Origin of the sequence: Alcaligenes sp. SJTW-7, from assembly GCF_047716895.1 — a bacterium.
Classification (GTDB): domain Bacteria; phylum Pseudomonadota; class Gammaproteobacteria; order Burkholderiales; family Burkholderiaceae_B; genus Alcaligenes; species Alcaligenes ammonioxydans.
In genome coordinates, this window is the sequence record NZ_CP136682.1 from 115,344 (window position 1) to 229,782 (window position 114,439).

Genomic DNA, 114,439 nt, shown 5'->3' on the forward strand with positions numbered 1-114,439 from the left:
GTGTATTACTGGCATGTGGGGACGAAGGAGAGTTGAGCCGATGCGGCCAGAGGCGGGGCCGCCTCTTGGAAACATAAAGGGCACGAATTAATCGTGCCCTTTATGTTGTCAGCTGTGAGCGCGCAGCCTCTCAGGGTAAATCAACGACAAAATAGTACGCTAAGCGCGTGATGAGGCTGGCACCCAGCGATAAAGCGTAGGAACGGATACGTCCAGGTTCTTGGCCACGTCCTTGAGTGGTACACCGCTGGCCAGCAGCTTCTTGGCTGACTTGATTTTGTTGTCGTTCATCTTGGGTTTGCGACCACCCTTGCGGCCAAGCTGCTTGGCGACTTCCAGCCCGGTACGGGTACGTTCGATTGTCAGTTCGCGCTCCATCTCGGCCAGGCTGGCCATGACGTGGAAGAAGGACCGACCAGACGGCGTGCTGGTGTCGATGGAGTCGGTGAGGCTTCTGAACTGGATACCTTGTGTGCGCAGTTTGTTGACCAGATCGACCAGTTGCTTGACTGAGTGGCCCAAGCGGTCCAGCTTCCAGACCACCAATGTGTCGCCCTCGCGCAGCATTTCGAGCGCTTTGACCAAGTCTGGACTATTTGCTCGCGTGCCACTTACCTTGTCTTCAAAGACCCTCTGGCACCCGGCCTGAATCAAAGCTTTGCATTGCAATTCAAGGTTCTGATCTTGCGTCGAGACGCGCGCATAGCCGATCAGCATGGCGTGTCGCCGTCTGCATCCTGACGAACGGCAAGTAACTGTTGAAGCAATTCCGGTAGTGCTGTCTGCACGGTGTCCCACACGACATCGAGGTTGACGTCGAAGTAGCCGTGGGCGATGCGGTTGCGCATACCGCGCATACCGCGCATACCGCGCATATTACGCCACGGCACTTGTTCGTGTGTCTGAGCGAACTCGATATAGCCATCCATGACCTTCGTGGCAGCCTCGCCAATAATGATAAGGCTCATGATGACGGCTTGCTGGGTTCGTTTGTCCCCAAGAAAATCTTCTCTGGTCAGGCCCTCTATGAAACCGCATGCATCGGTTGCAGCTTGCTGTATGTGGTCAAGGTAATCCGGAAGACGGTACTTGCTCATACCGGTTGCGCCTCTGCAAGCACTTTGGCCCGGAATTTAGGCGGCAGGTCGCCGGGCGTCAGCAAATCGACGTGAATACCAAGCAGCGATTCCAGCTCGTCTTGCAGGCCTCCCAGGTCGAACAGCGTCGCACCAGGCAGTGCGTCAACCAGCAAATCAATGTCGCTGCCATCCTGGTCGGTGCCATGTAGGATTGAGCCGAAGACGCGTGGATTCGCCGTGCGAAAACGGCTTACGGCTTCACGCACTGCATCTCGGTTCATGTCGAGCACAACAGATGGTCGCATGGTCATCCCTTGTTATCAAAACTCATCAAAATGGTAAGTTATTGAGAATGGGATTTCAAGGCCTGGTTCCTCAGATCGAAATTATTACGAGAGTTGAAACAGCCTGGCCGCATTGTCATAAAACAGCTTGTTCAGAATTACATCCTTGAAACCCAGCTGCTGGAAGTCCTCAATACTCTGGCGAATCGGGCGGAAGGTATAGGACGAACCAAACAGCAATTGCTCGGACAGGAAGCTATTGGCTGCCTGCACATAGCCCTCATTGCCTGGCTGGAAGATGTACATATCAGGCACCAGATGCACGTTCTCGTGCAGAAAGGCCAGGCCTATGGCCTGCTGTACATTGGGCCAATAGCCGTGATAGACCACTAAAGGCAGATCCGGGAAGGCTTTGGCCACTTTGGCCAGCCCGGCCGGGTCGTTGTAGCGCGGGTCCGGCGTGGTGGGGCCACTCATCAAAAAGACGGGTACTTTCAGGTGGCGCGCCAGTTCGTAAACGGGCCAGTAAACCGGGTCATCGGGGTGACGTGCTGGAACACCAAAACCCGGCTCGATATCAATGCCGGACAAGCCCAGCTCCTTGATGGCGCGTTCTGCCTCGGCCAGGGCCTCCTGCTCGCCTTGCAGAGCCGGGTCTATACCGGCAATGCCCAGCAATGCTTCGTGCCCATGCACGATCTGGTGAATGGTGTCGTTGGGCAAATGTTGTGATGGCGTGTGGCGGCCGACGACGACCGCTTTGCTCAGCCCGGCCTGGCGTACTTCTTCCAGAAATCCTTCCTGACTCAGCGATCTTTCAAAGTGGGTATCGCTGCCACGAGTGCCGACACGGCGATTCAGCCAACGCGCAGTGGCATGTTCCGGTGAGCCGGGTTCGGCTCCGAAAAACTTGTGCAGAAAGGCAGGTCGGCAGCGTAGATCGATTATTTTTTGGCTCATGATGCAGAAGAAAGTTGCTGGTTTTGAACGCCGCGCGCGTCAAAGGCGCCACCGGTCTGGGCACGATCACGGACGGTGACGGCACGCTTGCCTAGAAGGGGAAACACCAGCTCGGCAAAGCGGATGGACTCTTCCAGATGCGGATAGCCCGAGAGCACAAAGGAGTCCGCGCCCAGGTCCATGTATTCCTGCAAGCGCTGGGCCACGGTCTGGGCATCGCCTACCAGGGCGGTGCCTGCTCCGCCGCGTACCAGCCCTACGCCTGCCCACAGATTGGGCGAGACTTCCAGTTGATCGCGTCGGCCACCATGCAAGGCGGCCATGCGTTTCTGGCCTACCGAGTCCATGCTGGCGTAATTGGCCTGCGCCTTGGCAATGTCCTCGTCCGTCAATTTGCTGATCAGGCGATCCGCCTCGGCCCAGGCTTCCTCATTGGTTTCGCGCACGATTACGTGCAGGCGTACACCCAGCCTTACTGTGCGGCCACGGGCGGCGGCACGACGGCGGATGTCCTCAAATTTCTTGCCCACCGCAGCCGGGGGCTCGCCCCAGGTCAGGTAAGCATCGACGTGCTCGGCAGCCAGCTCGTGTGCGGCGTCCGAGGAGCCACCAAAGTACAAGGGCGGATAGGGTTTTTGCACGGGCGGGAAGAAGTTGCGGCCATTCTCCACCTTGAAGTGCTTGCCCTGAACATTCACGGTGTCGCCAGAGAGCAATTGACGCCAGATCGTCAGATATTCATTGGCGTATTCGTAGCGGGAATCATGGTTCAGAAATACGCCTTCGGCTGCCAGTTCGGTGGCATCGCCGCCAGGCACCACATTCAGCAGCAAACGGCCATGCAGGGCCTGGTCCAAGGACGCTGCCTGACGTGCGCTGGCGACTGGCGCGCCCAAAGAGGTGCGCAGGGCCACCAGCAGCTTGATGCGCTGGGTAACAGGAACCAGGCTGGCCGCCACCACCCAGGGGTCCAGGCAAGAGGCGCCGGTAGGAATCAGCAAGCCGTCGTAGCCCAGGTTCTCGCTGGTAACGGCAATGCTGCGCAGATACTCGTTAGTGGGGGCGCGGCCAAAGTCGGATTTGCCCAGGTAACGGGTGTCGCCCGAAGTGGGCAGGAACCAGAAAATATCGGGCGTGGTGGAGGTAATTTGGCTCATGCTGCCTGAGCCTCCAGAACGATATTTTTCAGCGGCAAACGCGCCTGAATGCTGCGCAGCACCGGCACGGCCAGATCAACAGTGCGTTGAATGTGCTGTTGCAGGGTGGTGCTGCTGACTTCGCCATCCTGAATCTCCTCGGGCGTGGCATAGACCCCGATGGGTAGGGTCAGGGACTGGAAGAAGCTGAACAGGGGCCGTAGCTGATGTTCGATGACCAGGGCATGGCGTTGGCTGCCCCCCGTGGCGGCCAGCAGCACGGTGGTGCCGTTCAGGGCATTCATGTCGACCAGATCGAACAGGTGCTTGAGCAGGCCCGGAATGCCTGCGCGAAAGATGGGCGAACCCACGATCAGAAAGTCGGCCTGTTCAATGGCCTGGATGGCCTGATGCGCATGGGTGGGCAAGGCGTCGGTGGACAGGGCCGCACCCAGTTCGGGCAGCAGACTGAGCAGCTCGATGTGTTGCACGTCCAGTGCCAGTTGATCGTTCAGTGTGTCACGCAGCGCATCCAGCAGCACTTGGGTGCGGGAGGGACGATGCAGGCTTCCATTCACAATAACGGTTTTCAGAGGGCGGCTCATGGCAATTCCTTGCAGTGAAATCAGGACAAGGTGCCGACAGAAAACGGGGGCACCTGTGCGAGTCAATGTCTGGTATTACATGCCTGATCGTTGCTGCCACGAAAGACAATTCGCTCATGTGTTTATGGCTGACCTGCGCCCTTAGTCTTTTGATTTGCTTATGAAAATCAGTATGCTTGAATGTGAAAAAATGTGCTGCCAAGTGGCATACCCTTGAACCGCGATGCAAACCTTATGAGGTATCAGGCAAAAGACGGGAGCACAGATTTTGAGCGGTGCGTTTGGGGTGCGGACAGACAGGTCTGATGCAGGAGTGCCAGAATTGGATAGTGGGCCATCTGCTTGTGCCAGAGTTGGATAGTTTGGCGGCAAATGAATTTTTAGAATAAAAACAGGCCAATCAGGAGGGATTGGCCCCCGACTGTGTGGCAAACACAGCGGTTTTTATTTCCAAGAGAGAGACAAACCATGACTCAACACAGCCCCCCGCCCTATATCGAAATCGAAAAGCGTATCGACAAGGTACGCGACGAATACGCTCTGGTTGAAGGCCACTTCGATACGTCTGAAGAAACCTCCCCCTGGATTCCTTTCGGCCCCAATATCTGGTTGCGTCATCTGAGCTTTGATATTCGCAACAACACCTCGGTGCACATTATGCGTGCCGACAAGGGTGGCTCCCTGGGTCGTCACCGTCACCGCGCCGTGGTGACCGGCTACATCCTGTCCGGCAGCCTGCGTTACGAGGAATACGATTGGGTGGCCCGTGCCGGTCATTACATCCACGAAAGCCCCGGTCGCACTCACACCCTGGTGTCGGACGAAGGCATGGAAACCCTATTTCACCTGGGCACGCCCATTGAGTTCCTGGACGAGAACGACAACATTCTGGAAATTATTGACGTGTTCTGGATGATCGACCACTACACCAGCTACTGTAAGAAGCACAATCTGCCCATCAACCAGTCCATGTTTATCTAAGACGGTTTGAGGCTTGTGTGCCGGGTCTGCCCCGTTTGATGGGGCAGTTCCTTGAAGCGCTGTTGATAGTAGGCAGAAAAGCGGCCCAGATGCCCAAAACCATGCGCCAGTGCGACATCGGTGACGTTGGGGCGGGGACGGGTTTTCAGAACCTGATGAGCGGCATCCAGTCGCACATTACGCACCCAGTTCATGGGAGATAGCTGATAGTGGCGACGGCACAGCAGATGCAGGAAGCGGGGACTCACACCTGCTGCCTGAGCCAGATCATCCAGCGAGATGTTGCTGTGCAAATGCGCCAGCACATAGTTCCTGGCCTGGAGTAGACGCATTTTCCCTGCCCGGGCTGCGGCTCCCATGGACTCATCCACCAGAGCCTGGGCAGCCTGTTCATCGGCGGGATGACACAGCAGGAATAAGGCCAGGCTGCTTTCAATATGCTGCGTCCAGCTGGCTGAGCGGTCGCCGTTCTGCGCCGGGAGCAGAAGCAGGTGCTGGATGAGGTTGGCCCATTGCGGGCCCCTACAGGGGTCCAGCTTGTAGACACAGCCTCGGGTCATGCCCTCTTGTGCCAGAGTCTGATGCCCCACACCATCAAACAGGCTGTAGGGGATTTTCACGATCAACTGTTCGCAACCGGCTTGCCACAAGGTGCGCACATGATGGCGGGGGGAAACCACCGCAATATCACCCGGATAGGCAGTCAGCTTGTGATGCCCGTCGCTGATAAATTCGGCCGTGCCCTGCAATGCCATCTGCACCAGGCAGAAATCTCCAAAGGCGTCGGCCTGGATTTCCACTTCGGCGCCATAGCCCAGTTTCATTACGCTGATCTGATCAATATCACGCCGATACAGACGGGTGTTGATGCGCCCTCGGCCCCAGTTCAGGGCATGCCTGGAAATGGCTCGACTCAACGGTTGATGGGACAGCTCGGCGCTGTGTGAATGAAAGACTGGATGACGGTACAACACCGACAGATCCAGGCCATTTTCTGCCGGCATGGGGAACCCCTGTTCCAGAACGTAAGAAGGCGCGTGAACAGTGCCTAGTGTAGAAGTTGCCCGATTTGGCGGGCATGGGGGCTATCCCTTATCAGGGCAGATGGGTTTGGAAATATCCTTTATTTACAAAAGACTAACCTTTTTGGCTATTTTGTTTAAGTTTAAATAAAACTACTGGTTTCTCCATGAAGTTATCCAGGCTTGTAGGAGTCAGAGGAGGCTGCGCTTTGACCACTGCTCTTTCTGGCTCATGAAGGTGCTTTTAGCATTGTCATGGTGTGGGCATTCTCGTGCCGGCCTTTTTTTGCGACCCTGGCTGACACAGCGTGATCTGGGGTGTTGTGTCATGCCATCCCTTCCATTTTGCTCATGACAAGCGGCTCTTGCGATTGTGCTGGCTCTGTCAGGCTGACTTGCACGCCAATGTCTGCTGGTTTGGCGTAGTGCAGAATGCTGGTTACCAGAGCGTTCACGCCCGTTGCGGCATAGGCGGCGGCATTACCGGCATGAATCCCGCCCGCAGCCAGAATGGTGAGCGTAGGATGGGCCTTGCGCAATGCAGGTACGATTTGCATCAGGGTTTCGGGCGGTATCTTGTCGAACTGCACCACGTCCGCGCCCGCCTGGGCGGCGCTATAGGCTTCGCTCAGATCCGCCGCTTCGATCACGATTTTCTTCTCGCACAAGGCATATTTGTGTTGGGCAATCGCACGGCCGACTTCTTCCCAGCCGCCCATCAGTGCTCGATGCTGCGGGAAGATCAAAATAGTTTCCCCCAGGCCCAGACGATGCGGCATGGCCCCGCCCGACAGGGTGGCTTTCAAGGCCAGCTTGCGTACGCCGGGGGCATGTTTGCGGGTGGTCAGCACGGCTACCGAGGCATTGACTGTTTGCACGGCCTGCACGACTTGCTGGGTCAGGGTAGCGATGCCACAGGCAAACTCCAGCAGGTTCTGGCCGACTTTCCAGGCACGCAGCAGGGACTGAGCCGAGCCTTGGGCCAGCAGGACCGTCTGACCGGGCAAGGCTGCCACGCCGCTGGGGGTGTAGTGCTGGGTCTGCCCGCCGCAAGAGCGCACAATCTCGGCTACCTCCTCTGTGCCCGCCACGCGAATGTGCTCACGGACCACGTAACGCAGTGTGGTGTTCTGCTTGTGCAGGCCCAGCATATGGCTGGTCAGATCCAGGTAGGACGCATCCTCGCCAATCCATTGGTCGATTTGGCTTTGTTCAAAAAAAACCGTCATTGTTGATTCCCGTAGCGCCGCAGCGCCCAAAAGCAGGCTAATGCCGTCAGACCCAGTAAGCAGGACAGCGCATTGGCACAATCTGTGTTGCCATCCAGGACGGCGTTATAAATGGATAAAGACAGGGTTTCGGTCCGGCCTGCGATATTGCCCCCCACCATCAGCGATATCCCGACTTCGCCTAGCGCCCTGCCACCGGACAGGATCAGGCCCGTGGCCAGGGCGGGTCGCAGCAAGGGCAGCTCCACCCGGAAGAAGTAGGACCAAGTGCCGTGGCCCAGTGTGGCCGCGGCTTCGCGTAGCCGTGGCGACAGGCTGTTCATGCTGTTTTGCACAGGTTTGACCATTAAAGGCAGCCCGGCGATAAATGCGGCAATCAACAAGGCCGCCGGCTGAAAAACAATATTGGGCGACCAGCCGGTGGCACTGGCCAGCCAGCCTTGCCTGCCCAAGGCAAGCAGCAGCAAATAGCCGATGACAATCGGCGGAAAAACCAGCGGCAGACTCACCAGCGAATCCAGTAATCCGTGGCCCGGGAAGCGTTTTCTGGCCAGAACCCAGGCCAGTGCCAGCCCTAGCACCAGCTGTGCCGCCAGGGTGGCGGCCAGCACAGACACACTCAGGCCCAGTGAGCTGCTGGAGCAGCTCATCCAGGCAGACATTACAGACCGTGACGCTCAAGAATGGATTTGGCCGTGCCCGAGCCCAGGAACTGGGTCCAGGATTGCAGCGCGGGGTTTGCAGGACGGTTCTTGAGTATGGCCAGGCTCAGATCGATCGCGTCGTGGCAGGAGGCTGGCAGGGGCAGGATGGTGCCCAGCTTGTCCTTGTGGGCCAGCGCCTCGCTGCGGTTGATGAAACCGGCATCCACTTCGCCGTTCAGCAAATAAGCCGACACTTGCGGCAGCATGGCGACTTCAAGGGTGCGTCCATCGGCCTGGACTTTTTCACGTTCCATGCAGGTGGTGGCGGCGCGGCCATAAACCGTTTTCTTGGCATCGCCAATCGCGATGCGTGCGTAGCTGGGCTGCTGTAAATCCTGGATGGAATCAATGGTCTTGCCCTTGGGCACGGCCAGCATCAGGGCGCCCTGGCTGATGTTCACGAACTGCTGGGCAATGCCCATGGGTTCCAGAAAAAAGCGGTCGCCAATGATGGCGGCAATGTCTGGATTTTGCTCGCTCTGGGCGCGAACTTGTTGCATATTGCCAAAGCTGCTCTCTACCGTCAGGCCGGTTTCTTTATGGAAGGCTTGAATCAGTTCGGTGACGGGTTTGCGATAGCCTGCGCCGGTGGCAATCAGCAGGTCGGAAGCGTGGGCCGTGGTGGTGATCGCCAGCAGACAAGCGGCGGAAAACAGCAAAGATTTCATCGAATATCCTGTCGCTAAATTTCGTTATGAGCTTTAGTTTATAACGAGAGAGGGCTGACAGGGATGTTCGCCACGCGCCGGGGCCGGAGCCACCAGACTCAAACCTGCTTGAAAACTGGGAAAAGCGGCTTGTGCCCAGCGACGATGCACGTTTCTCGTTGCCGCAAAGCTGGAAACAGAAGGCGAAAAAAATCCCCATCCTGAACCAGTAAGATGGGGATTTGGGGGGGCACCCCCACCCGGAGTGACACTCCGGGTGACATGGTGTGCGTTAGGCTTGAGCGGCCTTGAATGCCAGACGCCATTGGTGCAGCAAAGGCTCGGTGTAGCCGTTAGGCTGTTCCAGACCTTTCAGAACCAGATCCTGAGCGGCGCGGAAGGCAAAGGAGCCTTCAAAGTTGCCGGCCATCTTCTGGTAGGCAGGGTCGCCCGCGTTTTGCTGGTCCACCACTGCGGCCATGCGCTGCAGGGTTTCAACCACTTGTTCGTGGGTAACGATGCCGTGCAGCAGCCAGTTGGCAATGTGCTGGCTGGAGATACGCAGGGTCGCGCGGTCTTCCATCAGACCGACGTCGTGGATGTCCGGTACTTTGGAGCAGCCCACGCCCTGGTCAATCCAGCGCACCACGTAACCCAGGATGCCCTGGGCGTTGTTGTCCAGCTCTTCCTGGATTTCCTTGGCGGACCAGTTGGTGTCCGTCGCCACGGGAATGGTCAGGATGCTGTCCAGGTAGTCGTTGGTGTCGCCTTCCAGACCCTTCTGGACGTCGACCACGTTGACTTGGTGGTAGTGCAAGGCGTGCAGCGTGGCAGCGGTAGGCGATGGTACCCAGGCGGTGTTGCCACCGGCCTTCACGTGACCAATCTTTTGCTCCAGCATTTCAGCCATCAGGTCGGGCATGGCCCACATGCCTTTACCGATCTGGGCACGGCCACGCAGACCGCATTGCAGACCGATCTGAACGTTATTGCGCTCGTAGGCAGGCTGCCACTCGGCCTGTTTCATGTCGGCCTTGCGCACGACGGCACCCGCTCGCATGCAGGTGTGGATTTCATCGCCGGTGCGGTCCAGGAAGCCGGTGTTGATGAACACAACACGTTCGGTGGCCTGAGCAATCGCTGCCTTCAAGTTCACGCTGGTGCGGCGCTCTTCGTCCATGATGCCCAGCTTGACGGTGTTGGGAGCCAGGCCCAGCAGGCTTTCCACACGATCAAAAATTTCGCTGGCAAACGCCACTTCGTCAGGACCATGCATTTTGGGCTTGACGATGTACAGCGAGCCGCTGCGCGAGTTCTTCTTCAGCTGCAGATCACGCATGCCGATCAGGGTGGTGACCACGGCATCCAGAATGCCTTCTGGGATTTCACGGCCTTCGCCATCCAGAATGGCAGGGTTGCTCATCAGGTGACCGACGTTACGCACGAACATCAGCGAGCGGCCAGCCAGCGTTTGGGTGGTGCCCGTCAGATCGGTGTACTGGCGATCGTCGGCCAGACGACGGGTAAAGACCTTGCCGTCTTTCTTGATTTCTTCAGTCAGCGAACCGGTAACCAGGCCCAGCCAGTTGCGGTAGGCCAGGACCTTGTCGTCAGCGTCCACGGCAGCCACGGAATCTTCGCAGTCCATGATGGTGGTCAGCGCGGCTTCCAGAACAATGTCTTTCACACCAGCCGGATCGGTCTTGCCAATCGGGCTGTTGGGGTCGATCTGCAATTCAAAGTGCAGGCCGTTGTGCAGGAATACGATGGCTTCAGGCGCATCAGGCTGACCACGGTAACCCAGCAGGGTCGAGGTGTCTTTCAGGCCGGTGGTGCCGCCATTTTCCAGGGTGACGCGCAGGGCGCCATCAGCGATGGTGTAGGAGGTTGCCTGGTCATGGCTGCCCTGGGCCAGAGGAATGGTGTCGTTCAGGAACTGGCGGCCAAAGGCGATGACCTTGGCGCCACGCACCGCATTGTAGCCACCGCCGCGCTGGGCACCGTCGGTGTCGGGAATGGCGTTGGTGCCATACAGCGCGTCGTACAGGCTGCCCCAACGTGCGTTCACAGCGTTCAGCGCGTAACGGGCGTTCATGATAGGTACGACCAGCTGGGGGCCGCCCTGCTCGGTGATTTCGGTGTCGACGTTGGCGGTGTTGACCTTGACGTTGGCAGGCGCGTCTTTCAGATAGCCGATGGAGCTCAGAAAGCGCTTGTAGGCCGGCATGTCGGTGATGGGGCCCGGGTTGGCCGTGTGCCACTTGTCCAGTTCGACTTGCAAGCGGTCGCGTTCGGCCAGCAAGGCGCGGTTTTTAGGTGCCAGATCATGGACCAGCTTGTCGAAACCAGCCCAGAAGGCTTCGGAGGAGATACCTGTGCCGGGCAGGGCTTCTTGTTCGATGAACTGATGAAGCACCTCGGCGACTTGCAATCGCTGGCAGGAGATTCGAGTGGTCATGTGTACCCTTGCTGATAGTTAAAAGTGATTCGGTACAGCGGCAGGCCACAAGGGCTCGTTCGCTGCGATTACCTGGTCAAGCGCGCTTCAGAACAGGCTGACATCGCGGGTAGATTGACCCGCGCGGCACCGGGAGACAAAGGACATCAGAGGGCGAGCACATTGCACAAGGCAAAAACCACTAAAAAACGCTAACCCATAGTAAATCAGCCTAAATGCAAGCCAATTTGCGCGATGTCGAACTATGACTCACACGCATGCCAAACACACTGCCAGGTTGAATAACGTAAATTATGAAGGACTGATGCAAGCTGGATTTAATACTCAAAGTATTAAGACTACATACTTAATGTATTTACTGGTTTTGGGCAAGTCTTATATATGAGGTAGAAGACAGTGCCTGCCCTTGCACCGGGTGATTAGCGGCCATATCCGACAAGGCATGTAAGCCACGCTCAGTTCGCCAAGCCGCTGATTTAGCGCCATTCGCACCCAATGCGGGCGTGAGGGGCAGCGATCTTGGTGGGATTTGTCACTGCCTTGGGTAAAACCTGAAATCCGCCCGAAAGCGGGATAAAGGGCCAGATTTCAAGCAGATTGATGAGTCAATTTCGCGTCAAAATCACAAATAGCTGTGTCCATCAGGCGGACAGTGGGGCTTGTGGTTCAGGCAAAAACCAGTCAGTACATTTGGGGTAGCCGCCAGGCCCCTCTTCCTTGCTCCATCCCTTGTGCTCTGGTCTGAAACCAGTCCTGGACTGTCGCTATGGCAGGGGCGGTGACTTCGGTTTATCAGCAGCCCCACGGTCAGGCTCAGACGGTGGCGGGCGGGAATCGGGTTGAATAAGCGCGACAGCACGGCGCCCCCGAAGGGAGAGAGGCGATCGGGCAAGCAAGAAGAAGGCCGGCCGGAGATGGCTGAATTTGTCATGGAGCCGTGTAGGAGGCGACACGATAAACAGCTTATGATGCTTGCAGATCTGCTTGTCTGTGTTTTCCCTTGGAATACTTGTTATGTCTGATCCCAGCGGTTTTTCCCGTATTACGTCCACGCCTGAACTGATTCCATTCACGGGTTATCTGGACGCCGGCCAGGCTTTGGAACAGTTGCGTCATATTTACGATCGCAACACCGCTTTCTTGCGTGATTCTTTTGCCCAGTGCCTGGAGACCGGTTTTCCACGCGGGCAGCGTTTCAGGGCCTGCTACCCTGCTGTACGTTTGCGAGTCGAGACCTATCAGGAAGTGGACAGCCGTCTGTCGTATGGGCATGTGGTCGAGCCTGGTGTGTACATGACCACCATTACCGCTCCCGGCCTGTATCACGATTACTTGCTGGAGCAGCTGGAGCTGCTGCTACGCAATCACGGCGTGCAGGTGGAAGTGGGCGAGTCCTCCGTGCCCATCCCGCTGCATTTCGCGCTGAACAATGGCGTGCAGTCTACCGTGACGAGTGTGCCCGAATCGCCAGGGGATACCTTGCGCGATCACTTCGATGTGCCCGATCTGGCCTATATGGACGATGCCATTGTTAACGGCACCTGGGAGCGTGTCCACAACGAGCCCTTGCCGCTGGCTCCCTTTACCGCGCCACGCATTGACTACTCTTTGCACCGTCTGCAGCATTACAGTGCCACCCGGCCCGAGTATTTCCAGAACTTTGTCTTGTTCACCAATTACCAGTTCTATGTGGACGAATTTTGCCAGTGGGCGCGTGAAGTGCTGCAGGCTGATGAGCAAGGCTATATCGATCTGGTGGAGCCGGGCAATATCATCACCCCCGCAGGTGCGAATGCTTCAACAACAGGCTCGCCCCTGGCTCGGGCGCCGCAGATGCCTTCTTACCATTTGCGCCGTGCCGATCATTCTGGCATCACGCTGATCAATATCGGTGTGGGACCATCCAATGCCAAGACCATTACCGATCACGTGGCCGTCTTGCGACCTGCTGCCTGGCTGATGCTGGGCCACTGCGCCGGTTTGCGCACCACCCAGCGTTTGGGCGATTACGTGCTGGCCCATGGCTATGTACGTCAGGATCACGTTCTGGACGAGGATTTGCCCACCTGGGTACCCATTCCTCCCCTGGCCGAAATCCAGGTCGCGCTGGAGCAGGCAGTGGCTGAGGTCGCCGGCTTGTCAGGCTGGGAGCTCAAACGCATCATGCGCACGGGAACGGTGGCGTCCATTGATAACCGCAACTGGGAGCTGCGGGATCACCACGAGCCGGTACGACGCCTGTCGCAGTCGCGGGCGATTGCGCTGGATATGGAGTCGGCCACGATTGCCGCCAACGGTTTCCGCTTCCGTGTGCCGTATGGCACCTTGCTGTGTGTGTCGGACAAGCCTTTGCATGGCGAGTTGAAACTGCCGGGCATGGCCAGCGAGTTTTACGCGCGCCAGGTTGGCCAACATTTGCATATCGGTATCCGGGCACTGGAGCTGCTGCGTGACATGCCTAAAGAAAGACTGCATTCGCGCAAGCTGCGCAGCTTTCTGGAAACGGCATTTCAATAATAGTTTGCCGGGGCCGCCTCTGGCGGCCAGTCAGAGCGGGTAGAACCCCGGTTTTGTCGTCATGTCCAGTTTGGCGGCCCGGTATCAGGCCGTACTGTCCCCAAGGATCAGGTCTTTTCGGCTCTGCTCAAGGCATCCGGCAGCGACGGGCAGGAGGTCGGCCAGGATCGCATCCCTTCTGACCTGTCGCTGCCCCTTTTTCAATCGGTCCAGACCAGCTGCTTAGCGGCTGGCGGCAATCGCGTCGCGTGCCTTCTGCACCAGATCCTCACCAATGGTCTTGGTCCATTTCTCAACGACGCCTTCTGTGGCTTTGGCAAAGGCTGCGTGTTGATCTGGCGTCAGGGTGGTGATCTTCACGCCGTGGCTCTCGATTTCTTTGAGCAAGGAAGGGTCCTGGGGCGTGATGCCTTTACGGGCGATTTCGATTTCGCGCTTGCCAGCCTCGATCGCGGCTTCGCGTACGATCTTCTGGTCTTCTTCGCTCCAGGATTTCCACACCTCGCGGTTGACCACAAACACCAGTGGGTCAGACACGTAGTTCCACAAGGTCAGGTATTGCTGCTGCACGTCGTACAGTTTGGCGCCGGCGTAAATGGACAAGGGGTTTTCCTGGCCGTCCACGGCCTTATTGGCCAGGGCGGGCTGCGCATCGGCCCAGCTCATTTGCGTGGGATTGGCACCCAGTGCGCTGAACGTGTCCATGTACAGGGGCGAGCCCACCACACGCAGTTTCAGGCCCTTCATGTCTTCGGGTTTGCTGACTTCGTGCTTGGAGTTGCTGAGCTGGCGAAAGCCGTTTTCCCCCCAGGCCAGCGGCACGACGCCCGCTTTCTCAATGTAGCCGAACAGGTCCTTGCCCACTTCGCCGTGGATCAAGGCGTCGGTGGCCTTGGAATCGGGCTGCAGGAAGGGCAAGGAAAACAGGTTCAGTTGCTTGATCTGGGGGGACCAGTTGATCGTGGAGCCCACCGCCATATCAATCATGCCCTGCCGAATGGCAGTGAACTCGCGCGTCTGGTCGCCTTGTACCAGCGAGGTGCCGGGGTAGATCTTGATGTTGATGCGCCCGTCGGTGCGCTCGCGCACCAGGTCGGACCAGATCACCGCCCCCTGGCCCCACGGGAAGGAAGTGCCCACCACAATGGATAGTTTGTACTCGGATTTGTAAGCGGCCTGGGCCGCTGGAACCACGGCCACAGTGGCAGCCGTACAGGCCAGAGCAGCCAGAATATGACGTATTTTCATGGATCAGGTCTCCCTTTCGATGAGTGGATGTGCAGTAATGCGGTTTTAGTTAAAGCCCAGGTAGCGGGGTAGCCACAAGGCGATGTCGGGCTCGATGATGACCAGCAGCATGGTGGTACCCATACCCAGCAGCAGCCAGCCGACCCAGCGCAAGGTGCTTTCCATTGGTACACCGGCAATCCGGCAGGCCACCATCAGGTTCACGGCGACCGGTGGCGTGAACTGGCCCAGGGCTACGTTCAGGGTCAGCAGCACGCCAAACCAGACGGGGTGCCAGCCAAAGTTGTAGGCGATCGGCATGAACAGCGGAACAAAAATCAGGAAGATTGAAATGCCGTCCAGGAACATGCCCAGCACAATCAGCATGACGATCATCAGGGCCAGAATGCCGTACTCACCCAGACCGGAGTGGATGATTGCATCTGTGACCGGGTCAATAATGCTCAGGGTGGACAGCGCCCAGGCAAAGATGCCGGCCAGTGCGACCACCATCATGATGACAGCCGATAATTCGGCCGCTTCGCGCAAGATCAAGAACAGGTCGCGAAATTGGATGGTGCGATGGATAACCATGCCTACGAACAGGCCGTAGAACACGGCCACCACAGCGGCTTCGGTGGGGGTGAACAGACCCAGGCGCATACCACCCAGAATGATGACCGGTGCGATCAGTCCCCAGGCGGCTTCGCGCAAGCTGCGCCAGAAGGGCGGCCGGGGCAGTTCGGCCTCGGCCAGGCCCAGTTTGTGGCGGCGCGAGAGCCAGATCGCCGGGATGATCAGGCCGATACCGGCCAGAATGCCCGGGAACATGCCTGCGGCAAACAGGGCGGGAACCGAGGCTTCAGGCACCAGCACCGAGTAAATGATAAAAGCGATGGAAGGCGGGATCAGGATGTCGGTGGCGGCACCGGCGCCCACAATACTGGCGGCAAAGGGGCCAGGGTAGCCGGCGCGCTTCATGGCGCCGATCATGACCGCACCCACCGCGGCGGCACAGGCCGGCCCGGAGCCGGAAATCCCCCCCAGGAACATGGCCACTCCAATCGCCACGACGGGTAACATGCCTGGGCCACGGCCGACCAGGGCAACCGCAAAGTTCACCAGGCGACTGGCCACCCCGGAGCGGTCAAAAATAGAGCCCACCAGAACGAACATGGGGATGGCCAGCAGGGGGTACTTGGCCAGGCCGGCATAAAAGCTTTGTGGTACGGCCATCAGGCCAAACCAGTGCGTATCCAGATTGGACATCAGGATGGCAAAAGCCCCGCCTATGCCCAGGGACACGCCCACGGGCACGCCTGCCAGCATCAGGCCGATGAAGATGACAAACAGCAAGGTAGCAATCATGACTTGGCCCGCCAGCGACGCATCCACATGCCCAGCAAGCGCAGGCTCAGGGTGGTGGACAAAATGGGCAGCCACATGCTGTACCACCAGGTCGGCACGCCAATCGAAGGAGAGGTATCGCCCCATTCGAATTCATCCAGTGCCATACGCCCGGACAGCACGGCCAGGCCAATGAAGAACAGCAGGCTCATGCCAATGCCGAACAAGGCCAGCCGGCGTTGACGGCGCTGAGTCCCCGCATCAGCAAAGACTTCGATACGGATATGGAGGTGTCGTACACAGGCGCTGGCCCCGGCATTCATGGTCAGGACCACCAGCAAGAAGATGGAGATTTCCTCGGTCCAGGCAAAAGAGCTATCGGTCAGATAGCGCACAAACACGTTGGCAAAGGTAATCAGCGCCAAGGTCGCCATGATCAGGACCGAAGCCCAGTCTTCCAGTTGCAAGGGAACGCGTGGACCTGGTTCGGTCGGCGCGCTGGCGGGATGGGTAGATATATCTGTAGAACTTGAATCCATGAGGTCTGTCAGATCGGGCAATAAAGCTACATGCTAGCGGTCAGGGACGGGGCTGGCAGTGAGTAATTTCCCCCGGTGCAAACGCAGCCGCGGGCCAGGATTGGCCGGGGACGAAACGATAGGGATAGGGGCGAATACACACGCGATAGGGGGTGGTGTGTCGCCTGGCTGATGAGGTGTAAAACCTGGCCCGGCACGACAGATAGGCCTGTGTGTGGCGCTCTGGAAGAGCCCGGCAGGGGTGTTGCCGGGCCTGCTGTGCGGGTGTTCAGCAAGGGTGCAGGCGGCCGGTAAGGCTGCCTGGGCTAATGCAAGCTGGGGGACAGCTTACTCTTTTTTGCGATCTTTTTTCCCTTTTTTGCCTTCTTTGTCCTTTTTGGAGGACTTTTTGTCCTTGTTTTTATCCTTATTTTTGGCCTTTTCTTTCTTCTTCTTTTTGTCTTTTTTGCTCTTTTTGTCCTTGTCGCTTGAGTTTGACGTGTCCTGCAGCGCAGCGTCAGGTGCCTCTTGATCCCTTGTGTCTTCTTGCAGCGCCGGGTGCTCATCAGTCTGCGGGTCCGCTGCGCGTTGCCTGGACGAGACCGGTGCCCTGCGTGCCTGCTCCATTTCCGCATCCAGCTCGGCGGCGACCTCGCGCAGCTCTTCTGCAACTGCTTGGGCACGGTCCTCGGGCAGCGCGATCATGGTGCCCCGACATTGGGGGGCACCACACAGACAGCGATAGTTCTGCTTGAGCTCCTCGGTAATGTCATCGTCGATGACCAGCGAGTAGTCGTACAAAAGCTCTTCCCCGGCCGGGATATCGCGCATGGCCACAATGAAGACACGCGAGCCGTCAGCATTCTCGTGCCCTTCACAGTTGGGGGCGCAGGAGTGATTGATCCAGCGTGAATCGTTGCCCCCCTGGCCACCGTCCACGATCTTGCCGTTGCTCAGGGCAAAGAAAAAGGTGTGAAAAGGCTCGTCGGGATTGACTGGAAACAAGGCATCGGCCTGTTCGGGCGTCAGTCGCTTGCCGGCGTATTGCAGGATGCGTGTCCCGGCAGGGATATCGCGTAGCGCAAACACGCCATTGCCATGCAGTTTGGATGGTTTGACGACGTGCCAGGGTTGGCGTTGAGTGACCATGGGGAATCAGCCTGTAAAAGGGGATAAACTGGACGGCGATCTCTATCTTACAAAACATGCAGGGCTACGCAACCATGTCACTTGAAACGACCGCCCACAACGGCGCGCAAATCTTGCTCGAAACCTTGATCGCTCAGGGTGTAGATACCATTTTTGGTTATCCTGGCGGAGCGGTGTTACCGCTCTATGATGCTCTGCATGCCCAACCGCGAATTCGTCATATTCTGGTCCGTCACGAGCAAGCTGCGGTGCATGCAGCGGAAGGGTATGCCCGCAGTACCGGTAAGCCTGGCGTGGTGCTGGTGACATCGGGCCCGGGTATGGCCAATACCACCTCCGGTTTGCTCGATGCCTTGTGTGATTCTATTCCTGTCCTGTGCATTAGTGGACAAGTGGCGACGACGGCAATTGGTACCGCCGCGTTTCAGGAGTGTGATGCCATCGGCATTTCACGTCCTGTGACCAAGTGGAATGCGCAGGTACGGCGCATTGAGGATGTGGCTTCGCTGACCGCCAAGGCCTTGCGCCTGTGTACCCAGGGTCGTCCTGGCCCGGTACTGCTGGATTTTCCTAAAGACATTCAGATTGCTACCTTGCCTGCTGCCAGCAGCGAGGCACCTGCCCAGGACGAGGCCGACAGTCTGCTGGCCCCGGCAGCGCCGGCGCCTGCTCAGGAAGCGGCCATCAAACGTGCCGCTGCCATGATTGCGCATGCGCGACGCCCCGTGTTTTATGGTGGTGGCGGGCTGATCAATTCCGGTGCGGATGCCAGCCATGCCTTCACCAGCCTGGTGCAGGAAACCGGCGCCCCCTGCACGCTGACCTTGATGGGCCTGGGTGCTTATCCTGCGCGTGATGAGCAGTTCGTGGGCATGCTGGGCATGCACGGGACGCTGGAGGCCAATCTGGCCATGCACCATGCCGATTTGATTATCTGCGTGGGCGCGCGTTTCGACGACCGCATTACCGGCCGCCTGTCCGATTTCTGCCCGCACGCCAGCAAGATTCATATTGATATCGACCCCGGTTCCATCGACAAGGTGGTGCGTGCTGATGTGGCTTTGGTGGGTGATTGCTACCCCTTGTTGCGCGCCTTGCGCAAGGAACTGTCCCACCACGACTTGCCCGAAGGCCGTCTGAATGACTGGTGGCAACGCATCGGCGTGTGGCGTGCGCAGGAATGCCTGAAAGTTACCCCGCGCAGCGATGCCATTTTGCCGCAAGATTTGCTGCAGCGCCTGGATGCGCACCTGGAAGGTCGCGACGCCATCGTGTCCACGGACGTCGGTCAGCACCAGATGTGGGCAGCGCAGTACATCAAGTTTGATCGTCCCCGCCGTTGGTTGACCTCAGGGGGGGCGGGCACCATGGGTTATGGCATACCCGCTGCTTTTGGGGCGCAGATTGCACATCCGGACAAGCTGGTGGTGTGTGTCAGTGGGGACGCGTCGGTACTGATGAATATTCAGGAACTGGCCAGTGCGGTGCAGCATCGCACGCCGATCAAGGTGATTCTGTGCAATAACCGCCACATGGGTATGGTGCGTCAGTGGCAAGAGCTGATTCATGATGGTCGTTATAGCCATAGCTATAACGAAGCCATGCCGGATTTTGTGGCCTTGTCGCGCGCCTTTGGTTGGGAAGCCGAGCGCGTGGAGCATCCCGATCAGCTGGATGCGGCGCTGGAGCGTTGCCTAGCCCACGACGGCCCGTTCTTTCTGAACGTGGAGGTGCTGGCGCTGGAGAACTGCTTCCCCATGATGCCTGCCGGCTATGGGCATCAACAGGTGATGTTGTCCGAAGATAACTGGTATGTAGAAGAATAAAGTGCCTGGTGGGGACACGGGCGTAAAAACCCCTATGTCCCCGCCCGGGTACTGCGCATTAAATACACTGATCCATTCAGACAGGAGGGGCATGCATGATGTACCGTCACATGAAGAACCGTCTTTTGGCCGCGGGATTGATGCTGGGCTTGGGCCTGGCGATGGGGGTGGCGTCGGCCCAGACCCCACTGAAACTGGCTTATGCCTTGTCCACCAGCTCTCACTATGGGGCCGGTGCCAAGGCCTTTGCCAGCGCACTGGAAAAGGATGGCAATTACACCATCGAGGCCTTTCCGAACAGTGCCTTGGGCGGCGAGCGCGAAGTTATTGAAGGCTTGCAGCTGGGCACGATTGATCTTGCCATTGTCTCTACCGGCGCAACCCTGAACTTTGTGCCCAAGACCGGCGTGTTCGATATTCCTTTTCTGTTTCGCGATCTCCAGCATGCCCGTCATGTGCTCGATGGCAAGATTGGACAGGACATGCTGGCGGAGTTTCCCAAGCGCGGAATTGTGGCACTGGCCTGGGGAGAGCAAGGCTTCCGTCACCTGACCAATAATGTGCGTCCTGTCACTACCCCGGCCGATGCCAAGGGCTTGAAGATCCGCACCACAGAAAACCCCATTCATATCGCGGCTTTCCGGGAAATCGGTATTTTGGCGACCCCGATGGCCTGGCCCGAAGTGGCAACCGCTTTGCAACAAGGCACGATTGATGGGCAGGAAAATCCCTTGTCAGTCATTGTGTCGGCCAAGCTGCCGCAATTGCAGAAGTACCTGTCGCTGACGGCGCACGTGTATGGCCCTGCCCTGGTGCTGATGTCGCCCGCGGTGTATGACGGCCTGTCCGATCAGGACAAGCAGTTGATGCGCGATGCCGGCATTTCCGCGGCCCAGGCCATGCGCGATTATGTGGACGATATTGAAAAAACCGGCGTGGATGCGGTCAAGGCCGAGGGCATGCAGGTCAATACGGTCGATCACGCGGCGTTTGCCAAAGCGGTGGAGCCGGTTTACCCCCAGTATTACAAACAGTTCGGCCAGGAACTGGTCGAGGCCATTCGTCAGACTCCCTAAGCGATCCGCATCATGAAAGCACTGCTGTTCATGCTGGATAAGGGCGTGTTCCGGCTGGTGTCCTGGGTGACGCAGTTATTGCTGCTCTCGGCGGTGGCGGCAGCGTTTTATCAGGTCGTGGCCCGCTTTGTTCTCCAGTCGCCTGCCGACTGGAGCGAAGCCTGGTCGCGCGCCGCCCTGATCTGGACCGTCATGCTGGGATTGTGTCTGGCCTTGCGCCAGGGGGCCATGCTCAGTGTCGATGTGGTGCGATTATGGGTGGGCACGCGAACGCAGCATTGGCTGGATGTGGCCGTGCTGCTGTCTTGCCTGGGCTTTTTTGGCCTGCTGGCCTGGTTGGGGGGACAGATGGCATGGCGGGTTCGCTTTCAAACCATGCCCAGTCTGGAGTGGTCCATTTCCTGGGTATATATTGCCATTCCGATCGGGGCGGTACTGGCCATGCTGGGGCTGCTGGCCCGATGGATGGAAAAGCCGCCGGCGGCCGTGGTGGACGCCACGCAACTCTGATTCAAGACTTGATGGCAGGCTTGTAAGGCATCCCCGAACGGGGCAAGCCAGACGGGACGCTGCTTAGACCGGAGACCCTATCGTGTCCCAGATCATGCTGGTATCGATGCTGCTGTTTTTTGTATTGACGGTGCCCGTGGCCATTGCTGTGGGGCTGGCCAATATGGTGGGGGTGGCGTGGGACGGGCGTATGACTTTTCTGGTTATCGCCCAGCAGTTGTATGCGGCCTTGGATAAATACCCTCTGGTAGCGGTGCCCTTCTTCATTTTGGCGGGCAACCTGATGGAGGCCGGTGGCATGTCCAACCGCATGGTGGAGTTCGCCAAAAGTCTGGTGGGCGGCGTGCAAGGCGGTTTGGCGTGCAGCTGTGTGCTGACCTGCATGATCTTTGCAGCCGTGGCCGGTTCCAGTGTGGCGACCACATTTGCGGTGGGGGCGATTTTGATTCCGGCGATGGTGCGTCATGGTTACCCGGCACCGTTTGCAGCATCTTTGCAGGCCTCGGCGGCGGAGCTGGGGGTGATCGTGCCGCCCTCCATCCCCATGATTTTGTTTGCGGTGTCCACCGATACCTCGGTAGGCGAGCTGTTTGTGGCCGGCCTTGGTCCCGGCTTGCTGATTGGTTGCGCCCTGATGCTCTATGTCTGGTTGTATGCCCGCCGCCACGGCCTGGGTTTGCAGGATGGGCACGGCCGGCTGGGAGTCTGGACCGCATTTCGCCAGTCCTGGCTGGCCTTGTTGATGCCGGTCATCATTCTTGGCGGCATTTACGGCGGTGTCTTCACGCCCACCGAGGCCTCGGCGGTCGCGGTCGTCTATGCCCTGGTCGTGGGGCTGTTTGTCTACCGCAGCGTGAGCTGGCGGGACCTGTCCAAGGTGCTGCACCGTTCGGTGGTATCGACAGCAGTCATCATGTTTATCATCGCCAATGCGGGTGTGTTTGGCTTTTTGCTGAACCGCACCGGCATCCCGGCCGCTTTCGGGGCGTGGCTGGGGGACGTATTCAGCAGCCCCGTCCTGTTTCTGCTGGGGGTCAATGCCGCTTTGTTTGTCGTGGGCATGTTTATTGAAACCTCAGCCTCCATCGTGGTGCTGGCCCCGTTGCTGCTGCCGGTGGCCATACAGTTTGGTATTGATCCTGCGCACTTTGGCGTGCTCATGGTGGTCAACCTGGCGTTGGGCATGGTGACCCCGCCCTTTGGCGTGAATCTGTTTGCGGCCTGCTCGGTGGCGGGTATTTCCCTGGAAAAACTGGTGCGGCCCCTGATCCCGTTTGTGCTGGTGGTGGTGGCGTGCTTGATGCTGATCAGCTATGTGCCAGAAGTCAGTTTGTGGGCTCGGGACCTGGTGTACCGTTGATAAATTGTCTGCCTTGTTGAGCATTGTCCATGACGTATTTTGCCCTCTTGCTGGTGCACCTTCTGGCTGCGATTTTTTTTATTGGCACGGTCTTTTTCGAGGTGCTGATGCTGACTCCCCTGGCGCGTCAGGTGTCCCGCCCGGCCATGCGGGAATTTGAGTATGCCTTGGGGCGGCGGGCCCGCCGCATCATGCCCTGGGTTCTGTTACTGCTTTATGGAGCAGGTTTGAGTCTGGCCTGGCAGCATCGGGCCCTGTTTGAGGTGGGTGGCGCCCGTGCCTGGATTCTGGGCTTGAAAATCACCCTGGCGCTCAGCGTATTTGGGCACTTTCTGACGGTCATGGTGATGAGCCGGCGCAAAACCATGACGGCGCGCCGGTCCCGCATTATTCACCTGAGCGTTTTTGTTCACGTTTTATTGATCGTGGTGTTGGCCAAGGCGCTGTTTTACTGGCCGCTTTGAGGCGTGGGGTCAAAACACAGCAGCCCCACGGATTCGTCCTGCAGCTCTTGTCCTTTAGCAGGGTTCTTCAAGGACACGTAGACGCGTCCAGTGCGTGTATCCAGCGCCAGACTGTTGGTGAGTTTGTCGGTGGTGGCAGCGGCCACCGGGCGCAAGGTATCCAAGGAGTAGACGGCCACCCGTCGCTCGCTACGCTCGGACACGTAGGCCAGGCCCGCCGCCGTATCAAGACGGATTGCCAGCGGATTGCCCTGAACGGGCTGAGCCGCGAGAATCTGCCCGTCCGTGGCATCGAGCATCAACACTTGCTGGCGTGAGCCGCTCCAGTCGCGCTTGGGTAAAAGCCGTTGTTGCCAGGGGGTAATGGAATCCAGCCCTTGGTCAGTTACGTACAGGCGGCCCTGATAGTAGGCCAGATTGATGGGTTGATGCACGCCGGGCAGGGTCCAGCGTTCTTGGATACGCAGGGCCCGGGTGTCGATCACCACGATTTCCCCTGCCATGGTGGACACATAGAGTCGCCCGCCTTGCTCATCCAGCGCCAGCCCGGTGGGATAAAAGCCCAGGTCGGGAATACGGGTTTTTAGCGCGAGGTTCCGACTATCCAGCACGAAAAGCACGCTCTGGCCGGCAGACAGGCCGGGGACAAACAGCAGGCCCTGGGACTTGTCCAGAATAAGGCCGCGCAGGTCATGTTCATAGCGCTTGCCATCCGGTCGGAGCTGGCTTAGCTGTACTGTGTGCAGCCTGCGATTGCGCTGTGTATCGATTACGCTGATGCGTCCTTGCAGGGAGTGCCCCACGTACAGACGATTAGCCTGATCGTCCAGAGCCAGTCCGAAGGCGCGATAAGGCAAGAGCAGGCGGCTTTGTTCCTGCAAGGTGGCGGCGTCCAGCTGTACCAGGCTGCTCGGTGGCGCGTCGTCGTTGAAACCACCGGCCACGGCCGCATAGACGGCGTCTTGGCGGGGGCTGTAGGCCAGCTCGTAAACGCCCGGCCCAACGACTGTCTGTACGTGGCTCGTGGTGGGGCTGCACAGGCGCTGGGCCTGTACTGGCAAGGCCAGGGCGCTGCTGGTGGCCAGCAGCGCGAAGATCCAATGGGTTTTCATAGAAACAATCCTTAGTATTGCAGCGTGTAGGTCAGCGCGTAAGTACGCCCTTGGCCGCGGAAATCCAGCACGCTGGGGGCAATGATGCCGCTGTAGATTAGCTTGGCCTGCTGGCCCCACCGTGTTTCATAGGATTTGTTGAACAGGTTTTGAATCCCCAGCGACAGCGTGCCCTTGACCTGTGCGCTGTGATCGAACTGGTAGCGTCCCAGCAGGTCCACCAGGGTCAGACTGGGCAGGGATTCTTGTTGCTGGCCGCCCCCGACACTGGGGATGTCGCTGCGCAGTTTCATCGAGTGGGCTACCTGCGCGCGGACTGCCCAGTTACTGCCCTGCTTGCCGATATAGGCGGTAGCCTTGGAGGGGCTGGAGTAGTAAATGCCGCGCCGCTGCCAGCGGCCGTCTTTCAGCTCTTCATTGCGAATCAGCAGCAGGCTGGCCCCGGTGCTCCAGCCGTGGTTCAGGCGCAGATCCAGTTGCCCTTCCAGACCGTAGTTACGCACTTTGGAGTCCACCAGCGAGATATTCAGCGTGTTGCGGTCCAGGGCGATCGACTTGTCAGATTGCGAATGAAACAGAGCGACCTGGGTAGAGAGCGGGCCATCGTTGTATCGCCAGCCCACTTCGGTGGAGCGGGTTTTGATGGCCGCCATGCTGGAGTCCGCCACGCTGATGTGGCGACCCAGCGCCCAGTGATTGTCGATCAGTGAATAGCTGGCGCCCGTTCCGTAGTACTTGGCGGGGTCTGCCAGCTCGAACCCTTCGGAATAATTGGCCCACACCTGCTGGGCCGGGCTGAGCTTGTAGATCAGACCGGCATTGAACAAGGTCGTGCCGTAGCTGTTGCGCCCGCCTGGAATGGCATCGGCCGACTGTCCGTAGCCGGACAGAACCAGACGTTGTTGTATGCCCTGAACAAAGTCGTCCACCTGCACACGGACGTGTTGCTTGCGCAGCCCGGCGCTCAGACTCAGCTTGTCAGTCAGATGCAGGTCAGCCTGTGCAAAGGCTCCCAGTATGTGATTGCGAAAGCCGGGGTAGCGCGGCAGGCTGGCCACCTTGTCAAACTCCAGCCCCCCACTGTCCATCGCCTTGTTGATGTCGAACATGGTCTGGGTGGCCTTGAAGGTTTCGTGATCGTAATCCACGCCATAATTCAGGCTGAAGCGGTCCCAGTCCTTGTTGAGCATGGCTTTCAGGCCGAATGTCTCGGTTTCCTGTGTGGACACACTCCAGTTGTAAATGCGTTTGCCGGGGACGAGCGGGTTGGCGTCTGAATCCGGGTAGGGATAAAAACGCATGGACTCATTGCGATAGTAGGCCTTCAGATACAAATCCTGGCCGCCCAGCACATCACTTTTGTAATAGTCGGCCGCCAGAATCTGGCGTTCGGTGCGGGGTTTGTAGTTCGAGTCAAACCCGCTGCGTATATCCAGTTCAGAGGGGTTGAGGATATTGTCGTTGGGGCCCGGGCGCAGCCATAGCGCTTTGCCCGGTTTGAAGCCGGAGTCGTAGTACTGGGCCAGCAGGCGCAGTTCGCCCGCCTCTTGCAGATCCACATTCAAGGTGCCCATCAGGTCCAGAGACCGGTTCCACTGCAGGTCTGTCTGGGTAATGTCGGGCAGGACGCGATCGCCCTGGCTGTCATAGGCGCCGCCATTGCGGGTCAGAGACAAGGCCAAACGCCCTTGAACGGTCTCGTTGCCGCCTTCGACGGACTGCGACAAGGTGGTGTTCAGGTCATCGCCTGCTTGCAGACCGCTTCGTACTCCCAGCTCGGAGACAAATCGTGCCGGACCGGGTTCGGCGCGTTTGGTAATGATATTGATGATCCCGCCTGTGGCATTGCCGCCGTGAATGGCTGTGGCTCCCGACAAGACCTCGATGCGTTCGATATTGAAGGGGTCAATCGAATCAAACTGCCGGCTCAGTTGACGCGAGCCGTTCAGGGAAATGCCGTCGATCATGACCTGCGTGGGTCGGCCCCGCAGGTACTGACCCGCATTGGTGCGGGATTGTCCCCCCAGGTCCAGGCCGGGGATCAGTTGCCCGAGCATTTGCTTCAGGGACACGCCGCCTCGGGTCTGTTCCGCAATCTGCTCTGAGTCAATGACCCAGACGGTGTTGGCTGTCTCATCAATGGATTTTGGGGTGCGCGAGGCGACAACGGTCACTGCGGCCAGTGTTTCCCCTTGCCGGATGGGAGCGTCCTGGGTCTTGGGCTGTGACGGGGCAGTCTGCAAAGTGTAGGAGCCAGCGCCGACTTGACGGGGTGCCAGCCCCGAGCCATTCAGGACGCTTTGCAAAGCCTGGGTAGCGGTGTAGCTGCCGTGTAAAGGAGGTGCCAGGCGGTGCTCGACCAGATCTTGAGTGAAAAAAACTTGTATGCCGGCCTGACTGGCAATCTGGGTTAGCGCGGTGCCTAAGGGCTGGGCGGGCAGATTGAAGTTCAGAGTCTGGGCATGAGCAGCCGTGCTGATGCTGACCACGGTCAGGGCAGCCAAGGGGGTAGAGAGCGTCAGGCGCATGAACAAAGTACCTTGAAAAGGAGGACTGATAGAGCGAAGCCGTTTTAAAACAGCCGTACCCCTACCTCCTTTACAAATAATTACTTTTTGGCGGGCAGCAGCAACAGGCTGCCATCAGCCTGTTGTTGAAGCTCGACCGACCAGACCTTGGGCAGCAGGGTGGGCAGTTGGTCCAGAGCTGCAAGCTGGAAAACGGCGCTGACTCGGCGTTGGGCCAAGGCCGGGTCAGATACCCGCAGGGTTTGAGGCAGATAGGCTTGCAGTTGATGGACGGCTTGTTCCAGAGGCAAATCGTTGATCAGCAGTTGACCGCGTTGCCAGGCCAGCAGCGTGTCGGCCTGCACCGTTTCAATCGGCCCTACTCCGGCAGCATCGACTTGTAGCCGTTCATCCGCCTGCAAGATATGGTTGACGGTCGGCTGATGGGCCTGGTCGCGCACCTGTACCCGCCCCTGCTCTACGGTCACGACAAGAGCGTCGGGCTCGTGTTCAACTGCAAAGCGCGTGCCCAGCACGCGCACTTGCACGGTGCCCGCCTGCACCTGGAAAGGACGCCAGGCTGAGTGGCTGACATCGAAATACGCCCGCCCCTGCTCCAGCTGGATGTCCCGGCTGCGCAGTCGCCAGGTGGCAGACAGGCGGGTGTTGCGGTCCAGGGTGGCGACGGAACCATCGAACAGGGTAAGGCGTTGCTGAGTATGGGCCGTAGTGCTGATCGTTTCGTGCCGCCAGGCCGGGTTCCAGTACCATAAGCCGGTTGCCATCATTGCCAGAACCAGCAGGGCCGAGCCGGCCCGACGTTTCTCTCGTTGTCGTTTACGCTCGCTGGCCTGCCGGGCCAGTTGCTCCAGATCGGGCAACGGAAACTGCTCCCGCAGCGTTGTCTGATGCTGGCTGAGCAGCTTGTCCAAGGGGGAATCAGCGGCGTGATCGTGAGTGGGCGGAACCGGATCAGCGGTGGAATTCATTTAGCAGCGCTCCATGTGGCGACGGCAGTGTTCCATGCCCAACCGTATATGTTTTTCAACGGTTTTGACTGAGATGGCCTGCAGACGAGCGACTTCTGCTTGGCTGATATGGTGAATTTTGTGCAAGATAAACACTTCTTTGCAGCGAGGCGGCAAACTGTGAATCGCTTGCATCAGGTGATTTAATGCCTGACGGGCGCTTACCTGCTGTTCGGGTGTCGCTGCCGGGCATGGGTGGTCTTCGGGACGCAGGTGAACCTCGTGATGGCTGCAGCGACGCTGGTCGCTGCGGTAGCGGTCGATCGCCAGATGGTGCAAGATGCGGCGCAACAAGGCCAGAGGGGAACGGGGTTCGGGGCGCGAAGGGCGCTCTAGCAAACGCAGGCAGGCGTCGTGCAGAACATCTTGCGCAAAATGCTGAGCACCAAAACGTCGGCGTAATTGACCCAGCAGATCCTCGTAGTGTTCACATAAGGCATCGACCAACGCATTGCGCCGATGGTGGGAAGAAGCACGGGGTTTTGTCGGCATGGGCGGAAGATGCCTGCGGGGCAAAAGTAGAGTTGGAATTAGTAAAGCAAATAAAAACGATTCTTATTTTAATATAAGTCGGCTGACCGTCAAAACACGGGTGTATCCGGTGGGTAGGCATCATGAGACGGGACATGAAAAAGGCCTCCCGAGTGGGAGGCCTGGTTGCTGCGGATAAAGCGGGCTGAACAATCAGTCTGCCGTGTTGGCCGCTGTCTTTTTTGCAGCTGTCTTTTTAGCGGCGGTCTTTTTGGCCGCTGTTTTCTTGACGGCGGTCTTTTTCGCGGCTGCTTTGGTCGCCGTTTTCTTGGCCGCCGTTTTGCGGGCCGGTTTCTCGGGCCGCGGCTCGAACTCAAAGCCGATCTTGCCGTCGGCCTGACGAACCAGGAAGGCCTTGAACTTGCGATTGGTGCGCGAGGACACAAAACCATCGAGCAGGTCTGTCTTACCCTCGCCCAGCAATTTGGCCATCTGTTCGCGGGTGATCTCCTGTTGCAAGATCACCTTGCCACTACGGAAATCACAGCTTTTGGATGGGCCAACGGACTTCTCGCACAAGTAGCGCAAACCGTGTTCAAAGACGGAGGACTGGCACTTGGGGCAAGGGCCGACCGGGGTCTGGCCGCTGAAATCCAGCGTTTCGTCGTCTTCGTCGTCGTTCTGGCCAAAGTCGAACTCCAGCTTGTACTCGTCGGTAATGCGCAAGAGTGCCGCAAAGGGACGTCCCATCTTGCTGATGAAGCCGGGCAATGGCCCTAGCTCTTTCTTGGCCAGCAGTTCTTCCACTTCGGGCAGCTCAAAGGTGCGGCCTCCGGGGTGCTTGCCAATCGAAAAATCGCAAGCCGTGCAGGCGTAACGACGGTAATTTTCTTTGACCACGCCGCCACATTTCGGACATGGCGTTTGCAAGGTTGCGTAATCACCAGGAACCGTGTCGCGTTCGTACTCTTTCGCGCGTTTGACAATCACTTGCGTCATTTGCGCGATTTCACGCATGAACACATCGCGGTCCAACTGACGCTGCTCGATCTGCTTGAGCTGGTGCTCCCACTCGCCGGTCAGCTCAGGCGAAGTCAGTTCGCTAACGCCCAGACCGGACAACAAAGTCATCAATTGGCGCGCCTTGGCGCTAGGCACCAGTTCGCGGCCTTCCCGACGCAGATAGGCTTCGTTCAGCAGACCTTCGATAATGGCTGCACGCGTGGCAGGCGTGCCCAGTCCGCGTTCGGACATGGCTTCGCGCAGGGCTTCATCGTCCACCAGCTTGCCGGCGCTTTCCATGGCCGACAACAAGGTCGCTTCCGTAAAGCGTGCGGGCGGCTTGGTGGCCAGGGCCTTGGTGTTCACGTCTTCGGTGCGCACCTTCTCGCCATCGGCAACGGGCACCAGGGACGCATCTTCACCCTGGGCATCGCGACCATAAATAGCCAGCCAGCCCGGTTTGACCAGTACTTTGCCTTCGGTCTTGAAGTGGTGGCCGGACACCTGCGTGATACGCGTGGTGACGCGGAACTCCGCGGCCGGGAAGAACACGGCCAGGAAGCGACGGCTGATCAGCTCATAAATCTTGTGCTCGGCATCACTCAGCTCCCGAGGCACCTGCAAGGTGGGGATGATGGCAAAGTGATCCGAGACCTTCTTGTTGTCAAAGATCCGACGGTTGGGTTTCACCCATTTTTGCTCGACCACTTCCTGGGCGAAGGGCTGTACTGAGGCGCTGGCAGGCGTGCCGCTGTCTGCCAGCGCACGCATGGTCTCTTGCACCGTACTGATATAGTCTTCGGGCAGATAGCGCGAATCGGTACGGGGGTACGTCAGTGCCTTGTGGCGTTCGTACAAGGTCTGTGCCAGGGACAAGGTGGTCTTGGCAGAAAAACCGAAGCGCGAGTTGGCTTCCCGTTGCAGCGAGGTCAAATCAAACAGCGCGGGCGACATCTGCGTGCTGGGCTTGGATTCCTCGGTGACCACACCAGGCTGTTCGCGGCAGGCAGCCACAATCGTTTGAGCCGCGGTCAGGGACCACAGACGCGAGTCTTTTTTCTCGGGGTCGTGCTCGTCCTTGACGAATTTGGGGTCAAACCAGCGGCCCGTGTACAGACCGGCAGCAGCGATAAAGTCTGCGTGTACTTCCCAGTAATCGCGTGACACGAACTGACGAATCCGGTTCTCGCGTTCGTTGACGATAGCCAGCGTGGGAGTTTGCACACGGCCCACAGGGGTTTTGAAGAAACCGCCGTCCTTGCTGTTGAAGGCCGTCATGGCACGAGTGCCATTGATGCCCACCAGCCAGTCGGCCTCGGCACGCGAACGGGCTGCCGCCTCCAGCGGTTTCATGTCCTCGTCGTCACGCAGGTTTTCAAAGGCCTCGCGGATCGCCGATTGAGTCATCGAACGTAACCAAAGCCGTTGCACCGGTTTTTTCGTTCCGGCGTACTGCATAATGTAGCGAAAAATCAGCTCACCCTCGCGTCCCGCGTCACAGGCATTAATTACCGCGGTGACATCTTTCCGCTTGATCAGCTTGACCAGCAGTTTCAGGCGTTCAGTCGATTTTTTGTCGGTAGGGTTGAGCTCAAATTGAGGGGGGATGACGGGTAAATGCGTGAAGCTCCACTTGCCGCGGACCGGATCATTAGGGGCCACCAGGCTCAGCAGATGGCCAATGCTGGAGGCCAGCACGTAGCGATCGCTTTCAAAATAATCACCTTCTCGAGTGAAACCGCCCAATGCCCGCGAGATATCTACGGCGACTGAAGGTTTCTCGGCAATGATTAGTGTTTTATCCATATGATTCCAGTGACAGCAACTGCGCTGCAATGCGCGAAATGATACGAGGTGCTTATCCCTCTATGCAAGTTATGAGACCTGACAAGACTAACGTATGGCCAACGGACTGGCGAGTGTTTCTCACAAAACTCGCCTGGGGCCTGGCTGTTTTGCTGCTCGCCAGCGGACTGGTGACCTGGGTGGCGGCCCATTGGGACGACTGGGGAAATGGTGCCAAATTTGCCCTGGCCCAAGGCGCGGTGCTGGTTTCTGCCGGGCTGGCCTGGCTGTTTCGCCGACGCGCCGGTGGCTGGGGTCATGATCTGGGCGTGCCCGCTGCCCTGACGGGCTTGGCCGCCGTAGCTACGGGCGGCTTGCTGGCGCTGATCGGCCAGACTTATCAGACTGGCGCAGACCCCTGGCAGCTTTTCGCATTGTGGACTGTGCTGATCATACCTTGGGTATTGGCCGTGCGCAGTGTCTTTCTGTCAGTGCTGTTCGTGGTGCTTCTCAATACCGCCCTGTACTTATGGATTGATGTCGCCCGCCTGGACTGGTTCGGTCGGGGGAGCACGACACAGACCTTGCTGGCGCTGGCAGTTAACGCGCTTTTATTGCTGGCAGCCGAGACGATCTGGCGTGCCCGACGTGATCCGTGGCGTATCTTGCCGCGAGTCGCTGGCATTGCCGTGGGTTTTTTCATGGGCATGCAGGTTCTGGAGGGCGATTTCCTGCTGGGACTGATCCTGTTTCTGGCGCTCTACGCTATTTACCATTACCGGCGCCCGGACTTGTTGATCATGTCACTGGCATCGTTCGGCGCGTATGGTGCGTTGAGCATGTTGATTATCGAATATGCCGGGAACGCCTTTTTGTTGATCGTGGTGGTGATTGTGGGCCTGGGTCTGGGCTTGCTGCGTTTCTTGCAGCAACAGGTCATCCATTGGCGGCGCACGCAAGGATCGGTTTGGGCAGCGGACGCTGCGCATGCTGCAAGCACGGTCGCGGGAACGACGGAGACGCGGGTTAAGGCAGCGTTGGGCGTTCAAGCAGATGCTGGTTTGCCGGCTCACGACACGGCTCAGGCTGACTCCATCGCGCTTCAGGATACGGACGAGCACCACCCTTGGTATCTGCGCCTGATCAAGCTGTTTCTTTATTTGCTCTTGCCGCTGCTTGTCCTGCTTTACCTGGCGATTTCTCTGGATCTGAGTCTGGAGGCTCTGGGTGTTCTGGGTGGCATCATGGCCCTGGCTTCGCCCGCGCTTTTTGCCAAGGCTCATACGGTACAGAGTCGGGATCTGGTGGGCGGCTGGGTGGCGTGTGCGCTGCTTTTGCTCAGCGTACCCATTGTCGAGGCGCGCTATCCCTGGCCGCCCGAGATCAGTGCCTTGTTGGCGCTTGTGATCAGCACGGTGTTGTACAGGTTGGCCAAGGGCCAGTTTGTATTGCGCATGCTGCTGGTGCTCTGGGCCTTGGCGGCCATCGAGTTCCTGGTGGTTGAGCGCCTGTTTGAGCGCTGGACGACGCTGCCTTATTGGGTATTGGAGCTGCCTGCTGCCTTGATGTTCTTTGGCGCACTGTTGCTTGGTCACTTCCAGTTGCGTGGTGAACGCAAGCCCCACTTCTGGCTGCCCCTGTTCTGGTCCTTGCTGCTGGTGTCCCAGCTTCATCTGGCCTCGGCCGGCGCACTGTTTTATTCCATGCCCTTTTGGGGCGAGTCGCGGCCTTATCTGACCGCGACCGGTTTCCTGCTGGCGATGGCGCCCGTTGCCATCCTGGCATTCTATTGGCGCGCCTGGCGTGAGCAAACGCGGGTCTTTGGCATCGCTTTGCTGGGCGTGGCGGCTTTGTGTGCGGTCTGGACACCCTACCCGCCGCTTGCCCTGGCCCTGAGCTGGATTCTGGTGGCGTATGCCTGGCGCTACCTGAGTCTGCTGGCCGTGGCCGTTGTGATGGGCCTGTTTTGTCTGTGGCGCCTGTATTACATCCTGAACATCAGCTTGTTGGATAAGGCCGAGCTATTGCTGGCCACGGGCTTGGGCTGCGTGGTGTTTGCCTATCTGGGGCAGTTAAGTCGCAAGCCGGCCGGAGTGGGTACCGTGCTTCAGGCTCCTCCCAAAGGCGTGGTGGTCAGCGTGCTGTTGGGGACGGTGCTGGTGCTGGGCGTGGCAAACGTGGCGATTGTGCAAAAGGAACGGATTTTGCGCGATGGTCAGACGGTATTGCTGGAGCTGGCTCCCGTGGACCCGCGCTCCTTGATGCAGGGTGATTACATGTCCCTGAACTTCGCCCTGTCACAAAGCCTGTCAGCTCTTTCCTGGAGTTTGCCCAAAGCGGCACAGGCCAAAATGGATGCCCAGCAGTGGGTTCTGGTGGGGGTACAGCTCGATGAGCACAAGGTGGCTCAACTCAAAGGGGTGTATCTGGATCTGGATGGTCAGGAACGTCTGTGGAATGACGCTGGGCCGGTGGCTGAGCCAGATGAGGTGATGCGCTTGCGCATGCGGCGTCACCGCAATAACTGGACGCCGGGTACCGATGCCTGGTTCTTTGCAGAAGGTTCGGCAGATCGCTTTGATGCAGCCCGCTATGGCGAATTTGCGGTGGTCGAAGATGGCCAGAGCCTGTTGCGTGCAATGCTGGACAAGGACAGGCAGGCTATTCAATAAGTCCGGGCTTATCGGTCGCACGCATGAAGCGGTAGTCGGATTGCCTTTCATCAAGACAATCCGACGTGCCATCAGTCCTTGCATCGGGCTTTTATAGCGACGCTCAAGCCGATGCCCTCGAAGACAGCAAGAACCATCAAAAAGGCCCGAATCCGATCTGGGATCGAATTCGGGCCTGCGTTCTTGAGATGAAGGAAAGGCCTCTTTTGATGGGGGCCGTTGCGACAAATAAAAACGAGTTCCTGTGTATTCGCTTAATGGGACTGACGGGTGGAGTCGTCGCTGAGCAGCTCTTCAAAGATCAGATGATCGATTTCGGCTTCGTGGCTCCACAAAACCATCAGGGCGACAATTTTTATTTTGTCCAAAGAGACCGGGCTTTCATCCACCGCCATAGCGCTTTCAATCAGAATTTCGCGCAGGTGGGCGGTCAGGGCGCCGGAATTTTGCAAAAAGGTGATGAAACCCATGGCGTCAGCGCCCAGCACATGTTGTTCGTGCTCGGAAAAAATACGCTGACTGTTGGGGCTGAGTTGAGCGGTAGGCTGACACTGTTGCGAGGTCTCGCCCAGTGCATGTAGCCAGCCCAGTGCGTCGTTGATGTCCTCGTCTTCAAAGCCAATAGCCGCCAGCTTGTGGGCCAGAACCTCCGCCTTGGGACAGGACTGGGGGTTGTAATACGTCTCGAATAGATAAACCAGGATATCAAACATGGATATAAGGTTGCCGTCCTAAGTGATTAAAAAAACTGCGTGATTTCGGTAACCAGTGACCAAACTTTACGCTGATTTGCGGTAGGGGGCAAATGGGGTGTTCAGGGCTTGGGTGGGTTCTGCCGTGAGCAGCAAGGCCGTTTTTTACCGGGTTTTGCTCTGGCAGACGCCCTGTGCGACAGGGCGTCTTCATGATTGAAACATAAATCGATTGTTAGGGTAGAAACTGTCGTTTATTTGAAACCTTGACGCTTGTCCGGCAGCGGGAAACGCTGTGCCCAGGCACGGGTAGCCTGGCTCCAGAATGCGTCCAGCGTGCTAGCCGCAACAGGTGCAAAGCCCAGAAAGGCCCAGACCCGTTGCAGTGTCTCCAAGGGGTGCTCCAGATCGAAGGCCGGGGCATGGTTCTGTTTGGAGAGCTTGCGGCCTTGGCTGTCGCAGGCCAGCGGCACATGCAAGGTGCGCGGGACAGGCAGTCCCAGCATGCCTTGCAGAACGCGCTGGCGTGCCGTGGAACTTAACAGATCTGCACCTCGTACCACATCGGTGATCTGGCTGTCTGCATCATCAATGACCACTACAAACTGATAGGCCCAGAGCTTGTCGGCGCGTTTAATAATGTAGTCCCCGACTTCTTGGGCGACATCTTGCTGCTGCGGCCCGGCCCAGCGATCGGTGAAGCTCTCCACCCCTTTGGGGACGCGCAGCCGCCAGGCGCGGATGCTGCGGCCTGCGGCAATGCCATGTCGGCAGGTGCCTGCATAGGGATGGTCCGTGGCTTCCGGGCTGACAGGGAGGGAGGCGGCCAGAATTTCCTGGCGTGTGCAGGCACAGCCGTAAACCAGATTCTGCTCGCGCAGGCTGTCGAACACCTCCTGATAACGGGCCAGACGCTGACTTTGCCAAACCACCTCGCCGTCCCAGTGCATGCCCAGGCCTTGCAATTGCTGCATGATGAGCTGGTCTGCCCCTTTCACAACGCGTGGCGTGTCTATATCTTCAATGCGCAATAACCAACGCCCGCTCTGGGCGCGTGCATCCAGGTAGCTGGCCATGGCGGCAACCAGCGAACCCTCGTGCAAGGGACCACTGGGACTAGGCGCAAAGCGACCACAGTAAGGGGTAAGGGGCTGGGCGGTCATGAGTTGTTCTTAACGGCAAGAGCCCCTGGACGGGGGCTCTTGTTAGTGCGACTTTACGCCTATTTTTCGGGCCCGGCAATCCGTCTTGCTCGGGCCTAACGGGGATGGTTTTCAGCTCTCCATCGTGACCAGCTCCGCCCCTTCGGCGACCTGATCGCCCACGGCAAAGAACAGTTCGGCCACGATGCCATCAGCGGGTGCCTGAATGGAGTGCTCCATTTTCATGGCTTCCATGACCAGCAGCACATCGCCTTGCTTGACGCTGTCGCCAGCGCCCACATTCAGGGCAATGATTTTGCCCGGCATGGGGGCAGTCAGGCGTCCGCCGTGCGCTTCCTGGCTGCTGGTGCCGGCGTTGGCCAGGGTATCGACCACGCTCAAGGTCCAGTCCGAACCCTCCTGGGCCACTTGCAGATGCTCGCCATCGCGCAGCACCTGGGCGCGATATTCGGTCTGACCCAGCCACAAGCGCAGCGTCAGGGTATCAGCCAGATCGGCGGCTTGGGCAGCCTGCCAGCGCAAGGCATGCTGTTCGTCGCCCAGTGTGATCTGCCACTGGCTTTCACGACGCTGCAGCAGGATTTCATGCGCTTGCTCGCCCCGTTGCACATGGACCTTCTGGTCGTAATCGCCGCTCAGGCGCCAGCCGTCATGGACGCCCCAGGGGTCCGGGTTGGTGGACGGTGCGCCCATGCCCTGGTGCGTCAGCACCGCGCAGGCGGCGAAAGCCAGCACCGAAGCCGGCACATCCTGATCGCGGGGGAACAGCGCATCGTGACGGCGTGGAATCAGGCCGGTGTCCAGATCGGCCTGGGCAAAGGCTTCATCGCCCAGCAGACGTTGCAGGAAGGTCTTGTTGGTGTGTACACCCGCCACCTGAGTGTCAGCCAGCGTGCGAATCAGGCGACGACGTGCTTGCTCGCGGTCCGCACCATGGGTGATGACCTTGGCAATCATGGGGTCGTAGAACGGGCTGATGACGCTACCCTCACGCACGCCACTGTCGATACGGACCTCACCGCAGGTGAAGGAGGCATGGGCAGGGTATCGCAGGCTGCGCAGCGTACCGATGGAAGGCAGGAAATCCTTATCGGGGTTTTCGGCGTAAATCCGCACTTCGATGGCATGTCCATGGATGCTCAGCGCGTCTTGTTTGGCCGGCAAAGGCTGGCCATCGGCCACGCGCAATTGCCATTCCACCAGATCGTGGCCCGTAATCAGTTCGGTGACGGGGTGTTCCACCTGCAGGCGGGTGTTCATTTCCATGAAGTAAAAACGTCCGTCCTGCTCGGCAATGAACTCCACGGTGCCAGCACCGACGTAGTTCACGGCGCGGGCTGCCGCAATAGCGGCCTCCCCCATGGCCTGACGACGTTCGGGCGTCATGCCGGGAGCGGGGGCTTCTTCAATCACTTTCTGGTGACGGCGCTGCACCGAGCAATCGCGCTCGAATAGATACACGTACTCGCCGTGCTGGTCACCAAAGACCTGGATTTCGATGTGGCGTGGCTTGGTGATGTAGCGTTCAATCAGCACGCGGTCGTCGCTAAAGCTGCTGGCGGCTTCGCGCTGGCAAGAGCGCAAGGCCTCCAGGAATGCGCCGGATTCTTCCACAATACGCATGCCTTTGCCGCCACCACCGGCACTGGCCTTGATCAGCACGGGGTAGCCGATATTGTCGGCTTGCTGGTGCAGGAAGTCGGGGTCCTGGTTGTCGCCGTGGTAACCGGGCACCAAAGGCACACCGGCTTTTTCCATCAAGGATTTGGCGGCGGATTTGCTGCCCATGGCGGCAATCGCCTGGGCGGGCGGCCCTACAAAAATAATGCCGGCTTGTTCACAAGCGCGAGCAAAATGCTCGTTCTCGGACAGAAAACCATAGCCAGGGTGGATGGCATTCGCGCCAGTGGCGCGGGCGGCTTCCAGAATGGCGTCGATCTTCAAATAACTGTCGCGTGGCTCGGGGCCACCGATGCGCACAGCTTGATCACAAGCACGGACGTGCTGGGCGTCGGCGTCCGCGTCGGAGTAAACCGCAACGGTACGCAGCCCCAGGCGGCGGGCAGTGGCGGCCACCCGGCAGGCAATTTCACCGCGATTGGCTATCAGCAGGGTCTGAAACACAGTGTCTCCTTGTCTTACATGCGGAACACGCCAAAGCGGGTGTCTTCAATAGGGGCGTTCAAGGCGGCGGACAGGCCCAGGGCCAGAACGCGCCGGGTATCCGAGGGTTGGATGATGCCGTCATCCCATAGACGCGCCGTGGCGTAGTAGGGATGGCCTTCATGTTCGTACTGGGCGCGGATCGGGGCCTTGAACGCCTCTTCTTCCTCGGCGCTCCAGGTCTGGCCACGAGCTTCCAGTCCATCACGGCGCACGGTAGCCAGTACGCTGGCAGCCTGCTCACCACCCATGACCGAGATACGGGCATTGGGCCAGAGAAACAGCAGGCGCGGGCTGAAGGCACGGCCACACATGCCGTAGTTACCGGCACCGAAAGAGCCGCCCAGAATCACGGTGAACTTGGGTACGGCAGCCGTGGATACGGCGGTGACCAGTTTGGCGCCGTGGCGGGCAATCCCTTCGTTTTCGTACTTGCGGCCCACCATGAAGCCGGTAATGTTCTGCAGGAACACCAAAGGTGTCTTGCGCTGGCAGCACAGTTCAATGAAGTGGGCGCCTTTCTGGGCCGCCTCCGAGAACAGAATGCCGTTGTTGGCGATGATGCCCACGGGCATGCCGTGGATATGGGCAAAGCCGGTCACCAGCGTGGTGCCAAAGCGGGCTTTGAATTCATCAAAGTCCGAGTCATCCACAATGCGGGCGATCACTTCGCGCACATCGTAGGGCTTGCGGGTATCGGCGGGGATGATGCCGTTCAGCTCTTGCGGGTCGTAGCGCGGTTCGCGCACTTCTTTCAGCGGCCAGGGTAGTTTTTTCTCGCGGTTCAGGCGGCCGACACAGCGGCGTGCCAGTTCCAGCGCATGCAGATCGTTCTCGGCCAGATGGTCGGCCACGCCGGACAGACGGGTGTGCACATCGCCACCACCCAGGTCTTCGGCGCTGACTTCTTCACCGGTTGCGGCTTTGACCAGTGGCGGCCCACCCAGGAAGATGGTGCCCTGGTCGCGCACGATGATGGACTCATCGCTCATGGCCGGCACGTAGGCACCGCCAGCGGTACATGAACCCATCACGACAGCAATCTGCGCAATGCCCTGGGCCGACATATTGGCCTGGTTGTAGAAGATGCGGCCAAAGTGGTCCCGATCCGGGAATACGTCTTCCTGATTGGGCAGGTTGGCCCCGCCCGAGTCCACCAGATATACGCAAGGCAGATTGTTCTGTTGGGCAATTTCCTGGGCACGCAAATGCTTCTTCACAGTCAGCGGATAGTAGGTCCCGCCCTTGACCGTAGCGTCGTTGCAGACCACCACGCATTCAATGCCGGCAATGCGGCCAATGCCCGTGATGATGCCCGCGCCAGGAGACTCGTTGTTATAGACATCCTGGGCAGCCAGAGGCGAGAGCTCCAGAAAAGGCGTACCGGGATCAAGCAGACGTTCGACGCGTTCGCGCGGCAGCAGCTTGCCGCGTCCCACATGGCGTTGCCGGGCGGATTCGGACCCACCCAAGGCGGTTTTCTGTAGCTTTTGGCGCAGATCAAGGATCAGGGCCTGCATGATCGAGGCGTTGTCCTGAAAGTCTTGGGAACGCGGATTGATGCGGGATTCAATAACTGACATGGCGTGCCTGGAAAGAGAACAGAGAAAAGCCCATAAAATCAGCCGGGCCGCAGCCCGGCTGATGAGCTTGCTTTAGACCAGCTCGACGGCCAGCGCGACGGCTTCGCCGCCGCCAATGCACAGCGAGGCAATGCCGCGCTTGCCGCCTGTTTTACGCAGGGCGCCAATCAGGGTGGCCAGCAGGCGCGCACCCGATGCCCCGATGGGGTGACCCAGGGCCGTGGCGCCACCGTGGATATTGACCTTGTCGTGCGGGATGTTCAGCTCTTTCATGGCGGCCATGGTGACCACGGCAAAGGCTTCGTTGATCTCGAACAGATCTACATCAGCCACGCTCCAGCCGGTTTTATCCAGCAGCTTCTGGATGGCGGCTACGGGTGCAGTCGTGAACCAGGCGGGCTCCTGAGCGTGCTGGGTGTGAGCCACAATACGCGCCAGTGGCGTGGCGCCCAGTTCCTTGGCTTTCTCTTCGGTGGTGATCACCATGGCGGCGGCACCGTCCGAAATGGACGAGGCGTTGGCCGCGGTAATCGTGCCATCTTTTTTGAAGGCGGGACGCAGCGTGGGGATCTTTTCGGGCATGGCTTTGGTGGGGGCCTCGTCCTTGGCAATGACTACATCGCCTTTGCGGCCCGCAATCGTTACCGGAGCGATTTCCCAGTCAAAACTGCCGTCTTCGCTGGCCTGACGAGCGCGGCGCAGCGATTCCAGTGCATAGGCATCCTGCTCTTCGCGGCTGAACTCGTACTTGCTGGCGCAGTCTTCCGCAAACACACCCATGGCGGTACCACGGCTGTACGCGTCTTCCAGTCCATCCATGGCCATATGGTCATACACGGTGGAATGGCCGTAGCGGTAGCCCTGGCGGCCCTTGAGCAGCAGATAAGGGGCATTGCTCATGCTTTCCTGGCCCCCAGCCACGACGACGTCCACGCTGCCAGCCTTGAGCAGGTCGTGGGCAAACATGGCCGCTTTCAGGCCGGAACCGCAAACCTTGTGGATGGTGGTGCAAGCCACGCCCTGGGGCAGACCGGCCCCCAGGGCCGCCTGGCGCGCAGGGGCCTGGCCCTGACCAGCTTGCAGCACGTTACCCATGATCACTTCGTCGATCTGGTCGGCCTGGATGCCCGAGCGCTCCACGGCCGCCTTGATGGCGACCGCGCCCAGTTCGTGAGCGGCCAGATCGGACAGACTACCCATCATGCCGCCCATCGGGGTGCGGGCGATCGAGACGATGACAACGGAATTAGTCATGAAAGACTCCTGGTTGCAAAGAGGAGACCGGTGCGCGCTTGGCAAACTCGTGCAGCTGCCGATCTTTGTTATACGGAAAAATATTTTCGATCCGACCTTGCGTTACCCGCAAGCGACATTGAGACCACCATTCAGGCTCCAGCAATTCTGCATGGTGGGCCATGAAGGCTTTGCGAATGCGTGGGTCGGTCAATAGAAAGTAGCCGAATTCTTCGGGAAATACATCGTTTGGGCCAATCGGATACCAAGGTTCGCTCGCCATTTCGGCTTCTTCGTTCGGTGCGGGCGGAATGGCGCGGAAATTCATCTCGCGCATATGCTGGATTTCGTCGTAGTCATAAAAGACGACGCGGCCCAGACGGGTCACCCCAAAGTTCTTGAACAACATGTCGCCGGGGAAAATGTCGGCGGCCGCCAGCTCGCGGATTGCCTTGCCGTACTGGTCGACAGCGGCGTTCAGGGCGGGATCGCTGGCCTTGTTCAGGTACAGGTTCAGGGGAGTCATGCGCCGTTCGATATAGACGTGGCGCAGCAAGATGGTGTCTTCGGACTCTTCCAGCAGGCTGGGCACTTCGCGCCGCAACTCTTCCAGCAAGGCTTGTGAAAAGCGGGCCTTGGGCAAGGCAACCTGCGCGTAATCCCAGGTGTCAGCCATGCGCCCGACACGATCATGCTTTTTGACCAGCTGGTATTTGCTGCGCACCGTGGCATGATCCATGCCCTGCTTTTGAATGCGGTCGCGAATCAGCTTGAAGACATAAGGGTAAGACGGCAGCGTAAAGACGGTCATCACCATACCGGCAATACCGGGAGCCAGATCAAAGTGATCGTGCGAGTGCGACAGGTGGTGCAGAAAGTCGCGGTAGAACAGCGTCTTGCCCTGCTTTTGCAGACCGATGGCGGTATAAAGCTCGGCCTTGGGCTTGCGTGGCAGCAGGCTGGACAGGAAGTCCACATAGGCCGACGGGGCTTCCATATCGACCAGGAAGTAGGCGCGCGTAAAGCTGAACAGCGTGGACAGGTCGTCCGTGGTGTGCAGCAAGGCGTCGATGTACAAATGTCCGGAGGGGCGATGCAAAATGGCCAGCGAAAAAGGCAGCACTTCGCCTTGATTGATCAGGCGGCCCACCACATAGGCCCCCTTGTTGCGAAAGAACAGGGAGTTCAGCACCTGAATCTGGCAGTCTGAGCCAATGCGCGAACCATAGCCCCGTGGCAGACGGCGACACAGCTGACGCACCGCCATGCGAGCCAGCGTGCGCACATCGCGTGGCAGGTCGGCAAAGGGGGCGGCCAGACCGAAGTCGGCCAGCATACTGGTTAGACTGGCTTCCAGACCTTCTTCGGTGGGGTAATAGACCCGGTACGAAGGCAGCGCGCCGTCCAGATAATCCGTGGCAACGGCTGGGCGCACGAAAATGAATTCGTTGCGAAAGTAGTGCCGATGCAAGACGCGGCAGGAGACGGAGTTAAAGAACGTCTCGGCGCATTCCGGCTGTCGGTGACCCGAGAGCAGGCGTACAAACTCTGCCTTGGCCTGTAGCCACAATTGCTGCTGGGCCTCGTCCAGGTGGGCCGGTGCCGACGGTGTCGGTTGATGCAGACGCAGATTCTGGCTGAGCATGGCCGCGCACTCGCGCACTCGCGTGGCGTAATACTCGATACGCTCACGGGACAGTTGCTGGATGCCATGCCAGTCCCCCGATTCGTACAAGGACTTGGCGCGCTGGGCGCTATAGCGAAACAGCGCATAGTGGCGATTGAAACCATCCAGCATGGCCTGAGCGACCTGGGTCGCGGTCATCGCCGGTTTTTGAACCGGAGTGATGACCGTGGTTTCGCCAAAATCAGGGTTGGACATGCCTCTGCCTTTTTAGGCGGTTTCAGCGAACAGTTCGCGGCCAATCAGCATGCGGCGGATTTCACTGGTGCCCGCGCCGATCTCGTACAGCTTGGCATCGCGCCACAGGCGGCCTGTGGGGAATTCGTTGATGTAGCCGTTGCCGCCCAGAATCTGGATGCCTTCGCCGGCCATCCAGGTGGCTTTTTCAGCGCTGTACAGGATGGCGGCCGCGCAGTCTTTACGCACGGAGCGCACGTGAGCGGCGCCCAGACGATCCAGGTTCTTGCCCACGGCATAGCACAGGGCGCGGCTGGCTTGAAGGGTGGTGTACATATCGGCCACCTTGCCTTGAATCAGTTGAAATTCGCCAATGGCCTGGCCGAACTGCTTGCGGTCGTGGATGTAGGGAATGACGACGTCCATGACGGCTTGCATGATGCCCAGCGGGCCACCGGCCAGTACGGCGCGTTCGTAGTCCAGGCCGGACATCAGCACTTTGACGCCGCCATTGAGCTGGCCCAACACGTTTTCTTCAGGCACTTCACAGTCCTGGAACACCAGTTCGCCCGTGTGGCTGCCGCGCATGCCTAGTTTGTCCAGCTTCTGGGCGACGGAAAAACCGGCAAAATCCTTTTCGATCAGAAAGGCGGTAATGCCGCGTGCGCCGGCTTGCGGGTCCGTTTTGGCGTACACCACCAGGGTGTCAGCGTCCGGACCGTTGGTAATCCACATTTTGGAGCCATTGAGCACGTAGTGATCGCCTTTCTTTTCGGCGCGCAGCTTCATGCTGACCACGTCCGAACCAGCACCGGGCTCACTCATGGCCAGGGCACCGATATGCTCGCCGCTGATCAGTTTGGGCAGGTATTTCTGCTTCTGGGCTTCTGTCCCGTTGCGGTTGATCTGGTTCACACAGAGGTTGGAGTGCGCGCCGTAGGACAGGGCTACCGAGGCGCTGGCACGGGAGATTTCCTCCATCGCGATCATGTGGGCCAGATAACCCAGGTTCGCACCACCGTATTCTTCGCTGACGGTCATGCCCAGCAAACCCATCTCACCGAACTTCTTCCACAAGTGCATGGGGAACTGGTCATCGTGATCCAGTTGAGCCGCTAAGGGGGCAATTTCGGCCTGGGAGAAGTCGGCGACAGCGTCGCGCAGCATGTCCAGGTCGGAGCCAAGATCGAAATTCAGGCCGGGCAGGCTCATGAGACACTCCGTGGAAATAAATGGGTTGTAGAATCCTATTTATATTACGTTTACGTAAACGTCATATATATGGGTTTTCCCTTATCGGGATTCCTGCTTTAACTGTTCACTCATGGTGTGACAGATGTCGAGCTGATCCTGAATTTCCTGCAAGGTCTGATCCAGGTCCTGCCGCTGCCGCTCCAGGCGCAGGCGATGCTCGTTTAGCACTTCCTGATAATGCTTAAGCTGCGAAGCGGTGTCCATCGGGGATTCATACATATTGATCAGCCGCAGGATCTCCGATAACTGCAGTCCCAGCCGTTTGCCGCGCAGGGCCAGCTTCAGGCGGGCACGATCGCGGGGCTGATAAATGCGCTGGGTACCTTGGCGCAGCGGGCTCAAGATTCCTTGGTCTTCATAGAAACGCAGGGTTCGGGGCGTAATGCCGAACTCATGCGCCAGATCCGATATTGTCCAGGTTGTCGTTGTCATTTTTAGTGTGATTTACGTAAACGTAAACTATCATGCCATAGAGCCAGGGTGCGAACCAGGGTCTGTGAGGCTTCTTTTACGCTTAACAGGCCCTAGCCTTTTAGTATGGACAGCCCTTACGTCTTGCAAGAGCTATTCATTGGAGTGAGCATGAATCCTAACGAACAAAAATTGAATTATCCCTGGGCAGATACCCTGCCCCCACCGGGTGGCAGCCTGGAGGTCGCACCGGGGGTGCGATGGTTGCGCATGCCTTTGCCCTTTGCGCTGGATCACATCAATCTGTGGCTGTTGCGCGACCAGATCGAGGGTCGCGACGGTTGGACTATTGTGGATTGTGGTGTCGCCCGCCCTGAAGTGCGCGCGCTGTGGGAACAGGTTTTTCAGCATGAACTGGACGGTTTGCCTGTCCTGCGCGTGATCGTGACTCATATGCACCCTGACCACATTGGCTTGGCCGACTGGTTATGCCAGCGTTGGAATGCTCCTTTGTGGATCAGCATGACCGATTACGCCACGGCTCGCTTGTGGTCGGGTGCGGGTGGACGACAGACGGGTGCGGAAGCGGGCGGCCCGAATGGTGTGGCGGCAGAGGCGCATTTTGTCCGTCACGGTCTGCAAGATGAGAAAGCCCGTGAGCAGATTCGCAGCCGGGGCGATTACTACCCTTCGATGGTGCCTTCAGTGCCCGAGCGTTTTGTGCGCTTGATGGATGGTCAGCGTGTGGTGATCGCCGGTCGCCCCTGGCGTTTGATCGTGGGTTACGGCCATGCGCCCGAGCATATGTCCTTGTACTGCGAAGCGCTGAAGGTGCTGATCTCCGGTGACATGCTCTTGCCGCGTATCTCCACCAATATCAGCGTGTTCGATACCGAGCCATTTGCCAATCCTTTGCCCTTGTACCTGAATTCCTTGCTGTCTTATCAGGATCTGGCCGCGGATACCCTGGTGCTGCCCTCACATGGCAAACCTTTCCGTGGCATGCATGAGCGCATTCGTCAGCAGCAGGAACATCATGCCGAGCGACTGGAAGAGGTCCTGCAAGCGTGTGACCAGCCCTGTACGGCAGCCGACATCTTGCCGGTGCTGTTTCATCGCAAGCTCGATTCGCATCAGATGACTTTTGCCATGGGCGAGGCCATTGCTCACTTGCACGCCTTGTACTTTGACGGCCGTTTGTGTCGCCAGATGGGCGAGGACGGGGTGTACCGCTTCCAGCGCACATGAAGAACGAGTCCGCTCCTTAATAAGGACCGGCAATATAGTGATTGAAAGCAGGGGCGACCCGCTCTGTCGGCCTGTGGTAGCGTAGAGTTTTTCTTGCTACCGCCTGCCGACACTATGAGTTCTGATCTCGACCTGGACACCGCCCTGCAACATACTGGTCTGGCACCGTTCGATCCGCACACGGATGCGGCGCCGGTGGCCGTACCGATCATGCGTACCAGTACGGTGCGCTTTCGTAATCTGGATGCTTTGGACCGCGCTCAGGCTGACAAGGCCGATCCAGAAAAACGCTCGGTCACCTATGGGCGCTCGGGCATGGATACCCACGCCGCCCTGGAGCAGGTGTTCTGTCAGCTTGAGTCTGCCACCCAGGCCTTGCTGGCGCCCTCGGGCATGGCGGCCATTACCCTGGCTTTGCTGGCCTTGCTGGATTCGGGCGATCATGTGCTGATTGCGGACAGCGCCTATGGTCCGGTCCGCTATCTGGAAAAGACGGTGCTGCGTCGCATGGGCATACAGGCCACGTTCTGCGCGCCGACCCCTGAGGAAATGGAACGCCATCTGCAAGCCAACACCCGCATGGTGTACGTGGAATCGCCTGGTTCCCTGCTCATGCAGATGCTGGATATGCCCGCCTTGGCCGCGTTTGGACGCCAGCACAATTTGTTGCTGGTCACGGACAATACGTGGGGCTCGGGTTATATCTACCGTCCGCTGGCGTTGGGCTTTGATGTCTCCATCGTGGCGGGAACCAAGTATGTGGCAGGTCACTCCGACCTGATGCTGGGCGCGGTCATGTCGGCCGATCCGCAACTGAACAAGCGCTTGCACGACAACCATTATGCTCTGGGGTTTTCCATCAGTGCGGACGATGCCTGGCTGGCCTTGCGGGGCGCGCGCACCCTGCCCATCCGCATGCGTGAAAGTGCTGCCAATGCGCTGGCCGTGTGCCAGTTTCTTGACAGTCGTCCTGAAGTCACTCGGATCTATCACCCTGCCTGGCCTCACGACCCCGGCCATGCTTTGTGGCAGCGAGACTGTACGGGCTCCAACGGGATGTTGTCGGTCCAACTGGCACTGAACCCTGTGCAGGCGCGTGTGTTTGTGGATGCCCTGACATTGTTCGGTATCGGCTTTTCCTGGGGCGGCTTTGAAAGTCTGGTGCAACTGGTGGATACGGCATTCCTGAGCGGCCACACGTACTGGGAACACAGTCAGGACAGTTTGGTGCGTTTGCATATTGGGCTGGAGTCGCCCAAGGATTTGTGCGCGGATCTGACGCAGGCTTTTGAGCAGGCCGCGCAGGGTTGAGGCTAGCTGACACGGGATAAAGCAGACAGGCGCGCCCGCTGGGTGGGACGTTGCGTGCATGGGGCGGCCGACTTGTCGGACAAGTGGCGGTCAGCGCCGTGGCGGCTTATGGACGCGGTATGGCCAGACCCGCGGTCACAGCGATAAAAACGGCAACGGCCCTCAAGATCGGAATGTATTCCGTCTTGAGGGCCGTTGCTGCTATGGCGTGCCCAGCGTGCTGATTAGCGGCTGGTGACCATTTTCACCAGCTCCTGGGCCTTGGTGATGCTTTCGTCGTAGCCATTGGCCAAGGAAGGCGACGTCACGAATTTGCCCCCCACAGCCAGGCTAGGTGTGCCCTGAATCTGGTAGGTATTGGACAGTTCATTGGCTTTGTTGGCCTTGGTCTGGACGCCAAAGGAGTTGAAGGTCTGCTCGAAGCGATCCTTGTCCACACCTTGCTTGGCCACCCAGGCCGAGATGGTTTTGGCATCGAAGATGCGTTCACGTTTTTGGTGAATCGCATCAAACACCTTGGGGTGCAGGTCCAGGCGGTCCATGGCCTCCAGGGTGTAGTAGAGCTTTTGCAGGTCGGTCATGCCGGCATTGAAGGCAACCGGCACACGGCGCAGCACGACATTGTCAGGCAGGGTCTTGGCCCAGGCTTCAACCTTGGGTTCGAGGATGGCGCAATGTGGGCAGCTGTAGGAGAAAAACTCCAGCACTTCGGTTTTGCCGACGCTGTCCGAGGGCTGAGCCGCAGGCAGGGTAACGTAGCCTTGGTTGGCTTGTTGAGCCAGCGCGCTGGTGGTGGGCAGCAAGCTTGCCCCGGCCAACAGACTGGCACCGACCAGGGATCGTACAAACAATGCGTTCAGCTTCATGAATCAATTTCCTTAAGGGGGAAGATGAGGTCTATGACCTGTGCAAGGGAGGAAAAGTTCACCTCGGGCCCGTTTTCATCGTTAAGGGCTCAGGGCCGTACGACGGAGGTGTCAATTTTTTCCTCGGCCAGCCGGCTGCGTGCCCGGTTCATTTCGTCTATGCCCTTGAAGGGCCCCAGGCGTACCCGGTTTACCGTCCCGCCATTGACCTGAGCACTTTGCACGGACGCATTAAAGCCCAGCATCAGCAGGCGGGCCTTCATGGCTTCTGCATCGGCTGTGTTGCGAAATGCGCCCGCCTGCAGGTAATAAGGGGTCGAGGTCGTGGCGGGCTTGGCGGCCGCAGGGGGGGCGGCCGGTGCTGGTGCGGCCGGTTTGCTGGCAGCCGGTGCCGGGGCGCTTGGCGCGGACGGTGTGACTGCCGGAGCGGCCACCGTTGGCGCCGGTGTCCGGCGTGCCTCAGGCTGGCCGGCAGACTCGGACCCTATGGAAGGCAAGGTCGCAATCAGGTCGCCCAAGGCATCGGGCGCAGCGGGTTTGGGCACATTGGGCAAATTGACGGGAGGCAGGGTCAAGCCGGGAATCGTGCCGCCCGGTGGCGGCGTCTGCCCGCTGGAGCTGCCATACAGATCCCGGTTCGGGTCCAGTAAATCCCGCCCTTCAGGCAAGGCAACGGTAGGTTTGTCCCGACTGGCCTTGTCGACAAAGGGCATGGGCACTTTGGTGACAAACAGGGCCACCGCCACTGCGGCGCCCAGGCCCAGAATCAGGCCAATCAGAATGCCGGTATACGTACCGCCGGAACTGCCGGATTTTTTTCGTGCTCTTGCCATATCTGCCTATGGGTTTACATACGTTCAGGTGCCGATACACCCAGCAGGTTCAGACCATTGCGGATGACCTGGGCGCAGGCCTGGGCCAGACGAAGGCGAGCCAGACGTAAGGCAGTGTCGTCTACCGACACGCGCTCGGCGTTGTACCAGGAGTGGAAGTCCGCGGCGCAGTCGCGCAGCCAGAACGCAATGTGATGAGGTGCCAGTTCGCGGGCGGACTGGGCCAGCACGGCGGGGTATTCGGACAGGCGTTGCAGCAAGGCAATCTCGGTGGGGGCGGTCAGGGGCGTGATGTCGGCCCCCGGTACCTGATCGAGCAGCTCTGCCGACTGGTTCAACACGGAGTTGATGCGGGCATGAGCGTACTGGATGTAATAGACCGGGTTTTCTTCGCTCTTGGACAAGGCCAGATCGATATCGAATACGAATTCGGAGTCGGCACGACGCTGGATCAGGAAGAAACGCACGGCATCCTGGCCCACCCATTCGATCAGATCACGCAAGGTGACGTAACTGCCGGCACGTTTGGAGATTTTCACTTCCTGGCCATTGCGCACGACTTTCACCATCTTGTGCAGAATATAGGCTGGAAATTCCTTGGGGATACCCAGTCCCAGCCCTTGCAGGCCGGCGCGCACCCGGGCGATGGTGCCATGATGGTCGGTGCCCTGGATATTGATTACGTGGTGAAAGCCGCGCTCCCATTTGGTCACGTGGTAGGCCACATCGGGGACGAAGTAGGTATAGCCGCCTTCGGACTTGCGCATTACGCGGTCTTTATCGTCCCCTGTCCCCAGTTCGGTGGTGCGCAGCCATAGCGCGCCGTCCAGCTCGTAGGTGTGACCGGCGTCGATCAGGGCCTGCACGGTTTTCTCAACCTTGCCGGAGGTGTACAGCGAGCTTTCCAGGTAGAAATTGTCAAACTTCAGACCAAAGGCTTGCAGGTCCAAGTCTTGCTCACGGCGCAAATAGGCCACAGCAAAGCGACGGATGTCTTCCAGATTGTCCAGATCACCGCTGGCCGTGACAGACTTGCCATCAGCGGCCTGAACCGTTGCACCAGCCTGGTAATCGCGGGCGATATCCAGAATGTAGTCACCCTTGTAGCCATCAGCGGGAAACTGCTCGCTGTCGGGTTCAATGCCCCGCGCACGGGCCTGTACGCTGGTGGTCAGATTGTCGATCTGGTTGCCAGCGTCGTTGTAGTAGAACTCCCGTGTCACGTCATAGCCTTGCGAGCTGAACACGCGACACAGTGAGTCGCCCAGGGCGGCTTGACGGGCATGACCGACGTGCAGGGGGCCGGTAGGATTGGCCGACACGAACTCCACCATCAGTTTTTCATGGGTGGGCGCGGCGTGACCGAAATGCTCACCCTGCTCGGCGATGGCGTGCAGGACTGCCTGATGGGTGGCGGTGGACAGACGGAAGTTGATAAAGCCTGGGCCAGCAATTTCCGCGCCAGCCAGCAAGGCGGCGGCGTTCGGATCGGCCATCAGGGTATCGACGATTTGCTGAGCCAGTTCGCGCGGGTTGCGCCCGGCCGGTTTGGCCAGTTGCATGGCAATATTGCAGGCGGCATCACCGTGCGCGGCCACTTTGGGGCGCTCTAGCGTAATGGTCGGCTCAGCCTGGGGCAAGATGGCACGGACGGCAGCCTGAAGGCAGGCGATTAATTGAGATTGTTGCTCAGCAAGCATAGGAAAGGTCTGGATTGGTAGAAAGACAACCGGGACGAGTTGGTCAGGCCCCGGATGGAAGGCGCGGCATCGGCCCGCCGGATAGCCCCACATGATAGCGTGATTTGACACCAAATTCTTTTCAAGAAGCCTAGCGCTCCCATCCCAGGTGGTTCTGTAACCACGTATCGTAAGCGTCCATGTCTACCCAGGCCACCTGATTGCCGCCGCGCACGCGCCAGTCATCAAAGCGCGTGAGCAGACGCTCCATGCTTTTGCGCACGTCCCGGCCCAGGGCAGGATGGGAGTCCTGATACAGCAGGTCCTGACCATGGCCATGGTAGTCAATGCGCCGGACACCATGCGTGGTCAGGCGCAGGCCGGGTGGCCGCATGTCTTGCACGATAGGGTGCCTGACCTGTAGATCCGTTTGAGGCAATTCGGCCAGCGTCAAACCGGCTGCCGTGGCTTGCCAATGCATCCAGGCCAGAGCCACTTTGTCCAGGTCGCTGACGGCGGTCCTGTCATCGGGCAGCACACCGCCGCCAATTTGGCTATGAGCACCGATAAAGGGCATCTCCACGGTGTTCATGGCCTGGGCCAGGCCGCTTAAGGGAAAGAGCAGTCGGTGCTCGTGCATGGCCACGGCATGGGCGACCCAGTTCCAGGCGTCCGACACACCCAGTCGATAGTGGGTGTTGCTCCAGCCCCCCAGCCCAAACTGCGCCACGGTATCAAAAAGGCCCAAAAATCGGGGGGTGATACAGGCCCGGATGGCACCGCGCTGCGGGTCATTCAAGACAAACCAGCCTTGATGGAGGTGATCCATAATGCGATTGGAAAAGTCGCGTGCCAGTGCAGCCCCGCGTGAAAAACCCAGCAGGTCTACCGGCTCAGCAACAGCCGCAGGCCCCCGCTCCTGCATGCGGTTCAGAAAGTGCTTCCATTGTGATTCCAGAATGCGACCCGCCCGCCAGGCAGTCAGCGCATCCAGATCGACAGTCAAAGGATTGCCGGGGCCGTCGCTGTAGTGCACGGCTCCATCCTGATACAACTGCGACAGTTTCCACACATTGCTAGTGGTGATGGGCGCCTGCCTTGTGCCATCAAACGCGAACAGCAGCAGGCCGGTGGGATCGATATGACGCAAGGGCTGCTGGTGGGCGTAGCCCACGGCCTGGCTCTGGGGCCAAGGCCCCAGCGGGTCCGCTTCCAGATAGTGGCCATGATCGGGCAAATAGGTCCGCAACAGGTTGTCATGCCAGCCTGTTGCGGACTCGGCATAGTGCCCTGGCAGGCGCAGATTGAATTCCAGGTCCTCCCGCAAAATCTCGGCTTGCCCCAAGGGGTTCAGGTCTGCGCCCCAGACCAGTTTGGCATGCTGATCGCTAATCAGCCGCACCGCTCCCATCAGATCGCCATGCAGGTAGTACAAGCGCCCTTGCCCGTCGGGCTGGTAAACAATCATGCCTACCGGTGTGAGGCCCGCGTACAGGTAGCGTCGGGATAGGCGCAGGCCAGGCGCGGCAGGCAAATCCAGCTCGGCCATCAACTGCTGGCCATGAAAGAAAAAGGCGCGTTCCTGATGACCTTGTTTGCGCCAGATACGTTGACCAAAGGCGTCATGCCGGTACTGAACCAGCGTGGCCTCGGCGGTATGTACACGCCGCAAGCGGCGGTTGGGGCCGTAGTCCAGGCGCATGGTGCCGACTGTGGTTGGGGTTCCGCTGGGCATGCGTCCAATCGGCGTAACGGCTTGCGGTGTGCGCGCCGCAAGTGAGCCGTCCGGGTTCCAGGCCAGCCATTGCGCCGGTTCTGTCGTGCCCTGCCGCAACGCGATCAAACGGCGTTGAGCGTCATAGTGCAGATTCCAGTGACGCGTGTGTTGCAGCAGCGGGTACTCATGACGCTCTTCCAGCACATTGCCTTGCTCATCCAGACGGCGGGCCTGGGTCCAGACCGCTTGGCCATCGGCCTGCAAAAGCATGGCATCCACCGTCTGCCCGGTGCTGTTCGCATGGCTGATCAAGTGCAGGCCGTTGCCCCAGGCGTAGCCGGTCTCCTGGGCGCGAATCACAGTTTGTGCCTGCCCGGATTGCCCGATCCATTGCAGCGATTGCAAACGTCCCTGCGCATCCCAGCGGTAGCGAAGTTGCCCTCCTTCGGGCAAGGTGTGGTGTGTGAGCCGGCCTTGCTTGTCGTACTCAAAGCGTTCGATCCAGATCTGGCCGGGGCTATGTGCCCGTTCCAGACGACGCTCCCTCAGCAGACCGGCGCGCAAAGTGAGCCATTGCGTTTCAGTGGGGTGACGAATGCGCAGCGCCCCCGGGCCCAGCCAGTCCAGTTCGCTGCGCTCCGTGTCCTGGCCTTGCCGGTGCTCAAGACGGCTTAATCGCCCCTGTTGATCGTATTGAATATCCAGCGAACCCTCTTGGGCGTAGTCAATACGCGTGAGCTTGCCACTCGCGTTCCAGTAGCGCATTTGACTGCCGTGCAGGCTGCTCGCCCACTGTGTTAAACGTCCTTTCTCATCCAGCCCCAGGCGCAGCATCCCCCATCCGCCCTGATCCTGCTCTAACTGTGACAGCGTTCCATTTGCACGACGCCGTGCCGACCACGGGCCGGCCTGCAGCCAGCGCCCCTGCGGGTCGTACTGCCAGTGCGTGCGATGGGTCGGGCAGGATTCGCACAAGCGGCTTTCCAGGGTTTGCAGTCGCCGTTGGCCTTGATAGTCGCGATAGTGGAAATGATGCTGCTCCGCGCCGATGAACCATTTACTGATGCCTGGCTCATGGGTGGCCGTCCATTCCTGCTCGAAAGCGTAGGAGATCAGGCGACGGATACGGCCCTGGGCGTCATACTCCCAATGCTGCATCTGGTGCGGGGCTTGTCCGGGCGCCTGCAGGCTGCTGCCTCCCAAGTCATGTCTCCCCGGCGTGGGATGGTAGAGGCGTTGCATGCCGTCGGGGCGGCTGACCTTGGCCAGCCAGATCTGCAGATCGCCTTGCTCCAGAAACCAGTGAAAGGGGCCGGCTGGCGTCTGAATATGGATGACGGTGGCACTTGATGTGGTGGGGGCCTGGATGGCTGTCTGGTTTTGCGCCCGCTCTGGTGACGAGTCCGGTTTCTGCGCCGGGGCTTGCCAGTCAAATACCAGTGTTTGTCCTAGATGGTTACGCACGGTCTGCACAGCGTGCGCCCGCGGATGGCTGGCCGTAAAGCGCTCTATATCCAGCCATTGCCGGCTGCCGATACGTACCTGGATCAACCAGCCCTGTTCATTAAAACGCAGGGCCAAGCCATTGGGGCCTTGCCAGAGCCAAGCGGCGCCTTGTGCCCGGGCCGGTGGGTATAAGCGGGTCTGTCGCCCATCGGGCATAAATAAGGCATGGCCTTGCTGCCGGATGCGCAGATCGTAGTTCAAGGCCCAGCCTGTTGAACCGAGTGTAGGCGTGGGATTGCGTCCCTGCCCGTTCCAGTGACGCTGTAGCTGGAGCAATGGCCATGCCTGGCTGAGGGGCAGATCGATATCGCTTTGTTGTTTGCGTCCGCCCAGCAGGTCTACCGGATTGAGCAAACCCATATCCGGCGCAGGCTCGGGCAGGTCCCCCAGGGCAGCCGCCGGTGCGCAGCGTGTGGGGGTCGGGGGCAAGGAGCATTCCAGTGAGCCGTGTGACCAGACCGGAGACGGCGCCAGGATCAAAAGCGGGATTAAGCAGTACAGCGCAGCGACAGGCATGAAGGACTCTCCAAGAGGGGGAAAATCCTGCTATCTTGCAGGGGTGTGTATCCTGAAAGTCGAATCGGAAACACAAAGATCCATAAGGAGAAACCGTATGCTAGTCGTCTTTAAAAGCAAAGCCGCCGCCGATGTTCTGATGTTCTCTGAACATGCCATGCCTATTCTCCGGGCCGCAGGGCGCTCCTATCCCGATGGTTTGCCCGAGCGTGGCGTCTTCACGCCCGAGCAGTTGTCCGAAGCCATTGGCAATATTGAGCGAGCGATCGGGCAAGACCGGGAAAACAAGCACTCGCCCCACGAGGACGAAGACGAGGACAAGGAGCATCCGATGTCCCAGGCCGTCAGTTTTGGCCAGCGGGCTTACCCCTTGCTCGATATGCTGCGTCAGGCCAACAACACGGGGGTTCCGGTAATGTGGGAGCCGGCAGACAGTTCCTGGTAGGGTCTGAAATGTCGGCCTGCCGACAATTTGGCAGGCCTTCTTTGCTTAAGCTCCACAGTTGATCCAATTTTTTCGGAGATCGTCTATGAGCGCTATGGTGCTTGTGATCTTTAGTCCTCGCCAGCACATAGAGCTGGTCACTCCAATACAAACCATCGATCCTGAAAGCGGCAAACAATCTCGTGATTGGTTTGATCGCACCTGGCAGGAACTGGGCTGTGAACCCATGCGGGCCAGCGGCAAAGTGCTGCTGCTCGATAAAATCATGGGTGTTGCCGATGCCCTGGGCTATACCTTGCTGACGCAAGACGAAGAACGCGCCCAGGAGTTTGCACGCCATTGTTTGCAAGCGGTCGGTTCCATGCAGGTCACCGTGGATTTGCCAGGTTTGGCGGTTACTTACTGATCAGGTTCAAGACAATGGAAGACCGGCTCCTTGGGGTCGGTTTTGTTATTCCTTTTTAGCGCGACTGGACAACTGAACGGGTGTTGAAAATTTTGAGCATGTTCGCCCAAAACCCTCCGTCGTGAACTTCCATCCCTCAGCAGGCGGAATATAGCCGATCGATGAGTGCAAACGTTTATGGTTGAACCAGGCAACCCCTCCCAAGCTCGCCAAGTTGCTGAACTGCCAGGCTGAATCTGCCGTCAGGCTCAGTCTTTCCACGAAAGGTCGCATTTTCACAAAAAGACCGAGCCTTGCTCAAGTTAGGCGTGCTTGGCAACCGAGGTTAGAGGGTGATCTTGCCTACGTACAACAACCACAGCACCACGACATCGGCGATCAGCAAGATGGCGACATACAGTTTTTCCAGCCTCTCAAAGATTGGCTTACCGTCGTTCTTTTCCTTACGTGACCAAATGAATACGGGCAGACCGCAAGTCAGAAGGATCGGAACGAGTGCCAGGTAGTTCAGTGAGCTGGCGTAGAAGATGAAAAGGCAGAAAAGTACGCCCATCACGCCGCTGACGAGCGCAAGCGTCATGCCTGTTGAAGAATACTTCTTGTATTCGTGAGTCAGGCACAGCTTGGTTATGTAAAGCGTGGTTGTGATATAGGCAGGCACCACCATGAGGGCGCTGATGTTGTACATCGTGTTCCAGGCATTGTTGGAGAAATACACCAACAGCATGGCCGCCTGCATGATGCCGCTGCTTACCCAAAGCGAGATGCTGGCTGCGTCGTTCTTGTTGGTCCGGGAAAACGCCTTGGGAAATGCACCGTTTTGCCCAGCTGCCATGGGAATTTCAGCGCACAGCATGGTCCATGCTAGCCATCCAGCCAGAACTGAAATGATCAACCCCACATTCATCAACCAACTGCCCCATTGCGCGCCCACGACGTGTTCCAGCACGCCGGAGGTAGACGGGTTGGCCACTTGAGCGAGCTCTGGCTGCGTCATGGCGCCAAAGGGCAAGACCGATAACAAGATATAAATAATCAGGGCAATCAAGAAGCCCAGCAGGGTGGCCTTCCCCACGTCGCTTCTTTTGCGGGCGCGGCCAGAGAGCACCACGGCACCTTCTACGCCAATAAATGCCCACAGGGTAACGGTCATGGGTGCCATGATCTGTGCTGTCAGCGAAACCGGGGTGCCCTTGTCTCCGGGACCGCTGAGCACTTGAGGCGAGGAGCCCCAGATATTGCTGAGCAACTGGGAGTAGTCGATCAAGAAGCCCAAAAGGAACACGAACAGCACCAGGGGCACGAGCTTGGCAATGGTGCCTAGAGTGTTGATGAAGCCGGCCACTTTGGTGCCGGAGAGAACGAGATAGTTGTAGCCCCATATCAAGATGGAGCCGCAAATAATCGAGTTGAGGTTATTGCCGTTTGTGAATACGCCGGGAAATATCTGGTCGAACGCATCCATGAGAATGACGGCAAAGGCTACGTTGCCAAAGCACGTCATCAACCAATAGCCCCATGCCACGTTAAAGCCAATGAAAGAGCCGAAACCCTCCTGGGCATACATGTAGACCCCGGCCTGCAGGTCTGGACGCAAATCGGACAGCATGCGAAAAGCGTTGGCAATGAAGTAAACGCCAATGCCGGCGATGATCCAGGCAATGACAACAGGCCCCACTGCCGATGTGGCCGCCGTGTTCTGCGGCAAGCTGTAAACGCCGCCGCCCAACATTGAGCCCACCACAATCGCGATAAGGGCCAGCATGCCAAGCTTTGCTCCAGCGGGGCCTGCGCTCGGCGTAGCGTCGGCACTTGCACTTACTTGAGATTTATCAGTCATGTCTTTTCTCGCACCTTAGAAGAAAATGTCGCCCAAACATCGGACGGCCACCTTATTTATTGCCTTCCCTTCTTGATTGAAGAAACGCGGGGCGCCTTGAAGTTAATGTGCTTAGGTGTGGGATGAGGCTGTCTGTCTTCCTCGACGATGGCTCGGACCCAATAATCTCCGTTCTGATCGATGCTGACGCCCTGAATTTCATGCTCGAATCCGGGGAAGCGCTTGTCGAATTCCTGCAGCGCTTCGAGGTAGCCGGTAATGCCGGTGTCGTCGGCCGGCAGGCGCTCGCCCGGCATCAGAACAGGAATGCCCGGGGGGTAAGGCACCAGCATGCTGGCGGAGATCCGATTGGCAAAATCAGCCACTTTGACGCGTTCAGTTTGATAGCGCACCACCTTTTGGTAGGCCTCAGCGGGTGTGAGCACAGGTTCGGGTATGGAACTCACAGCATCGCTGCTGTGCTTCATCAGGTTCAGCTCTTGCATGGTGTCGTGCATCTGCTGGCACAACGCTTTGAGTGTCATCGACGCATACTTGGGTGACATGCGGGCCAGAGATGGGATGGCGTCTGTTGCCTTGGCACCCTTGTCGTAGAGCTTCTTGAACTCCAGCAGGCTCTCGATCAGTGTGCCCCATTTGCCCTTGGTGGTGCCCACCGAGAACAGAATGAGGAGGGTGTAATCGCCAGTTCGGGCAACTTCGATGCGGCGATCATCGAGGAACTTGCTGACGATACTGCCCGGGATGCCGTGGGTCAGGTGCTGACCGTCGGGCGTGATGCCGGGGCAAGTGATGCTTACCTTCACCGGGTCGAGCATGCAGTCCGCTTCGCCGATGTCTTGTGCAGCAAAGCCGTGCCAGTTGTCGCCGGCATTGAGACGCCACAGTTCAGGCGTCTGGCTCAGCAGCTTGATCGGTGCCTTATGAAAGGCGTGAACCTCGCCGCTGGCAGGATCTTTGACTTCAGTGGGCTGTAGCACATCAAAGAACCACGATGACTCACCGTCTTCTTCGGCGAGCTCTTGCTTGACGTTAACAACCGCTTGGCGGAAAGCGATGGCTTCTTCGATGGATTCCTGCACCAGTGAATAACCGCCCCTGCCCTGCATCATCGCCACGGCCACGTCGATGGAGGCAATGATGGGATAGAACGGCGACGTCGTGCCGTGCATCATGAACGAATCGTTGAAGTCGTCAAAGTCCAGCGGGGCACGCTCGCTGGGTTTGACGTGAATCATCGAGGCCATGGAAAGCGCCGGCAGCATCTTGTGCGTGGAATGCACCGCGAACAACGTGGGGCGGTTGGGCATGTCGTCGTCTACATCCATGGCAAACCGACCGCGATAGAGCGGATGGAACTTGGCGTAGGCGTACCAAGCCTCATCGAAGTGAATGCGTGGCACGCTTTCGCTAAGCTGGCCCACTACCTGATGGACGTTGTAGATGAAGCCGTCATACGTGCAATTGGTGACTACCGCATAGCTGGGGTCCGGACTGACCGCGCCGGCGGTCAAGGCACTCGACTGGATGAGCTGGCGGATGCTGTTTTTTTGTAAACGCTGTGCCGGGATGGGGCCGATCAAACCGTAGCCGTTACGGCTGGGCGTCAGGTAAACCGGCCGAGCTTGCGAGAGCGTAAGTCCATGATTGAGGGACTTGTGGCAGTTGCGGTCTACCACGGCAATCTCGTTGGCACCAATAGCGCCTTGCGCCACCACGCGGTTGGAGCCCGACGAGCCGGCCACGCCGTAGAAAGTCCATTTGGCACCAAACAGCTCGGCGGCGATTTCTTCGGATTGCTTGGGTGGCCCAGAGTGGATCAGGTAGTCACCCATTTCGGCTGTGGCGACCCCAATGTCCGCCCGCATCATGTTTTCACCGAAGAAATTGATGAACTCGACGCCGACCGGATGCTTGGTATAAGCCATGCCGCCCATGTGCCCCGGGCAATCCCAGTAGTAATCGCCGTCCTCAGTGAAGTTCTTCAGAGTAGCAAAATAAGGAGGGAGCAGCTTCTGAGCGTAGCGATGAACCGCCGTGTACACTCGGTTCGCCGTGAATTCGGCGGTTTCAGAGTACAGATAAACGTACTCGTTAATTTCTCTCAGTATGGAAACAGGAATGCCGTTGACGGTTTCCTCTTCCGAAAGCAAAAAAATGGGAACCGTGTCGTTGCGTTCGCGTATCTGCTGGATAAGTTGCTGGCTCTCGCTAACGATGGCGGGATTGCGGGTATCCCACAAAAGAGCGATGAAGCTGTAATGCGGGCTCTGCTGAATGTAGGTAAGGCCGGCCTTGGGGTTAGCGGCAAGCTGGACGTTAAAGCCTCTTTTGATGACCGCCGTCTCTAAGGCCTTGAGGGCCTGGGCGGCGGGTAGACCCGGGGTCAAACTATCGGAAACCACCACTAGCGCATTGTGAGTAAATTTCATTTCAAAGCTCTACGGTTAGGTTGGCCGGTGCGTCCGGCATTTGATACTGACGCTTGAACGTCAGTACGAGAAAACCTTTTACAGCTTGATATGCCCCATTAAATAGAGCGCAATGACCAAGATATCGATAGTTAGTAGAAGCATTAGCGCAACGCGTTCGCCCTTACCCAGCGCAACCTGAGAGGGATGATCCTGGTTACGTGCCCAAAAGAACAAAGGAAGGCCTAACGTGAGCAGCAGCGGGGTCATCGCGACATACCGAATATCGCTTGCGTACAGCATGAACAGGCAAAAGCCAGCCCCCACCAAGCTGCTGAACAGCGCCAGCCCACGTCCCGCAGGCTGGCGTCGGCTGAATTCGCCGTTCATGCAGGTCTTGATCAGATAGGCGGCCGAAGCGAAATAGGCGGGCAGCACGCAGATGGCTGAGATGGCCAATAGCGTGAGCCAGGCATGGTGTGAGAAATACACCATCACCATTACGGATTGCATAATCCCGCTACTGACCCACAGGGCGATGGATGCGGAGCCCTTGTTATTCTCAGTGGCAAACACTTTGGGGAAGGTGCCGTTGCGGGCTGCCACCTGTGGAATCTCGGCGCAGATCATGGTCCATGCCAGCCAACTGACGAGAATTGAAATAAGAACCCCGATGTTGATCAGCCACTCTCCCCAAGCGCCGGTGAGATGATTCATGACGCCAGCGGTGGACGGGTTGGGGATCTGGCTCAGGGTTTGTTGCGATAAGGTGCCAAAGGGAAGCACCGACACGATCATGCAGATGATCAGGCCCAACACGAAGCCGACCAGCGTGGCGCGCCCCACGTCCTTTTTGTTCCGGGCCCGCGCCGATAATGCAACGGCGCCTTCAACGCCGATGAAGCACCACAGGGCCACATACATGGGTGAAAGCGTTTGCGACAGAATGGAGCCAAGCGGCTTGGCGCCTGGCACGGGATGGTGGCCCCAGATATCGGCGGTTAACTGGGCGTGGTTGAGAAAGTAGCTCACTACCCCGACAAAAATTACCAGCGGAATGAGCTTCACAAAGGTACCGATGGTATTAATCATCCCCGCCGTTTTGGTGCCGGACAGCACCAGGGTATGAAAGCCCCAGATCAGGATGGAAGCGCCAACGATAGAGGTGATGTTGTTGCCACCGGTGAAGTCGCCCGGGATAAAGTAATTAAGCGTATCCATCACCATTACAGCAAACGCCACGTTGCTGAATATGGTCATGAGCCAGTAGCCCCATGCCACGACGAAGGCACTGAGAGGACCGAAACCCTCTCTGGCATACATGTAAACACCAGACTCGAGATCTGGCCGAAGATCAGAAAGCGCAACAAACGTCTTGGCGATAAAAAACATACCAAAACCGCTAACGAGCCAGGCAATGACCACCGGTCCGAGAGCTGAAGTTTCCGCCATGTTTTGCGGCAGGCTGTCTACACCGCTTCCTATCATTGAACTGACAACGATGGCAATCAGTGCCACAAGGCTGAGTTTCTGGTCGGTAGACTTAGTGCTCATACGCTCTCATTGGTTATTTCGGCGCAGTTGCCGCTCTTGATGGGGTGCCAATGGATGGAGGAAACGGACCATACAATCGATGTATCTCAGTTCGTATGGCTTAGACCGACTGGAGCAAAGATACCAGAGTAATTCACTTACCGTTGAATGGATATCTTCAATCTTAAAATAATTTAGTACGACGTATGGATGATACAAATGGTGCACGATCCGACTGTGCACGATAAGGTTTAACGTCAATGGTGTGGAGGGCAGCAGTGGCGTTAACAGGATTGAGTGGACAAGGGTGTGATCAGACTGGACTGCCCCGATAATCCCAGGCATGTCAGGCTTACGATTTGAGCATGAGGGGTAGTCCATGAGTACTCAGTGTTTTTCCCCCTTGAATTCAAGAAGGAGGCCCTTCGACAAATCGTTGCCTGGGGGTATTCAGTGGCAGAGGTTGTTGCCCGGATCGGCGTGTCGGCCCATCGCCTTGCTAGGTTGTAGTCGTGATAAGGCCGTGAGGCCCGATAATTCGGAGAAACACGCTACCGAACTTGTCGAGGCCAAGCGCGGTCTTCTGCCTCTGCGGGTCGGCATGCGATCCTCACATTCTCGCAGCTATACGCCCACGCCTTAGACTGCGCTCTGGCTCTTGGCATGCGTGCTGCCCACCCAGTGGGCAGGCAATCCACCATCGCGCTTGAGGGCACCTTGTCCCTGAATCTAGAAGGTTTGATAGATAGTTTCGTGAGAGATGCGCACCGATTTATCCTCCTGAAAATCGGTCGGAAATCGGTCGGAAATCGGTTGGCAATCTGTGCGGGCGACCAGCCCTTTACCCATTTGTGGTCCCCGCGATGTGGTTTATTCCATCCATTAAGCGGCGGCTGCCGAGAGTGTTCGATCTCACACTGAAGCACCTATGCGATACCTAACCGGAAAAGCAGCGGCGCACACGGTGGTCGAAATCAGGCCTAACCTGCCCCGTCCTACTTTTCATGTCGCGGCATGCTCCCGCAAAAGGCTTGATAGCAGACATTTTTTAGGAGCGAATGGAGATGGCCTCTTGAGTCGCCCACGAAAAACCCGCCTTGTGGGCGGGTTGCGGGCAGAGCGACGATAAGCCGGGCTGCGAAAGCGGGTCAGACGCGGCCGGGATAGACCGGGCGGGCGCTGGAGCGGGATCACCCCTCCAGCGACGACATGAAGACGATTTAGGCCGTCGTGGCTTCAGCTTCCTGCTGGGCGCTGGTGTGGCGGTTGACGGCGCTCAGGATTGCCAGGAAAGACGAGGTCACGATATCGGCGTGGATACCGACCCCGAAACCCGAGGGGCTGTCGCCGATACGCATTTCCACGTAAGTGGCGGCGCGGGTCTCAGCGCCCGAGCCGATGGCGTGCTCGTTGTAGTCCATGATCTTGATCGCCAGGTCCAAGGCATTCACAAAGGCAGAGATCGCGCCTTCGCCCGAGCCTTTCAAGGTGCGTACCTGGCCGTCGTGCTCAACATCCACCTCAATGGTGAATTGCTGGCCACTATCGGCATGAGGCTGGCTGATGATGTTGTGCTTGAGCAGCTTGTAGTGTTTTTTGCAGTTCAGGTACTCAGACTCGAAAATGCCGTATACGTCGGCCGGTGTCACTTCCTTGCCGGTGGAGTCGGTCACGCGCTGAATGGCGCGGCTAAATTCGATTTGCATGCGACGTGGCAAGACCAGACCGTGTTCCTGTTCCAGCAGGTAGGACACCCCTCCCTTGCCAGACTGGCTGTTGACGCGGATCACCGCATCGTAGCTGCGGCCCAGATCGGCCGGGTCGATGGGCAGGTAAGGCACTTCCCAGAGCTCGTCGGATTTTTGCTGGGCCAGACCCTTTTTGATGGCGTCCTGGTGGGAGCCGGAGAACGCGGTAAAGACCAGATCACCCGCGTAAGGGTGACGTGGATGGACTGGCAACTGGTTGCAGTACTCGGCGGTGCGGCGCACTTCGTCGATATCGGAGAAGTCCAGCTCAGGGTCCACACCCTGGGTGTACAGGTTCAGGGCCAAGGTGACCAGGCAGACATTGCCGGTACGCTCACCGCTACCGAACAGGCAGCCTTCAATACGATCCGCGCCAGCCATTACGGCCAGCTCAGCTGCTGCCACGGCAGTGCCACGGTCATTGTGCGGGTGTACGCTCAAGGTGACGTTGTCGCGTTGTTCCAGATTGTTGTGCATCCATTCGATCTGGTCGGCGTACATATTGGGCGTGGTGGCCTCAATGGTAGCGGGCAGGTTCAAAATAACGCGCTCGTCCTTGGCCGGACCCCAGGTCTTGACGACGGCGTTGCACACATCCAGGGCAAATTCGGGTTCGGTGGTGCTGAATACTTCGGGCGAGTACTCGTAGCCCCATTGGGTTTGCGGGTACTTGGCCACTTCGCTTTTGACCAGACGCGTGCCGGTCAAGGCAATTTCCTTGATCTCGTCTTTACTCAGGTTAAAGACAATCTTGCGAAAGGCAGGAGCGCAGGCGTTGTACAGGTGGATGATGGCGCGCTTGGCTCCTGCAGCCGCCTCGACCGTGCGTTTGATCAGGTCTTCACGCGACTGCGTCAGCACAATGATGGTGACGTCGTCGGGAATGCGGTTCTCGTCAATCAGCTTGCGAACGAAATCGAAGTCGGTCTGCGACGCGGAAGGGAAACCGACCTCGATTTCCTTGAAACCGATTTTGACGAGCTGCTCGAAAAAGCGCAGTTTACGAGCCACATTCATGGGTTCGATCAAGGACTGATTGCCATCGCGCAGGTCAGTGCTCATCCAGATGGGCGCTTTGGTAATGCGCTTGGACGGCCAGGTGCGTTCAGCAAAGTCGCGATCAAAGGCGACAAAAGGACGATACTTTTGAGAGGGGTTTTTCAGCATTGCCATGGGGATACCTGTCGGACAAAAAGTGTGGATTACTTCTTGCCGTCACCAGCGATTGCAGCATTTACGTAGGCCGGTGGCGGCACAAATGACGTAGATGTGGCTGAGTATTGGCTGCCGAACTGCCACGGGACACTAGGCCCGGCAACCGGACGCTAGTAGTAGCAGGCAGGATAGGCTGGAGACAGGGGCCGAAAAGCGGCCTTCACGCACGGAACGCGACAAGGCTGCTTCAGCGGCGGGGCTGAAACCTTGGCATGCGTAGGAGGATGGGCGTGCGTAAGTCATGACCGTAAGTCAAACACAAAAAAAACAGGAAGGCAAGCGTTACGCCTGCGGTTCATGGCGTTCGTAGTCGGCTTGAAGCAGGCGACTTTGCTGCTGAGCCAGTTCTATTTTGCCAAAGCGACCGGCACGCAGTTCGCGATGGGCGCGTTGTAAATCACCCACAGTCAACGGGCTGCGTTGGTCGGGCCAGGTCCATAAAATGACTTCCCGAGCCGGGCGGCTGAGGGATCGGGCCAGTTGGGCCACCGTAGCCTCGTCAATAATGCGTTGCTGGTTGCGTCGCATGACCGCTTGTACGAAGCCATACAAAAGATAGGCAATAATGAGGGTTATGACGCCCACGACCGTCCACCAGAAAAACGGGTTGTATTGCTTGATCAGCGCCAGGTTCTGAATGCTCAGGGCCTGCAGGCCGGAGTAATCCAGACCACGCCCAAAGCTGATAAGACGGTTGAGCAGGTCCCACCAGATAATGGCGACCACGATAGTGACTACGGTGCAGATAATAGTGGCCGTGGCGCACAGTTTGAACAGTGTGTTGCGCAGAGCCTGACTATCGTTGGCGGTGGGTGTCTGGGCGTTGTCAGTTTTCATGGAAACGATTGTACCTATGCTTACGCGTCAGTCACTAGATTTACGCCAGCAGCAAACGCTGGTTTTGACGCCGCAATTGCAACAGTCTATTAAAGTGTTGCAGCTATCGGGTGCCGAGCTGGAGCAGGAATTGGCTCAGGCTTTGCTGGAGAATCCGTTGCTGGAGCGTTTGGACGTGCAGGCGGATGTCGCCGCCGATCCATTGCCGGAAGCCGTTTCGGGTGAGGCGGAATCCTCGTGGGCGAGCCTGGAGTTTCCAAAGCATCTGGGCGACAAGGAGGACCCGGACTGGACGCCGGAGTCGGCCATGGATCAGGACCTGGTGGCTTACCTGGTCGAGCAGTTGGGCTTGTTGCGTTTGAGCGACCGTGACCGGGCCTTGGCGCAAATCTTGATCGAAGAACTGGACGATAACGGCTACCTGCCGATGTCACTGGACGAGGTGCTGGCGTGCCTGCCTGCCGAGCTGGGCATTGATGACAGTGACTTGCGCTGCGCACTGGCCCAGGTGCAATCCCTGGACCCCGCCGGTGTCGGCGCTCGGGACCTGTCTGAATGTTTGAGCTTGCAACTGCTGCACCAGGCCAGACAGCTCGAACCCGCCTTGCTGGAGTGTGCCCTTTATCTGGTGCGCGAGCATGTCAGCGTCCTGGCCTCTCCCAGCCAGTTGCGACAGCGTTGCGCTGGCCGTTATTCGGCTGAACTGGTTGAGCGTGCCCATCATCTGGTCTTGAGGCTGGACCCCAAACCGGGCCGTGCCTGGACGCAGAATGTCTCGGCTTATGTCGTGCCCGATGTGTTGCTGGTTCGGGGCAAGGACCGCTGGCAAGCGGCCCTCAATCCCTTGGCTGTGCCACGGCTGCAATTGGTCAAGCTGCACGACTATGACATCGAGACACACCCAGCCTTGTTGGCGGAACGGCAAAAGGCCACTGGCCTGCTGCGCAGTGTGAACAGCCGCTTTGTGACGATATTGCGGGTGGCGCAAGCGATTGTGCAAATGCAGCAGGACTTCTTTACCCAGGGCATTGCCGCCTTAAAACCCATGCAATTGGCGGATCTGGCAGCAGAGTTGGATTTGCACGAGTCCACGATCTCACGTGCGACGCGGCAAAAGTACATGCAAACCCCGCATGGCGTGATGGAACTCAAGCAGTTCTTTACCGTGGGCTTGAGCAGTACGGACGGCAAAGCCGATATGTCGGCCGCCTCGGTACGAGCCCAGATTGTGCAGATGATTCGCGAAGAGTCGCCTGCCAAGCCTTTGTCGGACCAGCAGATTACCGATCTTTTGCAGGCCCAGGGCTTGACGTTGGCACGCCGCACGGTAGCCAAGTATCGGGAGGCGGAAGGGTTGGCCCCGGCTTCACAGCGCAAGATGCGGGCAGCTGCCGGGGTTTAGCTGCGAGGGCCGCGTATCTGCCTTCGTGGGGCGATTGCGGTGACGATCCGGCGCTGACACGTGCTGGGCTGCCTCCTGCCAGACGCATGCCGGGGCGTTTCCTAGCTGAACAGCCAGGGCTCCTGCCGTTTGCGCTTTTCCTCGTAGGCCTGGATCATTGCCTGCTTTTGCTCGGTGATGCTGATGTCATCCAGGGCCAGTAGCAGACGGCGTCGGCGTTCGGGCTCCACGTGGAAAAGGATGGGTGGTTGGGGGCCGCTCAGCGTGCAAGCCTGTAGATCCACTGTCCATTCATCCCAGGGATGACGGGCGACGGTGGCAAACAGGGCGTCTACCTGAGCGGTACTGAGCGTTATGGGTAATAAGCCATTTTTAAAGCAGTTATTGCGGAAAATGTCGGCAAAAGAAGGCGCAATCAGTACGACAATGCCCAAATCCTTCAGCGCCCATACCGCGTGCTCGCGGCTGGAGCCGCAGCCAAAGTTCTCCCGTGTCAGCAAAATACGCGCTCCTTGCGCACTGGGCTGATTCAGGCAAAAACGGCTGTTCGGCTCGCGTTCGGCCCGTGGTTTGCCCGGATAGCCGATGTCAGCGTATCGCCAGTTGTCAAAGGCATAAGGGCCAAAGCCGGTGCGTGACAACGAGGTCATATATTGCTTGGGCAAAATGGCATCGGTATCCACATTGGCGCGGTCCAGTGCAATCAGGCGCGAGCGTACGGACGTAAATGCGGTGTTGAGGCTCATGGGGTCTCCCAATGTCGGATATCAACCAGGTGGCCCGCAATTGCGGCTGCGGCGGCCATGGCCGGACTCATCAGGTGGGTGCGCCCCAAGGCGCCCTGCCGCCCTTCGAAATTGCGGTTGGAGGTGGAGGCGCAGCGCTCGCCCGGCTTTAAGCGATCCTCGTTCATGCCCAGGCACATGGAGCAGCCTGGCTCGCGCCATTCAAAACCGGCTTGCATGAAAATCTGGTCCAAGCCCTCTTGCTCGGCCTGACGACGCACCAGACCCGAGCCGGGGACCACCAAGGCTTGCAGCACGGTGCTGGCCACGCGCTTGCCCTTGACCATGGCGGCCGCACTGCGCAGATCCTCAATGCGCGCATTGGTACAGGAACCAATAAACACCCGGTCTATGGCGATACCCGCCAGCGGCTGGCCGGCCTGCAAAGCCATATAGTTCAATGCGCGTTGCGCATCAGCTTGTTTGCCCGTGGCGGCGGTCAAGGGGTCAGGCACACGCTGGTCGATGGCCAACGCCATATCGGGGGAGGTTCCCCACGTAACAGTGGGGGCGACCTGCGTGGCGTCGATCTGCAAGTGCTGATCGTATTGGCAGCCCTCATCGCTGACCAATGTGCGCCAGTACGATTCCGCCTTGTTCCAGGCTTCGTCTTTCGGTGCCAAGGGACGACCGCGCACATAGTCCAGAGTCTTGTCGTCCACAGCGACCAGGCCAATACGGGCACCCGCTTCGATCGCCATATTGCACAAGGTCATGCGCCCTTCCATCGACAAGGCGCGGATGGCAGGGCCGGTAAATTCAATGGCACAGTCCCGCCCGCCATCCGCGCCCAGGCGGGCAATGATGTGCAGGATCAGATCCTTGGCGGTGCTGGTGGCTGGCAGTTCGCCTTGCACATCTACTTGCAGGCTGCGCATGCGTTTTGCGGCCAGACATTGCGTGGCCAGAACATGCTCCACCTCGGAAGTGCCAATGCCAAAGGCCAAGGCCGCAAATGCGCCATGCGTGCTGGTATGGGAATCGCCGGCCACGATGCTGGAACCGGGCAAGCTCATGCCCTGTTCGGGTCCGATCACGTGGATGATGCCTTGGCGCTCGTCATCCAGCCCGAAGTAGCGCAGCCCAAACTCCCGGCTGTTGATCTCCATCTGGTCAATTTGCGCCTGGGCCAGGGGGTCTGCCAGACGCTGATTGCGGCGACGAGTGGGCACGTTGTGGTCGACCGTGCTCAGTGCGGTTTCCGGGCGACGCACGTGACGCCCGGCCAGACGCAAACTCTCGAAGGCTTGCGGACTGGTGACTTCGTACAACAACTGGCGGTCTATGTAGATCAGATTATGCTCATCGTCTAACGCTGCCACGCGATGTGTATCCCAGAGCTTTTGAAACAGGGTGCGGGCGGGGTTCATGACGGGGACACCTTCAAGGCATAAGCCGGGCCGGCTTTGTGCAGACGACTCTGAATCGGCTCGTGGGTCAGGGCGGCGATTTCTTCAGCCATTGCTTGCAGCTTTTCCAGATTCAAACCGGTTTCCACGCCGCTGATCTGGAACATATGCGCCAGATCTTCCAGGCTGGCATTGCCGCTGGCACCCGGAGCATAAGGGCAGCCGCCCAAACCGGCCAGTGCTGCATCGAAACGACGCCCTCCTTCGCGGTACGCCGCCCAGGCATTGGCCAGCGCCAGACCGCGGGTGTCATGAAAATGGCCGGTGACGCCCTGCTCGCCATACAGGCTCAAAGCGGCTTGGGTCAGGCGCTCTACATCCACGGGCGAACCCATGCCGGTGGTATCGCACAGGCTGACGGAGCTGGCTCCCATACGCTGTACTTCTTGCATCAAGGCAATCACGTGTGCGGAGGCGACGGAGCCGCTAAAGGGGCAGCCAAAAGCGGTGGACAGGGACACGTTGACGGGCGTGTTGCCCGCTGCTTCCAGGACCTGCTCCAACTGGGCCAGTGATTGCGCAATCGTCATGCGCAGATTGGCCTGGTTATGCGCTTCAGAGGCCGAAAATACAAAGTTCAGCTCATCCATACTGGCCGCTAAAGCCCGTTGCGCACCGCGCAGATTGGGAACCAGGGCGGTGTAACAGACGTGAGGGTCGCGTGCGGTCAGGCTGGCCAGCTCGTCGGCATCCGCCAGGGAGGGAATGGCTTTGGGCGAGGTAAAGGATGTCAGCTCGATCTTGCGCACGCCGCATTCAGGCAGGGCGTGCGCGATACGCAGCTTGTCCGGGGTAGGCACCCAGCGCGGCACGATTTGCAGGCCGTCACGCAAGGTGACGTCGCTGATCAATACGGTACTCATTCCACGATTCCTTGTTCACGCAGTGTTCGGCAGCGCTCCGGGCTCATGCCCAGTTCTTGCAGGATGCTGTCCGTGTGTTCGCCCAACTCCGGCCCCAACCACTGGGTGGCGCCGGGGCTGCGGCTGAGCTTGGGCACGATGCCGGGTATGGTCAGTTCCTGGCCGTCCTCCAATGTGTGTTTTTCCAGCATGCCGCGGGCCTGGTAGTGTGGGTCATTCAGAATGTCGGCAGCAGTGTAGATGCTGCCGCTGGGAACTTCGGCCTGCTCCAATGCCGTCAGCACGTCGGTCAGGCTGCGAGCGCCGGTCCAGTCGCCGATGGTCTGGTCCAGCATGGCGCTGTGTTCCACGCGTCCGGCGTTGTCCGACAGGCGTGAGTCGCTGGCCAGATCGGGGCGGCCCATGGCCTGCATCAGGCGAATGAAGATGGCATCGCTATTGGCCGCAATCACCACCCACTTGCCGTCACCGGTAGGATAGGTGTTGGAGGGGGCAATGCCGGGCAGGCTCGCTCCGGTGCGTTCGCGTTGATGACCGTTCAGTTGATAGTCCGGAATCAGGCTTTCCATGATGGCAAAGACCGATTCGTACAAGGCCACATCAATCATTTGGCCCTGCCCGCCTGACTGATGCAGATGGTGCATGGCCAGCAGCGCCCCAATGGTGCCGTACAGCGAAGCCAGCGTATCGCCCAGGCTGACACCGGCCCGTACGGGAGGACGATCCGGGTAGCCGGTGCCATAACGCAGGCCGCCCATACATTCTGCGATGGCTGCAAAGCCGGGGCGTCGGTGATAGGGACCGTCCTGCCCGTAGCCGGAGACGCGCACCATGATCAGGCGCGGGTTCAGTGCATGCAGTGTTTCCCAGCCCAGACCCCAGCGTTCCAGCACGCCGGGGCGAAAATTCTCAATAACGATATCGCTTTGCAGGGCCAGTTCACGGGCAATGTCCTGGCCTTCGGGCTGGCGCAGGTCCAGTGCAATGGAACGCTTGTTGCGGCTTTGCACGCGCCACCACAGGGAGGTGTCCTTGTGCAGTTGCCGCCAGCGGCGTAGCGGGTCGCCCTTGCCGGGCGGTTCAATCTTGATGACATCGGCCCCGAATTGGGCCAGCAGGCTACCGGCATAGGGGCCGGCAATCAGTGAGCCCAGCTCCAGGACTTTGATGCCTTTGAGCGGGGGGGCGGTAAAGCTGTTTTTATCCATTTCTGTTTCCTCCAATGATTGATTCTGGAATAGAAAAAGAAAGTGGAAAAGCAATGAAATATTATGCTGCCATCGTAAAAAACGTGGATGGAAGATAAATAAAAACCCGCATGAAGCGGGTCTTTTTTTAAAGTGTTCTGGGAAGCCAAAGAATAATATCGGGAAAGATGGTCAGAATAATAATGGCCAGAATTTCCAATGCTACAAAAGGCAAGGCTCCTCGTGTAATTTGCTGTAGCGAGATCTGTGGTGCAATGCCCTTGATGACATACAAATTCAATCCGACAGGAGGGGTAATGACCGCCATTTCGCAGGCGATAATCATGACAATCCCAAACCACAAAGGGTCATAACCCAGAGCCACAATAACCGGCAATAAAACAGGCGTGGCAATCAGAATCAGGGAGACAATATCCAGGAACATGCCGACCGCAATTAAGAACAGCAGCACGAACAGCAAAATAAGCCAGGCCGGCTGAGACGAAGCCGTAATTAAGGACACCAGCTTTTGCGGAATCATCAGGCGCGTCATGATATAGCCAAATAGCAGCGCCGCAGCCAGAATGAGCAGGATCATGCCACTGGTCACCGCAGTGGAGCGCAGAATTTGCAAGGCGACGCGCCAGTTCATTTCCTTGTAGGCGATGGCGATGATAAAGGCGCCCGCAGCACCAATGCCTGCTGCTTCTGTTGGCGTGGCAATACCCATGTAAATCGTGCCCAGCACCAGCAGGATCAGCAGCGCGGCGGCCCAGATGTCTTTCAGGGCAGTCAGCTTCTGAGTCCAGGTGACGACTTCGGCATTGCGGGGAGCTGCTTCGGGTTTGAACACCGCAACCAGCGCTACATAGATCACCATCATGATGGTTACCATCAATGCAGGCAGCAAGGCGCCAATGAATAGTTTGCCGATGGACTGGTCCGCCATTTCGCCATAGAGCACAAAACCGATGCTGGGTGGAATCAGCAGGGCCAAGGCACCAGCGGCGGCAATTGTTCCGCCCGACAGGCTAGGCGAGTAACCGCGCTTGAGCATTTCAGGAATGGCAAAGCGACCAATCGTGGCGGCCCCCGCTACGCTGACGCCGCTCATGGCACCGAAAACGGCCGAGCTGCCCACACTGGCTACAGCCAAACCACCAGGTAAACGGTTCAGCCACAGGTAAAACAGTTGATAGAGCTTGCCGCCAATGCTGGTGCGCGCGATGACCTCGCCCATCAAAATGAACAGCGGGATGGCGATCAGGGAATAGCTGGCCATGCCGCGGTGCAAGGTGGCAGGAATCACATCCAGGCCGGCTAGACCGGACTTCATCAGAATGCCGGAAATGCTGGCCACACCCAGTGCGGCAAAAATGGGGGTACCGATAACCATCAGGATGGTAAAGCAGGCCATCATCAGGCTGAAAATGAGCATGGAATCCATGTCAGAACTCCTTGATGCTGTCGTTGGATTCCACACTGTCCGGGATGAACAGTCGGCGCAGGGTTGCCAGACCCAGCAAGGTGCCACCTAGCGGGATCATGCCGTACGCGATCCACAGTGGGAAACGCAGCATGGAGGCCGAGCGATAGTTGCGGGCAAGGGCGGTTTCTACCACCGACATCCCGGCCCACAAGAGCACCAGGCAGAAAAACAGAATGCACAGTTGCGAGATGCAGGTCGCCAGACGCTGGCCGCGCGGTGAAAAGCGCATGTGGAAGGCCTCGACACTGACGTGGCGGTTCTCCAGATGGACCCAACCTACGGATAACCAGGAGCAGACCAGTAGCAGGTACACGCACACTTCGGTGATGTAGATGCTGGGACTGTTAAAGACATAGCGAGCTATCACGCCGTAGGTGCAGGCAAGCATCAGGGCGGCGAGGGCCACTTCGGCAAGCAGAATGGCAAGCCGATTACTGCCGCGCGCAAAGGCGCCCAGAAAATGAATAAGTGGATTCATGGTGTCTCCCCACGCGCAAAGCGCGCCGGTGCTGGGCACGGCGCGCCGTCACGTGTGATCAGGGCTGGCGGGTTTTTTCGATCAGTTCCAGATAGGCTGGGCCGTTCTCAACCTGCTTGCTCCATTCTTCAATGGCGGGGCGGGTCTGTTCACGCATCTGGGCCAGTTGGGCCGGCTCGACACGATTGATAGTCACCCCGGCTTGTTCGTAGCGTTGCAGAGCCTGGTCTACAAAGGCATTGACGCGCTCAAACTGCTCCTGGTCTCGCTGCTGGGCAGCCTTGATGAGGATCTCCTGCAGATCAGCGGGCAAGGACTCCCATTTCTTGCGATTGATGGCGAGCACCGAAACGTCGATGCCAAAGTTGGCGATGGACAGGTGCTTGGCCACTTCGTACAGATTGCGTCCAATGCCCGTCAGCAAGGGGCGCGGGGTGGCGTCGATCACGCCACGGTCAAAAGCCAGATAGAGTTCAGACGAGGGCATGCCGGTGGGCGAGCCCCCCAGCAATTGCAGTGCGCGAGCGTCCATGGAGCTGGTCGAGGCCCATACTTTGCCTTTGACGTCGGCAGCCGAATTGATCGGTGCCTTGCGGCTGTAAAACTCGTACGGGTCCCAGGGCGCCAGGCCCAGCACCACGGCATCATGTGTGTCGCGCAGCTCCTGCTCGGCACCCAGCTTGAACAGGCCCTGGTCCAGAGCCCGCTTGAGGTGGGCGGTGCTGTCAAAGAGGAACGGCAGGGTAAAAATGTTGAGCGCGGGCACCGTGCCGCTGGGGTAGGTGCTGGTCATGTTGACCATGTCCACGTCGCCGCGGGACAAAGCGGGCAGTTCCTCGTAACCGTCAAACAGCTGGCCGGAATGGAACACATTGATCTTGATTCGGCCCTGGCTTTCTTTCTCGACGGTCTGGACGAAATTCTCGATGGGTTTCCAGGCGTACTCGTAGGCCGGCGGCAAATAGGTTGAAAAGGTCAGTTCCACTTCCTGGGCGTGGGCTGGCGAACTACCCAGCGCCAGGGTGCAGGCGGCCAGAGCCGCTGTCAGGGCTTTTTTCATGCATGTCTCCTGTGGTTTCTTTTTTGTTTCGTGTTTAAAGCGTGTGCAGATGAGCGATCAAGCCTGCAGAGGGCAGCACTTCGGCGTATTTGCTGGCCATGTCGATCAGATTGCTGCGGTGTTGGGCTGCCGAGCGGTCCGCTACCGCATCTTCAGCCACGAACGGGGCAAATCCTGACTGCAGGCTGTCCACCACACTGGCGCGCACGCAACCGCTGGTCGTCGCACCTGCCACTATCAGCATGTCGCAGCCTTGATGGGCCAGCAGGGCGGACAACGGCGTGCCGTAAAAGGCGGAGGCCTGTGTTTTGTGCAGGATGATGTCTTGCTGGGGGTCGTAGTCCAGTCGGGGGTCCAGCTCACAGGCTGGCGAATCACGCAGCAGGCAGCGCAAGGACGAGGCCTTGCTGAGCCACAGATTGGCGTCGGCCAGGTGGGTTTCATAGCCGATGATGGTGAATATCACGCGGCCTTTGCCGCGCATGGCGCCAATCAAGCGGTTGGTCTGTTCGATCTGGCTGTCACAGTCCGAGGCCAGCGGCGTCAAGCCGGGCTCGGTAAAGCCACGTTGAAAATCGATAACGAGCAAAACCGGCTGGTGCCCCATGGGCAGGGTGCCATCAAAGCCCCCTTTCAGATTGTCGCTGTCGCGCATCGTGTCTGTCCCCTCACTTTATTTCTCTGACTTGGATAATCAGATTCCGTATTATTGACCTAGTCTGTCATCGCTATTGGTGTGAGTACAGCGTCAAATTGCGATGGTGCTATCGCGATTGATGATGGTAGAGCGCTTGTCGGCCTGCCTCTCCTAGGATGGAATACTGGCTTATGAACATTGATCCCAAATCTTTGCGGCTGTTTTTACTGGTGCTCGAACGGGGCACCATTTCGGGGGCTGCCGAGCAGTCTCACATTGCCCCTGCTGCCGTCAGCAAACGTCTGAGCGATCTGGAACAGCAGTTGGGCGCCGCCCTGATCGAGCGCAGCAACAAGGGTGTCTATCCCACCGCGGCGGGTAAATCGCTGGCCGCCATGTCCCAGCGGTTGCTGGACGATATGGACGCCATGGGCGCGTTAATGCGAGATTTTGCCGGGGGGGCGACCGGGCATGTGCGGATTGCAGCGAATCTGTCGTCGATTACGCAGTTCTTGCCGCAAGCCCTGAGCTCTTTCATGGCACGCCATCCCAAAGTGCGGGTATCCCTGGAGGAGCGGATCAGTGCCGGGGTGGCGCAGGCGGTGGCGGACAATAACGCCGATCTGGGGGTTTTGATTCGAGGCGTGGGCAGCGCCGAGGTGGAGTATTACGATTATCGGCAGGATGAGCTGGTTCTGCTGGTGCCTGCCCGCCATCCCTTGGCCGACCGGCCCGAGCTGGCCTTTGCCGACACACTGGATTTTGACTATGTCGGCATGCACACCGGTAGTCATCCCAATCTTTTGCTCTTGCGCGCGGCCAGCGAGCTGGAACGTACCTGGCGTTGCCGCGTCCAGGTCACCAGTTATGACGCTCAGTGCCGCATGATTGAGGCCGGCCTGGGCATTGGCGTACTGCCTCGTTCCGTGGCCGAATCCTACGTACAGAGTCTGGGTCTGGCCATGTGCGTCATTCGGGAGCCGTGGACGCGCCGCCGGGTCGCCTTGTGCGTACGCAGCCGCTATAGCCTGTCCCCTGCTGCCCGCCTGCTGATGGACCACCTGTTGCAAAATTGATGCGTTTTTTCCCGCCTTGAGTCCGGTGGGCACTGCCCGGTAGCAGGCCGTTCCCAGGAGGCACAGAACGTTCAGGTGTTCTTAATGAGAATGACTCTTGATCTTTTTGCGGTTCTTGATAATAATGGTTCTCATGTTTATCTGCATATGTAACGCAATCACCGAGCGTCAAGTACAAGAAGCAGTACGAGGCGGCGCTTCCAGTCTGGCAGACCTTCAAGGTCAGCTGGGCGTGGCGTCGTGCTGTGGCTGCTGCGCGGAGACGGCTCAGGACTATTTACCGGGTGGGCGCTATGCCAATCAAGCCATGATTGCCAGCCTCGAAACCGCCCGGGTGGATTCGGCTGCCAACGACAGCCTGATCCCTGTTCCCGAGTTCGGCCGCCTTGTCTGTCGCGCTTAAGCGCGTGATTTCAATCAGGATTGTCGCTTCCCGCTCTTCGTAGTGGGAATGATTGTTGTTAGTCCTGTTACTAACCCAAAAGTGCAACGCTTTCTGGGTGCCTGACCCTTTTTTAAGCCGTTGCCCTCGAGTGCATGGTAGCCTGTCACCTTCATCCCCCACCCCGATTTTGACTACGTCGCACCTGCTTGTGATAGCGGCAGTGAGGTCTTGTGTGGGGGCTCGGCGCGTCCTTGGGGGGAGCGCCGTCAGATTTACAGGAGAACAGCATGTTTGGCGATAAAGTGGTAATTCAGCATTTGAACAAGCAGTTAAAGAACGAGCTGACAGCGATTAATCAATACTTCTTGCACGCTCGCATGTTGAACCATTGGGGCTTTAACAAGCTGGGCAAACACGAGTATGACGAATCCATCGGCGAGATGAAACATGCCGATATGCTGATCGAACGTATCTTTATGCTCGATGGCCTGCCTAACCTGCAGGATATGCACAAGATCATGATCGGCGAGAACGTGCCTGAAGTGCTTGGCTGTGACTTGAAGCTGGAACAGACAGCGCGTCAGACGGTGGTAGAAGCCATTGAGTACTGTGAGTCCGCGCGTGACTATGTCTCTCGTGATCTATTTTTGAAGATTCTGGACGACACCGAGGAACACATTGACTGGCTGGGCACGCAGTTGGAACTGATCGAGAAAGTGGGTCTGCAAAACTACCTGCAATCGCAGATGGGCGATCACGACGAGTAAGTCTGTGCTGAACGCGCAGGCCACAAAAAAAGCACCCGTTTTGACGGGTGCTTTTTTATTGCCGTTTCAGGAGCCGGAGTCGGTCTTGAACCTGGAGCGTCGGGGCGCGCTGGTCGTAATAGCCAGCAGCCGTCAGCGATCAGCGTGTCCTTAAAAGGACTTGCTCGGACAGCCGGGCACCTTGCCCCAGGCATTGTTGGGACCACAGTACTTGTTCCGGGCTTCCCAGGAGCAGCTGGGGCGATCGAAAAAGCCTTTTTTGCTACAGGCATTCAACTCTTGCTGCAATTGTGCCTGCCAGGCCCCGCCGTTATTGCTGGCAATCTGAATATCTTGTGGTGGGGGTGGCGGGGGGGTGCCAACCTCCACCGGCTGAATCGCCTCGGCATCACCCAGGTTCACCCGGGCGATTCCCTGCAGCTCCCGATTCTGCTCGGACATGGCAATCTGAATGGCCTGCTCCAGGGAAATGGATGTGGTCGCCAGCGCAATGGGCGGTTTTTCTTCGGTAAGCGTCGAGGTATCGATTTCCCAGGCAATAGGCGTGGGCTCCTCGGGTACCCCTAAGCGGCCATTGACCAAAGGTTGTGGCGGCTGGGCGGTAAAGGGCTTTCCATCGGCATCAAGCGTAGGCAGATCGGATGGATCAGGTGCACTGACGACCATGGATTTTTCAGGGCCGTGCGCGATGAGCCAGTTCCCCAGTTCCAGGCCGCCCCACACTGAAGCACCTGCGGCCAGCAGCAAGACAGCAATGATAAAACGCCAGGGCATAAGCGATGTCTCGGTTTTGAATCAGGGGCGATCCGGTCAGCCGGATGCGCGTTATTAAAAGAATAGAGCCGTCATTGTAGCGAACTGTCGGCTCTGCTCTTGTGACAGAATTAGACGGCATCCCCGAAAACGTGTCCACCATGTTCACGTAATGCGTGGAATTCAATGCCTGGATTGAGCTCCTGCGCCACACGCAATTGCGCTGGCGAGCTTGCTAAAAAGGCAGTGGCCTCGACCACGTCATAGGCAATATTGCCAGCGTTAGTCTCGATGAACTTCTTCATGTCTTTAGGGTCTTTGGCCGTGACCCAGCGAGCCATGTTGAAGCGGCTGGACGACAGGCGGGCTTCCACGCCATATTCTGTTTTCAGACGATGGGCCACCACTTCAAACTGCAATTGGCCCACGGCGCCCAAGAGCATCATGCCGCCTGCCATATGGGGGCGAAACACTTGAATGGCGCCTTCTTCGCCCAGCTGGGTCAAGCCGGTACGCAATTGTTTGGTGCGTAAAGGATCTTTGACCTCAATGGATTGAAAGAGTTCAGGGGCAAAGAACGGCAGGCCGGTAAACTGCAGATTTTCGCCTTCGGTCAGCACGTCGCCCAGTTGCAGAATGCCGTGGTTGGGCACACCGATGATGTCGCCTGCAAACGCATCGTCCAATAGCTCGCGACGCTGGGACAGAAAGGACACCACGTTATTGGGGCGAATCTCTTTGCCGGTACGTGATACTTTCAGTTTCATGCCACGCTTGAAATGCCCGGAGCTGACACGAACAAAGGCGACGCGGTCGCGGTGAGCGGGGTCCATATTGGCTTGCACCTTGAAGACCACACCACTGAATTTGGGCTCGTCGGGCTGCACTTCGCGTTGCAGGGCGGCGCGTGGGCCCGGCGCAGGAGCCAGATCCACCAGCGCGTCCAATACTTCTTGCACGCCAAAGTTGTTGATGGCCGAACCAAAGAATACCGGGGTTTGCTTGCCTGCCAGGAACAAGTCCAGGTTGAACTCGGGCGCTGCTGCATTCAGCAGTTCGATCTCTTCCTGCGCTTTTTCAAATGGCTCGCCAAAGCGCTCGGCAATCACGGGGTTGTCCAGGCCAGGGATGATCTCATCCTCGCCATGACGCTCCTGACCGGGCTTGAACACACGCATATGGTTGGCGCGCAGATTGAACACGCCGCCAAAGCGACGCGCCATCCCGATCGGCCAGGAAAACGGCACCACTTCCATACCCAGGTGCGATTCAATTTCCGACAGGACATCCAGTGGCTCTTGAACTTCGCGGTCCAGCTTGTTCACAAAGGTGATGATGGGCGTATTGCGGGCCCGGCACACTTGCAAGAGGCGAATGGTTTGCGGTTCCACACCGTTGGCGGCGTCAATGACCATCAAGGCAGCGTCCACGGCGGTCAGCACCCGGTAGGTGTCCTCGGAGAAGTCCTGGTGACCGGGGGTGTCCAGCAAGTTGATGACGCAGTCGCGGTATTCCATCTGCATGACCGAGGAGGCCACCGAGATACCCCGTTGCTTTTCAATTTCCATCCAGTCCGAGGAAGCGTGGCGGCTGGCTTTACGAGCCTTGACGCTACCGGCAATCTGAATCGCGCCCGCGAACAGCAGCAGTTTTTCAGTCAGTGTGGTCTTACCCGCGTCAGGGTGAGAAATAATGGCAAAAGTGCGGCGTTTCTTGACTTCAGAGCGTATGTCACCGGACGACATTGAAAATCCTTGTGGCAGCGCCAGTCTGGCGCGTGGAAAACAGTGAGCGAATTATCCGTAAAGCAGGGCCTGGGGGCAAGCGCAGGCGCGCACGAGGCTAACGTGACACGCTGGCCAATACCGTTCCTGCCAGAATAAATAGCGAACCGAACACGCGGTTCAACAGCCGGACGTGGCTGGCCTGACGAAGCACATGCAACATGCGTGCCGCCAAGGAGGTGTAGCAACCCATGGCCACCAGATCCGTAAAGCACAGGGTCAGGGCAATGAGCAGGTATTGCAATGGCATCGGCCGATTCACGTCCAGAAACTGGGGCATGATGGCCAGCAGAAATACCAGACCCTTGGGGTTGGTGATGTTGATCAGACAACCCCGAAGCAGCAAATCGCGGATGCGAAAGTCGCTGGGCGCCTGACCGGTGACTTGTACCGGCATGGCGTCGGTGCGCAGTTGCTTCCAGCCCAGATAAATCAGGTAGGCTGCGCCCAGCCACTTGAGCGTGGTGAACGCCAGTTCCGAGCGCGCCAGAACTTGTCCCAATCCCAGGCTGATGATGAACACCTGAATCATGATGCCGATATTCAGGCCGATCGCCATCCAGTAGCCACGCTTGAAGCCGTATTTCAGGCCGGATGACATGGAGGAGATCGCACCTGGGCCAGGTGAAAACGAAATGACCCAGGAAGCCGCGAAAAAGGCGAGCCAGGTGCTCAGTGCCATGATGTGCTCGGTTCAAAGGCGGGCACTGCGCCCGCCTTTGGCAGGCACAGTCCCTTGGCGGAGTTTAGGCTTTGGCTTGTGCGGCGCTGCGGTTGCTGCGGTTGGGACCGCGGCTGTCCTGACGGCCACCAGGGCGACCCTGACCGGCACGGGCCGCACCACCACCGGCTGCACCGGGGGCGGCGCTGCGACGTGGGCGGTTGTCGTTGCCAGGACGACGCGGACGGCTTTCACCATTGCCGCCGCGGCCTTCAGCGGAGCGGGCTTGGCCAGCACCGTTGGGACGACGGGCAGCAGGAGCACGAGCGCCAGGAGCGCTGTTGAAGCGACGCTCTGCGTACGTGTCTTCCTTGGCTTCTTCGGCCAGAGCAGCGCGCGAAGGAGGCGTCCAGCCTTCCACCACGATGCGGTCGATCGGATTGCGGGTCATGCGCTCGATCTGCTTGAGCAGGCGCATTTCGCTGCGATCCACCAAGGACAAGGCCACGCCTTCGCTGCCGGCACGGCCCGTACGGCCAATACGGTGAACGTAATCTTCCGGCACGTTGGGCAACTCGAAGTTGACCACGTAAGGCAGTTGGTCAATGTCCAGACCACGCGCGGCAATGTCAGTGGCAACCAGCACCACGACCTTGCCATTTTTGAAACCGGCCAGAGCACGGGTACGAGCCGCCTGGCTCTTGTTACCGTGCAGGGCTTCGGCGGCCATGCCGTCTTTCGACAGTTTTTCAGCCAGACGGTTAGCGCCGTGCTTGGTGCGGCAGAACACCAGAACCTGATTCCAGCTGCTTTCGCGGATGATGTGGCTGAGCAGATCGCGCTTGTGCGCCTGTTCCGCCAGAATCACTTGCTGGGTAATCAGTTCGTTGGTGGTGTTGCGGGCAGCAACGGCCACTTCGTCAGGGTTGTTGAGCGAACCGCGGGCCAGTTCGCGGATTTCGTCCGAGAAGGTGGCCGAAAACAGCAGGGTCTGGCGCTCTACCGGCATCAGGCTGATGATCTTGCGGATATCGCGGATAAAGCCCATGTCCAGCATGCGGTCGGCTTCGTCCAGCACCAGGATTTCCACGCCGGTCAGATCGACCGTGCGCTGACGCACGTGGTCCAGCAAACGGCCAGGGGTGGCCACCAGAATGTCCAGCGGTTTGCGCAGGGCATGGAACTGGGGGTTGATGTTCACGCCACCAAACATGACCATCGAGCGCAGACGGGTGTGCTGGCTGTACAGACGGACCGATTCCTCGACCTGGGCGGCCAGTTCACGGGTTGGGGCAAGAATCAGCGCGCGTGGGCGGCCGGGCTTGCGGTTTTGCTGAGGGTTGTTCAGCAGGCGGTGCAGGATAGGCAGGGTAAAGCCGGCCGTTTTGCCAGTACCGGTTTGCGCAGCGGCTAGCAAGTCGCCCCCTTCAATGACCTTGGGGATGGCCTGGGCCTGAATAGGAGTGGGGTGGGTATAGCCTGCGTCAGTTACAGCACGCAACAGAGGTTCTGCCAGCCCAAGGGCGGCAAAAGTGATTTGAGAGTCCAAGAATTTTCCAGTGACTAGCCCAAAAGCCCTCTTCGGGGCCCTACCAATCCAGGCTAAGGTATTTTGTTTATGGCGACAATGCCACGGCAGGGGCAAGAACGCCGCCTGCTGCAAGAGGCGCAGTGATTGGTGCGCTGCGCAATCTGACATTATAGCGTGAAATCAGTAAAAATCCTCATTGACCATCTTGTATCATTTTGCGCGGTCGCGTTAAAACAACCTGTTTCAAGGCTAAAAGGTCAGCGTGGCGGGCACGGCGGATTTGACAGAAATTGTTAAGCACCGCCATAGACGCACTTGTTATGCTGCAGTACGCGGTTTACGCTTGGCGTGCACGCACTGCCTGACGGGTTTGGGCACGTGTCCTGGCAAATGGGGTGTAACCTGTTTTTGTTGTTTATCTGCTTATTTTTGCAGGAAAAAAATCATGACATCATGGATTCGATGGGTCTTTATCAGCAGCATGGCGGTCTTGCTGTCGGGTTGTGGGTATAACGAGATCCAGCGGCTGGACGAGCAGGTCAAGGCCGCGTGGTCGCAAACCTTGAATCAATACGAGCGCCGAGCCGAGCTGGTGCCCAAGCTGGTCAGCTCGGTCAATGCCTATATGGTCAATGAGCGCACGGTACTCACGCAGGTTACCGAGGCGCGCGCCAAGGTGGGCACCATACAGATGAAAGTCGAGGATATTGATAATCCCGAGGTCATGGCGCGCTTTCAGGAAGCACAGAACCAGTTGTCCTCAGCCTTGTCGCGCCTGATCGCGGTCTCGGAAAACTATCCGCAGCTCAAAAGCGACGGGCTGTTTCGTGATTTGATGACGCAGCTGGAAGGCACGGAAAACCGTATCGCCACCGAGCGCGGTCGTTACGTGCAGGCAGTGCAGGAATACAACCTGTACATTCGCCAGTTCCCTACCCTGATTACCGCCAAGCTGTTTGGCTACAAGGTCAAGGAAAACTACGGGGTGGATCGTCAGAGCGAAATCACGCGTGACCCCGAAGTCAAATTTGATATTCCTGCGACACCGGCTCCTGCCGGGTATTGAGTGACTCTGGAGGGGGTGCCATGAAGGTGTCCGATCTTGCACCGACGACCGGGCTTGGGTCTGTACGGACAGGCAGGCTGGTTTGGGTCTGTCTGCTGACGGTTTTGCTGATGTTGTGCTGGCCGTGGGGCCAGGCGCAGGCCAAACCCGAGCCGATTCCCGCCATTGCCGGTTGGGTGACGGACACCACCGGCACCCTGAGCGCGGAGCAGAAAGAGGCCCTGAACCAGCAGCTCAAGGCTGTGGAGCAGGAAAAAGGCGCACAGGTGGTGATCCTGATGGTGCCCACCACGGGTGAAGAAACGATCGAGCAATACGCCCTGCGTGTTTTTGATCAGTGGGAGATCGGTCGCAAGAAAGTGGACGATGGCATCTTGCTGCTGGTGGCCAAAGATGATCGTCGCATGCGTATCCAGACTGGCTATGGTCTGGAAGGCGCGGTGACAGACCTGCAGGCTGGCCGCATCATCCGAGAACAAATGACCCCTCGCTTTATCGAAGGCAATTTCTACGCCGGCATTCAGGCTGCGACGGATAGTTTGGTGGGGCTGGTCAACGGCGAGGAACTGCCCCCGCCCCCTAAAAATGCCCCTGTCACTTCGTCCGGGGAAGATGGGGTGTTCTGGGAGCCTTTGCTGGCCGTCGGCGCGATCGTGTTTTTTGCTTCGCCCTTGTTTGCGGCCTTTGCCGCGGGGGTGTTCACGCTGGTGGTATCGGGCAGTATTGGTCTGGCTTTGCTGGCCGCCGTCGTTGGTGCGGGTTTGAGCATGATTGGCCGACTCTTTGGGGCAGGCGGCAAGTCCAGCTCCGGGCGTGCTTCGCGTCGTGGCGGCGTCATTGGAGGCCTGGGCGGTTATTCCTCGGGCGGTTTTGGCGGCAATGGCGGCAGCAGCGGTGGGGGTTTTGGCGGCTTTGGCGGTGGCAGCGGCGGTGGTGGTGGCGGCAGTGGAGGCGGTGGCGCCTCCGGTAGCTGGTAAGGCCACAGGGGAGCAACATGAGTGTGAACTGGAAAGAGTTGTCGGGCTGGGCATCGGTGCACGGCCAATGGCTGCGCCGACGTCATTTCAACGCGGAAATGCTGGGCCATCTGGCTGAACAGATTCGCAAGGGTGAACAGAACCATAGTGGCGAGCTGGTGGTGGCGATCGAGGCCGTCCTGCCGGCGCACGAAGCGGACAGTGCCCAACGTGCCCTGGAGGTGTTCGGTCGTTTGCGTGTATGGGATACGCCGCTCAATTCCGGTGTCCTGTTGTATCTGGCTCTGGGGCAGCGGCATATCCACATCATTGCGGATCGTGGCATCCAGGCCGACCCGGCCCAGTGGGCGCGGATCTGCCGAGAGTTGGAAAAGGATCTGGCGGCCCGCGAATATCTGTCTGGCTTGCTGACGGCGGTGGAGGCGATTGAGGCGGTGTTGCAGCAAGGCGCGCCGGCGCATGATCCGAATGATGCGCGCGTCAATGCCTTGCCTGATGAACCTGTGCTGCTGTAAAGGGGGCCCAGGGCCATGAAACCGTCTGCCCCTGTCGGCTCCTGGCAGCAACAAACCTTGGTTGAAGCCATACGTTTGCGTGAGACCCTGTGGGGGCCTCTTGAAGACCTCTCGGAGTCGCGACGTGCACGGGCGGCGGGTGGCTCATTTGCTCGGCGCGTAACGGCGCGAGCCCTGGCTCTGGCTCAACGTGACGGGTTGGAGCAGGCCTGGAGTCGCTGGTGGCGCGTGGCGCGTCTTCTGATGGTCGCGATGGCCGTGCTGGCGGTGTTGGCCGGTGCTGCGACCGCAGCCGGTGCCTTGGGCGATGGCCGTCGTGCCGTTAATGTGGTCACGGCCGTAGGAGCCTTGTTGGGACTGCATGTTCTGACTTTTATTTTCTGGTTGCTCAGTCTGGCCTTGTCGGGGAAAACGACCGGCGCTGGCAGTTGGGCTGGCGATCTGTGGTGGTGGCTGAGTCGCCGCTTCGTCAAAGGCGAGGCCAGTCTGGTGCCGCAGGCTTTTGCCGCCGTGTTGGCGCGCCGTGGCACTCAGTTCTGGCTGGCGGGATTGATCAGCCATGGTTTGTGGGTGTTGGCCTTCCTGTCGGCCCTGAGCACCCTGCTGTTATTGCTGGCTTCGCGTCGCTATCACTTCAACTGGGAAACCACGCTTTTGACGCCAGATACCTTTGTCTGGCTGGTTGAAGGCCTGGGCGTCCTGCCGTCCTTGTTGGGCTTTACCTTGCCCGATACCCTCACCATACGTAGCAGCGATGGCTTGCACATGCTGGATGCCCAGGCTCAGGCCCTTTGGTCCAGCTGGTTGCTGGGTGTGGTAGTCACGTATGGCCTGCTGCCTCGTGTGTTGGCCCTGGCCTGGAGCCTGTGGCAATGGCGTACACACACGGCGCGACTGAGCTTGGACGACAGTTTGCCGGGTCTGGCGGAATTGCGCCCGCGCCTGATGCCTGTCAGTGAGCCTACGGGCGTAGACGAACTGGCCTCGCCCGACAAAGTCGCCCGGATTCACAATGAGCCCGGCGCTCTTTTAGCGGCTCATGCTCTGTGTGTGGTGGGGCTGGAGTTGCCGCCCGAACACCGTTGGCCGCCTGCCTTTATCCAGGAGGACATGCAGGATCTGGGTCGCGTGGATTCACGGGCCGAGCGTCTGGCTATTTTGGGCCGCCTGCAGTCAGCGAGCCCTCGTCATTTGTTGATGGTGTGTGACGCTGCCCAGACCCCGGATCGGGGTGTGGTCGCCACCTTGGTGGAATGGGCGCAGTTGGCCCAGCAGTCCGATGTCATTTTGCTGGATGAGGCCTTGGCCGATCCTGAGCAGGCACGCCGTCGCAGCTGGCATGAACGCTTGGTGGCGGCCGGTTTTGCGCCGGGACAGATACACGATCAATGGCCTGACCGGCCTTTGAAGGAGCCTTCATGAATGCTGCGGCTTTGACGCTGGCGGTGGTGGGCCATACCAATACCGGCAAGACCTCCTTGTTGCGCACCCTGACCCGGGACGCCGCTTTTGGTCAGGTCAGCAACAGTCCCGGCACCACACGGCATGTAGAAGGAGCCCGGCTGACGGTGGACGACGAGGCTCTGGTAGAGCTGTTTGATACCCCCGGCCTGGAAGACAGCATGGCTTTGCTGGACTTTATGGATCAGCTGAGCCAGCCTGGGGAGCGTATTGATGGGCCGGAACGGATTCGGCGCTTTCTGGAGTCCCCCGCGGCGCAGGGACGCTTTGAACAAGAGGCTCGCGTGCTGCGTAAGTTGCAGTCCTGTGATGCCGGTTTATACGTGGTGGATGCACGCGATCCTGTGCTGAGCAAGCATAAAGATGAGCTGACGCTGCTCGCCTATAGCGGGCGGCCTTTGCTGCCTGTTCTGAACTTCGTGCGCAGCCCGCAGGCTCGGGTGCAGGAATGGCGTAGTGCTTTGGCCCGCTTGGGCCTGCATGCCTTGGCAGAGTTCGATACGGTAGCGCCAGCGCTGGATGGCGAAGCGTTGCTGTACGACAAGCTGGCGGTATTGCTGGAGACGCAGGCCGGGGTGTTGCAACATCTGAAAATGGATTTGGCCCAGCAGGCGGCCTTGCGGCGTCGGGATGCCCTGCGGCTGTTGGCAGAGTTGCTGATTGATGTGGCCGCCTGGCGAGTGAGTACGCCCTCGGACAAGGAATCCATGACCTTGGCGGTGCAGCAGTTACGGGAGCCGGTCCTGGCACGCGAGGCCAAGAGTGTTCAGGCTTTGCTCAGACGCTACAGCTTTGGCCGTCAGGATGTGGTGGCAGATCTGCTGCATTTTGAGGGAGGCCGTTGGGGTATGGATTTGTTTGATCCCCAGGCCTTGAAAGAGTTTGGGGTGCAGTTGGGTAAGGGCGTGGCGGCTGGCGCCATGGCCGGTGCGACACTGGATGTGATGACTGGTGGCTTGAGTCTGGGAACGGGAACGGTTCTGGGCGCACTGGCCGGCGGTTTGTGGCAAGGCGCGGACAAGTGGGGCCAGCGCTTGATGGGCAGGCTGCGAGGCGAGACCGAGTTAAGTGTGGATGACGCGGTGCTGCGCCTGTTAGCGGTGCGCCAGCTCAGTTTGATTGCGGCTCTGGAGCGGCGCGGTCACGCGGCGCAAACGCCTATTCGGCTGGGCGAAATTGATGCTGAGGATTTCGATCAGGCCTTGCAGCGGGAATTGAATGTCTGGCGTGCGCAAAGCCTGCCTGAGGAGTTGGCGCAGGCTCGGATTCATCCGACCTGGTCCGCCTTGCGCAATGACTACGCGCCGGATTCGCGGCGTGAAGCCTGTGTGCAGAGCCTGGTCAAGCACTTGCTGGGAGCGCGCAATGCGCCAGGGGCCAGCTCGGTTGGGCAGACACAGCGATAACGCAGTCGGGTTTATTCCTTTTCCTCGCGTGGCAAGTGGGCATAACAGACCGGCGAGCTGGGTTCCCTTGCGTCATGGATGCGGTCCTCGTTGGCCAATGCGGTGAGCACGGCCTGTTTTAGCACCGTCAAATACGAGGTGTGTGGGTCATGGGCGGCGCTTAGCAATTGCAGTTCGCCTTTGCGGGCCAGCGTCATCAAGGGCAGCAAGGCGTCGGGGTCCTGCTCCAACTGTTGTTGATAGCGGCGCTGAAATTGCTCAGGGGAAATGTCGCCCTTATGAAGACCCTTGCGCAACTCCGGTGTGGGGCTGGCTTCGTGCAGCCACTGGATATCGCCCAACGCTTCTTTGCGCAGGCCGCGTGGCCAGAGGCGGTCTGTCAGGACACGGGCAGCCTTGCCGGAAGACGCATGGATGGCATCGTAAACGCGATTCAAGGTGATGATGTAAGGCATGACAGGCTCCGGGAACGTCGGGTGTCCTGGCGCTCAGTCGCGATGGCTGGTCGTTTTCTGCTTCTGTGCGTCGGGGCCGCCGCAGTAACAAGCGGCGGTGAATGCGGCTGCTAAAGGCAAGCAGCAAGCTGCAGCAGCTTCCCGGACTTGTGTAGCCCGTTTCCGTGCGAGGGTGAGGTTCAGGTCTCAACCACCTGGCCGTCAAGGCTGCTGCAGTGTTGGGGGGTACGTGTGGCGCTTTACGCCTTCTTACTGACCAGGCCGTAGATAAACAGGACGATGATGGCACCCACGATGGAACCGATCCAGCCAGCGCCTTCGCCGGGGACGTACCAGCCCATGGCTTGACCCAGATAGCCGGCTACAAATGCGCCGACAATCCCCAGGATGGTCGTCATTATCCATCCCATCTTCTGGTCGCCAGGCATGATCGCCCGCGCCAGCAAACCTACGATAAAGCCCACAACAATCATGGAGATAATACCCATCGTTCTACTCCTGTTCTGTGTTTGCCGGTCATAGGTTCAGACCGCTGGGTCTATCTTAGGTAGGGAGTTTTTGCACGTCTATCGTTTTGCGTATCTGAAACCGTTAAAAACGTCAGGCTTTGTAAATGGATGATCCTTATCCGGGCTGCTGCTAGTGTGCGAATGTCGCGCAGCCTTGCGAAGAACCGGCTATTTCCCTTTGCCCGTGACTCTGGCTGTCGGTGGGCTTTCACCGGAATTTTGCGCGGACAGCGCTACGATGGGGTAAAGCGAGAGGTGTGCGCTGTCACTGAGGGGGTGGCCTGAGCCTGCCCATTCTTGTTTAACCTGCCTTGTTTGAGGGTGTGCTGATGACGATTCCCTTGCCCATTCTGGACCTGAAGCAGTGCGATACCGAACACGCTATGCGTGCGTTCATCGGCTGGTGGCCCAATACGCAAACCCGGGCCTGGCTGGCCGAACAGGCCCGTCAGGCCCAGGCCCTGTATGGTGGACGGATGATGCAGTCTGATCACTTTCACTTAACCCTGGCTTTTCTCGATAGCAGCCCCGTGTCGGCGCTGCAGTCCTTGGCGACACGAATGGCTGGATGGACGGTGCCGGATATCAAGCTGGATCTGACCGTACGGGATGTGTTTGAAAAGCCCAGGGTGGTGTGGGCCGGTCCTGACGACTCGCAAAAGCAGGCTCTGGATGCCCTGCAACAGTGGCATGAGGCAATCTGGTCCAGCTTGACCGGGCTGGGCTGGGCACAGCCTCCGCGCCCTTTTCGACCGCACGTGTCCTTGCTGCGGCATGCGCAGATTGTGGCGGGCCGAGCGCATGGCCATAGGTTGTCGCCCCAGGCTTTTGTCGGTGATGGTGCTGGCTTGATTGTGTCCGTTCCCTGTGAACAGCGGAGCCAATATCATCTTGCCGCCATGATGGGCTCAGAAAGGACAGGTGCATGAATATTCGTTTTTTGGAAACCTTCATCTGGATTGCTCGCTTGGGCAGTTTTCGGGCGGCCGCGAACAAGCAGCATTTGACGCAGGCTGCGGTGTCGGGACGGATTGCAGCCCTGGAGAGCGAGTTTCAGAAAACCCTGTTTGAGCGCGGTCATCGGGATTTGCGTTTGACTCCCGCCGGGCGAAAACTGATGCAGTACGCCGAGCAGATGCTGGGCATGGAGCACGATCTGCGCGAGGCCCTGGCAGGTTCCAGCCGCTTGAGCGGCCGTGTGCGTCTGGGGGTGGTCGAGTCCATTGTGCATACCTGGTTCAAGGACCTGATTCGCCAATTGCATGCCCTGTATCCCGAACTGGAAATTGAGCTGACTGCTGAATCCACGTTGCGCCTTCATGACCTGCTCAAACGCGGAACGATTGATGTGGCCTTGCAGACCGATCCCATCATGGGCGATGGCATACGCAATCTGCCCATGGGGTCGATGCGTATGGGCTGGGTGTGCATGGCCGATGAGAGCATGCCGGTCCGTAGTGGCTTGCAGGAGTTGGTCCAACGCTGGCCCTTGGTCACCTTCCCTCGCGGCTCGCAGCCCCATCTGGCCTTGGTGCAGTTGCTTGACCCCTTGCCGGTAGATCAGGCCCGGATTCATTATGTATCTTCCATTGCCGCCAGCATGCAACTGATCGAGGCGCAACCCAGTATTGCGACCTTGCCCCTGGCGGCGGTCAGTCGGCAGCTCAACAGTGGGCTGTATCAGGAAATCGTCTGTGAGCATGCCTTGCCGGACTTGCGTCTGGTGGCCAGTTGGCGACCCGATCCCTTGACGCAAACGGCTCAGGCCGTCATTGGGGTAGCGCTGGAGCGCATGCATCATTTTGCTGCCGAGCATCCAGGTCTGGCTTTACCCCCGCCAGACACGCGTGTTTTTGCCATCTAGCCTTTGAGGGTTTTCCCCTTGCCCGTACAGGTGTACGACCGCCGCGCTTGCTTGATAAGCTATATCTCGCGCCATTCGCTAGAACTGATCGCTTTTTCCGATTGCTCCAGGTTGAAATAAACCGTTTGGTCTCTGCCCGGCAGCCGTTGGACACTCCCACAAAGCGTGTGCAATGACTTTGATTCGGGAGAGCTGTCGTGTCTGCTATTTTTCGTACGGATCGTGATGCGCCGGGGGAGTTGTTCATCTGGACAGATATCGCCCCGGAACATGAGCGGGATTTCAATCAATGGTATGAGCGCGAGCACATGGCCGAGCGTGCGGCCATACCGGGCTTTCAATGGTCGCGACGTTATGTGCGTCAAGGGGTCGGGCGCAAGTATCTGGCCCTGTATCGCACCGAGTCCCTGCGGGTCTTTGGTACCCCCGAATATCGAAAAGCATTTGAGCAGCAGACAGACTGGTCCAATACCAACTTTGCGCGCATGAGCAATACCCAGCGCCGCGTGATGGCGGTGAGCGTGCTGGGCGGGGCCGGTACGGGCTCACATGTTTTGCTGGTGCGTCTGCCTGAACGTGCACATCAGCAAAGCCTGGCCCGTCACAGTGCGGCCTATCTGGAACAGGTGGATGGTTTGGTGGCCTTGCGTGTGCTCACGCCTGATCCCGAGCTCTCGACCCCCCTGCCGTCCGAAGATACGCAGCAGCGTCGTTTGGACCCGTATCTGGTGGCGGATCTGACCACCCCGGAGGCTGCGCATGTCTTGGCCGCCCGCTTGCAGCAGGATCTGGGCGTGGCAACGAACGATGTATCCGAGTTTTCTTTGTTGTGGGATCTGCAGTCACGGGATCTGAATGCGAGCCGTTCATAAGACGGCTATCACCTCAATTCTTGGGAGAAGCGACATCATGATTAAAAAATTACTTTCCATGGCTTGCGTACTGGCGTTGGCAGGGACCGCGCAGGCGGCCACCAACTGGAACATGAGCACCGAGCAGCCTGACAACAACTTTCTGACACAGAATGCGCGTGAGTTCGCGGCCGATATCAAAGCGGCGACCAATGGCGAGTTGAATATCAATGTGCAATCGAACTCGGTGCTGCTCAAGCGTCCCGAGGTCAAGCGTGGCGTTCAGCAAGGTGTGGTGCAGGCCGGGGAGATGCTGGTGGCGGCCATCGGCAACGAAGATCCTTTGTTTGAAGTCGACAGCGTGCCTTTCCTGGCCTCATCCTTTGACCAGTCGGAAAAGCTGTGGAAAGCCACCCGTCCGTTTCTGGCCGAGCGCCTGGACAAGCAAGGCATCGTGCTGGTCTATGGCTCCCCCTGGCCTCCACAAGGCATTTACACCAAACAACCGGTGGAGCAGCTCTCGGATCTGGCTGGCGTCCGTTTCCGTGCCTACAGTCCGGCCACCAGTCGCCTGGTTTCCTTGATGGGGGCGGTGCCCACCACCGTGCAAACACCTGAGGTGCCACAGGCATTTTCTACCGGCATTATTGATGCCATGCTGACCTCGCCGGCCACGGGCGTGGATTCACAGGCCTGGGACTACGTGAAGTATTACTACGACGCGCAGGTGTTCATTCCGCAAAGCTTTGTGATTGTGAATAAGCGCGCGTTCCAACGCCTGCCCGAGAGCGTGCAAAAAGCCGTGCTGGAAGCTGGGGAACGGGCTGAGCAGCGTGGCTGGGCGATGTCGCGTGAACAGACTTCCAAGCTGACCCAGACCATGGCCGATAAAGGCATGGTGGTCGGCCCGCTCAGCGACAAGCTGGCTGCGCAGTTGCAGGCTATCGGCCAGACCATGACCGAAGAATGGCTGAAGAAAGCAGGGGCCGACGGCCAGAAGCTGCTTGATACTTACCGTCAGCCCTAAATCAGGAGTGCGTCCATGATTGTGCTGGAGCGTATGGCCAGAGTATGCGGCGCACTGGCCGCACTCTTTCTTTGCCTGATCGGGGTAGTGGTGACGGCGCAGATTGTGGCGCGCCTGTTCTCCATGCAAATACCGGCGTCGGACGACTTCGCAGGATGGTTTATGGCAGCGTCGATTTTTCTGGCGCTGCCCTACGCCATGCTGCAGGGCGATCATATCCGCGTCTCTTTGTTGTTGCAGGTGATCCCCGATCACCTCAGGCGCCCTTACGAATTGTTGGCCACGCTGATTGGGCTGTTGCTGGCCGCCTGGTGTACCTGGGAGACGGCCCATTTTGTGTATGAGTCCTTTGTGTACAAGGAAGTCGCTCAGGGCATGGTCGCGGTGCCCCTGTGGATTCCCCAGCTGGGCATGCCTGTTGGTTTGGGTCTGCTGACCCTGATGTTGTTGCGGCGTCTGCTGCGTGTGGTTCAGGGCCAAGAATTGGAGGCAACGGAACATGGCTGATTTATCTCAGGCAATCGTCTTGTTTGTGGCTCTGCTTGCCTTGCTGGCCAGTGGCGTGTGGGTGGCGCTGGTCCTGATCGCTTGCGGTATCTTGTCTATTTTTTTGTATGCGGATGCACCGGCGGGCATTATTTTTGCCACCAAAGCCTGGGACTCCTCGGCCAGTTGGGCTCTGACGGCCCTGCCCTTGTTTATCTGGATGGGGGAGATTCTGTATCGGACCCGGCTGGCGGAAGATATGTTCAGCGGGCTGGGGCCGTGGGTGCAGCGTTTGCCGGGTCGTCTGGTTCATGTCAATACCTTGGGTTGCGGCATTTTCGCGGCAGTCAGTGGTTCCTCGGCCGCCACGGCTGCCACCATTGGCCGCATCTCCTTGCCCGAGCTTAAAGCACGAGGCTATGACGACAGCATCAGTATCGGCTCACTGGCCGGCGCCGGTACCCTGGGCCTGCTGATTCCCCCCTCGATCGTGATGATTGTGTACGCCGTGGCCGCTCAGGTTTCCATCATCCGCCTGTTTGTGGCCGGGGTATTGCCCGGTATCTTGTTGATGTGCCTGTTTTCGGCCTACATCGCAATCTGGTCCATACGTCATCCGGATCGGGTGCCGGCGGCAACCGAGCAATTAAGCCTGGGTGAGAAAGTACGGCGCCTGCGTCTGCTCTTGCCGGTGGTCTTGTTGATTGTGGCTGTGATCGGTTCAATTTACGGTGGTATTGCAACGGCCACGGAAGCGGCTGTGCTCGGTGTCATTGGTTCCTTGCTTATTGCCGCGGTGGGGCGTTCCCTGAATTGGAAAACCTTTACGGCCAGCTTGTTAGGCGCTGCGCGCACCTCGTGCATGATCTCCTTTATTTTGATCGGGGCCGCCTACCTGACCAGCGCCATGAGCTTTACCGGCCTGCCTGCCAATCTGGCTGCCTGGATTGGTTCCTTGGGTTTGAGCCAATACGCCCTGATTGCCGTCTTGACGGTGTTTTTCGTCATTCTGGGCGCCTTTCTGGATGGCATTTCCATTGTGGTGCTGACCACGTCGGTCTTGTTGCCCGCTGTGATGGCGGCCGGTATCGACCCGATCTGGTTTGGCGTCTATCTGATTTTGACTGTGGAAATGGCCCAGATCACTCCGCCCATCGGTTTCAATCTGTTCGTGATTCAGGGGATTACCGGCCGTAACCTGTTTGAGCTGGTGCGCATGGCCTTCCCCTTTTTCTTGTTGCTGGTGCTGGCCACCGTATTGGTGACGATCTTCCCGCAAATCGTCATGGTCTTGCCTAACGCGATGTAAAGGGGGGGATGACTATGGCTTATGTCAGCCTGGGAGCGCAACGCTATAAAGTGGAGCGCGCCTGGACGCAGGCCGATGTGGGCAGCATCACCAGCGTGGCGGTGCTCTCTGATGGGCGTATTGCGGCGTTGCTGCGCCGTCCGGCCAGTGTGCTGGTGCTCACTCCGGATGGACAGGTATCGGCCCGCTGGCCATTGGACGATATGCTGTGCCCGCATCACATCAGCGCCCGTCCGCAGGGCGGCGTGTTGGTGACGGATGTCGATGGGCATCAGGTTGTTGCTCTGGACGGCCAGGGCCATGAGCAATGGCGGCTGGGCATGCCGGAGCAGCCGCGTTGGCAGGAACCGTTCAACCACCCCACCCATGCGATTGAATGTGCAGGGGGAGGCTTGTGGGTAAGCGATGGCTATGGCAATACCGTGGTGCATCGCTTTGACCCGCAGCGTCAGTGGCTGGCTGCGCTGGGCGCGCCGGGCCCGGGGCCTTTGCAGTTCAGCACGCCACATATGCTGGCCGGCGCGGCGGACGGTTCGGTCTGGGTGGCTGACCGTGAAAACAATCGCGTCCAGCATCTGGATGTACAAGGTCGTTATCTGGGGGAACTGCGCCCCTTGTACAAGCCAATGGCCGTGGCCGTACAAACCGACGGTTCCGTTCTGGTCAGCGACCAGACCGCGAGCCTGTCACGGTTTGATCCGGATTCGGGCATCTTGCTGGGGCGTTGTCGGGTGCAGGGCGTGTATGGGCATGGTTTGACCACCGCGCTGGACGGACGGATTTATATAGCAGAAATGTTGCCTGATTGCCTGACTTGCTTACAGCCCGTTTAATTATCCACAAAGCATGAAAAAGTAGTTGGCGCTATGGAAGCGGTCAGCGCAAATCCATTAGACTATGCGCATGAATACGTCTGCGTCTCTGTATGTCCGTACAGACTCCTCTGGTCAGCTGCAATTGCTAGGCGACTGGTCCTTGCGTCACTACGAAGCGTTGCAAAGCAGTTTGCGCTCGATCGGTGACAAGCAGGGCCCGTGGTCCTTGGATTTCAGCGCCTTGAAGTCGCTGGATACCACCGGTGCTCAGGTGCTGTGCGAGTGGCTCGGAGCCGAGCGTGTGCAGGTGGCTCTGGATACGGCCCAAGGCTTGTCCAAAGAGCGCCATCAGTTATTGCAAACCGTCGCCAAGGCGATGAGTCGCATGGATCAGCGCCATCTGGTTGCGCCCCGCTGGGGCATCACGGATCTGTTCGAGCGGGTGGGCCTGTCCATGGTCCACATTTCGCGCAATATGCGCGAGCTCCTGGGTTTCATCGGCCTGACGCTGGAAACGCTGATCCGCAATCTGCTGCGGCCCAGTCAGTGGCGGGTGACCTCGATTGTGGCGCAACTGGAGGAAACTGCATTTAATGCAGTGCCCATCGTGGCCCTGCTGACGTTTTTGGTCGGTGCAGTGATCGCCTTTCTGGGCGCGACGGTGCTGGCGGATTTTGGCGCCACGATCTACACCGTCAACCTGGTCGGTTTTTCCTTCCTGCGAGAGTTCGCGGTGCTACTGACGGCCATTTTGATGGCGGGTCGTACTGCCAGCGCCTTTACCGCGCAAATTGGCTCCATGAAGGCGAATGAAGAAATTGATGCTCTGCGCGCCCAGGGGCTGAATCCCATGCTGATTCTGGTCATCCCCCGGGTGCTGGCCATGTTGTTGGCCATGCCTATCCTGACCTTTGTGGGCATGCTGGCGGGGATTTTTGGTGGCGCACTGGTGTGCGCCCTGATTTTGGATATCTCGCCGACCATGTTCATCAATATCTTCAATCAGGATATTGATTTGCGACACTTTGTGCTGGGCATGGCCAAGGCGCCGATCTTCGCGTTTCTGATCGCGGTCATCGGCTGTCAGGAAGGGTTCAAGGTCACTGGCAGCGCCCAGTCTGTGGGCGAGCACACCACCTCGGCCGTGGTGCAATCCATCTTTATCGTCATTTTGATCGATGCCTTGGCCGCGCTGTTCTTTATGGAGATGGGATGGTAGAGGCTGCCGTTCGTCCCATTATTCAAGTGCGTGATCTGGACAATCGCTTTGGCGATCACGTCGTGCATGAGCATTTGGATATGGACGTCTACCCCGGTGAGATCGTCGGCGTGGTGGGGGGCTCCGGTACGGGTAAGTCGGTACTGCTGCGCGCCATTTTAGGTTTGCGCCCACCCAATGGGGGCACGGTTCGCATTTTTGATCAGGAAATCGGTTCTCTGTCGCCCGAAGACCGTTCGCGGCTGGAGCGCCGTCTAGGGGTCCTGTTCCAGCAAGGGGCACTGTTTTCCTCGCTGACCGTGGTCGAGAATATTGCGATGCCCTTGATCGAGCATATCGGTCTGTCCCGCTCATCGGCCGAGCATATCGCCGCCATGAAAATGGCACTGGCCGGTTTGCCCGCCAATGCGGCGACCAAATATCCGGCCGAGCTGTCTGGCGGCATGATCAAGCGCGCCGCCTTGGCGCGTGCCCTGGCACTCGATCCGGAAATCCTGTTTCTGGACGAACCCACGGCCGGTCTGGACCCTGTGGGCGCGGGGGATTTTGACCAGCTTATTCTGACCTTGCGCGATGCGTTGGGTCTGACCGTTTTTCTGGTTACACACGATCTGGATACGCTCTACACCATTTGTGACCGGGTCGCCGTGCTGGCGCAAAAGCGTGTGTTGGTCAACGACACGCTGGCCCATGTAGAGCAGGTTGATAACGACTGGATTCGGGAATATTTCCACGGTCCACGGGGACGGGCCGCCCAACAGGCCCAAAGCCGTCGTCAGGAGCATTGTTAATGGAACCGCGTGCCCATCATGTATTGATCGGGGTCTTTACCTTGGTAGTGGCGATCGCTGCTGTCTTTTTCTCGCTTTGGCTGGCCAAGTCGGGGCAGGATGCCGAGACCCGTGATTACGATATTGTCTTTCTGGAAGGTGTGCGTGGCTTGTCACGTGGCAGTGCCGTGCAATACAACGGCTTGCGTGTGGGCGAGGTGCGGCATTTGCGCCTGGACCCGAATGATTTGCAGCGTGTGCGGGCGCAAGTGACGATTCAGGCTGCGATCCCGATTCACGAAGATACCCAGGCTCGCCTGGCGCTGGCCGGCATTACCGGCCAGTCCGTGATTGAGCTTAGCGGCGGCACGCCTAACAGTCCCTTGCTGGAGGCCCAGGATGACGGCTTGCCTACCATTGTGGCCTCGCCCTCTCCACTGGCTCAATTAATGGCCGGGGGCGAGGAGCTGATGGCACAGATCTCCCGGCTGCTGGATAATGCCAATACCTTCTTGTCGTCCGAGAACTCATTATCGCTTTCTGCCAGTTTGCAACAGCTGGAAGCCTTGATGGGGCAGCTCTCGAAGGCCAGTGAAGGCGTGCCGGCCCTGGTAAAAGAGCTGTCCCAGGCCAGCGAACAGGCTACTCGCCTGCTCTCGTCCACACAGGGGCTGGTGGATCGTCAGGGTACGCAGGCCATGAATGCGATTCAGAAATCCATGGAAGATTTCAGCCGCGCCACTCAAAGCCTGAACAAGCTGCTGGAACAGAACTCGGCCGCTATTGGCCGCGGGGCCCAGGGTTTGACCGAGATCGAGCCTGCCTTGCGTGAGTTGCGGCAGGTACTGGCCGGGTTCCGGGCCGTTACCTCCCGTCTGGAAGAAAATCCGACCGGTTACCTCTTGGGTCGCGACAAATTACAGGAGTTCACACCATGATGCCCACGATTGTGCATCGTTTGCTAAAGGCATCGGTAGTTGGTCTGGCCGCCTTGTCTACGGCCTGCTCGGTTCTGCCTCAGTCCGAGCCCCTGACCTACTATCAGCTTCCGGCGGCAGCACTGAGCGCCCAGCAAGCCGGTGCATCGCACAAGCAATTGATTATTCAGGTCAATCGCCCTCATGCGGATCGTTTGCTGGCCAGTTCGCGTATTACAGTTTTGCCTCAAGGCAACGAATTAAGCGCGTATAAAGGCGTGCGATGGGGGGATGATGCGCCTGCCCTGCTGCGCAATCGTCTGGCCGATGGCTTGCGTGACGCCGCACAGTTCCGGGCCGTGGTGCTGGAAGGCGAGTCCGTGATTGCCGATATCGAGCTGGGAGGTACCTTGGGAGCCTTCCAGGTCGAGTATGTACAGGGTGCGCCACGGGTACGCATTCAGCTTGATGCCTTGTTGCGTGACCAGCGTTCTGGCCAGTTGATCCAGACCCGTCGATTTGTGGTTCAGCAGGAGGTGGACGGCACGGCGGTGCCTGAGGTGGTTGATGCTTTTGGGCAGGCTGCCGATGCCCTGTCCTTGCAGGTCAGCCAGTGGTTGGGTTCTTTGACGGTTCAGACCGAGACGTTTTAATGATATGTACGAGTCACGCGATCAGCCCTTGATTACGGGTTGGCAGTTTGCCAAACGCCTGTTGATGCATACCTTGATTGGTATCGTTTTTGTAACTTTTTCCCTGATGCTGGGTGCACTGGGCCATATGTGGTTTGAAGAGAATGTGCCCTGGCACGATGCGGCCTTGAATGCAGCCATGATGGTGGGGGGACTTGGCCCCATGGCTCTGCCCGAGACCTGGGCTGGCAAAGTTTTTTTTGCGATTTATGGCGCATATATCAGTCTGGTGCTGGTCGCCACGTTCGGGCTGATTATTACGCCCGTGATGCATCGTATTTTGCATACCTTCCATCTGGAAGATTAAGCCACGGACAGGAAGGCACGGTAGAAGCGAGGAGTCCCGAAAAAGAAAGGGCACACGTCGTTTTTGAGCCCGGCTCGCTACGCCGCGCCTTTTTCATGGCTGCATGAAGGTTTAACCCTGTACGCGTTCGTGCTCCAGCCTGGCGATCAAGGCCGGTAATTCATCCATACGACGGAAGGTGTCCCGCACGCCAAGGCGGCGCAGATCTTCTTGTTTATCGGGGACCGGGCAGTAACCCAAGACAGTCGCCCCGGCGGCCAGGCCTGCTGTCGCGCCTGTAACACTGTCTTCCACGACCAGACATTCCTTGGGGTCTACACCCAAACCCTGCGCAGCGGCCAGATACACATCCGGGTAAGGCTTGTTGCGGGGGGTCTCGGCGCCGCTATAGATATGGCTGCCAAAATAATCCAGCAGTCCCGTTTGTCCCAGTTGCAGTACCAGTTTGGCTCGGTCTGCCCCGGAGGCACAGGCAATCATGCCGGGCTTGTCGCGCAAAATGGCATCCAGAGTGTCCTGGATGCCGGGAATGGCCATGACTTCATTGCTCAAGGCATGGTTGCGGCGCATGCGAAAGGCCATCACCCATTCCATATCCAGGTCCTTACCCGTCATTTTTCGCACGGTCGGCAGCTCGTCGGGCAGGGCTTTGCCAATGAACCAGTCGTAGCACTGTTCGTAGCTCATCACCCAGCCTTCCTCTTGCAACATGTCCCGCAGCACGCGAACCGTGATGGGCTCGCTGTCTACCAGCACACCGTCACAATCAAACAGCACAGCGGAAAATGTCATCAGTAATACCTTTTAGCCAATAAAACTTGAAGTCTGTGATGATACCGCAGGCGGATGCCGAGCAGGCACGGCGCGGCGTGGACTCCTGAGTACCGGCAGGGGATCTGCCGGCCTAGTGAAAACCCCGACTCATAAATAATTGATTATTGATATATTTATATCTAAACTAAAATTTCATAATCAATAAACCTTACTGCGGAAGTTCCGTCATGGTTCATAAAACAACTCGAGTGGTGGCAGCAGCGTTGCTGGCATTGGGAATGGCTGGCGCGCAGGCGGCGGAAGTCACGCTCAAGGCGGTATCTGTCTTTACGATGGACACCTTCTTTACCAAGCGGTTCAAGCAATTCGTTGACAAGGTCAACGCAGAAGGCAAGGGCTTGGTACAGATCAACGTCATTGGTGGCCCGGAAGCCATTCCTCCTTTTGAGGTCGGCAATGCCCTGCGTTCGGGCGTGATCGATTTTGCCAATACAACCGCTGTCTTTCATGCCAACCTGGTGCCAGAGGCGCTGGCCCTGACGCTGACGGAAAAACCCATGAGCGAGCTGCGCCAGAATGGCGGCTACGAGCTGATGGACAAGATTCATCGTGAAAAAGCCAATATCACCTGGCTGGCCCGCACTACCGATGGCCTGCAATACCACATCTACACCAACAAGCCGGTGACTTCGGCGGACCTGTCGGGCTTTAAGCTGCGTGGCGTGCCGGTGTACCTGTCTTTCTTCCGTGAAATCGGTGCTACTCCCTTGCAGATTCCACCCGGCGAGGTCTATACCGCGTTGGAGCGTGGCGTGGTGGACGGGTATGGCTGGCCGTCAGTGGGTGTGATGGAAATGGGCTGGCATGAAAAAACCAAATACCGTGTTGAACCCGGCTTCTATAACGTGGAAGTGGGTTTCTTCATGAACCAGAAGAGCTGGGAAAAACTGGATGAAGAGCAAAAAGCCTTCATGCGCAAACAGATCGAGTGGATGGAGTCGCAAAACGTGACTGAACACCAGATGGCGGTGGAGGAAAAAGCCGCCACTGAGCAGGCCGGTGTGCAGGCGCTGGTTCTGGAGCCGGACGTTGCTCGTGCCTTGCGAACCAAGGCGTATGAAGCTGGTTGGGCCGGCATCGACAAATCCAGCCCCAAATACGCCGCGCAACTGCGTGAACTGTTTGGTGGTTACCAGCCTTAACGCAGATAGTTGTTGACGCTGTTGGACAGTGGACATTGCCCCCTTGCGGACAGTGTCCACTTTTTGATGGCGCCCTACGGGCGATATGATGCCCGCCCTTTCAGTGATCCTTGACCTGCGGAGAAGACGCGATGTCTGCTGCAACAGCCCCGGAAGGCCAGCCTTCCAACCCGACGTGGGGGCGTCCTTACGCCCTTTTAATGCATACCTGCGGTGCCGTGGCAGCCGTGACTTTCGGGCTGATGAGCCTGCTGGTCTGTGCTGACGTGATATTGCGAAACCTGGGTTACGACGCGCTCTCGACCAGCGTGGAGGTGACCGAGTACATGCTGATTATCGCCACCTTTGTGGCAGCCCCCTGGGTGCTGTACCTGGGCGGTCATATTCGTATTGATGTGCTGTTCAACACCTTGCCAGCTTCTGCCCAGCGCGGTCTGGATCTGCTCTCGAACCTGCTTGGACTGGGTGTTTGCGGCACACTGGCCTGGCAATGTGCCCTGGTGGCGCTGGATTCGCACGAGCAAGGCGCCATGGTCTTCAAAGCGCTGATCTTTCCCGAGTGGTGGCTCAATCTGCCTTTGCTGTTCGGGGCGGGCTTGCTGGCACTGGAATTCTTTCGTCGTCTGATTTCGCGTTCCGCGGCGCAAGGAGCCTGAGCATGGAATGGCAAATGGCATTGATCCTGCTGCTGGGATCGCTTTTTCTTCTGATGGCCATCGGCACGCCGGTGGTATTTGCCTTTCTGTCCGTCAACTTGCTGGGAGCCTGGTTGTTTCTGGGCGAAGCGGCCGGTCTGGCTCAGTGGGCACGGAATACTACCGCTTCCATTGGCAGTTTTTCGCTCACCCCCATTCCCTTGTTTGTCTTGATGGGGGAAGTGCTGTTTCATACTGGTCTGGCCTTTAAGGCCATCGACTCGATTGAACGCATGATCTCGCGCGTGCCGGGCAAATTGTCCATCGTCAGTATTCTGGGAGGGACGACGTTTGCCACCCTGTCGGGTTCGTCGATTGCCAATACGGCCATGATGGGCGGTGTGATGCTGCCTGAAATGCTGCGTCGCGGCTATCACCCTACCATGGCCATGGGCCCCATCATGGCCGTGGGCGGTATCGCCATGCTGATTCCGCCTTCGGCACTGGCGGTGATGCTGGGCAGTCTGGCCGGCATTTCGATCGAGCGCCTGCTGATTGGCGGTATTTTGCCCGGCATGTTGATGGCGGCCGGTTTCCTGGCCTATGTGGTCGTGCGTAGCCGCCTGCGTCCGCAAGATGCACCGATGAGCGATGACGATCCTGCCACGCGTCTGAAGGGCTGGGCCCTGTGGAAGCCCTTTGTGCTGAATGTGGTGCCTTTGCTGGGCATCTTTATCGCGGTGGTGGGCTCCATGCTGGCCGGCTGGGCTTCGCCCACAGAGTCAGCAGCCATTGGCGTGGTCGCCTCGGTGCTGGCAACCATTGCTTACCGCGCCCTGACGCTCAAAGCCTTGTGGAAGAGCCTGATCGAAACGGCCAAAGTATCGGTGGTGATCCTGTTTATTCTGGCGGCCTCGACCACTTTTGCCCAATTGTTGAGCTTTTCGGGCGCCAGCGCTGGCTTTTTGGGCTTGATCAAAGACTATGATTTGTCGCCCTTCGTGTTGGTCATTTGCATGTTGCTGGTGCTGCTGGTGATGGGCATGGTGCTCGATCAGATCTCCATGATGATGATCGCCTTGCCCTTCTTCATGCCCTTGGCATTGGCCGCTGGTGTGGACACCGTCTGGCTGGGAGTGATGATTCTGATTGCACTGGAAATCGGCTTGTTGACCCCGCCCTTTGGTCTGTTGCTGATCGTGATGCAAAGTGTGGCACCTCCGTCCATCCGCTTGCCTCACATCTACAGTGCTGCCGTGCCCTTCCTAGTCATCGAGATCGGCATTCTGGCCCTGGTCCTGTTCGTGCCCTGGATTGCCATCGGCCTGCCAGGCCTGATCGGCTAAGGCAGAGCAGGCAGTCTGAAAGCGGGACAACAAGCATGTTGTTCCGCGAAGAAAGCCAGAGTCTGGATACAACGCTCAAACAAAAAACCTCAGTTCGGCACAGGCCCAACTGAGGTTTTTTTATGCTCAATAGCGTTGATCGTTCTTGCTGCCTATTTATGTGCAGCAAAGTGATTGATGTGGGGGCGGCGCACAAGCGCTTTAACGATCTTTCTGCCTGTCGCTGGGATCGATTTTAGAGGCGAGTAGGACGCAGGTTGTGTGTGCCGACAGTGTTCAGGTCAGTTTTTGAGGCTTGAGCGCATAAGCCCCACGTCTTTAGCTTGTGTGTAGTAAAGCGCACTCAGCCAGCCCGTCAAGAACACTAAGTCGGAGCATTCACACCCCTATCAACAATCGTCCGATAAAAGATGCTGTGAGCTGATTGAGGGGCTGTCCGGGTGTTTGGGGCGGATCAGGCGACTTGCCGCAGGCAGATAATTGCGCAGGGGTGCAAGCGCCTTGCGGTTTGAGTCCGACGCTTGGGGGTTGCCCGGGGGACAAGCCACCGGACGAGTTCAAGGGGCGCCCGTAGCGATTATCTGACCAGGGCACCGGCGCGCAGCGCCGGCAAGTTGCCAGCCCCGACACTCGGACAGCCCCTGAACCAGCGCCTTATAGTCACCTTCTTCATTGCGTCGAACCGTGGCTGATTCCAACACGTGAGTCAGCCCAATCTTTACTGACTGGGCATCTAACCCCAGCCTCAGCAAATAAGGCCATTAAACAAGCCGCTGAGAGATCCCCTTTACCCCCGCACAAGATCCGCATAAATCCCACCATCCCGCAGAACCAACGCGACCTTATCCCCTCGCTGGACAGCCTCATCCAGCACTCGAGCAATCAACACCGGCCCTGCATCGCTGGCAACCGTTGCCAGCATATACACCCCTGGCTCCTCGCCAGAAGCAGCGCTACGCGTCAGTTCCGTCACCACACCAGACGCGCACCCCTCAGCCAGAAACTCATCCCCATGACACATGGGACACAAGAACCGTGCCGGAAACACCCGATGATCACACTGCACACACCGAAACACAGAAGGATGCATTACAAAGCCTCCAGAACAAGCGCTGTCGAGCACATGCCATAGCGATACTCCACCATGCCGTAACCCGTGACCAAGCCATAGCGAGCCTGCGCCACCTGCCGCTCCCCCGCCTGATTGCTTAACTGACGCATCACCTCAACCAGTCCATGCAGGCTGCAAGCCGCCCCGGCCTGCCCCGCTGACAATTGCCCGCCAGAGGTATTTACCGGTACACGTCCTGTGGCAATCGACTCATGAATAAAGTGTTTGGCGTTATCGGCCTGAAAGAAGCCCAAATCCTGCAACTGCGCCAGCACCATGACGGGGTAGTCGTCATAAATACTGACCACATCCATCTGCGCCGGACTCAAGCCGGACTCCGCCCATAAAGCCGGAGCCAAAGCCGCCAGACCCGTGCTCAAGCCATCGCCTTGCTGATCATCAATATTGTGAAAACTGCGTAACGCCCTTACGGTAATTGCAGGCTGATTCTGCGCCGCCGGATGATCCGCGCGCATCACCATCAAGGCATTGGCGCCATCGACCACCGGCACACAATCCAGCCGCGTCAAAGGGTCCGCCACTTCAGGCGCATTCATATAATCATCCAGACTCATGGGGCTGCGATACACCGCACCCGGATTCATGCCGGCCCACAGCCGCTGACGCATCACCAGGGCGGCGTAGTCTTCTCGCTCCAAACCCAGCTTGCGCATGTGATTCGCAGTCAGCATGGCAAAGCGATGATTCGGACTGCCTGCACCCAAAGGTCGCAAATGGTCATAAGTCGTCTGGTTATAGTTCTCGACCAGTTGCTGGAAATCCTTGGCCTGAAAATGATCCCCGGCCACAATCGCTATACAGCGGGCATCCCCTGCCTGAACGGCGCGAATGGCGTGCTGCAGAATATTCAGACCGCTGGCGCCGCCATTGCTGTCATCCATTATCCAGCTCACCTTCAAGCCCAGCTTCCAGGCCAGATCAATAGCCCGGTCAGGGGCGTGGGTGAAGGAGGCCACCCCCAGGCCATCAATTTCGCCGGCCTCCAGACCCGCTGCGGCAAGAGACTGCTTGAACGCCTGGGCGAGCAGCTCGGAAGTGCCAAGCTGACCGCGTCGCGTATAGGTGACCTCGGTCGCGCCCAGCAGACGCACCGTATTCAAGTTGAAAGCAGGTGTCATGGTCAGTTCCTGTAACAGCGCTTAGCGACGAACCTGATAGCCCGCTTTTTCTCTGTCCCACGTGTTGGGACCAATGCCGCGATCACGCAGGGCAAATTTTTGAATCTTGCCATTTTCCGTAGTGGGCAAGACATCCGTAAATTCGATAAAGCGGGGGACAGCAAAATAGGGCAGGCGGCGTTCGCAATGCTGCAGCAGTTCCTCGCAGCTAACGCTGCAATCAGGACGCAGCACAATCATGGCCATGACCTCGTCCTCGGCCAGTTCGGACTTGGCCGCATACACCGCAACGGTGTGGACAGCGGGGTGACTGGCCAATGCCTGTTCGACTTCGTAGGAGGAAATGTTCTCACCACGACGGCGAATCATGTCTTTCAGACGGTCCACAAAGCGGTAGTAGCCATCGGCATCACGCACGACGCGGTCACCGGTGTGGAACCACAGGTTTTTCCAGGTCTCCACCGTCTTGTCCGGTTGCCCGTAGTAACCCAGCGCGAAGGCATAGGGTTCATCGGCGCGCAGCAACAGCTCGCCCACTTCACCGTCTGGCAGCGGGTTGTCGTTTTCATCCACTACCAGCGCCTCAAAGCCCTCGGATACACGGCCCATATAACCATTGCGCTGCTCCTGGATACCCCGGCCCATCACATAATTGGTCTCGGTGGAGCCAAAGCCATCGAGCAGGTACATCTGGCAGCGCTCCAGAAACTGGCTATGAAACTGTTCAGGCACGCCAGGGCCCAGGGCAATGCGGGTCTTGTGCTGCTTTTCTGCGGCCGTGACCGGCTTGGACAGCAAGATGGGCACCATGGCACCGAGCAGATAGGTAATGGTGGCACCAGTCTGGCACAGATTGTCAAAGAAGCGGCTGGCTGAAAACCGCTTGTCCACCACCATGCAGGCGTCACTGACCAGGGCCTGAAAGAAGGTGTTTAGGGCATTGGTGTGGAACATGGGCAGGCAGGTGTAGAGCACATCGTCGGCTTTCATGCCCAGTTTGCTGGCAGTGTAAATACCCCACCAGTAGAACTGGGCGTGGGGGCATTGCACACCTTTGGAGGGGCCCGAGGTGCCGGAGGTGTACAGAATGGCCAGCGTATCGCCAGGGCCGATATCCGCAGGCTCGCAGTAATCGCCCAAAGCAGGCAGATCGCAGGTGGCCACAGCCAGTGTTTGTGCGGCTTCCTGGCCTTGAATCAACCAGGCTTGCTGGACGGCAGTGGCGCCAAGGTCCACATCGGCCAGCAGCGGAGTCAGATCACTTTCCACCACCAGCAGGCTGGCTTGGCTATTGCACAGAATGTGCTGCAACTGGGCACCACGCGAGGCGGTATTGATGGGCACCACAATGGCACCCAGCCAGCCGCAGCCAAGCACCATGTCCAAAAATTCGTGGCGGTTGGTGCAAAGCAGGGCGACCCGGTCGCCACGCTTGATGCCGGCGCGGCTCAGGCGGCTGGCGCTGGCTGCGGCCACTTGCAAGGTTTGTTCGCCGGTGTAGTGGGTATGACGGTCTGAGAACAGCGGGGCATCACCCATGCGCTCGGCGCGCAGGCGCAACAGGGCCGGTACCGTGCGCTGCGTGGCGGGTATTGAAAACAGCGGCAATTCAGAAGCGGGAATGGAATGGGCGTGCATGATCTATCTGTCTCCCGGCTCACGCGCCACCAAGGCGATAAGCCGATATGCATGGGTGAAATTACTAGTATCCTGCAAACAGTATACTGCAATATATTATTTATAAATTCCTGTCCTTCCCCGGAAAAACCCGAAGTGTCAGAGGCCATCACGCAGTGGTACTTCGGGCAAACCCAACCTTGGCGCGGGACAGAAAGGGGGTCGTTTTGCGACGTGTGGAAATACGGTTGGCAAAACAGTTGATCCGGCTTGGGGATGCGGGTCGATCAGCAATAAAACAGGCCGGGCTCACCAATTTGAGCAAGGGTGCTTCACAATGATTTTGAATAAGCCCACAGGGGCAACGGGGATAGAACAATGAAGGTATGGCTTAAGTTGGCAACGTGTTGTGCACTGATGTTGGGTGCACAGGCCCATGCTCAAAACAAGAATGTGACGCTGGTTGTGCCTTACCCACCGGGCGGTGCGGCGGACCAGCTCGCGCGCGTGATCTCCCAGGAAATGGGCACGCGCTTTGATCAAAAAGTCATCGTGGAAAACCGCCCCGGCGCGGGTGCCCAGGTGGCCATGAACGTCGTGAAGAACGCCAATCCTAGCTCCTTGGGTACGGTCCTGTTTCTGGCTGATAGCGGTGCCTATTCCTTGAATCGCCACTTGTATCAGCGTCTGAATTACGACGTGGCAACCGACCTGATCCCCATGACGCTGGCCGCCAAGGCGCCGGTGTTCCTGCTGGTCAATAAAGACAGCCCCTTCAAGACGGTTCAGGATCTGGTGGCCGCGGGCCAGAAACAGGAGCTGACGTACGGTTCGCCGGGGATGGGGACGGGGACTCACCTGCTGGGCGAGATGCTGCGTAAAGAAACCGGCGCCCGACTGGTACACGTGCCTTACAAAGGCGCTGGTCCCGCTTTGATTGACGCGGTGAGCGGCCAGATCGACTTTATTTTTGATGTGCTGACGGGCAGCCGCGGTTTCCTGGAAGATGGCCGTTTGCGTTCGATTGCGGCCGCCACGACCGAGCGCAGCCCTTTGCGTCCAGACGTGCCGACGATTGCAGAAGCCGGTATCCCCAATGTGGCGTTCACCATCTGGTGGGGCATTTCGGCCAAAGCCGGTACGCCTGAGGAAGACGTGGCCCGTCTGACCGAACAATTGACGGCGGTGCTGAAAGAAGAGTCAGTGGTCAAGAAGTTCGTGGACTTCGGTATTCAGATCGAACCTTCCACACCTCAGGAGTTTGCGGATCTGATCGAGCGTGATGCTCAAACCATGGGGCCGACCATTAAGGCCTTGGATATCACGCTGGACTAACAGGACGGCTTGATTGCAAAAGGGCGCTGCGGCGCCCTTTTTTTGTGGCCTGCGGCGGGTGACCGCAGGGGGGCGTGTCCTGTAGGGCCGCCCTCAGGCCAGCAGCTCCGCTTGCTTGAGGCAGTAGGCCGAGCAGCAAATGACCAGGTTTTCCCTAATCAACTGGGCTGCCTGCTCCTGCTGGCATTCACGGAATGCCTGGCAGATGGCCTTGGCCCGCTGCATGGTCTCCAATCGGAACTGGGGGTCCTGGAGGCAGGCAATCCGGGCTTGGTCGGCCTGATCGTGCAGGCGTGCCATGGTGTCGACCAATTGCTTGTTGGGCACCATGCTGATCCAGGCACTGCGAAAGGCCCAGTTGGCCTGAATATTGTCGATCGGGTCACCTTGCTGGTGAGTGGCTTCAATTCGACTCAAGGCCTGCTCCATTGCCAGCATGCCCACTTTGCTTTGATGGATGCAGGCCAGCTTGGCTGCTGGTGGCTCAAGTAAAAGACGTACTGAGAAAATGTCCTCGATATCCTGGGCGGTGTAGACCCGCAGTACAAAGCCGCGTGATGTTCCTTCCAGCACCCCTTCGTTTTTCAGTTGCAGCAAGGCTTCACGCACCGGCATGCGCGAGACATTCAGGCTGGCCGCAATTTCGTTATCGACCAGCCGCACGTCAAAGCCGATCTTGCCCAGGGCAATGTCCTGACGCAACATGCCATAGACTTGTTCACGGATATTGGGTTCGCGTTTCTTGTAGGGATTGGCAGCCATATGCTCGCCCGGCGTCTGGCGCACGGCAAAAGACTCAAAAGGCTATAGGATACCAAGTAAGCGCCGGGGGCTGATGGCTTTCCTGCCCGTACGGTTTTGCTGTCCAAGTTGCAGGATAATACCGGGTATTCACACCAGCACGCACCAGGAGGGCCCGTCGATGCGGTGGCGGCATGTAGAAATTTTTGACGCAATCTGCCGTGGCGGTTCATTGACACAGGCCGCGCAGTTGCTGCATATCTCCCAGCCTGCGGCCAGCAAGATGCTGGCAACGGCGGAAATGCAGCTGGGATTTCGGCTGTTTGACCGCGTGCGGGGCCGCTTGATCCCCACACGCGAGGCCAGCATCCTGGCGCCTTACGTGGCGCGCTTGCATCAGAATCTGGATGACGTCAGCCGACTGGCGCGCAATCTGCGCTCTCACCATGAAGGGCTGTGGCGTATAGGCAGCAGTCCGGCGTTTGGCCTGGAGCTGCTGCCGGTCGCCTTGAGTCGCTGCCGTCAGGCGCACCCGGCCATGAGTTTCGAGCTGCGTACCCACCATAGTGGCGAGTTGCTGCAAGCCTTGGAAACGCGCGACCTGGACATGGTGATGAGCTTTGATCAGGGCGAAGCCTCCGGTGTGCAGCGGCAGGTGTTGGCCCATACGGAACTGGTACACGTTACCTTGCCGGGCGTTGCTCCGTTGCGTCACTGGAAGGAGATGGCCGGGCGCGCCTTCATTGCTTTGGACGCGGATGACCCGGTCGGTGCGATGGTGGAAAGCCTGTTGCAAAACCATGCTCACGATGTCACGCCCTTTATGCGTGTGCAGACCCATTACGTTGCTTGCAGTCTGGTGGTGCAGCAGGTGGGCGAGGCCCTGGTCGATCTGGTCACCGCGCGCGCCATGCAAGGCCGAGGCCTTGCCATCCATCGTTTGCCCGAGCCTTTGCCTATCCCCGTGAGTATTTTGACGGCCCCTGATGATGCGGGCTCGGGTTCGCGCGAACGCGTGCTCGATCACATCCGGCAGGCGCTGCTGGAATGCCGTTTTCCTGGTTGAGTCGTTGGTTTTTCCATAACCCAGGGTTATGGACTACAGCAACTATTCATTGGCGTCCCGACGCCGCCCCCCAGACAATAGAGCAGTTATTGGGGGTATAGCCATGCATGTATGTATTATCGGCGCCGGTGTAATCGGAATGAGCACTGCGTTCATGTTGCGCCAGAAAGGGATCAAGGTCACGGTTCTGGAGGCCGGCCCGCAGGTGGCCGGACAGACCAGTTTTGCCAACGGTGGGCAGCTAAGTTACAGCTACGTCGCCCCCTTGGCGGATCCCGGCGTGTTCAAGGATTTGCCCCGCTGGTTGTTGAACAAAGACTCGCCCCTGCGTTTTAAGCCGGCCCTGAGCCTGCAGCAATGGCGCTGGCTGCTTCATTTTCTGAAAGCCTGCCGCAGTGATGTGGTGCGTCGGACTACTGCGCAGATGCTGAGTCTGTCCTACTTGAGCCGCGACGTTCTGCACGACTGGCAAGCACGTTTCAATCTGGAGTTTGCTCATCAACGCAATGGCAAACTGATTGTGTTCCGTAGCCCGGGCCCGTTTGAGCATGCGCGTGAGCAAGCGCAACTGCAGGCTGAGCTGGGTTCGTCGCAGCAAGTGCTGGAGGCCGCCCAGGTACTGGAATTGGAACCCTCACTACAGGCTTTGGGTTCACGCTTGCAAGGTGCGATTTACACACCGAGTGAAGAAGCGGGCGACGCTTGTTTGTTTGCCCTTGCCTTGCATGAGCGCCTGCAAAACGACGGTGACTACGAATTGAGGCTGAACACGCCGGTGCAGCGTTTTGTGATGGAAGGACGCGACATTCGCGCTGTGCACACCCCGCAAGGCGAGTTTCAAGCAGATCAGTTTGTTCTTGCCAGCGGGATGGGTACGGTGTCTTTGCTGCGGCAATTGGGTGGCCGCCCGTTGATTTATCCCTTGAAGGGTTATAGCTTGAGCCTGCCGCTGGAGGGTTTGAATCAGGCGGTGCCGGCGATCAGCGTCACCGATTACGAACAGCGTATTGTGTACGCCCGTCTGGGCAAGGTACTGCGCATGGCCGCGATGGTGGATATTGGGTTTGAAGGTTTGGATATTCCTGCTGCCCGCATGGCGACCTTGAAGCAGCAGGTCAATGGCCTGTTTCCCGGTCTGCCGCTGGAACAGGCCCAGACCTGGGCTGGTTTGCGGCCTGCGACGCCATCGGGCAAACCGGTGGTGGGAGCCAGCAAGCTGGCCGGCCGCTTGTGGGTGAACGCAGGCCACGGAGCATTGGGCTTTACCTTGGCTTGCGGCAGCGCAGCGATTCTGGCGGCTCACCTGACGGGCGAGGCATCTCCTATTGATGACGCGCCATTTCGTCCTTAAGCCTTGAAGGGGATGATGGGTACGAGGCCATCAATGGTCCATGGCCGGTCATGGGTTGACGGTGGCGGGGCGTGGTGTGAAGGCTTGGTGCTGGGTAATGAGCCGCGAATAATCAGTCGCGCCGATGGTGCACCCCTAGATGGAGATGGGCAAGTTTCTCTTTGGAAGCTAGCCCATTTTTTTTGTGTTTTACGTAGTGGTGTTTAGACGGTTGCCCGCAAAACCGGCGTCGCTTTGAAGCCGGCCGTCAGCAGCAGGGACAGACCATAGATGGCCACTGCCAACGCAGGAATTGACCACAGCGCATTGAAATCCAGCGCCGTGAACAGGTAGCGGTACATCAGGTCGATCAGCCAGGGGTGGATCAAATACACCCCCAAGGTCAGCTCCGCCAGATGGGCACTGATACGCGAGTTGATCAAGGGCTGATTCCAGTCACGCAGCAGCACGATCAACGCGATAGACATGGGGATGACGGTAATGCTCAGGTAGTCGTAAAAGTACGCCGCGGTTTGACGATCGTGGGTGATGGCCAACGCGTAAAAGCCCCAGGCTGTGGCCGCAATACTGCCCAGTAATACCGAGAGGGTCAGCCAGCGGGGCACGCGTACAGGTACTTTGCGCAGCAGATAGCCCAGCAGGAAATAGGGCAGATAAGACAGAAACCAGGTGAAGAAAGGAGCCGAGTGAGTGTTCAGCTCTGGCTTGCTCAGGGTGCTCAGCGCAGACAGTACGAAAGCGGCTCCAGTCAGCACCGTCAATTGCTTCAGATTGGTGTTCTGGACCATGCGACGCAAAAATGGCGTGAACAGGTACAGGAACACGATCATGTACAAAAACCAGAGGTGAAAATAGGGACGCCCCTGCAATAGACGCTCCAGATAGGGGTAGGGATCTGCCTGCGGCGTCCACCAATGTTGCTTGAAGGCGGTCCAGCCCAGGTAAAAGGCCGTCCAGAACAGCAAGGGCAGCAAGACCCGTGATGCCCGTTTGCGATAGAACAGTTTCATGCCTTCTTGAGGCCGGGGTTCGAGCAGGAGCGCACCGCTGACCATCACAAAGACCGGTACGCACCAGCGGGTGGCCGCATCATACAGATTGCCGCTCCACCAGTTGGCCGTGCCTACCTCGGCATTGAGGACGGCGTAGGCAGCGATATGCAGGCATACCACCGAGAAAATCGCCACGATCCGCGCATTGCTGATCCAGTTCATGAGAGGGCATAAAAAACAGACACCTGCTTATCCTAAGGGGCAGACGTTTCTGATTTGTCCCCCAAATACGGGATTTGGCGTCCAGTTTTGTCTGGATGTGACGGGAAGAGGGCGAGCTCACGGCTTGGCGGGCGCGGACACCGTCAGCGTGCTGTCTTTAGGTCGGGATTGAGAAAAGGGTGTATAAATTACCAGCGTTATACGGTTAAATAGCAGGCTTAGCCGGACAGACCGGTCAGGACATTCCTGATCTGGCGGTGCTGGGCAGGAGTAGGGTGGATGCAGCTGGATTTGACGGGAATGGATGTGCTGATCGCGGTGGTCGCCTTGGCGCTGGGACTGGTGCTGGGTGCATGGCTGCGGTCGCGCATGAGCGCCCCGGTCGAGCGGGCACTGGAGGATCGATGCGCGCGTCTGGAGCAGGATCTGGCCCATGCTCACGAGCACTCTCAGCACGCCCAGAACCGGGCCGTGGAACTGGATAAAGAGCTGATACGCCGCGATGCTCAGATTCAGGCCCAGGAACGGCGTAACCAGGCTATCCAGGAGGACCTGGAACATAGCCGTGAACAAATGCGGCTGCAGTTCGAGTCGCTGGCTCAACAGATTCTGGAGGCCAAAGGACAAACGTTGCGCCAGGACAGCCAGCGCACCCTGGATGAAATGCTGCGACCCTTTCGCGAGCAATTGGCTGGTTTTCAACTGCGGGTGAACCAGGTGCATGACGAGTCCGTGAAAGGCCAGACCGCCTTGAGTCTGGAGCTGCAACGCATGCAGGAAATGGGGCTGCGCATGAGTGCTGAAGCGCACTCGCTGGCGATGGCCCTGAAAGGTGATAAGAAAACCACGGGGAATTGGGGTGAAACCCAGCTGGAGAAAACGCTGGAAGTGGCGGGGCTGGTGCGTGGTGTGCACTTTGATACGCAGTGGCAGGCACGCGATGAGCAAGGCCGCCTGCGGTATCCCGACTTTGTGGTCCATCTTCCCCAGGACAAGCATCTGGTGCTGGACTGTAAGGTGTCCCTGGTGGACTACGACCGCGCCATTCGTGCTCAGACCGATGAGGAGCGTCAGCAAAGCCTGCAGGCGCATGTGCAGGCACTGCGCAACCATATTGATGATCTGGCCACCAAGGATTACAGCGCCTTGCCCGGTTTGAACAGCCCTGGTTTTGTATTCATGTATGTGCCGATTGAAGCGGCCTATATGCAGGCGTTGCAGCAGCATCATGGCCTGTTCGATTACGGTCTGGGCAAGAACGTCCTGATGGTTTCACACACGACCTTGCTGCCCATTTTGCGCACCGTAGCCAATATCTGGATGATGGTGCGCAGCAATGAGCAGGCCCACGAACTGAGCCAACGTGCAGGGGATATCTATAACCAGGTGTCTCTCCTGGCCGAACGTCTGAAAAAGCTGGGCGAAACCTTGGGGCAGGCGGGCAAACACTACAACAGCACTGTTACAGCACTGGCTGGCCAGCAAGGTTTGTACGGCAAAGTCAGCCGCTTTGCCGAGCTATCGGCCAGGGCCAAACGTACGCAGCCGGGGATTGAGCCCTTGCATACGGATATTGAGCATGAGCGGCTGGAATGGGTGTTGCCGCAAGAGACTGAGCCGGTGCAGGAAAAAGGGTCGGATGCGTGATCGTGCGTGACAGCACAAGCCCCTGCTTGGCTGCGCGATGAGGCCAGGCCGTCCTTATCGGACATGCCTGGAGTCGTGCCAATATCAGCGGGAAGATGGCCGTCAGGGCTGAGTGTGACGGGGCTGGCGTGGCGACGGGAATAAGGTGAAACCGGTGCATGCAGGCCGCGTTTTCAGGGGGCGGCGGCAGGACCCCCATCCTGCTCAATAAGCTCCAGCCACTGCTCCACCAGTTGCGGGGCGCTGAACAAATAGCCCTGCAATCCATGGCAGCCGCGACGTAGCAGGAATTCTTTCTGCTGCTCGTTTTCCACCCCTTCTGCCACCACGTGCAGGCCCAGTTGTCGTGCCATGGCCAGTACCGTGCGCACAATGGCGTTGGCTTCTTGCTCCCCAGGTACCCCCAGAATCAGGCTGCGATCCATTTTCAACTCATACAGTGGCAGGCGGCGTATGGCGGCCAGGTTGGAATAGCCGGTACCAAAGTCATCCATGGAAAAGCGGATGCCCAGATCCTTGAGTTCCCGCATCATGCTGTTGGCAGAGCTGAAGTCCTCCATCAGCACGCCTTCGGTAATCTCAAAAATCAGGCGATGGGCGGGGGCGCCGCTGCTTTCCAGAATCTGGCGTGTACGGCGGGCAAAATCGGGCCGGCGGAACTGGATCGGGCTGACGTTAATGGAAATCGGAAAGTGGCACTGCTGGGTTTGCAGCAGCAGATCACAGACCGAGGCCATGATCCAGTCGCCCAGGGGGGTGATCAGGTCCGTGCTTTCCGCCAGCGGAATGAACAGATTGGGAGTGAGCATGCCGCGGGTCGGATGCAGCCAGCGCAGTAGTACTTCCGCACCACAAATACGGTTGTGCTTGTCGTACTGGGACTGCACAAACAGGCGCAGTTGATCCGATCCTATGGCAAAGCGCAGATCGTGTTGCAGATTCAAATGTTCTTCGACGGCCTCTTGCATGCCAGGCTCGTACAGCGTGATCTGGTTGCGGCCATTTTCTTTGGAGCGATACATGGCCGTGTCGGCCTGACGCATCAGGTCTTCCGAAGTCAGGGTGCTGTCGGTAATCAGGGCCAGACCGATACTGCTGCTGCTCAGATACGAATGGCCTTCAATGTTGTAAGGCTCCTCAAGACGGGTGCGCACCAGTTCAGCAAATTCCAGTGCTTCTTTGTAGCAGTCGCGCACGGTGCCTGGGTGCAGAATCTTCAGGATGACAAACTCGTCCCCGCCCAGTCGGGCCACGATGTCCTGGGGGTCAATAATCAAGGACAGGCGGCGTGCTACTTTGCGCAGCAAGGCATCGCCAATGGCGTGTCCGCGTGCGTCGTTGATATGTTTGAAGCGGTCCAGATCCAGAAAGTACAACGCACCGGGCCGTTTGTAAGGCTCGATGGTTTGCAGGTGGCGTTCCAGGCGTTGCAGCAGCAGGCGGCGGTTGGGCAGTTCGGTGAGTGGGTCGTAAAAAGCCAGCCGATAGTTTTCTGATTGCGTGGCTTTAAGGGCCGAGATGTTGGTGGAGATGCAGTACAGGCTGGTTTGCCGCGTTTCCGGGTCTTGGACGGGCATCTTGATGGAGAAAAATGTGGCGCGTATATCGCCTTTACGGTCCCGCACCACCTCTTCCACGGCCAATCGTTCACCGCTGTACAGCACCTGTTCGTCGTTGTGTCGGAATTCGTTGATGGTCTGTTTGTTGGCGTACAGATCCTGATCGGTTTTACCCACAATGCTGTCGGTGGTGTAGTTCAGGTCCTCGCACAGCTTGCGGTTGGCGTATTGATAGCGGAACTGATCGTCCTTGATGTACACGTAGGCGTCAGTGGCATCGAGCACCGTATGCAAATGATGCTCGGTGCGCAGCAGTTTTTTGCGCTGGCGACGCAGGACAATGCGCATCAGGGTCACGGTAAGCAGAGCGATCGTCAACAAGACGCCCAGCGTCAGCAATGCAGGAATAATCCAGGGCTTGGTCGGCTTTTCGATCAGGCGCAGACCCCACTGGTTCAGCGTTTCGGTATAGAACGGGTCGTTATTGTCTTGCCAGTTCTTGATGTGGGTATCAATGGCCGCCAGCAGATCCAGGTTGCGGTCCTTGGCAGTGACAAAATAAGTGTTGGTCGGTTCCAGCCGGATAGGGGCGGTTTTCAGGCCATGTTCACCGGCATGGCGTACCCCAAATAAATGGCCGAC

Annotated in this window: 99 protein-coding genes and 1 pseudogene (2 of these 100 only partly in view); 41 read left to right on the forward strand and 59 right to left on the reverse strand. The window is 58.5% G+C overall.

The annotated features are described in order from the left end of the window. A protein-coding gene (locus tag RSQ48_RS00495) for an acyl-CoA dehydrogenase family protein (RefSeq protein WP_219235414.1) crosses the window boundary here: on the forward strand, positions 1-36 show its end. Its footprint begins 1,269 nt before the window's first position; the window shows 36 of its 1,305 coding nt (coding positions 1,270-1,305); its start codon lies off the left edge, out of view; it ends in the stop codon at positions 34-36. A 123-nt stretch (positions 37-159) separates the two neighbouring features. On the opposite strand, the gene RSQ48_RS00500 is transcribed toward RSQ48_RS00495, so the two are convergent. From RSQ48_RS00500 to msuE, 6 genes are all read right to left on the reverse strand, one after another. Next, complete coding sequence (locus RSQ48_RS00500) at positions 160-717, reverse strand: recombinase family protein (RefSeq protein ID WP_336580036.1); 558 nt, start codon at positions 715-717, stop codon at positions 160-162. Continuing rightward, positions 711-1,097, reverse strand: coding sequence for a DUF86 domain-containing protein (locus tag RSQ48_RS00505; protein ID WP_336580035.1), 387 nt, complete (start codon positions 1,095-1,097; stop codon positions 711-713). Before RSQ48_RS00505 ends, RSQ48_RS00500 begins: the two co-directional genes overlap by 7 nt. Beyond that, on the reverse strand, positions 1,094-1,384 hold the full coding sequence (locus tag RSQ48_RS00510; protein WP_042485281.1) for a nucleotidyltransferase family protein: 291 nt from the start codon (positions 1,382-1,384) through the stop codon (positions 1,094-1,096). The genes RSQ48_RS00505 and RSQ48_RS00510 overlap by 4 nt, the downstream gene beginning before the upstream one ends. 84 nt (positions 1,385-1,468) lie before the next feature. Further along, positions 1,469-2,323, reverse strand: coding sequence for an amidohydrolase family protein (locus RSQ48_RS00515; protein WP_003800595.1), 855 nt, complete (start codon positions 2,321-2,323; stop codon positions 1,469-1,471). Continuing rightward, positions 2,320-3,480 carry an FMNH2-dependent alkanesulfonate monooxygenase gene (ssuD, locus tag RSQ48_RS00520; protein ID WP_003800593.1) on the reverse strand — a complete coding sequence of 387 codons (1,161 nt, stop codon included), beginning with the start codon at positions 3,478-3,480 and terminating at the stop codon, positions 2,320-2,322. Before ssuD ends, RSQ48_RS00515 begins: the two co-directional genes overlap by 4 nt. Continuing rightward, a complete protein-coding gene (gene msuE / locus RSQ48_RS00525) occupies positions 3,477-4,064 on the reverse strand; it encodes an FMN reductase (RefSeq protein ID WP_415302032.1) in 588 nt (195 codons plus the stop codon). The genes ssuD and msuE overlap by 4 nt, the downstream gene beginning before the upstream one ends. Positions 4,065-4,532: 468 nt before the next feature. Between msuE and RSQ48_RS00530 the strand changes: the two genes are divergently transcribed. After that, a complete protein-coding gene (locus RSQ48_RS00530) occupies positions 4,533-5,045 on the forward strand; it encodes a 2,4'-dihydroxyacetophenone dioxygenase family protein (protein ID WP_003800590.1) in 513 nt (170 codons plus the stop codon). Here the strand turns inward: RSQ48_RS00530 and RSQ48_RS00535 are convergent. From RSQ48_RS00535 to RSQ48_RS00555, 5 genes are all read right to left on the reverse strand, one after another. After that, entirely contained in the window at positions 5,042-6,049 is a 1,008-nt protein-coding gene (locus tag RSQ48_RS00535; RefSeq protein WP_301606322.1) for an AraC family transcriptional regulator, read from the reverse strand. The genes RSQ48_RS00530 and RSQ48_RS00535 overlap by 4 nt on opposite strands. Positions 6,050-6,393: 344 nt before the next feature. Continuing rightward, positions 6,394-7,296, reverse strand: coding sequence for a ModD protein (gene modD, locus RSQ48_RS00540; RefSeq protein ID WP_415302033.1), 903 nt, complete (start codon positions 7,294-7,296; stop codon positions 6,394-6,396). Beyond that, the gene (gene modB / locus RSQ48_RS00545; protein ID WP_201024862.1) at positions 7,293-7,958 is read right to left on the reverse strand and encodes a molybdate ABC transporter permease subunit; all 666 of its coding nucleotides are present in this window, start codon (positions 7,956-7,958) and stop codon (positions 7,293-7,295) included. Before modB ends, modD begins: the two co-directional genes overlap by 4 nt. Continuing rightward, positions 7,958-8,668 (reverse strand): molybdate ABC transporter substrate-binding protein, encoded by a 711-nt coding sequence (gene modA / locus RSQ48_RS00550; RefSeq protein ID WP_059318391.1) that lies wholly within the window; start codon positions 8,666-8,668, stop codon positions 7,958-7,960. The genes modB and modA overlap by 1 nt, the downstream gene beginning before the upstream one ends. Positions 8,669-8,939: 271 nt before the next feature. Further along, the gene (locus RSQ48_RS00555; RefSeq protein WP_003800583.1) at positions 8,940-11,105 is read right to left on the reverse strand and encodes a malate synthase G; all 2,166 of its coding nucleotides are present in this window, start codon (positions 11,103-11,105) and stop codon (positions 8,940-8,942) included. 1,014 nt (positions 11,106-12,119) lie between these two features. On the opposite strand from RSQ48_RS00555, the gene RSQ48_RS00560 reads away from it, so the two are divergent. Beyond that, entirely contained in the window at positions 12,120-13,622 is a 1,503-nt protein-coding gene (locus RSQ48_RS00560; protein WP_003800581.1) for an AMP nucleosidase, read from the forward strand. Between the two features lie 222 nt (positions 13,623-13,844). Here the strand turns inward: RSQ48_RS00560 and RSQ48_RS00565 are convergent, their stop codons facing one another. From RSQ48_RS00565 to RSQ48_RS00580, 4 genes are all read right to left on the reverse strand, one after another. Next, the gene (locus RSQ48_RS00565; RefSeq protein WP_003800580.1) at positions 13,845-14,870 is read right to left on the reverse strand and encodes a DctP family TRAP transporter solute-binding subunit; all 1,026 of its coding nucleotides are present in this window, start codon (positions 14,868-14,870) and stop codon (positions 13,845-13,847) included. Between the two features lie 45 nt (positions 14,871-14,915). Next, positions 14,916-16,217, reverse strand: a complete 1,302-nt coding sequence (locus tag RSQ48_RS00570) for a TRAP transporter large permease (protein ID WP_415302034.1) — start codon at positions 16,215-16,217, stop codon at positions 14,916-14,918. Continuing rightward, positions 16,214-16,735 (reverse strand): TRAP transporter small permease, encoded by a 522-nt coding sequence (locus tag RSQ48_RS00575; RefSeq protein WP_131071141.1) that lies wholly within the window; start codon positions 16,733-16,735, stop codon positions 16,214-16,216. Before RSQ48_RS00575 ends, RSQ48_RS00570 begins: the two co-directional genes overlap by 4 nt. A 327-nt stretch (positions 16,736-17,062) precedes the next feature. Next, the gene (locus tag RSQ48_RS00580) at positions 17,063-17,863 is read right to left on the reverse strand and encodes an SET domain-containing protein (RefSeq protein ID WP_003800577.1); all 801 of its coding nucleotides are present in this window, start codon (positions 17,861-17,863) and stop codon (positions 17,063-17,065) included. Positions 17,864-17,919: 56 nt separating this feature from the next. Between RSQ48_RS00580 and ilvB the strand changes: the two genes are divergently transcribed. The 5 genes from ilvB to RSQ48_RS00605 all read left to right on the forward strand — a co-directional run bounded on the left by ilvB (position 17,920) and on the right by RSQ48_RS00605 (position 23,099). Beyond that, a complete protein-coding gene (gene ilvB / locus RSQ48_RS00585) occupies positions 17,920-19,689 on the forward strand; it encodes a biosynthetic-type acetolactate synthase large subunit (protein WP_003800576.1) in 1,770 nt (589 codons plus the stop codon). 110 nt (positions 19,690-19,799) lie between these two features. Further along, positions 19,800-20,765 carry a TRAP transporter substrate-binding protein gene (locus RSQ48_RS00590; RefSeq protein WP_039943153.1) on the forward strand — a complete coding sequence of 322 codons (966 nt, stop codon included), beginning with the start codon at positions 19,800-19,802 and terminating at the stop codon, positions 20,763-20,765. Positions 20,766-20,777: 12 nt separating this feature from the next. Then, the gene (locus RSQ48_RS00595; RefSeq protein WP_003800574.1) at positions 20,778-21,275 is read left to right on the forward strand and encodes a TRAP transporter small permease; all 498 of its coding nucleotides are present in this window, start codon (positions 20,778-20,780) and stop codon (positions 21,273-21,275) included. Positions 21,276-21,357: 82 nt separating this feature from the next. Next, the gene (locus RSQ48_RS00600) at positions 21,358-22,635 is read left to right on the forward strand and encodes a TRAP transporter large permease (protein WP_003800573.1); all 1,278 of its coding nucleotides are present in this window, start codon (positions 21,358-21,360) and stop codon (positions 22,633-22,635) included. A 29-nt stretch (positions 22,636-22,664) separates the two neighbouring features. After that, positions 22,665-23,099 (forward strand): CopD family copper resistance protein, encoded by a 435-nt coding sequence (locus RSQ48_RS00605; protein WP_003800572.1) that lies wholly within the window; start codon positions 22,665-22,667, stop codon positions 23,097-23,099. Here the strand turns inward: RSQ48_RS00605 and RSQ48_RS00610 are convergent. The 5 genes from RSQ48_RS00610 to RSQ48_RS00630 all read right to left on the reverse strand — a co-directional run bounded on the left by RSQ48_RS00610 (position 23,084) and on the right by RSQ48_RS00630 (position 31,025). Next, on the reverse strand, positions 23,084-24,211 hold the full coding sequence (locus RSQ48_RS00610; protein WP_415302035.1) for a YncE family protein: 1,128 nt from the start codon (positions 24,209-24,211) through the stop codon (positions 23,084-23,086). The genes RSQ48_RS00605 and RSQ48_RS00610 overlap by 16 nt on opposite strands. An 11-nt stretch (positions 24,212-24,222) precedes the next feature. Next, entirely contained in the window at positions 24,223-26,739 is a 2,517-nt protein-coding gene (locus RSQ48_RS00615; RefSeq protein WP_415302036.1) for a TonB-dependent siderophore receptor, read from the reverse strand. Between the two features lie 80 nt (positions 26,740-26,819). Further along, positions 26,820-27,707, reverse strand: coding sequence for a FecR family protein (locus RSQ48_RS00620; RefSeq protein WP_415302037.1), 888 nt, complete (start codon positions 27,705-27,707; stop codon positions 26,820-26,822). Next, a complete protein-coding gene (locus RSQ48_RS00625) occupies positions 27,708-28,238 on the reverse strand; it encodes an RNA polymerase sigma factor (RefSeq protein ID WP_415302038.1) in 531 nt (176 codons plus the stop codon). 192 nt (positions 28,239-28,430) lie between these two features. Then, positions 28,431-31,025, reverse strand: coding sequence for a DNA topoisomerase III (locus tag RSQ48_RS00630; RefSeq protein WP_003800563.1), 2,595 nt, complete (start codon positions 31,023-31,025; stop codon positions 28,431-28,433). Between the two features lie 113 nt (positions 31,026-31,138). Here RSQ48_RS00630 and RSQ48_RS00635 point away from each other — a divergent pair, with 113 nt between their 5' ends. Beyond that, positions 31,139-33,676 (forward strand): GDYXXLXY domain-containing protein, encoded by a 2,538-nt coding sequence (locus tag RSQ48_RS00635; protein WP_131071144.1) that lies wholly within the window; start codon positions 31,139-31,141, stop codon positions 33,674-33,676. Positions 33,677-33,930: 254 nt separating this feature from the next. On the opposite strand, the gene RSQ48_RS00640 is transcribed toward RSQ48_RS00635, so the two are convergent. The 8 genes from RSQ48_RS00640 to RSQ48_RS00675 form a co-directional block, all read right to left on the reverse strand. Next, complete coding sequence (locus tag RSQ48_RS00640; protein ID WP_003800559.1) at positions 33,931-34,389, reverse strand: DUF494 family protein; 459 nt, start codon at positions 34,387-34,389, stop codon at positions 33,931-33,933. A gap of 233 nt (positions 34,390-34,622) precedes the next feature. Further along, positions 34,623-35,531 carry a tRNA glutamyl-Q(34) synthetase GluQRS gene (gene gluQRS, locus RSQ48_RS00645; protein WP_415302039.1) on the reverse strand — a complete coding sequence of 303 codons (909 nt, stop codon included), beginning with the start codon at positions 35,529-35,531 and terminating at the stop codon, positions 34,623-34,625. 111 nt (positions 35,532-35,642) lie between these two features. Further along, positions 35,643-37,655, reverse strand: coding sequence for an acetyl/propionyl/methylcrotonyl-CoA carboxylase subunit alpha (locus RSQ48_RS00650; protein WP_415302040.1), 2,013 nt, complete (start codon positions 37,653-37,655; stop codon positions 35,643-35,645). Between the two features lie 14 nt (positions 37,656-37,669). Next, a complete protein-coding gene (locus tag RSQ48_RS00655) occupies positions 37,670-39,277 on the reverse strand; it encodes a carboxyl transferase domain-containing protein (RefSeq protein WP_003800553.1) in 1,608 nt (535 codons plus the stop codon). 72 nt (positions 39,278-39,349) lie between these two features. Continuing rightward, positions 39,350-40,531 carry an acetyl-CoA C-acyltransferase gene (locus RSQ48_RS00660; RefSeq protein ID WP_003800551.1) on the reverse strand — a complete coding sequence of 394 codons (1,182 nt, stop codon included), beginning with the start codon at positions 40,529-40,531 and terminating at the stop codon, positions 39,350-39,352. After that, positions 40,524-42,335, reverse strand: a complete 1,812-nt coding sequence (aceK, locus tag RSQ48_RS00665; protein ID WP_230406346.1) for a bifunctional isocitrate dehydrogenase kinase/phosphatase — start codon at positions 42,333-42,335, stop codon at positions 40,524-40,526. The genes RSQ48_RS00660 and aceK overlap by 8 nt, the downstream gene beginning before the upstream one ends. A 69-nt stretch (positions 42,336-42,404) precedes the next feature. Then, positions 42,405-43,583 carry an isovaleryl-CoA dehydrogenase gene (locus tag RSQ48_RS00670; RefSeq protein WP_415302041.1) on the reverse strand — a complete coding sequence of 393 codons (1,179 nt, stop codon included), beginning with the start codon at positions 43,581-43,583 and terminating at the stop codon, positions 42,405-42,407. An 81-nt stretch (positions 43,584-43,664) separates the two neighbouring features. Beyond that, entirely contained in the window at positions 43,665-44,057 is a 393-nt protein-coding gene (locus RSQ48_RS00675) for a MerR family transcriptional regulator (protein WP_003800546.1), read from the reverse strand. Positions 44,058-44,207: 150 nt separating this feature from the next. Between RSQ48_RS00675 and RSQ48_RS00680 the strand changes: the two genes are divergently transcribed. Continuing rightward, the gene (locus RSQ48_RS00680; RefSeq protein ID WP_059318446.1) at positions 44,208-45,284 is read left to right on the forward strand and encodes an MBL fold metallo-hydrolase; all 1,077 of its coding nucleotides are present in this window, start codon (positions 44,208-44,210) and stop codon (positions 45,282-45,284) included. 114 nt (positions 45,285-45,398) lie between these two features. After that, positions 45,399-46,595, forward strand: a complete 1,197-nt coding sequence (metC, locus tag RSQ48_RS00685) for a cystathionine beta-lyase (RefSeq protein ID WP_415302042.1) — start codon at positions 45,399-45,401, stop codon at positions 46,593-46,595. A gap of 224 nt (positions 46,596-46,819) precedes the next feature. Here metC and RSQ48_RS00690 read toward each other — a convergent pair whose 3' ends face one another. The 4 genes from RSQ48_RS00690 to RSQ48_RS00705 all read right to left on the reverse strand — a co-directional run bounded on the left by RSQ48_RS00690 (position 46,820) and on the right by RSQ48_RS00705 (position 53,712). Further along, complete coding sequence (locus RSQ48_RS00690; RefSeq protein ID WP_003800541.1) at positions 46,820-47,461, reverse strand: thiol:disulfide interchange protein DsbA/DsbL; 642 nt, start codon at positions 47,459-47,461, stop codon at positions 46,820-46,822. 89 nt (positions 47,462-47,550) lie between these two features. After that, complete coding sequence (locus RSQ48_RS00695; RefSeq protein WP_003800538.1) at positions 47,551-48,294, reverse strand: SPOR domain-containing protein; 744 nt, start codon at positions 48,292-48,294, stop codon at positions 47,551-47,553. A gap of 14 nt (positions 48,295-48,308) precedes the next feature. After that, the gene (gene argS / locus RSQ48_RS00700; protein ID WP_240209182.1) at positions 48,309-49,994 is read right to left on the reverse strand and encodes an arginine--tRNA ligase; all 1,686 of its coding nucleotides are present in this window, start codon (positions 49,992-49,994) and stop codon (positions 48,309-48,311) included. 130 nt (positions 49,995-50,124) lie between these two features. Beyond that, complete coding sequence (locus RSQ48_RS00705; RefSeq protein WP_415302043.1) at positions 50,125-53,712, reverse strand: phospholipase effector Tle1 domain-containing protein; 3,588 nt, start codon at positions 53,710-53,712, stop codon at positions 50,125-50,127. 97 nt (positions 53,713-53,809) lie between these two features. On the opposite strand from RSQ48_RS00705, the gene RSQ48_RS00710 reads away from it, so the two are divergent. Next, the gene (locus RSQ48_RS00710) at positions 53,810-54,157 is read left to right on the forward strand and encodes a DUF1840 domain-containing protein (protein WP_003800531.1); all 348 of its coding nucleotides are present in this window, start codon (positions 53,810-53,812) and stop codon (positions 54,155-54,157) included. Between the two features lie 85 nt (positions 54,158-54,242). Beyond that, entirely contained in the window at positions 54,243-54,563 is a 321-nt protein-coding gene (locus tag RSQ48_RS00715; protein WP_003800530.1) for a hypothetical protein, read from the forward strand. A gap of 325 nt (positions 54,564-54,888) precedes the next feature. Here the strand turns inward: RSQ48_RS00715 and RSQ48_RS00720 are convergent, their stop codons facing one another. From RSQ48_RS00720 to RSQ48_RS00745, 6 genes and pseudogenes are all read right to left on the reverse strand, one after another. Next, on the reverse strand, positions 54,889-56,328 hold the full coding sequence (locus tag RSQ48_RS00720) for a basic amino acid/polyamine antiporter (RefSeq protein WP_003800528.1): 1,440 nt from the start codon (positions 56,326-56,328) through the stop codon (positions 54,889-54,891). Between the two features lie 131 nt (positions 56,329-56,459). Continuing rightward, complete coding sequence (locus RSQ48_RS00725; protein WP_415302044.1) at positions 56,460-58,835, reverse strand: Orn/Lys/Arg decarboxylase N-terminal domain-containing protein; 2,376 nt, start codon at positions 58,833-58,835, stop codon at positions 56,460-56,462. A gap of 78 nt (positions 58,836-58,913) precedes the next feature. Beyond that, the gene (locus RSQ48_RS00730; protein ID WP_415302045.1) at positions 58,914-60,368 is read right to left on the reverse strand and encodes a basic amino acid/polyamine antiporter; all 1,455 of its coding nucleotides are present in this window, start codon (positions 60,366-60,368) and stop codon (positions 58,914-58,916) included. A 545-nt stretch (positions 60,369-60,913) separates the two neighbouring features. Then, positions 60,914-61,261 (reverse strand): annotated as a pseudogene (locus tag RSQ48_RS00735) (IS30 family transposase); the annotation flags it as partial. 306 nt (positions 61,262-61,567) lie between these two features. After that, positions 61,568-63,262: a 2-isopropylmalate synthase gene (leuA, locus tag RSQ48_RS00740; RefSeq protein ID WP_059318445.1), complete on the reverse strand. Its 1,695-nt coding sequence runs from the start codon at positions 63,260-63,262 to the stop codon at positions 61,568-61,570. Positions 63,263-63,592: 330 nt separating this feature from the next. Then, the gene (locus RSQ48_RS00745; RefSeq protein WP_003800519.1) at positions 63,593-64,147 is read right to left on the reverse strand and encodes a hypothetical protein; all 555 of its coding nucleotides are present in this window, start codon (positions 64,145-64,147) and stop codon (positions 63,593-63,595) included. 16 nt (positions 64,148-64,163) lie between these two features. Here RSQ48_RS00745 and rpoN point away from each other — a divergent pair, with 16 nt between their 5' ends. Then, a complete protein-coding gene (gene rpoN / locus RSQ48_RS00750; RefSeq protein ID WP_240209186.1) occupies positions 64,164-65,549 on the forward strand; it encodes an RNA polymerase factor sigma-54 in 1,386 nt (461 codons plus the stop codon). A 101-nt stretch (positions 65,550-65,650) separates the two neighbouring features. On the opposite strand, the gene leuD is transcribed toward rpoN, so the two are convergent. The 8 genes from leuD to RSQ48_RS00790 form a co-directional block, all read right to left on the reverse strand. Then, positions 65,651-66,295, reverse strand: coding sequence for a 3-isopropylmalate dehydratase small subunit (gene leuD / locus RSQ48_RS00755; protein ID WP_003800516.1), 645 nt, complete (start codon positions 66,293-66,295; stop codon positions 65,651-65,653). Then, on the reverse strand, positions 66,292-67,704 hold the full coding sequence (gene leuC / locus RSQ48_RS00760; RefSeq protein ID WP_415302046.1) for a 3-isopropylmalate dehydratase large subunit: 1,413 nt from the start codon (positions 67,702-67,704) through the stop codon (positions 66,292-66,294). The genes leuD and leuC overlap by 4 nt, the downstream gene beginning before the upstream one ends. After that, complete coding sequence (locus RSQ48_RS00765; RefSeq protein ID WP_131071155.1) at positions 67,701-68,606, reverse strand: hydroxymethylglutaryl-CoA lyase; 906 nt, start codon at positions 68,604-68,606, stop codon at positions 67,701-67,703. Before RSQ48_RS00765 ends, leuC begins: the two co-directional genes overlap by 4 nt. Beyond that, positions 68,603-69,814: a CaiB/BaiF CoA transferase family protein gene (locus RSQ48_RS00770; RefSeq protein ID WP_131071156.1), complete on the reverse strand. Its 1,212-nt coding sequence runs from the start codon at positions 69,812-69,814 to the stop codon at positions 68,603-68,605. Before RSQ48_RS00770 ends, RSQ48_RS00765 begins: the two co-directional genes overlap by 4 nt. A gap of 127 nt (positions 69,815-69,941) precedes the next feature. Further along, positions 69,942-71,240: a TRAP transporter large permease gene (locus tag RSQ48_RS00775; RefSeq protein WP_131071157.1), complete on the reverse strand. Its 1,299-nt coding sequence runs from the start codon at positions 71,238-71,240 to the stop codon at positions 69,942-69,944. Position 71,241: 1 nt separating this feature from the next. Continuing rightward, positions 71,242-71,760, reverse strand: coding sequence for a TRAP transporter small permease (locus RSQ48_RS00780; RefSeq protein ID WP_003804964.1), 519 nt, complete (start codon positions 71,758-71,760; stop codon positions 71,242-71,244). Positions 71,761-71,818: 58 nt separating this feature from the next. Next, a complete protein-coding gene (locus RSQ48_RS00785; RefSeq protein ID WP_003804963.1) occupies positions 71,819-72,820 on the reverse strand; it encodes a TRAP transporter substrate-binding protein in 1,002 nt (333 codons plus the stop codon). A 34-nt stretch (positions 72,821-72,854) separates the two neighbouring features. Then, on the reverse strand, positions 72,855-73,475 hold the full coding sequence (locus tag RSQ48_RS00790; protein WP_003804962.1) for an isochorismatase family protein: 621 nt from the start codon (positions 73,473-73,475) through the stop codon (positions 72,855-72,857). A 173-nt stretch (positions 73,476-73,648) separates the two neighbouring features. Between RSQ48_RS00790 and RSQ48_RS00795 the strand changes: the two genes are divergently transcribed. The 3 genes from RSQ48_RS00795 (at position 73,649) to bfr (ending at position 75,685) form a co-directional block, all read left to right on the forward strand. Beyond that, complete coding sequence (locus RSQ48_RS00795; protein ID WP_003804961.1) at positions 73,649-74,533, forward strand: LysR family transcriptional regulator; 885 nt, start codon at positions 73,649-73,651, stop codon at positions 74,531-74,533. Positions 74,534-74,666: 133 nt separating this feature from the next. Then, complete coding sequence (locus RSQ48_RS00800) at positions 74,667-74,936, forward strand: (2Fe-2S)-binding protein (RefSeq protein ID WP_039944052.1); 270 nt, start codon at positions 74,667-74,669, stop codon at positions 74,934-74,936. A gap of 269 nt (positions 74,937-75,205) precedes the next feature. Beyond that, positions 75,206-75,685 carry a bacterioferritin gene (bfr, locus tag RSQ48_RS00805; RefSeq protein ID WP_003804958.1) on the forward strand — a complete coding sequence of 160 codons (480 nt, stop codon included), beginning with the start codon at positions 75,206-75,208 and terminating at the stop codon, positions 75,683-75,685. A 150-nt stretch (positions 75,686-75,835) separates the two neighbouring features. Here the strand turns inward: bfr and RSQ48_RS00810 are convergent, their stop codons facing one another. The 4 genes from RSQ48_RS00810 to RSQ48_RS00825 form a co-directional block, all read right to left on the reverse strand. Then, the gene (locus RSQ48_RS00810) at positions 75,836-76,459 is read right to left on the reverse strand and encodes a hypothetical protein (protein ID WP_003804955.1); all 624 of its coding nucleotides are present in this window, start codon (positions 76,457-76,459) and stop codon (positions 75,836-75,838) included. A gap of 110 nt (positions 76,460-76,569) precedes the next feature. Beyond that, positions 76,570-78,183 (reverse strand): peptide chain release factor 3, encoded by a 1,614-nt coding sequence (locus RSQ48_RS00815; protein WP_003804953.1) that lies wholly within the window; start codon positions 78,181-78,183, stop codon positions 76,570-76,572. A gap of 97 nt (positions 78,184-78,280) precedes the next feature. After that, positions 78,281-78,904 carry a LysE family transporter gene (locus RSQ48_RS00820; protein WP_059318376.1) on the reverse strand — a complete coding sequence of 208 codons (624 nt, stop codon included), beginning with the start codon at positions 78,902-78,904 and terminating at the stop codon, positions 78,281-78,283. Between the two features lie 64 nt (positions 78,905-78,968). Next, positions 78,969-80,432: a DEAD/DEAH box helicase gene (locus RSQ48_RS00825; protein ID WP_003804950.1), complete on the reverse strand. Its 1,464-nt coding sequence runs from the start codon at positions 80,430-80,432 to the stop codon at positions 78,969-78,971. A 427-nt stretch (positions 80,433-80,859) separates the two neighbouring features. On the opposite strand from RSQ48_RS00825, the gene RSQ48_RS00830 reads away from it, so the two are divergent. From RSQ48_RS00830 to RSQ48_RS00850, 5 genes are read left to right on the forward strand one after another with little or no spacing between them, the layout of a single operon-like run. Further along, a complete protein-coding gene (locus RSQ48_RS00830; RefSeq protein ID WP_003804948.1) occupies positions 80,860-81,480 on the forward strand; it encodes a LemA family protein in 621 nt (206 codons plus the stop codon). 20 nt (positions 81,481-81,500) lie between these two features. Next, a complete protein-coding gene (locus RSQ48_RS00835; RefSeq protein WP_003804947.1) occupies positions 81,501-82,457 on the forward strand; it encodes a TPM domain-containing protein in 957 nt (318 codons plus the stop codon). A 17-nt stretch (positions 82,458-82,474) separates the two neighbouring features. Then, positions 82,475-82,972 carry a TPM domain-containing protein gene (locus RSQ48_RS00840; RefSeq protein ID WP_003804945.1) on the forward strand — a complete coding sequence of 166 codons (498 nt, stop codon included), beginning with the start codon at positions 82,475-82,477 and terminating at the stop codon, positions 82,970-82,972. A gap of 15 nt (positions 82,973-82,987) precedes the next feature. Continuing rightward, positions 82,988-84,394, forward strand: a complete 1,407-nt coding sequence (locus tag RSQ48_RS00845) for a DUF2868 domain-containing protein (RefSeq protein WP_059318375.1) — start codon at positions 82,988-82,990, stop codon at positions 84,392-84,394. Further along, a complete protein-coding gene (locus tag RSQ48_RS00850) occupies positions 84,391-85,839 on the forward strand; it encodes a DUF3482 domain-containing protein (RefSeq protein WP_301606370.1) in 1,449 nt (482 codons plus the stop codon). The genes RSQ48_RS00845 and RSQ48_RS00850 overlap by 4 nt, the downstream gene beginning before the upstream one ends. Positions 85,840-85,850: 11 nt before the next feature. Here the strand turns inward: RSQ48_RS00850 and RSQ48_RS00855 are convergent, their stop codons facing one another. Further along, positions 85,851-86,294 carry a DUF488 domain-containing protein gene (locus RSQ48_RS00855; RefSeq protein WP_415302047.1) on the reverse strand — a complete coding sequence of 148 codons (444 nt, stop codon included), beginning with the start codon at positions 86,292-86,294 and terminating at the stop codon, positions 85,851-85,853. 239 nt (positions 86,295-86,533) lie between these two features. Further along, on the reverse strand, positions 86,534-86,782 hold the full coding sequence (locus RSQ48_RS00860) for a GlsB/YeaQ/YmgE family stress response membrane protein (protein ID WP_415302048.1): 249 nt from the start codon (positions 86,780-86,782) through the stop codon (positions 86,534-86,536). Positions 86,783-87,132: 350 nt separating this feature from the next. Here RSQ48_RS00860 and thpR point away from each other — a divergent pair, with 350 nt between their 5' ends. The 12 genes from thpR to RSQ48_RS00920 all read left to right on the forward strand — a co-directional run bounded on the left by thpR (position 87,133) and on the right by RSQ48_RS00920 (position 97,060). Then, positions 87,133-87,732: an RNA 2',3'-cyclic phosphodiesterase gene (gene thpR / locus RSQ48_RS00865; RefSeq protein WP_415302049.1), complete on the forward strand. Its 600-nt coding sequence runs from the start codon at positions 87,133-87,135 to the stop codon at positions 87,730-87,732. Continuing rightward, on the forward strand, positions 87,729-88,667 hold the full coding sequence (locus tag RSQ48_RS00870; RefSeq protein ID WP_003804930.1) for a LysR family transcriptional regulator: 939 nt from the start codon (positions 87,729-87,731) through the stop codon (positions 88,665-88,667). The genes thpR and RSQ48_RS00870 overlap by 4 nt, the downstream gene beginning before the upstream one ends. Before the next feature lie 197 nt (positions 88,668-88,864). Further along, positions 88,865-89,539, forward strand: a complete 675-nt coding sequence (locus RSQ48_RS00875) for a DUF4286 family protein (RefSeq protein ID WP_003804927.1) — start codon at positions 88,865-88,867, stop codon at positions 89,537-89,539. A gap of 37 nt (positions 89,540-89,576) precedes the next feature. Further along, positions 89,577-90,545 carry a TRAP transporter substrate-binding protein gene (locus tag RSQ48_RS00880; RefSeq protein ID WP_415302050.1) on the forward strand — a complete coding sequence of 323 codons (969 nt, stop codon included), beginning with the start codon at positions 89,577-89,579 and terminating at the stop codon, positions 90,543-90,545. A 15-nt stretch (positions 90,546-90,560) separates the two neighbouring features. Beyond that, entirely contained in the window at positions 90,561-91,052 is a 492-nt protein-coding gene (locus RSQ48_RS00885) for a TRAP transporter small permease (protein ID WP_415302051.1), read from the forward strand. Further along, complete coding sequence (locus RSQ48_RS00890) at positions 91,045-92,340, forward strand: TRAP transporter large permease (protein WP_131071158.1); 1,296 nt, start codon at positions 91,045-91,047, stop codon at positions 92,338-92,340. The genes RSQ48_RS00885 and RSQ48_RS00890 overlap by 8 nt, the downstream gene beginning before the upstream one ends. Positions 92,341-92,354: 14 nt before the next feature. Further along, positions 92,355-93,173, forward strand: a complete 819-nt coding sequence (locus RSQ48_RS00895) for a peptidylglycine monooxygenase (RefSeq protein WP_336580026.1) — start codon at positions 92,355-92,357, stop codon at positions 93,171-93,173. Between the two features lie 64 nt (positions 93,174-93,237). Then, positions 93,238-94,374 carry an ABC transporter permease gene (locus RSQ48_RS00900; RefSeq protein WP_415302052.1) on the forward strand — a complete coding sequence of 379 codons (1,137 nt, stop codon included), beginning with the start codon at positions 93,238-93,240 and terminating at the stop codon, positions 94,372-94,374. Continuing rightward, positions 94,368-95,165, forward strand: a complete 798-nt coding sequence (locus RSQ48_RS00905) for an ABC transporter ATP-binding protein (protein ID WP_003804918.1) — start codon at positions 94,368-94,370, stop codon at positions 95,163-95,165. The genes RSQ48_RS00900 and RSQ48_RS00905 overlap by 7 nt, the downstream gene beginning before the upstream one ends. After that, on the forward strand, positions 95,165-96,082 hold the full coding sequence (locus RSQ48_RS00910; RefSeq protein WP_003804915.1) for an MlaD family protein: 918 nt from the start codon (positions 95,165-95,167) through the stop codon (positions 96,080-96,082). The genes RSQ48_RS00905 and RSQ48_RS00910 overlap by 1 nt, the downstream gene beginning before the upstream one ends. Further along, on the forward strand, positions 96,079-96,714 hold the full coding sequence (locus RSQ48_RS00915; RefSeq protein ID WP_003804913.1) for an ABC-type transport auxiliary lipoprotein family protein: 636 nt from the start codon (positions 96,079-96,081) through the stop codon (positions 96,712-96,714). Before RSQ48_RS00910 ends, RSQ48_RS00915 begins: the two co-directional genes overlap by 4 nt. A gap of 4 nt (positions 96,715-96,718) precedes the next feature. Beyond that, the gene (locus RSQ48_RS00920; RefSeq protein WP_003804912.1) at positions 96,719-97,060 is read left to right on the forward strand and encodes a hypothetical protein; all 342 of its coding nucleotides are present in this window, start codon (positions 96,719-96,721) and stop codon (positions 97,058-97,060) included. Positions 97,061-97,171: 111 nt separating this feature from the next. Here RSQ48_RS00920 and RSQ48_RS00925 read toward each other — a convergent pair whose 3' ends face one another. After that, complete coding sequence (locus RSQ48_RS00925) at positions 97,172-97,852, reverse strand: HAD family hydrolase (RefSeq protein WP_003804908.1); 681 nt, start codon at positions 97,850-97,852, stop codon at positions 97,172-97,174. Between the two features lie 209 nt (positions 97,853-98,061). Here RSQ48_RS00925 and dctP point away from each other — a divergent pair, with 209 nt between their 5' ends. The 3 genes from dctP to RSQ48_RS00940 all read left to right on the forward strand — a co-directional run bounded on the left by dctP (position 98,062) and on the right by RSQ48_RS00940 (position 101,017). Next, entirely contained in the window at positions 98,062-99,036 is a 975-nt protein-coding gene (gene dctP, locus RSQ48_RS00930) for a TRAP transporter substrate-binding protein DctP (RefSeq protein WP_039944037.1), read from the forward strand. Between the two features lie 131 nt (positions 99,037-99,167). Continuing rightward, the gene (locus tag RSQ48_RS00935; RefSeq protein WP_003804904.1) at positions 99,168-99,692 is read left to right on the forward strand and encodes a TRAP transporter small permease; all 525 of its coding nucleotides are present in this window, start codon (positions 99,168-99,170) and stop codon (positions 99,690-99,692) included. Between the two features lie 2 nt (positions 99,693-99,694). Continuing rightward, the gene (locus tag RSQ48_RS00940; RefSeq protein WP_131071161.1) at positions 99,695-101,017 is read left to right on the forward strand and encodes a TRAP transporter large permease; all 1,323 of its coding nucleotides are present in this window, start codon (positions 99,695-99,697) and stop codon (positions 101,015-101,017) included. Positions 101,018-101,804: 787 nt separating this feature from the next. Here the strand turns inward: RSQ48_RS00940 and RSQ48_RS00945 are convergent. Genes RSQ48_RS00945 through RSQ48_RS00955 form a run of 3 tightly spaced genes read right to left on the reverse strand, consistent with a single transcriptional unit; the run spans position 101,805 to position 104,905 of the window. Then, complete coding sequence (locus RSQ48_RS00945; RefSeq protein ID WP_003804901.1) at positions 101,805-102,107, reverse strand: hypothetical protein; 303 nt, start codon at positions 102,105-102,107, stop codon at positions 101,805-101,807. Further along, entirely contained in the window at positions 102,107-103,267 is a 1,161-nt protein-coding gene (locus RSQ48_RS00950; RefSeq protein ID WP_415302053.1) for a thiolase family protein, read from the reverse strand. Before RSQ48_RS00950 ends, RSQ48_RS00945 begins: the two co-directional genes overlap by 1 nt. A 21-nt stretch (positions 103,268-103,288) precedes the next feature. Beyond that, positions 103,289-104,905, reverse strand: coding sequence for an ATP-dependent acyl-CoA ligase (locus tag RSQ48_RS00955; protein ID WP_003804897.1), 1,617 nt, complete (start codon positions 104,903-104,905; stop codon positions 103,289-103,291). Positions 104,906-105,262: 357 nt separating this feature from the next. On the opposite strand from RSQ48_RS00955, the gene RSQ48_RS00960 reads away from it, so the two are divergent. Continuing rightward, positions 105,263-106,219 carry a Bug family tripartite tricarboxylate transporter substrate binding protein gene (locus RSQ48_RS00960; protein ID WP_039944036.1) on the forward strand — a complete coding sequence of 319 codons (957 nt, stop codon included), beginning with the start codon at positions 105,263-105,265 and terminating at the stop codon, positions 106,217-106,219. Between the two features lie 93 nt (positions 106,220-106,312). On the opposite strand, the gene RSQ48_RS00965 is transcribed toward RSQ48_RS00960, so the two are convergent. Beyond that, positions 106,313-106,981: a GntR family transcriptional regulator gene (locus RSQ48_RS00965; protein WP_003804894.1), complete on the reverse strand. Its 669-nt coding sequence runs from the start codon at positions 106,979-106,981 to the stop codon at positions 106,313-106,315. Between the two features lie 160 nt (positions 106,982-107,141). Here RSQ48_RS00965 and RSQ48_RS00970 point away from each other — a divergent pair, with 160 nt between their 5' ends. Both RSQ48_RS00970 and RSQ48_RS00975 read left to right on the forward strand, forming a co-directional pair. Continuing rightward, positions 107,142-108,026, forward strand: a complete 885-nt coding sequence (locus tag RSQ48_RS00970) for a LysR family transcriptional regulator (protein ID WP_240209192.1) — start codon at positions 107,142-107,144, stop codon at positions 108,024-108,026. 103 nt (positions 108,027-108,129) lie between these two features. After that, a complete protein-coding gene (locus tag RSQ48_RS00975) occupies positions 108,130-109,377 on the forward strand; it encodes a D-amino acid dehydrogenase (protein WP_240209193.1) in 1,248 nt (415 codons plus the stop codon). 203 nt (positions 109,378-109,580) lie between these two features. Here RSQ48_RS00975 and RSQ48_RS00980 read toward each other — a convergent pair whose 3' ends face one another. After that, a complete protein-coding gene (locus tag RSQ48_RS00980; RefSeq protein WP_059318368.1) occupies positions 109,581-110,591 on the reverse strand; it encodes an acyltransferase in 1,011 nt (336 codons plus the stop codon). A 279-nt stretch (positions 110,592-110,870) separates the two neighbouring features. Between RSQ48_RS00980 and rmuC the strand changes: the two genes are divergently transcribed. Next, positions 110,871-112,238 carry a DNA recombination protein RmuC gene (rmuC, locus tag RSQ48_RS00985; protein ID WP_003804886.1) on the forward strand — a complete coding sequence of 456 codons (1,368 nt, stop codon included), beginning with the start codon at positions 110,871-110,873 and terminating at the stop codon, positions 112,236-112,238. Positions 112,239-112,411: 173 nt separating this feature from the next. Here rmuC and RSQ48_RS00990 read toward each other — a convergent pair whose 3' ends face one another. Further along, positions 112,412-114,439 carry the 3' portion of an EAL domain-containing protein gene (locus tag RSQ48_RS00990; RefSeq protein WP_240209194.1) on the reverse strand. It continues 537 nt past the right edge of the window, so the window shows 2,028 of its 2,565 coding nt (coding positions 538-2,565); its start codon lies off the right edge, out of view; the stop codon is at positions 112,412-112,414.

Excerpts from the sequence above, each read along its gene's own strand:
- RSQ48_RS00500 (WP_336580036.1), bottom strand. The coding sequence starts at position 717 with ATGCTGATCGGCTATGCGCGCGTCTCGACGCAAGATCAGAACCTTGAA.
- RSQ48_RS00505 (WP_336580035.1), bottom strand. The coding sequence starts at position 1,097 with ATGAGCAAGTACCGTCTTCCGGATTACCTTGACCACATACAGCAAGCT.
- RSQ48_RS00510 (WP_042485281.1), bottom strand. The coding sequence starts at position 1,384 with ATGCGACCATCTGTTGTGCTCGACATGAACCGAGATGCAGTGCGTGAA.
- RSQ48_RS00515 (WP_003800595.1), bottom strand. The coding sequence starts at position 2,323 with ATGAGCCAAAAAATAATCGATCTACGCTGCCGACCTGCCTTTCTGCAC.
- ssuD (WP_003800593.1), bottom strand. The coding sequence starts at position 3,480 with ATGAGCCAAATTACCTCCACCACGCCCGATATTTTCTGGTTCCTGCCC.
- msuE (WP_415302032.1), bottom strand. The coding sequence starts at position 4,064 with ATGAGCCGCCCTCTGAAAACCGTTATTGTGAATGGAAGCCTGCATCGT.
- RSQ48_RS00530 (WP_003800590.1), top strand. The coding sequence starts at position 4,533 with ATGACTCAACACAGCCCCCCGCCCTATATCGAAATCGAAAAGCGTATC.
- RSQ48_RS00535 (WP_301606322.1), bottom strand. The coding sequence starts at position 6,049 with ATGCCGGCAGAAAATGGCCTGGATCTGTCGGTGTTGTACCGTCATCCA.
- modD (WP_415302033.1), bottom strand. The coding sequence starts at position 7,296 with ATGACGGTTTTTTTTGAACAAAGCCAAATCGACCAATGGATTGGCGAG.
- modB (WP_201024862.1), bottom strand. The coding sequence starts at position 7,958 with ATGTCTGCCTGGATGAGCTGCTCCAGCAGCTCACTGGGCCTGAGTGTG.
- modA (WP_059318391.1), bottom strand. The coding sequence starts at position 8,668 with ATGAAATCTTTGCTGTTTTCCGCCGCTTGTCTGCTGGCGATCACCACC.
- RSQ48_RS00555 (WP_003800583.1), bottom strand. The coding sequence starts at position 11,105 with ATGACCACTCGAATCTCCTGCCAGCGATTGCAAGTCGCCGAGGTGCTT.
- RSQ48_RS00560 (WP_003800581.1), top strand. The coding sequence starts at position 12,120 with ATGTCTGATCCCAGCGGTTTTTCCCGTATTACGTCCACGCCTGAACTG.
- RSQ48_RS00565 (WP_003800580.1), bottom strand. The coding sequence starts at position 14,870 with ATGAAAATACGTCATATTCTGGCTGCTCTGGCCTGTACGGCTGCCACT.
- RSQ48_RS00570 (WP_415302034.1), bottom strand. The coding sequence starts at position 16,217 with ATGATTGCTACCTTGCTGTTTGTCATCTTCATCGGCCTGATGCTGGCA.
- RSQ48_RS00575 (WP_131071141.1), bottom strand. The coding sequence starts at position 16,735 with ATGGATTCAAGTTCTACAGATATATCTACCCATCCCGCCAGCGCGCCG.
- RSQ48_RS00580 (WP_003800577.1), bottom strand. The coding sequence starts at position 17,863 with ATGGTCACTCAACGCCAACCCTGGCACGTCGTCAAACCATCCAAACTG.
- ilvB (WP_003800576.1), top strand. The coding sequence starts at position 17,920 with ATGCAGGGCTACGCAACCATGTCACTTGAAACGACCGCCCACAACGGC.
- RSQ48_RS00590 (WP_039943153.1), top strand. The coding sequence starts at position 19,800 with ATGAAGAACCGTCTTTTGGCCGCGGGATTGATGCTGGGCTTGGGCCTG.
- RSQ48_RS00595 (WP_003800574.1), top strand. The coding sequence starts at position 20,778 with ATGAAAGCACTGCTGTTCATGCTGGATAAGGGCGTGTTCCGGCTGGTG.
- RSQ48_RS00605 (WP_003800572.1), top strand. The coding sequence starts at position 22,665 with ATGACGTATTTTGCCCTCTTGCTGGTGCACCTTCTGGCTGCGATTTTT.
- RSQ48_RS00610 (WP_415302035.1), bottom strand. The coding sequence starts at position 24,211 with ATGAAAACCCATTGGATCTTCGCGCTGCTGGCCACCAGCAGCGCCCTG.
- RSQ48_RS00615 (WP_415302036.1), bottom strand. The coding sequence starts at position 26,739 with ATGCGCCTGACGCTCTCTACCCCCTTGGCTGCCCTGACCGTGGTCAGC.
- RSQ48_RS00620 (WP_415302037.1), bottom strand. The coding sequence starts at position 27,707 with ATGAATTCCACCGCTGATCCGGTTCCGCCCACTCACGATCACGCCGCT.
- RSQ48_RS00625 (WP_415302038.1), bottom strand. The coding sequence starts at position 28,238 with ATGCCGACAAAACCCCGTGCTTCTTCCCACCATCGGCGCAATGCGTTG.
- RSQ48_RS00630 (WP_003800563.1), bottom strand. The coding sequence starts at position 31,025 with ATGGATAAAACACTAATCATTGCCGAGAAACCTTCAGTCGCCGTAGAT.
- RSQ48_RS00640 (WP_003800559.1), bottom strand. The coding sequence starts at position 34,389 with ATGTTTGATATCCTGGTTTATCTATTCGAGACGTATTACAACCCCCAG.
- gluQRS (WP_415302039.1), bottom strand. The coding sequence starts at position 35,531 with ATGACCGCCCAGCCCCTTACCCCTTACTGTGGTCGCTTTGCGCCTAGT.
- RSQ48_RS00655 (WP_003800553.1), bottom strand. The coding sequence starts at position 39,277 with ATGTCAGTTATTGAATCCCGCATCAATCCGCGTTCCCAAGACTTTCAG.
- RSQ48_RS00660 (WP_003800551.1), bottom strand. The coding sequence starts at position 40,531 with ATGACTAATTCCGTTGTCATCGTCTCGATCGCCCGCACCCCGATGGGC.
- aceK (WP_230406346.1), bottom strand. The coding sequence starts at position 42,335 with ATGACCGCGACCCAGGTCGCTCAGGCCATGCTGGATGGTTTCAATCGC.
- RSQ48_RS00670 (WP_415302041.1), bottom strand. The coding sequence starts at position 43,583 with ATGAGCCTGCCCGGCCTGAATTTCGATCTTGGCTCCGACCTGGACATG.
- RSQ48_RS00675 (WP_003800546.1), bottom strand. The coding sequence starts at position 44,057 with ATGACAACGACAACCTGGACAATATCGGATCTGGCGCATGAGTTCGGC.
- RSQ48_RS00680 (WP_059318446.1), top strand. The coding sequence starts at position 44,208 with ATGAATCCTAACGAACAAAAATTGAATTATCCCTGGGCAGATACCCTG.
- metC (WP_415302042.1), top strand. The coding sequence starts at position 45,399 with ATGAGTTCTGATCTCGACCTGGACACCGCCCTGCAACATACTGGTCTG.
- RSQ48_RS00690 (WP_003800541.1), bottom strand. The coding sequence starts at position 47,461 with ATGAAGCTGAACGCATTGTTTGTACGATCCCTGGTCGGTGCCAGTCTG.
- RSQ48_RS00695 (WP_003800538.1), bottom strand. The coding sequence starts at position 48,294 with ATGGCAAGAGCACGAAAAAAATCCGGCAGTTCCGGCGGTACGTATACC.
- argS (WP_240209182.1), bottom strand. The coding sequence starts at position 49,994 with ATGCTTGCTGAGCAACAATCTCAATTAATCGCCTGCCTTCAGGCTGCC.
- RSQ48_RS00705 (WP_415302043.1), bottom strand. The coding sequence starts at position 53,712 with ATGCCTGTCGCTGCGCTGTACTGCTTAATCCCGCTTTTGATCCTGGCG.
- RSQ48_RS00710 (WP_003800531.1), top strand. The coding sequence starts at position 53,810 with ATGCTAGTCGTCTTTAAAAGCAAAGCCGCCGCCGATGTTCTGATGTTC.
- RSQ48_RS00715 (WP_003800530.1), top strand. The coding sequence starts at position 54,243 with ATGAGCGCTATGGTGCTTGTGATCTTTAGTCCTCGCCAGCACATAGAG.
- RSQ48_RS00720 (WP_003800528.1), bottom strand. The coding sequence starts at position 56,328 with ATGCTGGCCCTTATCGCGATTGTGGTGGGCTCAATGTTGGGCGGCGGC.
- RSQ48_RS00725 (WP_415302044.1), bottom strand. The coding sequence starts at position 58,835 with ATGAAATTTACTCACAATGCGCTAGTGGTGGTTTCCGATAGTTTGACC.
- RSQ48_RS00730 (WP_415302045.1), bottom strand. The coding sequence starts at position 60,368 with ATGAGCACTAAGTCTACCGACCAGAAACTCAGCCTTGTGGCACTGATT.
- leuA (WP_059318445.1), bottom strand. The coding sequence starts at position 63,262 with ATGCTGAAAAACCCCTCTCAAAAGTATCGTCCTTTTGTCGCCTTTGAT.
- RSQ48_RS00745 (WP_003800519.1), bottom strand. The coding sequence starts at position 64,147 with ATGAAAACTGACAACGCCCAGACACCCACCGCCAACGATAGTCAGGCT.
- rpoN (WP_240209186.1), top strand. The coding sequence starts at position 64,164 with ATGCTTACGCGTCAGTCACTAGATTTACGCCAGCAGCAAACGCTGGTT.
- leuD (WP_003800516.1), bottom strand. The coding sequence starts at position 66,295 with ATGAGCCTCAACACCGCATTTACGTCCGTACGCTCGCGCCTGATTGCA.
- leuC (WP_415302046.1), bottom strand. The coding sequence starts at position 67,704 with ATGAACCCCGCCCGCACCCTGTTTCAAAAGCTCTGGGATACACATCGC.
- RSQ48_RS00765 (WP_131071155.1), bottom strand. The coding sequence starts at position 68,606 with ATGAGTACCGTATTGATCAGCGACGTCACCTTGCGTGACGGCCTGCAA.
- RSQ48_RS00770 (WP_131071156.1), bottom strand. The coding sequence starts at position 69,814 with ATGGATAAAAACAGCTTTACCGCCCCCCCGCTCAAAGGCATCAAAGTC.
- RSQ48_RS00775 (WP_131071157.1), bottom strand. The coding sequence starts at position 71,240 with ATGGATTCCATGCTCATTTTCAGCCTGATGATGGCCTGCTTTACCATC.
- RSQ48_RS00780 (WP_003804964.1), bottom strand. The coding sequence starts at position 71,760 with ATGAATCCACTTATTCATTTTCTGGGCGCCTTTGCGCGCGGCAGTAAT.
- RSQ48_RS00785 (WP_003804963.1), bottom strand. The coding sequence starts at position 72,820 with ATGAAAAAAGCCCTGACAGCGGCTCTGGCCGCCTGCACCCTGGCGCTG.
- RSQ48_RS00790 (WP_003804962.1), bottom strand. The coding sequence starts at position 73,475 with ATGCGCGACAGCGACAATCTGAAAGGGGGCTTTGATGGCACCCTGCCC.
- RSQ48_RS00795 (WP_003804961.1), top strand. The coding sequence starts at position 73,649 with ATGAACATTGATCCCAAATCTTTGCGGCTGTTTTTACTGGTGCTCGAA.
- RSQ48_RS00800 (WP_039944052.1), top strand. The coding sequence starts at position 74,667 with ATGTTTATCTGCATATGTAACGCAATCACCGAGCGTCAAGTACAAGAA.
- bfr (WP_003804958.1), top strand. The coding sequence starts at position 75,206 with ATGTTTGGCGATAAAGTGGTAATTCAGCATTTGAACAAGCAGTTAAAG.
- RSQ48_RS00810 (WP_003804955.1), bottom strand. The coding sequence starts at position 76,459 with ATGCCCTGGCGTTTTATCATTGCTGTCTTGCTGCTGGCCGCAGGTGCT.
- RSQ48_RS00815 (WP_003804953.1), bottom strand. The coding sequence starts at position 78,183 with ATGTCGTCCGGTGACATACGCTCTGAAGTCAAGAAACGCCGCACTTTT.
- RSQ48_RS00820 (WP_059318376.1), bottom strand. The coding sequence starts at position 78,904 with ATGGCACTGAGCACCTGGCTCGCCTTTTTCGCGGCTTCCTGGGTCATT.
- RSQ48_RS00830 (WP_003804948.1), top strand. The coding sequence starts at position 80,860 with ATGACATCATGGATTCGATGGGTCTTTATCAGCAGCATGGCGGTCTTG.
- RSQ48_RS00835 (WP_003804947.1), top strand. The coding sequence starts at position 81,501 with ATGAAGGTGTCCGATCTTGCACCGACGACCGGGCTTGGGTCTGTACGG.
- RSQ48_RS00840 (WP_003804945.1), top strand. The coding sequence starts at position 82,475 with ATGAGTGTGAACTGGAAAGAGTTGTCGGGCTGGGCATCGGTGCACGGC.
- RSQ48_RS00845 (WP_059318375.1), top strand. The coding sequence starts at position 82,988 with ATGAAACCGTCTGCCCCTGTCGGCTCCTGGCAGCAACAAACCTTGGTT.
- RSQ48_RS00850 (WP_301606370.1), top strand. The coding sequence starts at position 84,391 with ATGAATGCTGCGGCTTTGACGCTGGCGGTGGTGGGCCATACCAATACC.
- RSQ48_RS00855 (WP_415302047.1), bottom strand. The coding sequence starts at position 86,294 with ATGCCTTACATCATCACCTTGAATCGCGTTTACGATGCCATCCATGCG.
- RSQ48_RS00860 (WP_415302048.1), bottom strand. The coding sequence starts at position 86,782 with ATGGGTATTATCTCCATGATTGTTGTGGGCTTTATCGTAGGTTTGCTG.
- thpR (WP_415302049.1), top strand. The coding sequence starts at position 87,133 with ATGACGATTCCCTTGCCCATTCTGGACCTGAAGCAGTGCGATACCGAA.
- RSQ48_RS00870 (WP_003804930.1), top strand. The coding sequence starts at position 87,729 with ATGAATATTCGTTTTTTGGAAACCTTCATCTGGATTGCTCGCTTGGGC.
- RSQ48_RS00880 (WP_415302050.1), top strand. The coding sequence starts at position 89,577 with ATGATTAAAAAATTACTTTCCATGGCTTGCGTACTGGCGTTGGCAGGG.
- RSQ48_RS00885 (WP_415302051.1), top strand. The coding sequence starts at position 90,561 with ATGATTGTGCTGGAGCGTATGGCCAGAGTATGCGGCGCACTGGCCGCA.
- RSQ48_RS00890 (WP_131071158.1), top strand. The coding sequence starts at position 91,045 with ATGGCTGATTTATCTCAGGCAATCGTCTTGTTTGTGGCTCTGCTTGCC.
- RSQ48_RS00895 (WP_336580026.1), top strand. The coding sequence starts at position 92,355 with ATGGCTTATGTCAGCCTGGGAGCGCAACGCTATAAAGTGGAGCGCGCC.
- RSQ48_RS00900 (WP_415302052.1), top strand. The coding sequence starts at position 93,238 with ATGCGCATGAATACGTCTGCGTCTCTGTATGTCCGTACAGACTCCTCT.
- RSQ48_RS00905 (WP_003804918.1), top strand. The coding sequence starts at position 94,368 with ATGGTAGAGGCTGCCGTTCGTCCCATTATTCAAGTGCGTGATCTGGAC.
- RSQ48_RS00910 (WP_003804915.1), top strand. The coding sequence starts at position 95,165 with ATGGAACCGCGTGCCCATCATGTATTGATCGGGGTCTTTACCTTGGTA.
- RSQ48_RS00915 (WP_003804913.1), top strand. The coding sequence starts at position 96,079 with ATGATGCCCACGATTGTGCATCGTTTGCTAAAGGCATCGGTAGTTGGT.
- RSQ48_RS00920 (WP_003804912.1), top strand. The coding sequence starts at position 96,719 with ATGTACGAGTCACGCGATCAGCCCTTGATTACGGGTTGGCAGTTTGCC.
- RSQ48_RS00925 (WP_003804908.1), bottom strand. The coding sequence starts at position 97,852 with ATGACATTTTCCGCTGTGCTGTTTGATTGTGACGGTGTGCTGGTAGAC.
- dctP (WP_039944037.1), top strand. The coding sequence starts at position 98,062 with ATGGTTCATAAAACAACTCGAGTGGTGGCAGCAGCGTTGCTGGCATTG.
- RSQ48_RS00935 (WP_003804904.1), top strand. The coding sequence starts at position 99,168 with ATGTCTGCTGCAACAGCCCCGGAAGGCCAGCCTTCCAACCCGACGTGG.
- RSQ48_RS00940 (WP_131071161.1), top strand. The coding sequence starts at position 99,695 with ATGGAATGGCAAATGGCATTGATCCTGCTGCTGGGATCGCTTTTTCTT.
- RSQ48_RS00945 (WP_003804901.1), bottom strand. The coding sequence starts at position 102,107 with ATGCATCCTTCTGTGTTTCGGTGTGTGCAGTGTGATCATCGGGTGTTT.
- RSQ48_RS00950 (WP_415302053.1), bottom strand. The coding sequence starts at position 103,267 with ATGACACCTGCTTTCAACTTGAATACGGTGCGTCTGCTGGGCGCGACC.
- RSQ48_RS00955 (WP_003804897.1), bottom strand. The coding sequence starts at position 104,905 with ATGCACGCCCATTCCATTCCCGCTTCTGAATTGCCGCTGTTTTCAATA.
- RSQ48_RS00960 (WP_039944036.1), top strand. The coding sequence starts at position 105,263 with ATGAAGGTATGGCTTAAGTTGGCAACGTGTTGTGCACTGATGTTGGGT.
- RSQ48_RS00965 (WP_003804894.1), bottom strand. The coding sequence starts at position 106,981 with ATGGCTGCCAATCCCTACAAGAAACGCGAACCCAATATCCGTGAACAA.
- RSQ48_RS00970 (WP_240209192.1), top strand. The coding sequence starts at position 107,142 with ATGCGGTGGCGGCATGTAGAAATTTTTGACGCAATCTGCCGTGGCGGT.
- RSQ48_RS00975 (WP_240209193.1), top strand. The coding sequence starts at position 108,130 with ATGCATGTATGTATTATCGGCGCCGGTGTAATCGGAATGAGCACTGCG.
- RSQ48_RS00980 (WP_059318368.1), bottom strand. The coding sequence starts at position 110,591 with ATGAACTGGATCAGCAATGCGCGGATCGTGGCGATTTTCTCGGTGGTA.
- rmuC (WP_003804886.1), top strand. The coding sequence starts at position 110,871 with ATGCAGCTGGATTTGACGGGAATGGATGTGCTGATCGCGGTGGTCGCC.